The organism is Pseudomonas sp. NPDC089392, from assembly GCF_044749595.1.
GTDB lineage: Bacteria > Pseudomonadota > Gammaproteobacteria > Pseudomonadales > Pseudomonadaceae > Aquipseudomonas.
The window spans coordinates 56,636-169,874 of record NZ_JBIVIF010000007.1 but is presented as its reverse complement, the minus strand read 5'-3'; the positions used below and the strand labels follow the sequence as shown (position 1 = coordinate 169,874).

Annotated in this window: 106 protein-coding genes and 1 other RNA gene (2 of these 107 cut by a window edge); 36 read left to right on the top strand and 71 right to left on the bottom strand. The window is 62.8% G+C overall.

Annotated elements, in window-relative coordinates:
• Positions 1-61, top strand: partial view of a pyruvate kinase gene (gene pyk, locus ACIP1G_RS09655; RefSeq protein ID WP_110742660.1) — the 3' portion only. It extends 1,394 nt beyond the left edge of the window; only the last 61 of its 1,455 coding nucleotides appear in the window; the start codon falls outside the window, past its left edge; its stop codon occupies positions 59-61.
• Between the two features lie 199 nt (positions 62-260).
• Here pyk and ACIP1G_RS09650 read toward each other — a convergent pair whose 3' ends face one another.
• Complete coding sequence (locus ACIP1G_RS09650) at positions 261-1,181, bottom strand: iron-sulfur-binding ferredoxin reductase (protein WP_400735886.1); 921 nt, start codon at positions 1,179-1,181, stop codon at positions 261-263.
• 365 nt (positions 1,182-1,546) lie between these two features.
• Between ACIP1G_RS09650 and ACIP1G_RS09645 the strand changes: the two genes are divergently transcribed.
• The gene (locus tag ACIP1G_RS09645) at positions 1,547-3,070 is read left to right on the top strand and encodes a fumarate hydratase (RefSeq protein ID WP_346642524.1); all 1,524 of its coding nucleotides are present in this window, start codon (positions 1,547-1,549) and stop codon (positions 3,068-3,070) included.
• A gap of 136 nt (positions 3,071-3,206) precedes the next feature.
• Here ACIP1G_RS09645 and ACIP1G_RS09640 read toward each other — a convergent pair whose 3' ends face one another.
• Both ACIP1G_RS09640 and ACIP1G_RS09635 read right to left on the bottom strand, forming a co-directional pair.
• Positions 3,207-4,079, bottom strand: a complete 873-nt coding sequence (locus ACIP1G_RS09640) for a carbon-nitrogen hydrolase family protein (protein WP_400735883.1) — start codon at positions 4,077-4,079, stop codon at positions 3,207-3,209.
• Positions 4,076-4,666: a GNAT family N-acetyltransferase gene (locus tag ACIP1G_RS09635; RefSeq protein WP_400735880.1), complete on the bottom strand. Its 591-nt coding sequence runs from the start codon at positions 4,664-4,666 to the stop codon at positions 4,076-4,078. Before ACIP1G_RS09635 ends, ACIP1G_RS09640 begins: the two co-directional genes overlap by 4 nt.
• A 115-nt stretch (positions 4,667-4,781) precedes the next feature.
• Between ACIP1G_RS09635 and ACIP1G_RS09630 the strand changes: the two genes are divergently transcribed.
• Positions 4,782-5,180, top strand: a complete 399-nt coding sequence (locus ACIP1G_RS09630) for a nuclear transport factor 2 family protein (protein ID WP_008090272.1) — start codon at positions 4,782-4,784, stop codon at positions 5,178-5,180.
• Between the two features lie 124 nt (positions 5,181-5,304).
• Here the strand turns inward: ACIP1G_RS09630 and ACIP1G_RS09625 are convergent, their stop codons facing one another.
• The 6 genes from ACIP1G_RS09625 to ACIP1G_RS09600 form a co-directional block, all read right to left on the bottom strand.
• Positions 5,305-5,883 (bottom strand): DJ-1/PfpI family protein, encoded by a 579-nt coding sequence (locus ACIP1G_RS09625; RefSeq protein WP_400735877.1) that lies wholly within the window; start codon positions 5,881-5,883, stop codon positions 5,305-5,307.
• Between the two features lie 51 nt (positions 5,884-5,934).
• Positions 5,935-7,092 carry a phosphatidylserine/phosphatidylglycerophosphate/cardiolipin synthase family protein gene (locus tag ACIP1G_RS09620; protein ID WP_400735874.1) on the bottom strand — a complete coding sequence of 386 codons (1,158 nt, stop codon included), beginning with the start codon at positions 7,090-7,092 and terminating at the stop codon, positions 5,935-5,937.
• Position 7,093: 1 nt separating this feature from the next.
• Entirely contained in the window at positions 7,094-7,675 is a 582-nt protein-coding gene (locus ACIP1G_RS09615; RefSeq protein ID WP_400735872.1) for a YceI family protein, read from the bottom strand.
• Between the two features lie 44 nt (positions 7,676-7,719).
• Positions 7,720-8,016, bottom strand: coding sequence for an amidase (locus tag ACIP1G_RS09610; RefSeq protein WP_400735869.1), 297 nt, complete (start codon positions 8,014-8,016; stop codon positions 7,720-7,722).
• Positions 8,013-9,095: a serine hydrolase domain-containing protein gene (locus ACIP1G_RS09605; protein WP_400735866.1), complete on the bottom strand. Its 1,083-nt coding sequence runs from the start codon at positions 9,093-9,095 to the stop codon at positions 8,013-8,015. The genes ACIP1G_RS09610 and ACIP1G_RS09605 overlap by 4 nt, the downstream gene beginning before the upstream one ends.
• 180 nt (positions 9,096-9,275) lie before the next feature.
• The gene (locus ACIP1G_RS09600) at positions 9,276-10,163 is read right to left on the bottom strand and encodes an acyl-CoA dehydrogenase (protein ID WP_400735863.1); all 888 of its coding nucleotides are present in this window, start codon (positions 10,161-10,163) and stop codon (positions 9,276-9,278) included.
• A 149-nt stretch (positions 10,164-10,312) separates the two neighbouring features.
• Here ACIP1G_RS09600 and olsB point away from each other — a divergent pair, with 149 nt between their 5' ends.
• Both olsB and ACIP1G_RS09590 read left to right on the top strand, forming a co-directional pair.
• The gene (gene olsB / locus ACIP1G_RS09595) at positions 10,313-11,068 is read left to right on the top strand and encodes an L-ornithine N(alpha)-acyltransferase (protein ID WP_400735860.1); all 756 of its coding nucleotides are present in this window, start codon (positions 10,313-10,315) and stop codon (positions 11,066-11,068) included.
• A complete protein-coding gene (locus ACIP1G_RS09590) occupies positions 11,068-11,856 on the top strand; it encodes a lysophospholipid acyltransferase family protein (protein ID WP_400735857.1) in 789 nt (262 codons plus the stop codon). The genes olsB and ACIP1G_RS09590 overlap by 1 nt, the downstream gene beginning before the upstream one ends.
• Before the next feature lie 131 nt (positions 11,857-11,987).
• On the opposite strand, the gene ACIP1G_RS09585 is transcribed toward ACIP1G_RS09590, so the two are convergent.
• Positions 11,988-12,572 (bottom strand): ACP phosphodiesterase, encoded by a 585-nt coding sequence (locus ACIP1G_RS09585; RefSeq protein ID WP_400735854.1) that lies wholly within the window; start codon positions 12,570-12,572, stop codon positions 11,988-11,990.
• A 150-nt stretch (positions 12,573-12,722) separates the two neighbouring features.
• On the opposite strand from ACIP1G_RS09585, the gene ACIP1G_RS09580 reads away from it, so the two are divergent.
• Positions 12,723-13,025, top strand: a complete 303-nt coding sequence (locus tag ACIP1G_RS09580; protein ID WP_016498090.1) for a helix-turn-helix transcriptional regulator — start codon at positions 12,723-12,725, stop codon at positions 13,023-13,025.
• A 16-nt stretch (positions 13,026-13,041) separates the two neighbouring features.
• The gene (locus ACIP1G_RS09575) at positions 13,042-14,091 is read left to right on the top strand and encodes an alkene reductase (RefSeq protein ID WP_400735851.1); all 1,050 of its coding nucleotides are present in this window, start codon (positions 13,042-13,044) and stop codon (positions 14,089-14,091) included.
• A gap of 123 nt (positions 14,092-14,214) precedes the next feature.
• On the opposite strand, the gene ACIP1G_RS09570 is transcribed toward ACIP1G_RS09575, so the two are convergent.
• The 3 genes from ACIP1G_RS09570 to ACIP1G_RS09560 all read right to left on the bottom strand — a co-directional run bounded on the left by ACIP1G_RS09570 (position 14,215) and on the right by ACIP1G_RS09560 (position 17,062).
• Positions 14,215-15,039, bottom strand: coding sequence for an ATPase (locus ACIP1G_RS09570; protein ID WP_400735849.1), 825 nt, complete (start codon positions 15,037-15,039; stop codon positions 14,215-14,217).
• 87 nt (positions 15,040-15,126) lie between these two features.
• Entirely contained in the window at positions 15,127-16,122 is a 996-nt protein-coding gene (locus ACIP1G_RS09565; protein ID WP_400735846.1) for an NAD-dependent epimerase/dehydratase family protein, read from the bottom strand.
• A 49-nt stretch (positions 16,123-16,171) separates the two neighbouring features.
• Positions 16,172-17,062 (bottom strand): LysR family transcriptional regulator ArgP, encoded by an 891-nt coding sequence (locus ACIP1G_RS09560; protein ID WP_400735844.1) that lies wholly within the window; start codon positions 17,060-17,062, stop codon positions 16,172-16,174.
• 101 nt (positions 17,063-17,163) lie between these two features.
• On the opposite strand from ACIP1G_RS09560, the gene ACIP1G_RS09555 reads away from it, so the two are divergent.
• The 9 genes from ACIP1G_RS09555 to ACIP1G_RS09515 all read left to right on the top strand — a co-directional run bounded on the left by ACIP1G_RS09555 (position 17,164) and on the right by ACIP1G_RS09515 (position 31,130).
• Positions 17,164-17,763 carry a LysE/ArgO family amino acid transporter gene (locus ACIP1G_RS09555; protein ID WP_201202649.1) on the top strand — a complete coding sequence of 200 codons (600 nt, stop codon included), beginning with the start codon at positions 17,164-17,166 and terminating at the stop codon, positions 17,761-17,763.
• A gap of 612 nt (positions 17,764-18,375) precedes the next feature.
• Positions 18,376-18,972 (top strand): superoxide dismutase, encoded by a 597-nt coding sequence (locus tag ACIP1G_RS09550; protein WP_013974076.1) that lies wholly within the window; start codon positions 18,376-18,378, stop codon positions 18,970-18,972.
• A gap of 279 nt (positions 18,973-19,251) precedes the next feature.
• Positions 19,252-21,306 (top strand): putative bifunctional diguanylate cyclase/phosphodiesterase, encoded by a 2,055-nt coding sequence (locus tag ACIP1G_RS09545; protein ID WP_400735841.1) that lies wholly within the window; start codon positions 19,252-19,254, stop codon positions 21,304-21,306.
• A 157-nt stretch (positions 21,307-21,463) separates the two neighbouring features.
• Entirely contained in the window at positions 21,464-22,801 is a 1,338-nt protein-coding gene (locus ACIP1G_RS09540) for an imelysin family protein (RefSeq protein WP_400735838.1), read from the top strand.
• A 276-nt stretch (positions 22,802-23,077) separates the two neighbouring features.
• Entirely contained in the window at positions 23,078-24,505 is a 1,428-nt protein-coding gene (locus ACIP1G_RS09535) for a di-heme oxidoredictase family protein (RefSeq protein WP_400735835.1), read from the top strand.
• Positions 24,506-24,526: 21 nt separating this feature from the next.
• The gene (locus ACIP1G_RS09530) at positions 24,527-25,591 is read left to right on the top strand and encodes an imelysin family protein (protein WP_400735832.1); all 1,065 of its coding nucleotides are present in this window, start codon (positions 24,527-24,529) and stop codon (positions 25,589-25,591) included.
• A gap of 2 nt (positions 25,592-25,593) precedes the next feature.
• Complete coding sequence (locus ACIP1G_RS09525) at positions 25,594-26,691, top strand: DUF1513 domain-containing protein (RefSeq protein WP_400735829.1); 1,098 nt, start codon at positions 25,594-25,596, stop codon at positions 26,689-26,691.
• Positions 26,692-26,924: 233 nt separating this feature from the next.
• The gene (locus ACIP1G_RS09520) at positions 26,925-28,073 is read left to right on the top strand and encodes an efflux RND transporter periplasmic adaptor subunit (RefSeq protein WP_400735826.1); all 1,149 of its coding nucleotides are present in this window, start codon (positions 26,925-26,927) and stop codon (positions 28,071-28,073) included.
• Between the two features lie 12 nt (positions 28,074-28,085).
• Positions 28,086-31,130: a multidrug efflux RND transporter permease subunit gene (locus ACIP1G_RS09515; RefSeq protein WP_400735823.1), complete on the top strand. Its 3,045-nt coding sequence runs from the start codon at positions 28,086-28,088 to the stop codon at positions 31,128-31,130.
• 106 nt (positions 31,131-31,236) lie between these two features.
• Here ACIP1G_RS09515 and ACIP1G_RS09510 read toward each other — a convergent pair whose 3' ends face one another.
• The 5 genes from ACIP1G_RS09510 to colR all read right to left on the bottom strand — a co-directional run bounded on the left by ACIP1G_RS09510 (position 31,237) and on the right by colR (position 34,955).
• Complete coding sequence (locus tag ACIP1G_RS09510; RefSeq protein WP_400735820.1) at positions 31,237-31,470, bottom strand: hypothetical protein; 234 nt, start codon at positions 31,468-31,470, stop codon at positions 31,237-31,239.
• Entirely contained in the window at positions 31,467-32,168 is a 702-nt protein-coding gene (locus tag ACIP1G_RS09505) for a lipopolysaccharide kinase InaA family protein (protein WP_400735817.1), read from the bottom strand. Before ACIP1G_RS09505 ends, ACIP1G_RS09510 begins: the two co-directional genes overlap by 4 nt.
• Positions 32,169-32,174: 6 nt before the next feature.
• The gene (locus ACIP1G_RS09500) at positions 32,175-32,855 is read right to left on the bottom strand and encodes a class I SAM-dependent methyltransferase (protein WP_346642497.1); all 681 of its coding nucleotides are present in this window, start codon (positions 32,853-32,855) and stop codon (positions 32,175-32,177) included.
• Between the two features lie 107 nt (positions 32,856-32,962).
• Positions 32,963-34,282, bottom strand: coding sequence for a sensor histidine kinase (locus ACIP1G_RS09495; protein WP_400735813.1), 1,320 nt, complete (start codon positions 34,280-34,282; stop codon positions 32,963-32,965).
• A complete protein-coding gene (gene colR / locus ACIP1G_RS09490) occupies positions 34,272-34,955 on the bottom strand; it encodes a two-component system response regulator ColR (protein WP_346642495.1) in 684 nt (227 codons plus the stop codon). The genes ACIP1G_RS09495 and colR overlap by 11 nt, the downstream gene beginning before the upstream one ends.
• 183 nt (positions 34,956-35,138) lie before the next feature.
• Here colR and ACIP1G_RS09485 point away from each other — a divergent pair, with 183 nt between their 5' ends.
• The gene (locus tag ACIP1G_RS09485; protein ID WP_400735810.1) at positions 35,139-35,867 is read left to right on the top strand and encodes a phosphatase PAP2 family protein; all 729 of its coding nucleotides are present in this window, start codon (positions 35,139-35,141) and stop codon (positions 35,865-35,867) included.
• A 175-nt stretch (positions 35,868-36,042) separates the two neighbouring features.
• Here the strand turns inward: ACIP1G_RS09485 and groL are convergent, their stop codons facing one another.
• From groL to ACIP1G_RS09460, 5 genes are all read right to left on the bottom strand, one after another.
• A complete protein-coding gene (gene groL / locus ACIP1G_RS09480) occupies positions 36,043-37,686 on the bottom strand; it encodes a chaperonin GroEL (RefSeq protein WP_400735807.1) in 1,644 nt (547 codons plus the stop codon).
• Positions 37,687-37,734: 48 nt separating this feature from the next.
• Positions 37,735-38,028, bottom strand: a complete 294-nt coding sequence (locus ACIP1G_RS09475) for a co-chaperone GroES (protein WP_009684394.1) — start codon at positions 38,026-38,028, stop codon at positions 37,735-37,737.
• Positions 38,029-38,353: 325 nt separating this feature from the next.
• A complete protein-coding gene (locus ACIP1G_RS09470) occupies positions 38,354-38,815 on the bottom strand; it encodes an FxsA family protein (RefSeq protein WP_400735804.1) in 462 nt (153 codons plus the stop codon).
• Between the two features lie 67 nt (positions 38,816-38,882).
• Complete coding sequence (locus ACIP1G_RS09465; protein WP_400735801.1) at positions 38,883-39,614, bottom strand: HugZ family protein; 732 nt, start codon at positions 39,612-39,614, stop codon at positions 38,883-38,885.
• 176 nt (positions 39,615-39,790) lie between these two features.
• Complete coding sequence (locus ACIP1G_RS09460; protein WP_400735798.1) at positions 39,791-40,801, bottom strand: DUF481 domain-containing protein; 1,011 nt, start codon at positions 40,799-40,801, stop codon at positions 39,791-39,793.
• Positions 40,802-40,953: 152 nt separating this feature from the next.
• Here ACIP1G_RS09460 and ACIP1G_RS09455 point away from each other — a divergent pair, with 152 nt between their 5' ends.
• Positions 40,954-41,307 (top strand): MGMT family protein, encoded by a 354-nt coding sequence (locus tag ACIP1G_RS09455; RefSeq protein WP_085592113.1) that lies wholly within the window; start codon positions 40,954-40,956, stop codon positions 41,305-41,307.
• 43 nt (positions 41,308-41,350) lie between these two features.
• Positions 41,351-42,898, top strand: coding sequence for an AmpG family muropeptide MFS transporter (locus ACIP1G_RS09450; protein ID WP_400735794.1), 1,548 nt, complete (start codon positions 41,351-41,353; stop codon positions 42,896-42,898).
• Between the two features lie 145 nt (positions 42,899-43,043).
• Here ACIP1G_RS09450 and ACIP1G_RS09445 read toward each other — a convergent pair whose 3' ends face one another.
• The 3 genes from ACIP1G_RS09445 to ACIP1G_RS09435 all read right to left on the bottom strand — a co-directional run bounded on the left by ACIP1G_RS09445 (position 43,044) and on the right by ACIP1G_RS09435 (position 45,947).
• Positions 43,044-44,288, bottom strand: coding sequence for an MFS transporter (locus ACIP1G_RS09445; protein ID WP_400735791.1), 1,245 nt, complete (start codon positions 44,286-44,288; stop codon positions 43,044-43,046).
• 216 nt (positions 44,289-44,504) lie between these two features.
• A complete protein-coding gene (locus ACIP1G_RS09440; RefSeq protein ID WP_400735788.1) occupies positions 44,505-45,347 on the bottom strand; it encodes a mechanosensitive ion channel family protein in 843 nt (280 codons plus the stop codon).
• Between the two features lie 114 nt (positions 45,348-45,461).
• The gene (locus ACIP1G_RS09435) at positions 45,462-45,947 is read right to left on the bottom strand and encodes a YajQ family cyclic di-GMP-binding protein (protein WP_016488946.1); all 486 of its coding nucleotides are present in this window, start codon (positions 45,945-45,947) and stop codon (positions 45,462-45,464) included.
• A gap of 100 nt (positions 45,948-46,047) precedes the next feature.
• Between ACIP1G_RS09435 and ACIP1G_RS09430 the strand changes: the two genes are divergently transcribed.
• From ACIP1G_RS09430 to ACIP1G_RS09420, 3 genes are read left to right on the top strand one after another with little or no spacing between them, the layout of a single operon-like run.
• A complete protein-coding gene (locus tag ACIP1G_RS09430) occupies positions 46,048-46,965 on the top strand; it encodes a putative 2-dehydropantoate 2-reductase (protein WP_400735785.1) in 918 nt (305 codons plus the stop codon).
• A 38-nt stretch (positions 46,966-47,003) separates the two neighbouring features.
• Positions 47,004-49,034, top strand: coding sequence for an ATP-binding protein (locus ACIP1G_RS09425; protein ID WP_400735782.1), 2,031 nt, complete (start codon positions 47,004-47,006; stop codon positions 49,032-49,034).
• A gap of 1 nt (position 49,035) precedes the next feature.
• Positions 49,036-49,602: a cob(I)yrinic acid a,c-diamide adenosyltransferase gene (locus tag ACIP1G_RS09420; protein WP_400735779.1), complete on the top strand. Its 567-nt coding sequence runs from the start codon at positions 49,036-49,038 to the stop codon at positions 49,600-49,602.
• Between the two features lie 115 nt (positions 49,603-49,717).
• On the opposite strand, the gene ACIP1G_RS09415 is transcribed toward ACIP1G_RS09420, so the two are convergent.
• The 4 genes from ACIP1G_RS09415 to secA all read right to left on the bottom strand — a co-directional run bounded on the left by ACIP1G_RS09415 (position 49,718) and on the right by secA (position 55,535).
• Positions 49,718-50,662, bottom strand: coding sequence for a Nudix family hydrolase (locus tag ACIP1G_RS09415; RefSeq protein WP_400735776.1), 945 nt, complete (start codon positions 50,660-50,662; stop codon positions 49,718-49,720).
• On the bottom strand, positions 50,659-51,291 hold the full coding sequence (locus tag ACIP1G_RS09410) for a glutathione S-transferase family protein (protein WP_400735773.1): 633 nt from the start codon (positions 51,289-51,291) through the stop codon (positions 50,659-50,661). The genes ACIP1G_RS09415 and ACIP1G_RS09410 overlap by 4 nt, the downstream gene beginning before the upstream one ends.
• Before the next feature lie 94 nt (positions 51,292-51,385).
• Positions 51,386-52,603, bottom strand: a complete 1,218-nt coding sequence (argJ, locus tag ACIP1G_RS09405) for a bifunctional glutamate N-acetyltransferase/amino-acid acetyltransferase ArgJ (protein ID WP_027917987.1) — start codon at positions 52,601-52,603, stop codon at positions 51,386-51,388.
• Between the two features lie 196 nt (positions 52,604-52,799).
• A complete protein-coding gene (gene secA, locus ACIP1G_RS09400; protein ID WP_400735770.1) occupies positions 52,800-55,535 on the bottom strand; it encodes a preprotein translocase subunit SecA in 2,736 nt (911 codons plus the stop codon).
• A gap of 299 nt (positions 55,536-55,834) precedes the next feature.
• Here secA and ACIP1G_RS09395 point away from each other — a divergent pair, with 299 nt between their 5' ends.
• Complete coding sequence (locus ACIP1G_RS09395) at positions 55,835-56,296, top strand: DUF721 domain-containing protein (protein WP_400735767.1); 462 nt, start codon at positions 55,835-55,837, stop codon at positions 56,294-56,296.
• Between the two features lie 424 nt (positions 56,297-56,720).
• Here the strand turns inward: ACIP1G_RS09395 and lpxC are convergent, their stop codons facing one another.
• The 18 genes from lpxC to rsmI all read right to left on the bottom strand — a co-directional run bounded on the left by lpxC (position 56,721) and on the right by rsmI (position 76,167).
• Complete coding sequence (lpxC, locus tag ACIP1G_RS09390; RefSeq protein ID WP_003260771.1) at positions 56,721-57,632, bottom strand: UDP-3-O-acyl-N-acetylglucosamine deacetylase; 912 nt, start codon at positions 57,630-57,632, stop codon at positions 56,721-56,723.
• A 112-nt stretch (positions 57,633-57,744) separates the two neighbouring features.
• Positions 57,745-58,941 carry a cell division protein FtsZ gene (ftsZ, locus tag ACIP1G_RS09385; RefSeq protein ID WP_003260772.1) on the bottom strand — a complete coding sequence of 399 codons (1,197 nt, stop codon included), beginning with the start codon at positions 58,939-58,941 and terminating at the stop codon, positions 57,745-57,747.
• Between the two features lie 55 nt (positions 58,942-58,996).
• The gene (gene ftsA, locus ACIP1G_RS09380) at positions 58,997-60,259 is read right to left on the bottom strand and encodes a cell division protein FtsA (RefSeq protein WP_201202066.1); all 1,263 of its coding nucleotides are present in this window, start codon (positions 60,257-60,259) and stop codon (positions 58,997-58,999) included.
• A gap of 14 nt (positions 60,260-60,273) precedes the next feature.
• Positions 60,274-61,143, bottom strand: coding sequence for a cell division protein FtsQ/DivIB (locus ACIP1G_RS09375; protein ID WP_012274056.1), 870 nt, complete (start codon positions 61,141-61,143; stop codon positions 60,274-60,276).
• A 5-nt stretch (positions 61,144-61,148) separates the two neighbouring features.
• The gene (locus ACIP1G_RS09370; protein WP_400735763.1) at positions 61,149-62,105 is read right to left on the bottom strand and encodes a D-alanine--D-alanine ligase; all 957 of its coding nucleotides are present in this window, start codon (positions 62,103-62,105) and stop codon (positions 61,149-61,151) included.
• Complete coding sequence (gene murC, locus ACIP1G_RS09365; protein WP_400735760.1) at positions 62,102-63,550, bottom strand: UDP-N-acetylmuramate--L-alanine ligase; 1,449 nt, start codon at positions 63,548-63,550, stop codon at positions 62,102-62,104. The genes ACIP1G_RS09370 and murC overlap by 4 nt, the downstream gene beginning before the upstream one ends.
• Entirely contained in the window at positions 63,543-64,622 is a 1,080-nt protein-coding gene (murG, locus tag ACIP1G_RS09360) for an undecaprenyldiphospho-muramoylpentapeptide beta-N-acetylglucosaminyltransferase (protein WP_400735757.1), read from the bottom strand. Before murG ends, murC begins: the two co-directional genes overlap by 8 nt.
• Positions 64,612-65,826: a putative lipid II flippase FtsW gene (gene ftsW, locus ACIP1G_RS09355; RefSeq protein ID WP_400735754.1), complete on the bottom strand. Its 1,215-nt coding sequence runs from the start codon at positions 65,824-65,826 to the stop codon at positions 64,612-64,614. Before ftsW ends, murG begins: the two co-directional genes overlap by 11 nt.
• Complete coding sequence (murD, locus tag ACIP1G_RS09350) at positions 65,823-67,169, bottom strand: UDP-N-acetylmuramoyl-L-alanine--D-glutamate ligase (protein WP_400735751.1); 1,347 nt, start codon at positions 67,167-67,169, stop codon at positions 65,823-65,825. Before murD ends, ftsW begins: the two co-directional genes overlap by 4 nt.
• 6 nt (positions 67,170-67,175) lie before the next feature.
• Positions 67,176-68,258, bottom strand: a complete 1,083-nt coding sequence (mraY, locus tag ACIP1G_RS09345) for a phospho-N-acetylmuramoyl-pentapeptide-transferase (RefSeq protein WP_003251852.1) — start codon at positions 68,256-68,258, stop codon at positions 67,176-67,178.
• The gene (murF, locus tag ACIP1G_RS09340) at positions 68,258-69,625 is read right to left on the bottom strand and encodes a UDP-N-acetylmuramoyl-tripeptide--D-alanyl-D-alanine ligase (RefSeq protein ID WP_400735748.1); all 1,368 of its coding nucleotides are present in this window, start codon (positions 69,623-69,625) and stop codon (positions 68,258-68,260) included. The genes mraY and murF overlap by 1 nt, the downstream gene beginning before the upstream one ends.
• A complete protein-coding gene (locus ACIP1G_RS09335) occupies positions 69,618-71,105 on the bottom strand; it encodes a UDP-N-acetylmuramoyl-L-alanyl-D-glutamate--2,6-diaminopimelate ligase (RefSeq protein WP_400735745.1) in 1,488 nt (495 codons plus the stop codon). The genes murF and ACIP1G_RS09335 overlap by 8 nt, the downstream gene beginning before the upstream one ends.
• On the bottom strand, positions 71,105-72,853 hold the full coding sequence (locus ACIP1G_RS09330; RefSeq protein ID WP_400735962.1) for a peptidoglycan D,D-transpeptidase FtsI family protein: 1,749 nt from the start codon (positions 72,851-72,853) through the stop codon (positions 71,105-71,107). Before ACIP1G_RS09330 ends, ACIP1G_RS09335 begins: the two co-directional genes overlap by 1 nt.
• Positions 72,853-73,146, bottom strand: coding sequence for a cell division protein FtsL (gene ftsL, locus ACIP1G_RS09325; RefSeq protein ID WP_400735742.1), 294 nt, complete (start codon positions 73,144-73,146; stop codon positions 72,853-72,855). Before ftsL ends, ACIP1G_RS09330 begins: the two co-directional genes overlap by 1 nt.
• A complete protein-coding gene (gene rsmH, locus ACIP1G_RS09320; RefSeq protein ID WP_400735739.1) occupies positions 73,143-74,090 on the bottom strand; it encodes a 16S rRNA (cytosine(1402)-N(4))-methyltransferase RsmH in 948 nt (315 codons plus the stop codon). Before rsmH ends, ftsL begins: the two co-directional genes overlap by 4 nt.
• Positions 74,087-74,542 carry a division/cell wall cluster transcriptional repressor MraZ gene (mraZ, locus tag ACIP1G_RS09315; protein ID WP_004575120.1) on the bottom strand — a complete coding sequence of 152 codons (456 nt, stop codon included), beginning with the start codon at positions 74,540-74,542 and terminating at the stop codon, positions 74,087-74,089. The genes rsmH and mraZ overlap by 4 nt, the downstream gene beginning before the upstream one ends.
• Positions 74,543-74,851: 309 nt before the next feature.
• An RNA gene (gene rnpB, locus ACIP1G_RS09310) (RNase P RNA component class A) lies at positions 74,852-75,224 on the bottom strand.
• A gap of 67 nt (positions 75,225-75,291) precedes the next feature.
• On the bottom strand, positions 75,292-76,167 hold the full coding sequence (gene rsmI / locus ACIP1G_RS09305; protein WP_400735736.1) for a 16S rRNA (cytidine(1402)-2'-O)-methyltransferase: 876 nt from the start codon (positions 76,165-76,167) through the stop codon (positions 75,292-75,294).
• A 186-nt stretch (positions 76,168-76,353) separates the two neighbouring features.
• Between rsmI and ACIP1G_RS09300 the strand changes: the two genes are divergently transcribed.
• From ACIP1G_RS09300 to ACIP1G_RS09285, 4 genes are all read left to right on the top strand, one after another.
• Complete coding sequence (locus ACIP1G_RS09300; RefSeq protein ID WP_400735734.1) at positions 76,354-78,171, top strand: penicillin-binding protein activator; 1,818 nt, start codon at positions 76,354-76,356, stop codon at positions 78,169-78,171.
• On the top strand, positions 78,171-78,542 hold the full coding sequence (locus ACIP1G_RS09295; RefSeq protein WP_400735731.1) for a YraN family protein: 372 nt from the start codon (positions 78,171-78,173) through the stop codon (positions 78,540-78,542). Before ACIP1G_RS09300 ends, ACIP1G_RS09295 begins: the two co-directional genes overlap by 1 nt.
• Positions 78,543-78,628: 86 nt before the next feature.
• The gene (locus tag ACIP1G_RS09290) at positions 78,629-79,222 is read left to right on the top strand and encodes a phosphoheptose isomerase (RefSeq protein ID WP_029887793.1); all 594 of its coding nucleotides are present in this window, start codon (positions 78,629-78,631) and stop codon (positions 79,220-79,222) included.
• Complete coding sequence (locus ACIP1G_RS09285; protein ID WP_400735728.1) at positions 79,219-79,797, top strand: BON domain-containing protein; 579 nt, start codon at positions 79,219-79,221, stop codon at positions 79,795-79,797. The genes ACIP1G_RS09290 and ACIP1G_RS09285 overlap by 4 nt, the downstream gene beginning before the upstream one ends.
• 161 nt (positions 79,798-79,958) lie before the next feature.
• Here ACIP1G_RS09285 and ACIP1G_RS09280 read toward each other — a convergent pair whose 3' ends face one another.
• The 7 genes from ACIP1G_RS09280 to rplM form a co-directional block, all read right to left on the bottom strand.
• Positions 79,959-80,387 carry a ClpXP protease specificity-enhancing factor gene (locus ACIP1G_RS09280; protein ID WP_400735725.1) on the bottom strand — a complete coding sequence of 143 codons (429 nt, stop codon included), beginning with the start codon at positions 80,385-80,387 and terminating at the stop codon, positions 79,959-79,961.
• A 10-nt stretch (positions 80,388-80,397) separates the two neighbouring features.
• Positions 80,398-81,021 (bottom strand): glutathione S-transferase N-terminal domain-containing protein, encoded by a 624-nt coding sequence (locus tag ACIP1G_RS09275; protein ID WP_400735722.1) that lies wholly within the window; start codon positions 81,019-81,021, stop codon positions 80,398-80,400.
• Between the two features lie 117 nt (positions 81,022-81,138).
• Positions 81,139-81,918, bottom strand: coding sequence for a cytochrome c1 (locus ACIP1G_RS09270; protein WP_400735720.1), 780 nt, complete (start codon positions 81,916-81,918; stop codon positions 81,139-81,141).
• Positions 81,918-83,129, bottom strand: coding sequence for a cytochrome bc complex cytochrome b subunit (locus ACIP1G_RS09265; RefSeq protein ID WP_266031885.1), 1,212 nt, complete (start codon positions 83,127-83,129; stop codon positions 81,918-81,920). The genes ACIP1G_RS09270 and ACIP1G_RS09265 overlap by 1 nt, the downstream gene beginning before the upstream one ends.
• On the bottom strand, positions 83,129-83,722 hold the full coding sequence (petA, locus tag ACIP1G_RS09260) for a ubiquinol-cytochrome c reductase iron-sulfur subunit (RefSeq protein ID WP_400735717.1): 594 nt from the start codon (positions 83,720-83,722) through the stop codon (positions 83,129-83,131). The genes ACIP1G_RS09265 and petA overlap by 1 nt, the downstream gene beginning before the upstream one ends.
• A gap of 263 nt (positions 83,723-83,985) precedes the next feature.
• Entirely contained in the window at positions 83,986-84,378 is a 393-nt protein-coding gene (gene rpsI, locus ACIP1G_RS09255; protein ID WP_003260797.1) for a 30S ribosomal protein S9, read from the bottom strand.
• Positions 84,379-84,392: 14 nt separating this feature from the next.
• The gene (gene rplM / locus ACIP1G_RS09250) at positions 84,393-84,821 is read right to left on the bottom strand and encodes a 50S ribosomal protein L13 (protein WP_003251819.1); all 429 of its coding nucleotides are present in this window, start codon (positions 84,819-84,821) and stop codon (positions 84,393-84,395) included.
• Positions 84,822-85,079: 258 nt separating this feature from the next.
• Between rplM and ACIP1G_RS09245 the strand changes: the two genes are divergently transcribed.
• Both ACIP1G_RS09245 and ACIP1G_RS09240 read left to right on the top strand, forming a co-directional pair.
• On the top strand, positions 85,080-86,120 hold the full coding sequence (locus ACIP1G_RS09245; protein WP_400735714.1) for an NADP(H)-dependent aldo-keto reductase: 1,041 nt from the start codon (positions 85,080-85,082) through the stop codon (positions 86,118-86,120).
• A gap of 250 nt (positions 86,121-86,370) precedes the next feature.
• A complete protein-coding gene (locus tag ACIP1G_RS09240; RefSeq protein ID WP_400735959.1) occupies positions 86,371-87,291 on the top strand; it encodes a GlxA family transcriptional regulator in 921 nt (306 codons plus the stop codon).
• 123 nt (positions 87,292-87,414) lie between these two features.
• On the opposite strand, the gene zapE is transcribed toward ACIP1G_RS09240, so the two are convergent.
• The 3 genes from zapE to ACIP1G_RS09225 form a co-directional block, all read right to left on the bottom strand.
• Entirely contained in the window at positions 87,415-88,509 is a 1,095-nt protein-coding gene (gene zapE, locus ACIP1G_RS09235; RefSeq protein WP_400735711.1) for a cell division protein ZapE, read from the bottom strand.
• A gap of 205 nt (positions 88,510-88,714) precedes the next feature.
• Positions 88,715-90,064: a tryptophan--tRNA ligase gene (locus ACIP1G_RS09230; RefSeq protein ID WP_400735708.1), complete on the bottom strand. Its 1,350-nt coding sequence runs from the start codon at positions 90,062-90,064 to the stop codon at positions 88,715-88,717.
• A 25-nt stretch (positions 90,065-90,089) separates the two neighbouring features.
• On the bottom strand, positions 90,090-90,725 hold the full coding sequence (locus tag ACIP1G_RS09225) for an alpha/beta hydrolase (RefSeq protein ID WP_400735705.1): 636 nt from the start codon (positions 90,723-90,725) through the stop codon (positions 90,090-90,092).
• A 135-nt stretch (positions 90,726-90,860) separates the two neighbouring features.
• On the opposite strand from ACIP1G_RS09225, the gene ACIP1G_RS09220 reads away from it, so the two are divergent.
• A complete protein-coding gene (locus ACIP1G_RS09220) occupies positions 90,861-91,298 on the top strand; it encodes a YhcB family protein (protein ID WP_400735703.1) in 438 nt (145 codons plus the stop codon).
• Positions 91,299-91,460: 162 nt separating this feature from the next.
• Here the strand turns inward: ACIP1G_RS09220 and ACIP1G_RS09215 are convergent, their stop codons facing one another.
• A complete protein-coding gene (locus ACIP1G_RS09215) occupies positions 91,461-92,657 on the bottom strand; it encodes a methionine gamma-lyase (protein WP_400735700.1) in 1,197 nt (398 codons plus the stop codon).
• 127 nt (positions 92,658-92,784) lie between these two features.
• Here ACIP1G_RS09215 and ACIP1G_RS09210 point away from each other — a divergent pair, with 127 nt between their 5' ends.
• On the top strand, positions 92,785-93,264 hold the full coding sequence (locus ACIP1G_RS09210) for an Lrp/AsnC family transcriptional regulator (RefSeq protein WP_016498026.1): 480 nt from the start codon (positions 92,785-92,787) through the stop codon (positions 93,262-93,264).
• A gap of 236 nt (positions 93,265-93,500) precedes the next feature.
• Here the strand turns inward: ACIP1G_RS09210 and cysN are convergent, their stop codons facing one another.
• From cysN to ACIP1G_RS09195, 3 genes are all read right to left on the bottom strand, one after another.
• On the bottom strand, positions 93,501-95,402 hold the full coding sequence (cysN, locus tag ACIP1G_RS09205; RefSeq protein ID WP_400735696.1) for a sulfate adenylyltransferase subunit CysN: 1,902 nt from the start codon (positions 95,400-95,402) through the stop codon (positions 93,501-93,503).
• 15 nt (positions 95,403-95,417) lie between these two features.
• Positions 95,418-96,335: a sulfate adenylyltransferase subunit CysD gene (cysD, locus tag ACIP1G_RS09200; protein WP_013974136.1), complete on the bottom strand. Its 918-nt coding sequence runs from the start codon at positions 96,333-96,335 to the stop codon at positions 95,418-95,420.
• A 247-nt stretch (positions 96,336-96,582) separates the two neighbouring features.
• Positions 96,583-97,341 carry a Nif3-like dinuclear metal center hexameric protein gene (locus ACIP1G_RS09195; RefSeq protein WP_400735692.1) on the bottom strand — a complete coding sequence of 253 codons (759 nt, stop codon included), beginning with the start codon at positions 97,339-97,341 and terminating at the stop codon, positions 96,583-96,585.
• Positions 97,342-97,509: 168 nt separating this feature from the next.
• Between ACIP1G_RS09195 and algW the strand changes: the two genes are divergently transcribed.
• Entirely contained in the window at positions 97,510-98,670 is a 1,161-nt protein-coding gene (gene algW / locus ACIP1G_RS09190) for a Do family serine endopeptidase AlgW (RefSeq protein ID WP_400735690.1), read from the top strand.
• Between the two features lie 31 nt (positions 98,671-98,701).
• On the opposite strand, the gene ACIP1G_RS09185 is transcribed toward algW, so the two are convergent.
• The 4 genes from ACIP1G_RS09185 to ACIP1G_RS09170 form a co-directional block, all read right to left on the bottom strand.
• Positions 98,702-99,466 carry an amino acid ABC transporter ATP-binding protein gene (locus ACIP1G_RS09185; RefSeq protein ID WP_003251792.1) on the bottom strand — a complete coding sequence of 255 codons (765 nt, stop codon included), beginning with the start codon at positions 99,464-99,466 and terminating at the stop codon, positions 98,702-98,704.
• Positions 99,467-99,477: 11 nt separating this feature from the next.
• The gene (locus ACIP1G_RS09180) at positions 99,478-100,575 is read right to left on the bottom strand and encodes an amino acid ABC transporter permease (protein WP_400735687.1); all 1,098 of its coding nucleotides are present in this window, start codon (positions 100,573-100,575) and stop codon (positions 99,478-99,480) included.
• Between the two features lie 10 nt (positions 100,576-100,585).
• Positions 100,586-101,764 (bottom strand): amino acid ABC transporter permease, encoded by a 1,179-nt coding sequence (locus tag ACIP1G_RS09175; protein ID WP_400735685.1) that lies wholly within the window; start codon positions 101,762-101,764, stop codon positions 100,586-100,588.
• 67 nt (positions 101,765-101,831) lie between these two features.
• A complete protein-coding gene (locus ACIP1G_RS09170) occupies positions 101,832-102,860 on the bottom strand; it encodes an amino acid ABC transporter substrate-binding protein (RefSeq protein WP_400735682.1) in 1,029 nt (342 codons plus the stop codon).
• A gap of 331 nt (positions 102,861-103,191) precedes the next feature.
• On the opposite strand from ACIP1G_RS09170, the gene ACIP1G_RS09165 reads away from it, so the two are divergent.
• Positions 103,192-103,848 (top strand): alpha/beta hydrolase, encoded by a 657-nt coding sequence (locus tag ACIP1G_RS09165; RefSeq protein ID WP_400735679.1) that lies wholly within the window; start codon positions 103,192-103,194, stop codon positions 103,846-103,848.
• A 101-nt stretch (positions 103,849-103,949) separates the two neighbouring features.
• Complete coding sequence (rhlB, locus tag ACIP1G_RS09160; RefSeq protein ID WP_400735676.1) at positions 103,950-105,413, top strand: ATP-dependent RNA helicase RhlB; 1,464 nt, start codon at positions 103,950-103,952, stop codon at positions 105,411-105,413.
• Between the two features lie 164 nt (positions 105,414-105,577).
• Here the strand turns inward: rhlB and moaE are convergent, their stop codons facing one another.
• The 5 genes from moaE to ACIP1G_RS09135 all read right to left on the bottom strand — a co-directional run bounded on the left by moaE (position 105,578) and on the right by ACIP1G_RS09135 (position 109,744).
• Positions 105,578-106,024, bottom strand: a complete 447-nt coding sequence (moaE, locus tag ACIP1G_RS09155) for a molybdopterin synthase catalytic subunit MoaE (RefSeq protein WP_070384329.1) — start codon at positions 106,022-106,024, stop codon at positions 105,578-105,580.
• A 2-nt stretch (positions 106,025-106,026) separates the two neighbouring features.
• A complete protein-coding gene (gene moaD, locus ACIP1G_RS09150) occupies positions 106,027-106,272 on the bottom strand; it encodes a molybdopterin converting factor subunit 1 (protein WP_400735674.1) in 246 nt (81 codons plus the stop codon).
• On the bottom strand, positions 106,272-106,742 hold the full coding sequence (gene moaC / locus ACIP1G_RS09145; RefSeq protein ID WP_400614430.1) for a cyclic pyranopterin monophosphate synthase MoaC: 471 nt from the start codon (positions 106,740-106,742) through the stop codon (positions 106,272-106,274). The genes moaD and moaC overlap by 1 nt, the downstream gene beginning before the upstream one ends.
• A 198-nt stretch (positions 106,743-106,940) precedes the next feature.
• Positions 106,941-108,335 (bottom strand): PhoH family protein, encoded by a 1,395-nt coding sequence (locus ACIP1G_RS09140; protein WP_400735671.1) that lies wholly within the window; start codon positions 108,333-108,335, stop codon positions 106,941-106,943.
• A 281-nt stretch (positions 108,336-108,616) separates the two neighbouring features.
• Positions 108,617-109,744: a polysaccharide deacetylase family protein gene (locus ACIP1G_RS09135; protein ID WP_400735668.1), complete on the bottom strand. Its 1,128-nt coding sequence runs from the start codon at positions 109,742-109,744 to the stop codon at positions 108,617-108,619.
• 137 nt (positions 109,745-109,881) lie between these two features.
• Here ACIP1G_RS09135 and yaaA point away from each other — a divergent pair, with 137 nt between their 5' ends.
• Together yaaA and ACIP1G_RS09125 are read left to right on the top strand one after the other, a co-directional pair.
• Positions 109,882-110,661 carry a peroxide stress protein YaaA gene (yaaA, locus tag ACIP1G_RS09130; RefSeq protein ID WP_400735665.1) on the top strand — a complete coding sequence of 260 codons (780 nt, stop codon included), beginning with the start codon at positions 109,882-109,884 and terminating at the stop codon, positions 110,659-110,661.
• Positions 110,662-112,118: 1,457 nt separating this feature from the next.
• A protein-coding gene (locus ACIP1G_RS09125; RefSeq protein WP_400735662.1) for a nucleotide sugar dehydrogenase crosses the window boundary here: on the top strand, positions 112,119-113,239 show its 5' portion. The gene runs 196 nt beyond the window's last position; only the first 1,121 of its 1,317 coding nucleotides appear in the window; the start codon lies at positions 112,119-112,121; its stop codon lies beyond the right edge, outside the window.

Here is a 113,239-nt window from a genome sequence, read left to right as displayed (position 1 = left end):
CACCATCGGTGGTACCAATGGCATGAAGATCTTGCATGTCGGTGATCCGCTGGTTGGCTGATTGCTCCAGATGGGGCCGCTTTGCAGAACAGGGCTCTATGTAGGAGCAGCCTTGTGCTGCGAATGTCCGGTACAGGTCAAGCACTTGTATCAGCCATGCGGCCCTCTTCGCAGCACAAGGCTGCTCCTACAAGGGTTTGCATCCCCCTGTAGGAGCGGCCTTGTGTCGCGATTGGAGGGCAAAGCCCTCCCCAGCTCATTCAAACATGTTCAACGAACACATCAGCAAACACCTGCCCCCGCGGCACCCCGGCAATAAACAGCCGCCGCGCAAACCGCTCGACACTCCCCGCCGCCCCACACACTAGCGCCACCGTCTGTCGCGAAGACGGCCGTAACCCGGCCAGTGCTTCATCCAGCTGCTCTGCCAGCACCAGCTCGACATTCACCCCTGGCAACTGCAACAGCGGCTCCGCCAGATAGTGCCCGGCCTGATCCCGCGCCACATGCACCAGCCGAATCTCTCCCCGATGCCCCTGCCGCAAGGCCTCGCGCAAGATGCCCCACAAGGGTGCCAAGCCGGTACCCGCTGCCAGCAACCACAGCGGCCGCTCCTGCCAGTCCGGGTCGTAATGCAAAGCCCCGCCTCTCAGCTCACCCAGGCGCATTTCATCGCCAACTTGCAACCCCCGCGCCTTGTCACAAAACGCGCCAGGCCGTTGGCAATCGATATGAAACTCAAGGAAGTCATCTTCGCCCGGCAGGCTGGCCAGGGAATAAGGCCGTGCGACTTCGCCCAGCCACAGCACCACATGCTGACCGGCCTGATAACGAAGCGCGCGCTCAGGCCGCAACCGCACGCGCAACACATCGCTGAACCAGTCCAGCGCACTGACCTTGGCCGACACCCCATCGCGCTGCGGGTCGAACAGTGCCACGTGCAAGTCTTCGACCACCCGGCATTGGCAAGCCAGGCGCCAACCCTGGGCATGCTTGTCCAGGGCCAGGGCCTCGGGCATGGCATCCAGCGGTTGCCCTGCCTGGCAGTGCACCAGGCAGGCATGGCAGCTGCCGGCGCGGCAACTGTAGGGCACGTTCAGCCCGGCCTCATTAAGGGCATCGAGCAAGTTGCTGCCGGTCGGCACCGCCCAGCGGCGCTCGCCCACGCAAAGTTCGGGCATGTTCAGGTATCTCTTCCTGCTTCAGATTGTTGAGGGCGCTTTGCGCCCCGATCGCGACGCAAGGCCGCTCCTACAGGCAATCGCGATCCAATGTAGGAGCGGCCTTGTGCCGCGAATGGGCTGCACAGCAGCCCCCATCGATATTAAGGCCAACCACAAGCGTCAGCAGCAAAAAGGATGCCTGCTCCCCAACCGACCATGGTCCAGACCACTCGCAGGTGTTTCACGCGGTGAGGCACGCTATACTGCCGCGCCCTTTTGCGTCGGCCATGCTGCCGGCGCGCCTTTGCAAGGCGTTTCGACATGCTGGTCGGCACCGTCGAACGTCTCTATGAATGTTCCCGTCTTTAAGAGGAGCGCGCTGCATGACCGTGATCAAGCAAGACGACCTGATTCAGAGCGTCGCCGACGCCCTGCAATTCATCTCGTACTACCACCCCGTCGATTTCATCCAGGCCATGCACGAGGCCTATCTGCGTGAAGAGTCGCCTGCTGCACGCGATTCCATCGCCCAGATCCTGATCAACTCGCGCATGTGCGCCACCGGCCACCGCCCGATCTGCCAGGACACCGGTATCGTTACCGTGTTCGTACGCGTAGGCATGGACGTGCGCTGGGACGGCGCCACCCTGAGCGTCGACGACATGATCAACGAAGGTGTGCGTCGCGCCTACAACCTGCCTGAAAACGTCCTGCGTGCTTCGATCCTGGCCGACCCGGCCGGTGCCCGCAAGAACACCAAGGACAACACCCCGGCAGTGATCCACTACTCCATCGTCCCCGGCGACAAGGTCGAGGTCGATGTCGCAGCCAAGGGCGGCGGCTCGGAGAACAAGTCGAAGATGGCCATGCTCAACCCGTCCGACTCGATCGTCGACTGGGTACTGAAGACCGTGCCGACCATGGGCGCTGGCTGGTGCCCGCCTGGCATGCTCGGCATCGGCATCGGCGGTACCGCCGAGAAGGCCGCCGTGATGGCCAAGGAAGTGTTGATGGAATCCATCGACATCCATGAGCTGAAAGCCCGTGGCCCGCAGAACCGCCTGGAAGAAATCCGCCTGGAGCTGTTCGACAAGGTCAACCAGCTGGGCATCGGCGCCCAGGGCCTGGGTGGCCTGACCACCGTGCTCGACGTCAAGATCATGGACTACCCGACCCACGCCGCCTCGCTGCCGGTGTGCATGATCCCTAACTGCGCCGCCACCCGCCACGCCCACTTCGTACTCGATGGCTCCGGCCCGGCCGAGCTGGAAGCGCCGTCGCTGGACGCCTACCCGGAAATCGTCTGGGAAGCCGGCCCGAGCGCCCGTCGCGTCAACCTCGACGACATCACCCCGGAAGAAGTCGCCAGCTGGAAGCCGGGCGAAACCATCCTGCTCAACGGCAAGATGCTGACCGGCCGCGATGCTGCGCACAAGCGCATGGTCGAAATGCTCAACCGTGGCGAGGAGCTGCCGGTAGACCTGAAAGGCCGCTTCATCTACTACGTTGGCCCGGTCGACCCGGTTGGTGACGAAGTGGTAGGCCCAGCCGGCCCGACCACCGCTACCCGCATGGACAAGTTCACCCGCCAGATTCTTGAGCAGACCGGCCTGCTGGGCATGATCGGCAAGTCCGAGCGTGGCCCGACCGCCATCGAAGCGATCAAGGACAACAAGGCCGTGTACCTGATGGCCGTTGGCGGCGCTGCCTACCTGGTGGCCCAGGCCATCCGCAAGTCGAAGGTCCTGGCCTTCGCCGAGCTGGGCATGGAAGCGATCTACGAGTTCGAGGTCAAGGACATGCCGGTTACCGTCGCCGTCGACAGCAACGGTGAGTCGGTGCACATCACTGGCCCTGCCCTGTGGCAGAGCAAGATTGCCGAGAGCCTGGCAGTCGAAGTGAAGTAAGCCTGATGTAACTGCGGCGCCTGCTTCGCGGCGGTTCGACGCCTCGATGAACCCGCTCCCACAGGGACTCCACAGGACTTGAATCTGTGATGATCCTGTGGGAGCGGGTTCACCCGCGAAGAGGCCGCCCCTGTTCTCACAGAATCCGGTCAAACTGCTCCGGCCAGTCCCTACGGGTAAATACCTGCCCCTCCCGCCTCACCCGCCGCACTTCTTCCAGATCCACCTCACACACCAGCCATTGGCTACTCAGCGGGCTTAGCGCTTCACTCAACGCCAGCACCCCATCCCCCGGCATCCCATGATCCGGCGGCACGAACAACCCTGCCCGGCCGATATTCTCATCCAGCGCTGGCGACCAAGGCGCCAACCCCACCGTAGGGCTTTGCAACACGGCAATCTGGTTCTCCAGCGCCCGCGCCTGGGCACCAATCCGCACCCGGTGGTAACCCGCCTCGGTATCGGTACAGCTGGGTGCCAGGATCAGGTCGGCACCCGCCTCGGCCAGGCGCCGGGCCAGCATCGGGAATTCGTTGTCGTAACAGATCAGAATGCCCAGGCGCCCCAGTTCGGTGTCGAACACCTGTAGCCCCTGCCCTGCGGCAATGCCCCACTGCTCGCGCTCGAAGCGGGTCATCATCAGCTTGTCCTGGTAGCCCAGCACGCCCTTGGGGCCGAACAGCCAGGCCCGGTTGCGGTAGCGCCCATCGCCGTCCAGCACCGGCACGCTACCCGGTTGCAGGTAGATGCCCCAGCGCCGGGCAATGCTCTCGCACAGTGCCTTCCAGGGCTCGATCAGCGGCTGGATGCCAGCAATGGAAGCCTTCAGGTCACCCCGTTGCTCAACACTCAACTGGCCGCTGAGCACCAGCCCGGCATACTCCGGCAGCAACAACAGGCGGGCCCCCGCCTCCACTGCCTCGGCGCACAGGCTCTGCAGGTGGTCGGCGTAGGCGTCCCAGGTTTCATGCAGCTCGATGGCGTACTGGCAGGCCGCAAGGCGGATCAAATCGGCAGCTCCTTGGTCCAGAACGACATCAGCTTGTCGGAGCTTTGCGCCTCGTCCAGGTCGCGCCAGGCATAGCGGGTGCGCAGCGACGGGTCGTGCAGGAAGCCGCGGTTGCGCCAGAAGCCGTGCAACGGCTTGTAGTCCGCAGGCCGACGTGGGTGCACGCCTGGCCGCTCCACCGCGCAGAACGCGCAGTAATCGAACTCGGCCAGTTTGTGCGCGTAGGACTCGCGTTCAATGAAAAAGCGCACCCCCAGGCCCTGACCGCGGTATTCCGGCAGTACCAGCGACTCACCGAAGTAATACACGCTGGCCGGGTCACGGCCCTGGGCCAGGAACGGCTGCTGGAACTCAGGGGCAACATCCACCAGCGGCAGGCCGGTGGAGGCGCCAACGACCTTGCCGTCGTCCAGCGCCAGCACAACCAGGCTGCGCCCAGAGCGGGCATAAGTGGCCAGGTAGTTGGCCTCGTACTCCGGGGTGCCGTCGTAGAGATAGGGAAACTCGCGGAACACGGTAAGGCGCAGGCGAGCGAGGTCATCGATGTAAGGCGCGATAGCGGCGCCGTGCAACAGGCGTATTTCCATGCTTGGCGGTCGTTTTGTCGATGTGGATGACGCGCTCGGCTAAGCCGGGCTTGAGGGGAAACCCTATCATCCGAGGCAACGACCCGCCTTTTCCCTACACGACAGGTATTGTTCCATGACCGCTACCGAACTGGTAAATGCTTACTACGCCGCCTTCAACGCTGGCGACATGCCGAGCTTCCTGGCACTGCTGAGCGAGGACGTGATCCACGACATCAACCAGGGCGAGCGGCAGATGGGCAAGGCCAGGTTTGCGGCGTTCATGGACAAGATGAACCGCTGCTACCGCGAGCGCCTGGCCGACATCGTGGTGATGCAGAACGCCGACGGCAGCCGCGCGGCGGCGGAGTTCACCGTGCATGGGGAGTATCTGGCCGACGACGAGGGGTTGCCGGCGGCCAATGGGCAGACCTATGTGCTGCCGGCGGGGGCGTTCTTCTATATCCACTGCGGCAAGATTGCCCGGGTGACCAACTACTACAACCTCAATGACTGGGTTGAGCAGGTAGGTTAAGCCTGGCAGGGGTGTATAGCCTGTACTGGCCTCTTCGCGGGTGAACCCGCTCCTACAGGGATCGCTCAGGTTTTGAAATGTGTGGTGATCCTGTGGGAGCGGGTTCCCCCGCGAAGAGGCCCGGTCAGTCGATACGGGTGCCCAGCACCTTGAGGAAGGCCGCCAGCCATGCCGGGTGCGCTGGCCACGCTGGCGCAGTCACCAGGTTGCCATCCACATGCGCCTGGTCCACCGCAATATCGATGAACTTGCCACCCGCCAGGCGCACTTCCGGCGCACACGCCGGGTAGGCGCTGCACTCGCGCCCTTCCAGTACCCCCGCCGCCGCCAGCAACTGTGCACCATGGCACACCGCCGCAATCGGCTTGCCTGCCGCGTCGAACGCCCGCACCAGCTCCAACACCTTCTCATCCAGGCGCAGGTACTCCGGTGCACGGCCACCGGGGATCAGCAGCGCGTCGTAACTCTCGGGCCGTACCCGTACAAAGTCGTAGTTCAGGGCAAAGTTGTGCCCAGGCTTTTCGCTGTAGGTCTGTTCACCCTCGAAATCATGAATCGCGGTACGCACGGTCTGCCCCGCCAGCTTCTCCGGGCACACGGCATGTACCGTGTGGCCGACCATGCTCAGCGCCTGGAACGGCACCATTGCCTCGTAATCCTCGACGTAATCGCCGACCAGCATGAGAATTTTCTTCGCCGTCATCGCATCCACTCCTTCCATTGCCCGTGAACAGTCATTGCACGATAGCCGCTATCAGTCGCGGCGGTCGAGCAAGTTCACCACCAGGCGATCGAGCCACCCCCATAACCGCTGCTTGACCCGCCGCCACAGGGGCCGGGCATGCCAGTGGGCAAGGTCGACTTCTTCGCTCAGGGCAAAGTCGCGCTCGAAGCTGGCGACCACGGCCGCCGTCAGCGGCGGGTCCAGCGCCTCGATGTTGGCTTCAAGGTTGAAGCGCAGGTTCCAGTGGTCGAAGTTGCACGACCCGACGCTGACCCAGTCGTCCACCACGGCCATTTTCAGGTGCAGGAAGCACGGCTGGTACTCGAAAATGCGCACCCCGGCACGCAGCAGGCGCGGGTAGTAGCGGTGCCCGGCATAGCGCACCGAGGGGTGATCGGTGCGTGGGCCGGTCAGCAGCAGGCGTACATCCAGGCCCTTGCTGGCGGCACGGCGCAACGAGCGGCGCACGCTCCAGGTCGGCAAGAAGTAGGGCGTGGCCAGCCACACCCGTTGCTTGCCACTGTTCAGTGCCCGCACCAGCGCATGCAGGATGTCCTGGTGCTGGCGGGCGTCGGCATAGGCCACCCGGCCCATGCCCTGCCCCTGCGCAGGCACCTTGGGCAGGCGCTGCAGGCCAAAGCCCTCGGCGGGGCGCCAGGCCGTGCGGCGGTTGTTGGCGTGCCACTGGCGGTCGAACAGCAACTGCCAGTCGTTCACCACCGGGCCTTGCATCTGCACCATCACTTCGTGCCATTCACTGGTCGCCTGATCCGGCGTCCAGAACTCGTCGGTAACCCCCGTGCCGCCCACCGCAGCCCAGCGTTCGTCCACCAGTAGCAGCTTGCGGTGGTCGCGGTACAGGTTGCGCAGGCCACGCTTCCAGCGCAGGCGGTTATACCAGCGCAGGTACACACCGGCTTCCAGCAGGCGCTGGCGCAGGGCACTGTTGAAGGCCAGCGAGCCGTAGTCGTCGAACAGGCAGCGCACGCGCACGCCACGCCGGGCGGCCTGCTCCAGCGCTTCGACCACCGCCTCGGCGCAAGCGCCGGCTTCGACCAGGTACAGTTCCAGGTCGACCTGGAACTCGGCGCGCATGATCGCCGTGAGCATGCGCGGAAAGAATTCGGGGCCGTCGATCAGCAGTTCGAACTGGTTGCCATCCCGCCAGGGGAAGACCGGCCCCGGCATGTCAGCGGGCGGTGAAGATCAGCACCGCACTCACCGGCACCGACGGGTTGATGGACTTCAACTTGGCAAACTTGCGCAGGCTTTCCAGCCCCGGTAGCAAACCGAAATCCTCGGCGCGCAGCACCAGTGGCTCAAGGGTCACTACCTGGAAGCGCCGCGCATCCAGGCGGGTGGCCAACAACAGGGCGTTGTAGCTGTGCGAGCGGCCATGCAGGGTGACAGTCAGCGGCAAGCGCAGCTCGATCTGCGCGCCGTCGGCCAGGTCGTTGATCGGCCGCAGGTCGAGCTGCGCCTTCACTGTGGCCTCGGTGAAGCGCTCGACCTCGAACAGGTTGTCGCGCATTTGCTCGTCACGCAGCGGAATGCCGCTGCTCACCGAGTCCATCTCGATGCTCAACCCCGCCACGCCCTTGCGGTCGACCGAGCCATGCAGCACCAGGAAGCGGTGCACTTCGGCAGTATCACCGTTCTTGCCGGTAATGAACGACAGGCGCGACGATTCGCCATCGAGGTGCCAATTGGCGTGGGCGGGCAGGCATAAAGCCAGCAACAGGGCGGGGAGCAGACGGGGCAGCTTGAACATGACAGATCTCGTGAAACCAAGCCGCCAACCTTACCCGCCCGCCTTCATGGCAGCAAGCGGCAGCCCTCACGTGGGCCTTGCCAGGCAGCCTGGTTACGCCGGCCCAGGCCCGCGGCGGTAACCTGCCGCTGCGGGGTGTTTTCCTCCAGCAGGCTCAGCGGCAGCCATTGCTTTACGTAACCTTGGCAGTAGGCCTGCTCGAAGCCCATGACGAAGCGGCACGAGCAGTATTCCTTGGCCGAGTAGGCCGAGAGGATGCCGGGGAAGTCGGCCAGGCCCTGGCGCTCGTGCCAAGCCCAGTACAACAGCCCCAGCAGCACCAGCAACAAGACCCGCTTCATGCGCCCTCCCCGGCCAATGCCGCCAGTACCCGCTTGAGCAGTTCGTCGTGCTGGTAACTGCCGTCGCGGTCATCGGCATAGCGCACGATCACCAGCTTTTGCGCGGGCAGTATGTACAGCGCCTGGCCCCAATGCCCCAGGGCGGCGTAGGTGTCAGCCGGCGCACTCGGCCAGGGCCGTGCTGCGCCGGCCAGCGGCTGGTTGAGCCACCAATGGCCACCGGGGTTGGCCTCGCCAGGCACTGCTTGGGCCTGGGCAAACGGCGTGCGGTTGAAGGCCACCCAGGCTTCAGGCAGCAGTTGCCGGCCCTGCCAGCGCCCGTCGCGCTGCATCAGCAAGCCGATGCGCGCCAGGTCGCGGGCGCTCAGGTACAGATAGGAAGACCCCACGTAGGTGCCCGCCCGGTCGCGCTCCCACACCGCACTGTCGATCCCCAGCGGGGTGAACAGCGCGTGCCAGGGGTAATCGGCATACTGCCCGGCATCGAGCATGCCACGCAGTGCGGCGGCCAGCAGGTTGCTGTCGCCACTGGAATAGAGAAAACGCTGGCCGGGGCTGGCCGCCGTACCCCGCGCCGCCGTGTAGGCGGCCATGTCCTCGCGGCCACGGGTATACAGCATGGCCACCACCGAGGACTTGAGCGGGGCGTATTCGTAGTCTTCCTTCCAGTCCAGGCCACTGGCCCAGTGCAACAGGTCGGCCATGCGCACGTCAGGGTGGGTATCCATGAGTGGGTAGAAGCGGCTTGCCGCGTCTTGCAACTGGAAGCGGCCCTCGCCCTGGGCCACGCCCAGTAGCGTGGCGAGCACGCTCTTGCTTACCGACCAGGTCAGGTGCGCAGTGGAGGCAGTGGTGGGGGCGGCGTAGCGCTCGTGGAGGATGCGGCCATCGCGGATGATCAGCAGGGCGTCGGTGCGGACGCCATTGCGCTCGGAGGTGGTGTGGGTGGGGAAGGCATAGGCATCGACGGCTTGCCAGTTGAGGGTGGCGTTGTCGATTGGCCAGTCGGGATCCGGCCATTCCTCAGCCTTGGCGGATGCCATGGCCATGCAAAAAAGCAGCAGCAGACCTTTCAGCATCCTGTTTCAGGCTCGCGTTTTTTGGGGCTGCTCTGCAGCCCTTTCGCGACACAAGGCCGCTCCTACAGGTACAGCGCCAGGCCTGAAGCTGACGCGATCCCCTGTAGGAGCGGCCTTGTGTCGCGAAAGGGCCGCAAAGCGGCCCCAGGATTCATCGGTTCACGCAAACCTATCAGGCACTCATGACAATCCCGCAGCAGCCCAAGCCTTGTTCAGCCGCTTCTCCCGCGCCGCCATCGCCAACGCCATCACCCCCTGGTCGCGCTGCCAGATCTCGGCCCAATGCGCCGGCCCCGTCGCCAACGCCGCATCAATCTCCCCGCGCAGCGCCTGGAACTGCGCAAACAACCCACCCAGCAACAAATGGCAACCCACACTATCGGCACACTGTCGGCTGCCCTCGGCACACCCCGCCAGCAGCCCAAGCAATTGCAAGCGCACGCCCTGCGGCCAGGCGCATTCCTGCCCCACGCCATACAACCAGGCCGTCAACGCCGTGAGCACATACAAGTCTTCCAGCGAGCGGAACGGCTTCACATAGGCATCCCAACCATCGCCGGCCAGCAACTCGCACGCTGCCTGCTCCAGCAGCAACCGGCCATGGCCCACCTCCGGCATCAGCGGCAGGGTCGGCAATGGCTCCAGCGTCACCCCCGGTTCCCCGGGGTAGACCACCGCCAGGCTCAACTGCGGCGCCGCGCCCGGCACTTCACTGCGCGCCGCCACCAACAACCACTCCGCCTCCAGGCCCGCCGTGACGAAATCCTTGCTGCCTGTCAGCCGCAAGCCGTCCAGACGCGTGTGCATGTCCGCCGGCCGCACACTGCGCCGCTCAGTGGCACACAAGGCCCCGAGGCTGGGCGGCGCGCTGGGCCACAGCACGCGCAAGGCCGCCTGGTAGCCCACCAGGAAGGCCAAACCCGGGGTGGCCATCGCGCGCCCGCCAAGGGCCGCCAGTTCGAACGGGGCGACCGGGCCGAGGCGCTCGAGCAGCGCGGCATAGGTTTCGCCCAGGGTCCCCGCCAACGCTTGGCGAAGCGGGTCGTTGAGTCGTTGCAACCAGGCCATTGAACAGCTCCTTGCTGGGGCTTCTGGGAAGGGTGTCACGCAAGCATCACCAAAGATTCACTGAGGTGACACCCCGTCTACCTAGGCTGACTTTGCACAACAAAGCCGACCGGCCGCAACCCTTCATGGCTGGCTTATGGAGACTCGTAATGACTCGGATCGCTCACTCTGGCGACAACAGCACTGAACGCCGTCTGCAAGCCGAACGCCTGGTTGGCGCCGAGGCGCTGCAAGAGGCCCAGGCCCTGCGCTACAAAGTGTTCAGCGCAGAATTCAAAGCCAAGCTCAAAGGTGCCGAGCAGGGCCTGGACATGGACGACTACGACGTGCACTGCCGCCATATTGGCGTTCGTGACCTGAGCACCGGCGAGCTGGTGGCCACCACCCGCCTGCTCGACCATCAGGCTGCCAGCAGCCTGGGCCGCTTCTACAGCGAAGAAGAATTCAGCCTGCACGGCCTGTTGCAACTGCAAGGCCCGATCCTCGAACTGGGCCGCACCTGCGTAGCCCCCGACTACCGCAACGGCGGCACCATCGCCGTGCTCTGGGGCGAACTGGCCGAGGTCCTCAACGAAGGCCGCTACAGCTACTTGATGGGCTGCGCCAGCATCCCCATGCAGGACGGCGGCGTACAGGCCCATGCCGTGATGCAGCGCCTGCGCGAGCGCTACCTGTGCACCGAACACCTGCGAGCCGAACCGAAGAACCCGCTGCCGAACCTGCCACTGCCCAATAACGTCATTGCCGAAATGCCGCCGCTGCTCAAGGCCTACATGCGCCTGGGCGCGAAGATTTGCGGCGAGCCATGCTGGGACGAAGACTTCCAGGTCGCCGACGTGTTCATCCTGCTCAAGCGCGACGAGCTGTGCCCACGCTACGCCCGCCACTTCAAGGCGGCAGTCTGATGACGAAGCTGCGGGTACTGGCCCGCCTCGCCCGCCTGTTGCTGGTACTGGCGCTGGGCATGTTGATGGCCAGCGTGATCGCCCTCGGCGAACGCCTGGGCTTCAAGGCGCCCATCGAGCGCCGCCAGCGCTGGACCTGCCTGTTCATGAAGCGCCTGGTCGCCGCCCTGCCCTTCGACGTGCGGGTGGAGGGTGAGCTGCCGCAGCGGCCGATGCTGTGGGTCAGCAACCACGTTTCCTGGACCGATATCCCCCTGCTCGGCATGCTGCTGCCGCTGTCGTTCCTGTCCAAGGCCGAAGTGCGCCACTGGCCGGTGGCGGGCTGGCTGGCGGAAAAGGCCGGCACCCTGTTCATTCGCCGTGGCGGGGGTGACAGCCAGCGCCTGCGTGAGCAGATCGCCGGGCAACTGGGCCTGGCCCGCCCTCTGCTGATCTTCCCCGAAGGTACCACTACCAGCGGGCGCTCCCTGCGCACCTTCCACGGCCGCCTGCTGGCAGGCGCCATCGACCGAGGCGTGGCGGTACAGCCGGTGGCTATCCAGTACCTGCGTGATGGCCAGATCGACCCGATTGCGCCGTTCATTGGTGATGACGACCTGGTCTCGCACCTGATGCGCCTGTTTGCCCAGCCACGGGGTGAGGTGTGCATTCACCTGCTGCCGCCGATTGGCAGCGTGGGCAAGGAGCGTGCGGTGCTGGCGGTGCAGGCACAGCAGGCGATTCACCTGGCGCTGTTCGGGGTTGAAGACATTGAGATGGCGCCACGGCGGCAGGCGCGGGCTGCCTGAATTTTTGCACTGCCTGTGCCGGCCCTTTCGCGGGTAAACCCGCTCCTACGGGGACCGTGCAATCTTTGGGATCACACTATCCTTGTAGGAGCGGGTTCACCCGCGAAAGGGCCGGCACTGCCAACACAACACTAACTGTCAGACATCCGGCCAGCCGCCGCAAACACCTGCAGCTGCGGATAAAACTCGCGAAAATCCGCCATCAGCGGCTCATACAACCGCTCCAGCTCACCCATTACCCCAACCATCCCCTCCGGCCGCGACAACCTGCGGGCAATGCCGTTGAACACCTGTTCCAGCGTCGCGAAATCACCATACGCCCCCAACCAGTCATCCGCCGCCATGAACGGCGCAATCCGCGCCAGCCGCCCCGGTAGCTCGGGCTCCGCCAACAACACCCGATAAAAATCCTCGGTGAACTGCGCCAGCGGTTGCTCGGCATAATCGGCCCAGTGCCGCGCCAGGCAATGGTCGAAGAACACATCCAGCACAATCCCGGCAAAGCGCCGCCGCTCGCGCGGAAAGCGTGCCAGTGCTGCCAGCACCAGCGGGTGTTGGTCGGTATAGCTGTCGATATGCCGGTGCAGCCGGATGGCCGCCTCCAGCGCAGGCGGGAAGCGCCCGTCCAGCGAGCCTTTGACAAAGTCGCCATACAGGCTGCCAAGCAGTTGTTGCGGCGCCGGGCCGCCCAGGTGCAGGTGTGCGAGGTAGTTCATGAGCGCAGTCTAGCACCGCCTACCCATATATCGTTATAACGCGATATAGCGATTCGAGCTCAGCTCAGAACCTCTTCGTATTTGTATATCGTCAAATCACGATTTACATTTCGCCCTATCGCGATATACCGCTACAACGAGCCCCAACCCATGCCACTCGATCTCGACGAAATCATAAAAGCGCTGGCCCACCCGGTCAGGCGAGAAATCCTCAGCTGGCTGAAAGACCCGGCAACCCAATTCCCCGACCAGTACCACAGCACCGAAAACGGTGTATGTGCCGGGCAGATCGACCAACGCTGCGGCCTGTCGCAGTCGACCGTTTCCGCCCACCTGGCCACCTTGCAGCGCGCCGGGCTGATCAGCAGCCAGAAGATTGGCCAATGGCACTTCTTCAAACGCAACGAAGCCACCATCGAGGCGTTTCTCGAACAACTGCGCCAAGCGCTTTGACCAGCAGGTAACCGTTATGACCACGCTTTTCGATCCGATCACCCTGGGCGACCTGCAACTGCCCAACCGTATCATCATGGCCCCGCTCACCCGCTGCCGCGCCGATGAAGGCCGCGTGCCCAATGCGCTGATGGCCGAATACTACGTGCAGCGCGCCAGCGCCGGGCTGATCCTCAGCGAGGCGACCTCGGTCAGCGCCATGGGCGTCGGCTACCCGGATACCCCCGGTATCTGGAACGATGAGCAGGTGCGTGGCTGGAACAACGTGACCAAGGCCGTGCATGCCGCAGGCAGGCGCATGTTCCTGCAACTGTGGCACGTGGGCCGTATCTCTCACCCCAGCTACCTGAACGGCGAGTTGCCGGTAGCGCCCAGCGCGATCCAGCCCAAGGGCCATGTCAGCCTGGTGCGCCCGCTGAGTGACTACCCCACCCCGCGTGCGCTGGAAACCGAAGAAATCATCGACATCGTCGAGGCCTACCGCAGCGGTGCCGAGAATGCCAAGGCTGCCGGTTTCGATGGCGTGGAAATCCACGGCGCCAACGGCTACCTGCTCGACCAGTTCCTGCAAAGCAGCACCAACCAGCGCAGCGACCGTTATGGCGGCTCGCTGGAAAACCGCGCGCGCCTGCTGCTGGAAGTGACCGACGCAGCCATAGAAGTGTGGGGCGCGAACCGCGTAGGCGTACACCTGGCGCCGCGGGCAGATGCACATGACATGGGTGATGCTGATCGCGCCGAGACCTTTACCTATGTCGCCCGTGAACTGGGCAAGCGTGGGATCGCCTTCATCTGCTCGCGAGAGAAGGAAGCCGACGACAGCATCGGCCCGCTGATCAAGGAGGCGTTCGGTGGCCCGTACATCGTCAACGAGCGCTTCGACAAGGCGAGTGCCAATGCGGCCCTGGCCAGCGGCAAGGCGGATGCGGTGGCGTTTGGTGTGCCATTCATTGCCAACCCTGACCTGCCGGCACGGCTGGCGGCGGATGCGCCGTTGAACGAGGCACATCCCGAGACTTTCTATGGAAAGGGGCCGGTGGGGTACATCGATTATCCGCGGTTGTGACTGAAATCGCCGGGGCCGCTCTGCGGCCCTATCGCGACACAAGGCCGCTCCTACAAGGGAACGCGATCCCCTGTAGGAGCGGCCTTGTGTCGCGATCGGAGGGCAAAGCCCTCCCCTGCGATCTCAGGGCCGGGCGCTGATCTGCTGTTGCAGGTTCTGGATCTGGCTCTGCAGGGTGTTCAGGTTACGCGTGGTCTGCCCACGGAACGCATCGAACTCCTGCACCGATGCCCCACTGGACGCCGCCGCCGGGCGGTTTTCCATCTGCGTCTTGAGCACCAGCACATCCTGCTCCAGGCTTTCGATGGCGGCCTTCTGGCCACCCTGCTTCTTCAGTGCAGCCACCTCGTCGCTCAAGTTCTTGAGCTGCTCATCAAGCTTGCCGCCATCCACCTGGCCCGACTTCAAGGCCGCCAGCTCGGCATTCACTGCCTTCAATTGCGCCTGCAACTGGCCCTGCAGTTCGGTGACGGCCTTCTGCTGCTCACGCGTATCCTCCAGCACCCGCTCCAGGCGTTTGCCCAGGTCACCCGCCTGGCCAGCCACACCTTGCTGCTGCTTGCCCTGCTCGGCCAGGCTGGCCTGCAACTGGCGGATCTGCAGCTTGAGCGCTTCGCTGCCGGTGCTGACTGAAGACTCGCTGGCAGCAACCTTGCCGCTGATTGCCTGCAAGCGCCCAGCCGCGTCCTCGCTGATGCGGGCAAAGCTTTCCTGGGTCGCCACCAACTGCTGCTCCATCAGCGAAATCTGCTGGAAGCTCCACCAGCCCAGCCCCGCCAAGGCAATGAACGAAGCCCCCAGCAGCACCCACAACGCCCCGGTATTGGCAGGCCTGGCCGCCCTTTGGCGGCTGCGCGACACGTGCGCCGGCAACAGCTCGTCATCATCATGAGTACCGGCCCGCAAAGCAGGCACATCATCGAAATCGTCGTGAGCATCGTTGCGCATGGGTAGGTTCAACCGCGGTAGTAGCAAAGAGACAGGAGTATAAACCGCTCGCGCGGCGCACTGATGACCATCATCTGCGCGTCAGGTTCACTGCCCCATCGGCTGATGTTTCCACCAGGCACAGAACTCATCCAGCGCCGTCCACAGGCTGACCTTGGGCTGGTAGTCCAGGTACTGCCGGGCACGGCTGATATCCAGGGTGAAATCACGGTTCATCACCTGCATGCCCAAGCGCGAAAGGGTCGGTTGCGGGCGCCCTGGCCACAGCATGCAGGCCGCTTCGTTCAGCGCGGCCAGGCTGTAGGCCAGGCCGTAGGAACGGTAGCGGGTAACCTGCGGCAGCTGCATCTGGCGCATCACGTAGTTGACCACGTCCCACAGCGGCAGTGGCTGGCCGTTGCTGATGTTGTAGGCCTGGCCCAGCGCCCGGTCATCGGCGAACAGCGCACTGAGCATTGCCTCGTTGAGGTTGTGCACGCTGGTAAAGTCGACTTTGTTCAGGCCGTTGCCGATGATCGCCACCCGGCCTTTGCGCTGCATCTGCATCAGCCGCGGGAAAATGCTGGCATCGCCCGCACCGGTGACGAAGCGCGGGCGCAGCGCCAGCACCTCCAGGCCGAACTCCTGGGCACCGAAGACCTTCTGCTCGGCCAGGTGCTTGGTCTGCCCATAGTGGTCGTGGAAGCGGCGTGGCACCTGGTCTTCACGAATATCCAGGCGCGAGCGGCCATTGAAGTAGATAGAGGGTGACGACAGGTGTACCAGTCGCCGCACGTGCTCTTTCAGGCACCCTTCGACCACGTTCTCGGTAACCACCACATTGCCCTGGTAGAAGTCCTGGTAACGCCCCCAGTTGCCCACTGCGCCGGCGCAGTGCACCACGGCCTCGACGCCCTGGCACAAGCGGCGGGCCAACTCGGCATCACCCAAGTCGCCGGGAATGAACTGGGCGCCGCGCTTGACCAGGTGCTCGACCCCTTCAGCGCGGCGGCCGCTGACCCGCACGTCCAGGCCCTGCTCCAGGGCGAAGCGCGCAAAACGCCCGCCAATGAAGCCACTCGCGCCGGTCACCAGAATTCGCATGTAACACTCCGTCTTGCCAGATTTCAGATGCAACTGACGCCAGCCGTGGCTACAAGGGCACCAGCCATTGCCGTGCCGTGTGCCGCAGGTGGTCGGTCAGTTGCGCGAGCAGTTGCCCGCCATTGCGCCAATGATGCCAGTACAACGGTACATCGATGGGGGTATCACTGCAGATTTCCACCAGCTGCCCACTGGCCAGTTGCTCACGGGCTTGCAGTTCGGGCACCAGGCCCCAGCCCAGGCCGGCTTCGGTCATGCGCAAAAAGCCCTCGGACGACGGGCACAGGTGGTGCAGGAAACCGTCTTCGATACCCAGCGATGCCAGGTAGCGATGCTGCAGGAAGTCGTCCGGGCCGTATACGATCGCCGGGGTACGGGCCAGGCGCTCAGCGACAAAACCCTGGGGAAAATGCCGCGCCATGAACCCGGGGCTGGCCAGCGCCCGGTAGCGCATGGCGCCCAACGGCAGGCTGCGCGCCCCAGCCACCGGCCGCTCGCTGCCGCACAGGCAGGCTGCAACATCTCCCGCACGCATGCGTTTCAAGCCAACCTCCTGGTCTTCCACCACCAGGTCGGTCAGCACGTTCTGCTGCGCGCAGAAGTTGCCCACCGCAGCGGCCCACCAGGTGGCCAGGCTATCGGCGTTCAGGGCGATGCGCAGGCGCTCCGGCATGCCCTCTTCGTCCAGTGCCGGCACCTGGCGCTGCAAGTCGCGCTCTAGCAGGCGCACCTGCTGCACATGGTTAAGCAGTTGGCGGCCGACTTCGGTCGGGCTCGGCGGCGTGGCGCGCACCAGCACCGGCTGGCCCACCCGAGCCTCAAGCAGCTTGATGCGCTGGGAAATGGCCGACTGCGACAAACCCAGCACCTGCGCCGCACGCTCGAAACCGCCTTGTTCGATCACCGCCGCAAGGGCGGCCAGCAGCTTGTAGTCGAACATCAATTTTCCTAATGACGGATCAGCTTTATTTGTTTTTCTTATACAGCGCCGAACAGCACAATAGCCAGCATCTTTTATGACCTTTTTTGGAGAGCCCTGCCATGTGGCAAAGCTATCTCAACGGCATGCTGGTGGCCTTCGGCCTGATCATGGCCATCGGCGCCCAGAACGCCTTCGTCCTCGCCCAGAGCCTGCGCCGCGAGCATCACTTGCCGGTGGCCGCGCTGTGCATCGTCTGTGACGCCATCCTGGTGGCCGCCGGGGTGTTCGGCCTGGCCACCGTGCTGGCGCACAACCCGACCTTGCTGGCAATCGCCCGCTGGGGCGGCGCGGTGTTCCTGATCTGGTACGGTGCCAAGGCCTTGCGCAGCGCTTGCTCCAAGCAGAGCCTGCAGCACCAGCAAGGCCAAGGCACACGTTCACGCCGCGCAGTGCTGCTCAGTGCCCTGGCAGTGACGCTGCTGAACCCGCATGTGTACCTCGACACGGTGTTGCTGATTGGCTCGCTAGGTGCCCAGCAGACCGAGCCTGGGGCTTACGTGGCCGGGGCGGCCAGTGCCTCGCTGCTGTGGTTCTCGACCCTGGCGATCGGTGCGGCCTGGCTGGCACCCTGGCTGGCCCGGCCGGCAACCTGGCGCATGCTTGATTTGATGGTGGCGGTGATGATGTTTGCGGTGGCGGCGCAGTTGGTTTTTAACTGATGTGGGTTCGGCATGGCATTTTTTTCGCCCGGGAGATCGAGCGCCGAAGCGTTCGCCTCGACACATTCAGCGCCTGCGAGATCGAGCGCCGCCCGCGCGGCGCTTCGCGGCTAAAGCCGCTCCTACGTTTGTTTCCGGCCAGTATCGCCTGTGCCAGACGCGCGCGACCGCCTTGTTGGTACGACGCGATATCGTGCCATGCGCCAAGGCGTTCGCGCGCAAATGCCACAGGAATAACTGGCCCGAAACAAACGTAGGAGCGGCTTTAGCCGCGAAGCGCCGCGCGGGCGGCGCTCGATCTCGCAGGCGCTGAAAATGTTGCGATGAACATCTGCGGCGCTCGATCTCACACGCGCTAAAACTCTCGAACCGAACATCTGAACGGCGCTCGACTTCACAAACCACACACGCACCACGGCAAACACCACCGGTCGGCACGGCCCAACCGCTCTGGAACCTCTATTCCCTATGTTTGTTGCGTGGTTATGCGCCGGACCCGGTGCTATGATCCAGCCCTTGCGTCGCAAAGAGTACAAACTCGCCGACGCTCATCGGGCCGCCCGTGATCGGCCTTGCGCAAACCGCAAACAGACCTGAATCAGGAGATCCACCATGGCTTTTGAATTGCCGCCGCTGCCGTACGCCCACGATGCCCTGCAGCCGCACATCTCCAAGGAAACCCTGGAGTATCACCACGACAAGCACCACAACACCTATGTCGTGAACCTGAACAACCTGGTCCCAGGCACCGAATTCGAAGGCAAGACCCTGGAAGAGATCGTCAAGAGCTCTTCGGGCGGCATCTTCAACAACGCCGCTCAAGTCTGGAACCACACCTTCTACTGGAACTGCCTGGCGCCAAACGCCGGTGGCCAACCGACCGGTGCCCTGGCTGACGCCATCAACGCCGCTTTCGGTTCCTTCGACAAGTTCAAGGAAGAGTTCACCAAGACTTCGGTTGGCACCTTCGGTTCCGGCTGGGGCTGGCTGGTGAAGAAAGCTGACGGTTCCCTGGCCCTGGCCAGCACCATCGGCGCCGGCTGCCCGCTGACCAGCGGCGACACCCCGCTGCTGACCTGCGACGTCTGGGAACACGCCTACTACATCGACTACCGCAACCTGCGTCCGAAGTACGTCGAGGCGTTCTGGAACCTGGTCAACTGGGCCTTCGTTGCCGAACAGTTCGAAGGCAAGACCTTCAAGGCCTGAGTCATTCAGCCCTGAACAGAAAACCCGGCCCAGTGCCGGGTTTTTTATGCCTGTGCCGGCCACTTCGCATACCTGTGGGAGCGGGTTCACCCGCGAATGGCCAACACGGTTTTGCTTGCTCAGCCCGCATACCACGCTAACATCAAACCACTGGAAGATTGACACAGCGCACTCAAGTTGCAGGGTCAGGCAACCGATACACTGCTCATGGTCGGCCGATAGTGTATCTTCATCGTTGATGGCAAAATGATGCCATGCGCATGGATTAAGGAAACCCCATTGAAGCTGGAATTGCGGAACAGCTTGTCGGTCAAGTTGCTCAGGGTCGTGCTGCTGTCGGCGCTGGCGGTCGGCGTCGTGCTCAGCTGTGCGCAAATCGTCTACGACACCTACAAGACCCGCCAGGCCGTGAACAACGACGCCCAGCGCATTCTCGACATGTTCCGCGACCCCTCGACCCAAGCGGTTTACAGCCTTGACCGTGAAATGGGCATGCAGGTGATGGAAGGCCTGTTCCAGGACGAATCAGTGCGCATGGCCTCCATCGGCCACCCCAACGAAACCATGCTGGCAGAAAAGTCCCGCCCGCTGCAGGACATGTCCATGCGCTGGCTGACCGACCTGATCCTCGGCCAGGAACGCACCTACACCACACAACTGGTCGGCCGCGGCCCCTACAGCGAATACTACGGCGACCTCAGCATCACCCTCGACACCTCGTCCTACGGCGAAGACTTCCTGATCAACGCGGTGATCATCTTCATATCCGGCGTGCTGCGGGCCCTGGCCATGGGCCTGGTGCTGTACCTGGTCTACCACTGGCTGCTGACCAAGCCGCTGTCGAAAATCATCGAGCACCTCACCCAGATAAACCCCGACCGCCCTAGCCAGCACCAGATACCGCTGCTCAAGGGCCACGAAAAGAACGAGCTGGGCCTGTGGGTCAACACCGCCAATCAGCTGCTGGCCTCGATCGAGCGCAACACCCACCTGCGCCACGAGGCGGAAAACAGCCTGCAACGCATGGCCCAGTACGACTTCCTCACCGGCCTGCCCAACCGCCAGCAACTGCAGCAGCAACTGGACAAGATCCTGGTCGACGGCGGCCGCCTGCAACACCGTGTGGCGGTACTGTGCGTGGGCCTGGACGACTTCAAGGGCATCAACGAACAGTTCAGCTATCAGGTCGGTGACCAGCTGCTGCTGGCCCTGGCCGACCGCCTGCGTGCCCACAGCGGCCGCCTGGGCGCCCTGGCACGGTTGGGCGGTGACCAGTTCGCCCTGGTGCAGGCCAATATCGAGCAGCCCTACGAAGCGGCCGAACTGGCGCAGAGCATCCTCGACGACCTGGAAGTGCCGTTCGACCTCGACCACCACCAGCAGATCCGCCTGCGCGCGACCATCGGCATCACCCTGTTCCCCGAAGACGGCGACAGCACCGAGAAGCTGCTGCAGAAAGCCGAACAGACCATGACCCTGGCCAAGGCCCGTTCGCGCAACCGCTACCAGTTCTACATCGCCAGCGTCGACAGCGAGATGCGCCGCCGCCGCGAGCTGGAAAAGGACCTGCGCGAGGCCCTGCCACGCAACCAGCTGTACCTGGTGTACCAGCCACAGATCAGCTACCGCGACCACCGGGTGGTGGGGGTAGAAGCGCTGCTGCGCTGGCATCACCCAGAGCTGGGCATGGTGCCCCCGGACCAGTTCATCCCGCTGGCCGAACAGAACGGCAGCATCATCAGCATCGGCGAATGGGTGCTCGACCAGGCCTGCCGGCAACTGCGCGAATGGCACGACCTGGGCTTCAGCGAGCTGCGCATGGCGGTCAACCTGTCTACCGTGCAGCTGCACCACAGCGAGCTGCCGCGGGTGGTCAACAACTTGCTGCAGGCCTACCGCCTGCCGCCGCGCAGCCTGGAGCTGGAGGTCACCGAGACCGGCCTGATGGAAGACATCAGCACCGCTGCCCAGCACCTGCTGAGCTTGCGCCGCTCCGGGGCACTGATTGCCATCGACGACTTCGGCACCGGCTACTCGTCGCTCAGCTACCTGAAATCGCTGCCGCTGGACAAGATCAAGATCGACAAGAGCTTTGTCCAGGACCTGCTCGACGACGATGACGACGCCACCATCGTTCGCGCCATCATCCAGCTGGGCAAGAGCCTGGGGATGCAGGTGATCGCCGAAGGCGTGGAAACCGCCGAACAGGAAACCTACATCGTCGCCCAGGGTTGCCACGAGGGCCAGGGCTACCACTACAGCAAGCCGCTGCCGGCCCGCGAACTGACCCATTTCCTCAAGCAAGCGCAACGTAACCAAGTTTCGATGCTCTGACCCCGCCCGCCGGTTACAGGCTGTGACCGGCTTTTACACGAATTGCGCGCACGCCCCTTTACAGCAAATGCAAATCTTTCGCATGATGTTGCGGTTTCGCGTGCCACGGCGCACGGTCCACCCCTTGGTCCAACCACACGACGCAGGAAAACCAATAATGATTCGAATGCCTCTGGCCTCCGCCAGTCTGCTGGCCATTGCCATCGCCCTCGCCGGTTGCGGTGAAGGCAAGGACGAAAAAGCCGCCGCGCCGCAAGCCCAGGCACCTGCTGCCGCCAGCACCACCGATGCTGCGCCAGGGGCTGTCGACGAAGCCGCCGGCAAAGCCGTGGTCAAGCATTACGCCGACATGGTCTACACCGTGTACAGCGACTCGCTGAGCACCGCCAAGACCCTGCAGACCGCCATCGACGCGTTCCTCGCCAAGCCCAACGACGAAACCCTGAAAGCCGCCAAAGAGGCCTGGGCTGCCGCACGCGTTCCGTACCTGCAGAGCGAGGCATTCCGCTTCGGCAACACCATCATCGACGACTGGGAAGGCCAAGTGAACGCCTGGCCCCTGGACGAAGGCCTGATCGACTACGTCGACAAGAGCTACGAGCATGCCCTGGGCAACCCGGCGGCCAGCGCCAACATCATCGCCAACACCGAGATCCAGGTGGGCGAAGAGAAGGTCGACGTCAAGGACATCACCGCTGAGAAGCTGGCCAGCCTGAACGAACTGGCAGGTTCCGAAGCCAACGTCGCCACCGGCTACCACGCCATCGAATTCCTGCTGTGGGGCCAGGACCTCAACGGCACCGGCCCAGGCGCCGGCGCCCGTCCGGCTTCCGACTATCTGGAAGGCAAAGGCGCCACCGGCGGCCACAACGACCGTCGCCGTGCCTACCTGAAAGCGGTCACCGAGCTGCTGGTCAAGGACCTCGAAGAGATGGTCGGCAACTGGGCACCGAACGTCGCCGATAACTACCGCGCCAAGCTTGAAGCCGAGCCAGTGGCCGATGGCCTGCGCAAGATGCTGTTCGGCATGGGCAGCCTGTCGCTCGGCGAGCTGGCGGGTGAGCGCATGAAGGTCTCGCTGGAAGCCAACTCGCCGGAAGACGAGCAGGATTGCTTCAGCGACAACACCCACTACTCGCACTTCTACGACGGCAAGGGCATCCGCAACGTCTACCTGGGCGAATACACCCGTGTCGACGGCACCAAGATGACCGGCCCGAGCCTGTCCTCGCTGGTAGCCAAGGCCGACCCGGCAGCCGACGCCACCCTCAAGGCCGACCTGGAAGCCACCGAGGCGAAGCTCCAGGCAATCGTCGACCACGCGCTCAAGGGCGAGCACTATGACCAGCTGATCGCTGCCGACAACGCTGCGGGCAACCAGATCGTGCGCGATGCCATTGCATCGCTGGTCAAGCAGACCGGTGCGATCGAGCAGGCTGCAGGCAAGCTGGGCATTGCCAACCTGAACCCGGACACTGCGGATCACGAATTCTGATCCTGGTGTAGCGGTGTTTTGAAAGAGGCGGCCTTAGGGTCGCCTTTTTTGCTTCTGGCCTCTTCGCGGGTGAACCCGCTCCTACAGGATCTCCACAGGTTCCGACCTTGTGCGGTCCCTGTAGGAGCGGGTTTACCCGCGAAGAGGCCGGTACTGCACATGAAAATGCTGGCATTTCACATCCTTTTCACCCAGGTAATTGCAAATTGCTCTTATTCAAAAAACGCTGGCCTGCTAAGCTTGCACGCCGGTTTTCGCCCACGCCCAGGATTCTCGATGTCCTCGTCGCTGTCCCGACTTTCCCCTTTGCTGCTAACCCTAGCCCTTGCCGCCTGTGATGACGCCCCGCGTTTCACCCAGGCCGAGCCCGGCGAAGCGTTGTCTGGCGGCCAGGCAACGGTACAGCGCAGCGACCGCAAGGCCTTTTCCCTGCCTTCGGCCAATCTCTCGGCCGAGCGCCGCCTGGATTTCGCCGTGGGCAACAGCTTCTTCCGCAGCCCTTGGGTGATCGCCCCGTCCACCACCACCGCGCGTGACGGCCTGGGCCCGTTGTTCAATACCAATGCCTGCCAGAACTGCCACGTGCGTGATGGCCGCGGGCACCCGCCAGAGCCCGGCGACAGCAATGCAGTAGGCATGCTGGTGCGCCTGTCGATCCCCGATCAGCCTTACCTGGCCAAGGAGATCGAGCGCCTGGGCGTGGTCCCCGAGCCCGTCTACGGCACCCAGCTGCAGGACATGGCCAACCCCGGCGTGGCGCCGGAAGGCAAGGTGCGGGTGAGCTACGACACCCACGCCGTCAGCTTCAAGGACGGTCACCAGGTCGAACTGCGTCGCCCGACCCTGCAGATTACCCAGCTCGGCTATGGGCCGATGCACCCGGACACACGTTTCTCCGCCCGTGTGGCCCCGCCAATGATCGGCCTTGGCCTGCTCGAAGCCATCCCCGAGGCCGCTATCCTGGCCAACGAAGACCCGGACGATCGCAACCGCGATGGTATCCGCGGCCGCGCCAACCGTGTCTGGGATGACGCCCAGGGCACGACCGTAATCGGTCGCTTTGGCTGGAAGGCCGGGCAGCCCAACGTCAACCAGCAGAACGTGCACGCCTTCAACGGTGACATGGGGCTGACCAGCACCTTGCAACCGAAGGACGACTGTACCCCGGCGCAGGTCGACTGCCTGGCGGCGCCCAATGGCGACGGCAAAGACGGCGAAAAGGAAGTCAGCGACAACATCCTGCGCCTGGTTACCTTCTACACCCGTAACCTCGGCGTGCCCGCCCGCCGCGACGTGGATGCGCCACAGGTGCTGGCCGGCAAGAACCTGTTCTTCCAGGCCGGCTGCCAGGGCTGCCACACGCCGCAGTTCACCACCGCTGCCGACACTGCCGAGCCCGAGCTGGCGAACCAGACAATCCGCCCCTACAGCGACCTTTTACTGCACGACATGGGCCCGGGGCTGGCCGACGAGCGCACCGAGTTCGCCGCCAACGGCCAGGACTGGCGCACCCCGCCGCTGTGGGGCATCGGCTTGACCGAGGCTGTCAGTGGCCACACCCAGTACCTGCATGACGGCCGCGCTCGCAACCTGCTTGAAGCCGTGCTCTGGCATGGTGGCGAAGCCGAGGCGGCACGCAATTTCGTCCTCACTTTCAATGCCGAGCAACGCGCCGCGTTGCTGGCGTTCCTGAACTCACTTTAAAAAAGCGCAAAGGAGCCGGGCATGTTCCGACCCAAACTGTTGTTCACCAGCCTCGCCGCACTCGCCCTGGGTGCCTGCTCGCCGCAGGACCCACAGGCAGTGACCTCCGCCGCCATCGCCAAGCAGGTGATCCTGCCGACCTACAGCCGCTGGGTCGAAGCCGACCGCACGCTGGCCGCCAGTGCCCTGGCCTACTGCGAAGGCAAGGAAGACCTGGAAAAGGCCCGCGCCGACTTCCTCAACGCGCAAAAAGCCTGGGCCGAGCTGCAGCCGCTGCTGGTCGGCCCGCTGGCCGAAGGCAACCGCGCCTGGCAGGTGCAATTCTGGCCTGACAAGAAGAACCTGGTTGGCCGCCAGGTCGAGCAGCTGGTCAACGGCGACAAGCCACTCGATGCCGCCGCCCTGGACAAGGCCAGCGTCGTGGTACGCGGCCTGTCGGCTTACGAGTACATCCTCTTCGACAGCAAGCCAGACATCGCCACTGCCGAACAGAAGGCCCGCTACTGCCCACTGCTGGTGGCCATCGGCGAACACCAGAAGGTCCTGGCCGAGGACATCCTCAAGAGCTGGAACAGCACCGACGGCATGCTTTCGCAGATGACCAAGTTCCCCAACCAGCGCTACGCCGATTCCCACGAAGCCATCGCCGACCTGCTGCGCTCCCAGGTCACTGCCCTTGATACCCTGAAGAAAAAGCTGGGTGCGCCGATGGGCCGCCAGAGCAAGGGCATTCCACAGCCGCTGCAGGCCGAAGCCTGGCGCAGCCACTCCTCGCTGAAGAGCCTGGAAGCCACCCTCAAGGCCGCCCAGGCAGTGTGGGTCGGGGTCGACAACCAAGGCCTGCGCGCCCTGCTGCCCAGCGATCAGAAAGCGCTGGCGGCCAAGATCGACGACGCCTACGCTACCTCGCTCAAACTGCTGGCCGACAACCAGAAGACCCTCGGCGAGCTGCTGGCCGACGACGCTGGCCAGCAAACCCTCAACCAGATCTACGACAGCCTCAACGCTGTTCACCGCCTGCACGAAGGCGAGCTGGCCAAGGCGTTGAACATCCAGCTGGGCTTCAATGCCAACGACGGTGACTGATCATGCTGCGACGCCAGGCCCTCAAACTCGGTAGCGTATTGCTCAGCGCCCTGACCTTGGGCGGCTGGAGCCTGTTCCGCAACAAAGGCAGCGAACCCCTGCTGCTGTCGGCGCGTGACGATGGCGACGGCAAGCACTATGCGGTCGGGTTCCGCCTGGACGGTACCCAGGTGTTCAGCACCCAGGTCGCCCAGCGTTGCCATGCCATCATCCACCACCCCGAGCAGCCAATCGCCCTGTTCGTCGCCCGCCGCCCCGGTACCGAAAGCTACCTGGTCGACTTGCGCGACGGGCGCCTGCTGCAGACTGTCACCTCGCAGCCGAACCGGCACTTCTACGGCCATGCGGTGGTGCACAAGGGTGGCGAATGGCTGTACGCCACCGAGAACGACACCACCGACCCGGGGCGTGGCGTGCTCGGTGTTTACCGCTTCGAGGGTGAGCGCCTGGTGCATACCGGCGAGATCCCGACCCATGGCATCGGCCCGCACGAAGTGGCCTGGCTGCCCGACGGCGAGACGCTGATCGTGGCCAACGGCGGTATCCGTACCGAGGCCGAAAGCCGGGTCGAGATGAACCTGAATGCCATGGAGCCAAGCCTGGTACTGATGCAGCGCGACGGCACCCTGCTGAGCAAGGAAACCCTGGCCCAGCAGATGAACAGCGTGCGCCATCTGGCGGTGGGCAGCGATGGCACCATCGCCGCCTGCCAGCAGTTCATGGGCGATGCCGATGAAACCGCCGAGTTGCTGGCGATCAAACGCCCAGGCGAGCCGTTCAAGGCCTTCCCGGTGCCGCAGCGGCAGCTGCAGGCCATGGCCCAGTACACCGCCAGTGTCGCCATCCACAGCGAGCTGCGGCTGGTGGCGTTGACCGCGCCACGCGCCAACCGCCTGTTTGTCTGGGACCTGGACAGCGGCGCGGTGCGCCTGGATGCACCGATGCCCGATTGTGCCGGGGTGGGGGCGGTGAAGGACGGTTTTGTCGTCACCTCTGGGCAGGGCCGTTGCCGGTTCTATGATTGCACCAAGGCCGAACTGGTCGGGCAACCGATGAACCTGCCGTCCGGTTTCTGGGACAATCACCTGCATCTGGTCTGATTTTTCTGCTGGCTGTACCGGCCCTTTCGCGGCTAAAGCCGCTCCTACAACGACCGCGCAACCCCATGACTGCGCGGTCCCTGTAGGAGCGGCTTTAGCCGCGAAAGGGCCCTCACAGGCATTTCACTCCCCTTCCCCCCAAAAACAGTCAATAATTCCCCCAACTACACGTGGGCAGGATCGCCCGTTGTCGTGTCTAAGCGAATAACAACCGAATCCAAGGAACCGGACCTATGCTGCGCCGCCGCATGCTCATCATGTTGGCCGTGGTTCTGCTGATCGTGTTGGCCCTGGGGGGCTACAAGGCCTTCTCGATCTATCAGCAGATCCAGATGTTCACTGCCCCCAAGCCGCCCATCACCGTGGCGGCGGCCTTGGCCGAACAGCGCCAGTGGCAGGAGCGCCTGCCCGCCGTCGGCAGCCTCAAGGCGCTGCAGGGCGTGGAGCTGAGCCTGGAGGTGGAGGGCATCGTCAAGACCCTGCACTTCGACTCGGGCCAGCCGGTCAAGGCCGGGCAACTGCTGCTGCAACTCAACGACGACCAGGAAACCGCCCTGCTCGGCACCGCCCAGGCCGACCTGGGCCTGGCCAAGGTCGATTTCGGCCGTGGCAGCCAGCTGGTTGGCGATTCGGCCATCTCCCGTGGCGAGTACGACCGCCTCACCGCCCAGTACCGGCGCAACCAGGCCATCGTCGAGCAACTCAAGGCATCGAAGACCAAAAAGAGCATCAGCGCCCCATTCAGCGGCACCATCGGCATCCGCCAGGTGGACGTCGGTGATTACCTGGCTGCCGGCACGGTGATCGCCACCCTGCAGGACACCTCCAGCCTGTACGTCGACTTCAATGTGCCGGAACAGGCCCTGCCGCACCTGAGCTTGGGCCAGCAGGTGCTGGTGCAGGTGGCCGCCTACCCAGGCCAGACCTTCGCCGCCAGCCTCAGCGCCATCAACCCCAAAGTCGAGGAAACCACGCGTAACCTGCTGGTGCGCGCGACCATGGCCAACCCGGACGGCAAACTGCTGCCCGGCATGTTCGCCAGCCTGCTGATCCTGCTGCCCAACCCGCAGCCGCAGGTGGTCGTGCCGGAAAGTGCCATAACCTACACCCTGTATGGCAACTCGGTGTACGTCGCCACGCCGAAAAAAGACAAGGACGGCAAGCCGGAAAACGACGACAAGGGCCAGCAACAGCTGGTGGCCGAACAACGCACCGTACAGACCGGCGAGCGCCGCGACGGCGTGGTGGTGGTCAGCAAAGGCTTGCAGGCCGGGGAACAGGTGGTCACTGCCGGGCAATTGAAGCTCACCCCCGGCGCCGCGATCCGCATCGGCGAGGACAAAGCCCTCAAGCCCGAACAGGGCGCAGTGGGCAAGGACTGACAGGAGGCTGGCATGGCGTTCACCGACCCGTTCATCCGCCGCCCAGTGCTGGCCAGTGTGGTCAGCCTGCTGATCCTGCTGCTGGGCTTCCAGGCCTGGAACAAGCTGCAGATCCGCCAGTACCCGCAAATGGAAAACGCCCTGATCACGGTGACCACCGCCTACCCCGGGGCCAACGCCGAAACCATCCAGGGCTACATTACCCAGCCACTGCAGCAAAGCCTGGCCAGCGCCGAAGGCATCGACTACATGACCTCGGTCAGCCGGCAGAACTTCTCGATCATTTCCATCTACGCGCGCATCGGAGCCGACAGCGACCGGCTGTTCACCGAGCTGCTGGCCAAGGCCAACGAAGTGCGCAACAAGCTGCCCCAGGATTCCGAAGACCCGGTGCTGAGCAAAGAAGCCGCCGATGCCTCGGCGCTGATGTACCTCAGCTTCTACAGCAAGGAAATGAGCAACCCGCAGATCACCGACTACCTGTCGCGGGTGATCCAGCCCAAGCTGGCCACCTTGCCGGGCATGGCCGAGGCGGAAATCCTCGGCAACCAGGTGTTCGCCATGCGTATCTGGATCGACCCGGTGAAACTGGCCGGCTTCGGCCTGTCGGCTACCGACGTGACCAATGCCGTGCGCCGCTACAACTTCCTCTCCGCCGCCGGCGAGGTGAAGGGCGAGTACGTGGTCACCAGCATCAACGCCAGCACCGAGCTGAAGTCGGCCGAGGCATTCGCCGCCCTGCCGGTCAAGACCAGCGGCGACAGCCGTGTACTGCTGGGCGATGTAGCGCGGGTCGAGATGGGCGCGGAAAACTACGACACCGTCAGTTCGTTCGACGGCACCCCGTCGGTGTACATCGGCATCAAGGCCACCCCCGCCGCCAACCCGCTGGAAGTCATCAAGGAAGTACGGCGGATCATGCCCGAGCTGGAGAGCCAGCTGCCTTCGGCACTGAAAGTGTCGATTGCCTACGATGCCACGCTGTTCATCCAGGCCTCCATCGACGAGGTGATCAAGACCCTCGGCGAAGCGGTGCTGATCGTTATCGTGGTGGTGTTCCTGTTCCTCGGCGCGCTGCGTTCGGTGCTGATCCCGGTGGTGACCATCCCGCTGTCGATGATCGGCGTGCTGTTCTTCATGCAGATGATGGGCTACTCGCTCAACCTGCTGACCTTGCTGGCCATGGTGCTGGCCATCGGCCTGGTGGTGGACGATGCGATTGTCGTGGTGGAGAACATCCACCGGCACATGGAAGAAGGCAAATCGCCGTTTGACGCGGCCCTTGAGGGCGCCCGCGAGATCGCCATGCCAGTGGTGTCGATGACCATCACCCTGGCCGCGGTGTATGCGCCAATCGGCTTCCTTACCGGGCTCACTGGCGCGTTGTTCAAGGAGTTCGCCCTGACCCTGGCCGGTGCGGTGATCATCTCCGGCATCGTTGCCCTTACCCTGTCACCGATGATGTGCGCACTGCTGCTGCGCCAGGAACAAAACTCCAGCGGCCTGGCCCACCGCCTCGACTTGCTGTTCGAACGCCTGAAAGTGCGCTACCAGCACCTGCTGCATGCCACCCTCGACAGCCGCCCGGTGGTGCTGGTGTTTGCCGTGATCATCCTGTGCCTGATCCCGGTGCTGCTGAAGTTCACCCAGAACGAACTGGCACCCAACGAGGACCAGGGCGTGATCTTCATGATGAGCAGCTCGCCGCAAACGGCCAACCTTGATTACCTGAACGCCTACACCGACGAGTTCACCCCGTTGTTCAAGGCCTTCCCCGAGTATTACTCGTCGTTCCAGATCAACGGCTTCAACGGCGTGCAGACCGGTATTGGCGGCTTCCTGCTCAAACCCTGGAACGAGCGCGAACGCACGCAGATGGAGTTGCTGCCGCTGGTGCAGGCCAAGCTTGAGGAGATTGGCGGCCTGCAGATCTTCGGCTTCAACCTGCCGTCGCTGCCAGGCACCGGCGAGGGCCTGCCGTTCCAGTTCGTGATCAACACCGCTGGCGACTACCCGGCGCTGCTGGATGTGGCCCAACGCATCAAGACCCGGGCCCAGGAGACCGGCAAGTTCGCCTTCCTCGATATCGACCTGGCATTCGACAAACCCGAAGTGGTGGTGGATATCGACCGGGCCAAGGCGGCGCAGATGGGCGTGTCGATGGACACCCTGGGCGGCACCCTGGCGACCCTGCTGGGTGAGGCGGAAATCAACCGTTTCACCCTGGAAGGCCGCAGCTACAAGGTGATTGCCCAGGTCGAGCGGCCATACCGCGACAACCCCGGCTGGCTCAACAACTACTACGTGAAGAACGACCAGGGCCAGCTGTTGCCGCTGTCGACCCTGATCACCCTCACCGACCGCGCGCGGCCGCGCCAGCTCAACCAGTTCCAGCAGCTGAACTCGGCGATCATCCAGGGTGTGCCCATGGTCAGCCTGGGCGAGGCGCTGAAGACCGTACAGGACATCGCCCGTGAAGAGGCCCCGGAAGGCTTCGCCTTCGACTATGCCGGAGTGGCCCGCCAATATGTGCAGGAAGGCAGCGCACTGTGGGTCACCTTCGGCCTGGCGTTGGCGATCATCTTCCTGGTGCTGGCGGCGCAGTTCGAAAGCTTCCGCGACCCGTTGGTGATTCTGGTGACGGTGCCGTTGTCGATCTGCGGCGCGCTGGTGCCGCTGTTCCTCGGCATATCGAGCATGAACATCTACACCCAGGTCGGGCTGGTGACCTTGATCGGGCTGATCAGCAAGCACGGTATCCTGATTGTCGAGTTCGCCAACCAGTTGCGTGAGGAACGCGGCTTGAGCGTGCGCGAGGCGATCGAGGAAGCGGCGGCGATTCGCCTGCGGCCGGTGCTCATGACCACGGCGGCAATGGTATTTGGCATGGTGCCGTTGATTCTGGCGACCGGGGCCGGGGCGGTCAGCCGCTTCGACATCGGTACGGTGATTGCCACCGGGATGTCGATTGGCACGCTGTTTACCTTGTTTGTGCTGCCGTGTATCTACACCTTGCTGGCACACAAGACAGTGGCCAGGGAAACTGCTATCGCCTGACCCGGCCTCTTCGCGGGCAAGCCCGCGAAGAGGCCCGCAAGGCACATGCAAAATGCCAGAGGCCCCGCATTAGCGGGGCCTCTGGCATTTCTAGCTCACACCGTGTTCAGCCAAACGGCCGCAACCCCTGGCGCATGCCGAACAGGAACAGCAACAGGTCCTGATCCGGCGCGACCTTGGCATGCAGCTGCGGTTTCTCATCCCGCGGCAAGGCGCACTGGTCGGCCATCTCGGCCTTGCTGAACACTGTCGGCCTCGGCTCTTCCCAAGCAGCCACCGCCACGGTGGTCACCGCCAGGCCAGCTATCAGGAATAAAGCTCGAGCTATTTCTAGTTTCATTGCCCTAACCCTTTGACAACGCTGCCAAACGCCATCTGGTAAAAATAGAGCAGCGACTGCCACTCTGCATCGTTCAACGACGAATGGCGACGCAGCTGACTGAGGTCATTGCCCGCCGCACGCTGGCAACTGATGCGCCGCCGGCATTTCTCCAGGTCCAGCAATGCCACCTCGACCCGGGCCTGCTCGCCTTCGCCAATTACCTTGATGAATACGTGCTTGCCATACAGACAGCCGTGCTGCCAGTGCCCCAGGTGCATGCGCGCCAGGTTGTCCGCCAGGTCCTTGAGCATGCGCTCATGCACCACCTGCGGGTAACGCTCACGTGCACCTTCGGCGTGCCAGGTGTCGAGCTCGACGAAACCATCCAGCGCTTCGCTTACCAGCAACGCCCGCCATTGGTGGTCGGCATCGCGCTCGGCACCACAGAAGACGATGCGTGGTACACGCACACCCAGCTGCTCGAAGCTGTTCAGCGCATCGAGCTCACGCAATACAGTCGGCCGGCCGAAAGGGTGCAACAGGCTGCGGTAGATATGCCCGACCTGACGCTTGGCATACAGTAGCTTGCCGCTGGCATCGTTCAGGCGTTGCACGCCACTCTCGCCACCACGCCGCTGGTTAGGCTCCTCGACCCACTCGCCCTGCTGGCGCCAGTAAAAATCGAACCGCGACTCCCCTTTCTGGGCTTCAGCCATCAAACACTACCCCTTGCGCAATACATAGACCCGCCACATGGCATAGAACGGCAGGAAGTCGAGGCGTTCCTGGATTCTGAAGCCGGCGGCCCTGAATTCTTCTTCGACCGTATCGGCCGGTAGCACGAAACGGTTCTGGTAATTGTCCTGTTCAGCCTTGGCGCTGCGGCGCTGCTCCAGCTTTTTCCGGCGCCAGGCTTTGAAGTTGCCATCTACCCACAACGACAGAATCACGCTATCACGGCTGACGCGCTGGAATTCCGACAGAATGGTCTTTCGGTGCGCAGCTTCGCCGATGTGGTGGAACAGGCGCATGCAGAAAATGCTGTCCACCGAATTGTCTGGCAGGTCGATGGCAAACGCCGATGTCTGCAATGGACGTACCCGAGCCACCACCTCTGGTGGTTGCGCAGTACAAGCGGTCTCGATCATCGCCTCGGAGTTGTCGGCACCAATGATCACCCGGTTTGGTTTTTCTGCGAGCAGTGGCCAGAAGCGGCCGGCACCGCATGGCAGGTCAAGGACCAGACCAGGTTCGCCTGCCAATGCCAGGGCGCGACGCGCCAGTTGTTCATCGCGTTTGTGGGAAAGGCGCCGCGCCAGCCCATCCTGATGCTTGAGGAAGTACTCCTTGGCATGCTGTTTGTCGTACTTCTCGGAAAACTCAAGCTTGATGGGGTTACGCATTGGGCATCTCCTGGCTCCATTCCTCCCACATTAGGTAGGCAGACGTTGGAAACAGGTCATGCCAATGTGAAAAAAATGTTAAGAACCGAGTAATGTATTACTACAAATTACTCGGCCCTACTGGCCAAAGCCCCTGGGCCGCCTTTGGCCGCCGTGTTGCTCAGGTCTACCTGGAAACGGCAACCATGCGGCAAGGTGGATGTCAGGGTGACATGCCAGCCCTGGTCGTCACAGATCCGCTGCACCAGCGACAGGCCCAGGCCCAGGCCTTCACCACGCCGCTCATCACCCCGTACGAACGGCCGGAACATCGCCTCGCGCTGCTCTTCAGGGATACCCACGCCGCTGTCCTCAACACTGAAGCCATTGGCCTCCAGGCTCAGGCGGATATAGCCGCCGTCGGTGTAGTGGGCGGCATTGCGCAGCAGGTTGCCCATCACCGACTGCAGGAACGTGGCGTTGTACAGCACCGGACTGGCGCTGACGCGGCCGTCGAAATACAGCTTGAGGCCCTTTTGCTCGATGGTGTCACGCCATACACCGACCAGCTCTTCGGCCACTTCACGCAGGGTCGCCCGCGATGCCACCGCACCTTCGTCGCGCTGCGCCCGGGCCAGCATCAGGAAGGTCTTGACCAATTCACGCATTTCCTCGGTGGCGCGCGCCACGCGCTCCACCTGGCTGCGTGAACGGGCATCCAGCGTCGGGTTCTCCATCAGCAGTTCACATGAGGTGGCCAGCACCATCAAGGGCGTGCGCAGTTCGTGGCTGACGTCGCTGGTGAACAGCCGTTCACGGGTCAGCGCGTCGCGCAGACGGCCCAGGGTATCGTCGAAAGCCACCGCCAGCTGGCCGACTTCATCCGCGGCATAATCCGGCGCCAACGGCGGGGCAAGGCCAAGCAACTGGTCACGGTGCCGCACCTGGCGCGCCAGGCGAACCACCGGGGCCATTACCCGGCGTGCCACCAGCCAGCCAAGGATGACCGCCAACACCAGACTGAGGACAAAGCCCACCACCACCACGGCGAACAGCACGCGCTCACGTTCTTCGAAGTCGCTCTGGTCCTGCAGCAGCACATAGCGGCGGCCATCGACGATCTCGACCATGGCGTGGTACGACAGCTGGTCGCGGAACACCTCGTGAAAGCCCCGATCGAGGTGGCGCAAATCCTTGGGCAACTCGAAGTCGTCACGCCCACCGCTGAAGTAGAACAGTTGATCGGGGCGCGGCCGATGGCTCCAGTCGCCGACGCTGTCCATGCGCAGCAGGCGCTGCAGGTCACCACCCAATACCGAGGAAATCAGCCGCTCTTCAACCAGGTGCACGGTGGCGACAATGCCGAAGGCGAAGGCCCCGGCCACCAGCGCACTCATCAGGGCAAAGGCAATGATGATGCGCTGCGCGAGGCTTTGCTTAAACTCCATCGCGGCCCTCGGCGAGGCGATAGCCGACGCCATGGACGGTATGCAGCAGCGGTTTTTCAAACGGTTTGTCGATCACCTGGCGCAGCTGGTGCACATGGCTGCGCAGGCTGTCGCTGTCGGGGCAATCATCGCCCCACAGGGCTTCTTCAAGCACTTCACGGCGCAAAACGTGCGGGCTTTTCTGCATCAGCACTGCCAGCAGCTTGAGGCCGACCGGGTTGAGCTTGAGCAAGCGGCCCTGGCGGTTGACCTCCAGGGTGTCGAGGTCATAGCTGAGGTCGGCCACTTGCAGGGTACGGCGCCCGCCCCCTTGGGCACGGCGCAGCACCGCTTCGATGCGTGCCGCCAGCTCCGACAGGGCGAAGGGCTTGAGCAAGTAATCGTCGGCACCGGAGCGGAAGCCTTGCAGGCGGTCGTCCAACTGGTCGCGGGCGGTGAGCATGATCACCGGCGTGTCGCGGCGGGCGTCCTCGCGCAAGCGCTTGCACAGGGTATAGCCGTCGATGCCGGGCAACATGATGTCCAGCACGATCAGGTCGTAATGCTCGGTGGCCGCCAGGTGCAGGCCGGACAGGCCATCCTGGGCGCAGTCGACGGTGTAGCCCTTCATGCCCAGGTAATCGGCCAGGTTGGCCAGGATATCGCGGTTGTCTTCAACCAAAAGAATGCGCATCGGTTTCTCCTGTGCGGTGCTTCTCGCAGTGGTGCGCGGCAGGCGCAGCTTAAGGCCTATGCCTGCACGGTGCCAGCCCCAGGGAAATTTCACCGCACTTGACGGTTTTTTCACTGATCCTTCACGGACACAGGATAGCGGGCGGCCGACAATGCCCGATCTTTTTCGTGCCCTGGAGCCGTCATGCAGCAACCAACCCGCCCACGCCCGATCAATTTCTGGCTGTACCTGGGTATACCCCTGGCGACCGCGCTGGCCTTGATCCTGTTGGAGCTGACTTCAGTCGACATGGATATCGCCAACCTGTTCTTCGACCCCGCTGCCGGCGAGTTTATTGGCCGCCACAGCTATTGGCTGGAAAACATTCTGCATGACCGGGTCAAGCAAGTGGTGATCCTGCTGGGGGTGATTTCGCTGCTGACCTTTGCCGCAAGCTTCTCCGTGAAACGCCTGTTCGGCTGGCGCCGCGAACTGGGCTGCCTGGTGCTGGCCCTGGGTCTGTCCACGGCGTTTGTCACACCGCTGAAGAAGGTGACCCAGGTGCAGTGCCCGTGGAGCCTGACCCAGTTTGGCGGCACCGAGACCTACAGCAAGCTGCTGGAGCCGCGGCCGGCTACCAACAAGCCTGGGCTGTGCTGGCCAGGCGGGCATGCTGCTACCGGGTTCTGCCTGTTTGGTTTGTTCTTCATGTTGCGTGATCGCAAGCCACGGCTGGCACGTGTGGCGTTTGTCGTGGCCTTGGTAGCCGGCTCGGTACTTGGCGTAGGGCGGATGATGCAGGGGGCACACTTCTTGTCGCACAACGTGTGGACGGGGGTGTTCTGCTGGTTGATCGGGTTGGGGTCGTATTACCTTATCCTGTATCGGCGGGGAATGGTGAAAGCGCCAGTCGCCGAACGTAGCGTCGCCTGATTCGCGGGTAAACCCGCTCCCACAGGTTCGGCGCTGCCCTTGAGATCGGTGCGATACCTGTGGGAGCGGGTTCATCGGGGCGCCGAACCGCCGCGAACAGGCCGGTACAGGCAAAACAAAAAGCCCCGGTTCTCGCGAACCGGGGCTTTTTGATGGTGCAGGGGGTAAGGCTGGCTTACATCATGCCGCCCATGCCACCCATGCCGCCCATGTCTGGCATGCCGCCGCCAGCTGGGGCTTCGCTCGGAGCGTCAGCAATCATGGCTTCGGTGGTGATCATCAGACCGCCGATCGAAGCAGCAGCTTGCAGGGCCGAACGGGTGACCTTGGCTGGGTCCAGGATGCCCATCTCGATCATGTCGCCGTATTCGCCGGTAGCAGCGTTGTAACCGAAGTTACCCGAACCTTGCTTGACCTTGTCAGCCACAACGCTTGGCTCGTCGCCGGCGTTGGCAGTGATCTGGCGCAGCGGGGCTTCGACAGCGCGACGCAGCAGGGCGATACCGACGTTCTGGTCTTCGTTGTCGCCTTTCAGGTCAACGATGGCCGACAGGGCGCGAACCAGGGCAACACCACCGCCAGGTACCACGCCTTCTTCAACGGCTGCACGGGTAGCATGCAGGGCGTCTTCAACGCGGGCTTTCTTCTCTTTCATTTCAACTTCGGTGCCGGCACCGACCTTGATCACGGCAACACCGCCAGCCAGCTTGGCCAGACGCTCTTGCAGCTTCTCACGGTCGTAGTCCGAGGAAGTTTCTTCGATCTGGGCACGGATCTGTTTAACGCGTGCTTCGATCTCGGTGTCAGCGCCAGCACCATCGATGATGGTGGTGTTTTCCTTGGACAGGATGACGCGCTTGGCGTTACCCAGGTGTTCCAGGGTGGCGGTTTCCAGGGACAGGCCGATTTCTTCGGAGATGACCTGGCCGCCGGTCAGGACGGCGATGTCCTGCAGCATGGCCTTGCGGCGGTCGCCGAAGCCTGGTGCCTTGACCGCAGCAACCTTGACGATGCCGCGCATGTTGTTGACTACCAGGGTAGCCAGCGCTTCGCCTTCAACGTCTTCGGCAACGATCAGCAGTGGGCGGCCGGCCTTGGCAACGGCTTCCAGCACTGGCAGCAGCTCACGGATGTTGGAGATTTTCTTGTCGACCAGCAGCAGCAGCGGGCCTTCCAGCTCGGCAACCATGGTGTCTGGCTTGTTGACGAAGTATGGCGACAGATAGCCACGGTCGAACTGCATGCCTTCTACGACAGACAGTTCGTTTTCCAGGCCCGAGCCTTCTTCAACGGTGATCACGCCTTCTTTACCGACTTTTTCCATGGCTTCGGCGATGATTTCACCGATGGAGTTGTCGGAGTTGGCAGAGATGGTACCTACCTGGGCGATGGCCTTGGAGTCGGCGCATGGCTTGGACAGGTTCTTCAGCTCGGCAACAACGGCAGCAGTGGCCTTGTCGATACCGCGCTTCAGGTCCATCGGGTTCATGCCGGCAGCGACGGCTTTCAGGCCTTCGTTGACGATGGCCTGAGCCAGAACGGTAGCGGTGGTGGTGCCGTCACCGGCAGCGTCGTTGGCCTTGGAAGCAACTTCCTTGACCAGCTGGGCGCCCATGTTTTCGAAGGCGTCTTTCAGCTCGATTTCTTTGGCGACGGAAACGCCGTCCTTGGTGATGGTCGGCGCGCCGAAGCTCTTGGCCAGCACCACGTTACGGCCTTTCGGGCCGAGGGTCGCTTTTACCGCGTCAGCCAGAACGTTGACACCAACCAGCATTTTCTTACGAGCGGAGTCGCCGAATTTTACGTCTTTAGCAGCCATGATCGTTTAATCCTTGGAATTCTTTGGAGTAACGGGAAGTCGGGGAAATCAGCCTTCGATAACGGCCAGGATTTCGTTCTCGGCCATGACCAGCAGGTCTTCGCCATCGACTTTCACGGTGTTGCTGCCCGAGTAAGGGCCGAAAACCACTTTGTCACCGACTTTAACGGCCAGTGCACGTACTTCGCCGTTTTCCAGGACGCGACCAGTGCCAACAGCAACGACTTCGCCGCGGTTTGGTTTTTCAGCGGCCGAACCCGGCAGGACGATACCGCCAGCGGTTTTCGATTCTTCTTCGCTGCGACGGATGACTACGCGGTCATGCAGAGGACGAAGCTTCATTGTCGATCTCTCCCAAATTGTGGTTTTCATCGGCCGGTATCGAAACCGGCGGGTTGATGCTGTCCGGCGTTGCCGGGGAGTGGCCCGCAAAGGGCGAACCACCTGTGTCATGCCTGGCGTTGCCACCAGAAACCTTGCGGTGACGACATACATGAGGCCGCCATATTCAATTACAAGGCTTGTATCAGAAAATTTTTCATTAGCCGGTGGATCACGCAAAAAGCTGGGGCCGCTTCGCGCCCCATTCGCGGCACAAGGCCGCTCCCACAGGAGGTTGTGGAAGCGGCCTTGTGCCGCGAATGGGGCGCGAAGCGGCCCCCGGGTATTACTTGTCGCGACGCTCGTACTCGCCTTCGATCACATTCGGCCGCTGGCCGCCATCACGAGGCTGCGCCTGGAACGGGTCGTCCTGGAACGCACGCTGGCGCATAGTCTGTGCCTCGGCACGCTCACGCATCTTGCGCGCAGCCAGGCGGCGGGTGAATGGCAGCAGGCACAGCACGCCGAGCACGTCGCTGATGAACCCGGGCAACAGCAGCAAACCGCCACCTACGGCCATCATCAAACCCTGGAACATGTCCTCGGCGGGCAGTTCGCCGCGCTGCAGGCTTTCACGGGCACGCAACGCAGTGGCCAGGCCGGCCACGCGCATTACCAGCACACCCAAGGCGGAGCCGGCGATGATCAGCAGCAGCGCCGGGAAGAACCCGATGGCCGCGCTGACCTTGACGAATACGAACAGCTCCAGCACAGGAAACAGCAGAAGCAACAGTAGAAAAGCACGCATCAAAGCATTCCTCGTCGGAAGAGAACCTTCCTGTAAGACCTACAGGTGGATGCGAGTGCCCGTTTTTTCAACCCTCGACTTGCGTCGCAACCGGCCACTGGTCAGCGCGCGCCAGCAAAACCAAGGCTTCGCGCACTTGTGTCGGGGTGTTGCAAGTACTTGGGAAAGGCAACCAGTAGACGCCCTGGCCGATGCGCAGGTGCATGCCCTCGCTGTCTACCCCGGCCAACTGCGCTGGCGCATGACGTGGCAAGTCGGTCAGCGCCACATAATGGGCGATGGCGTTGGCGTGGTCGCTGTTCATGTGTTCGACCATGCTCGCCTCGGCCTTGCCGGCGAACGGGTTGGCCAAGGTCACCTGGTCCAGCCAGTGGATCGCGCCGAAACCGCCGATATAGCGGTGGCGCACTGGCTGCAGCACCCAGAAGTCGAAGTCGTGGGCCTTGTGGTAGTTGGCAGCGTCCGGGAAGTAGCGGTAGTAGCGTTCGGCGGCGGCCTCGACGGCGGCCTCGTCGACCAGCTTGTGCGCTTCGGCCATTACCGTCAGGCGGCCAACAGCCTGCACATCCTCGGCCTCGCGCTCCCCTACCAGCAGCGAGCACTTGGGGTCTTTCTGCAGGTTGTGGGTGTGCTGGGCAATGCGGCTGATGAGGATCAGCGGGTTGCCCTGAGCATCAAGGCAGTACGGCACGACCGAGCCGAAGGGGTAGCCGGGCATCGACTTGGAATGGGTCGAGAGCACGCCGCGGTATTCCTTGAGCAGCAGTTCCCGGGCGGGGCGGATGGCGTTGGTACTCACGTGGGGGCGGCTCCTGGTGGATGGCTGGATAGGAGACAAGATAAGCATTATCAGTTCCAGTGCCAATGGGGCCGCTTTGCGGCCCATCGCGACACAAGGCCGCTCCTACAGGGGATCGCGTAATCCTGTAGGAGCGGCCTTGTGTCGCGAAAGGGGCGCAAGGCGCCCCCGGCGATTTACCAGGTAACGCCGAACCCGGCGGTATAGCGCGTTTTCTCCAGGTCACTGTCACGCGTTCCGCTGATGATGTCGCGCTCGGCCTTGAGGTTGAGCGAGGCCCACTCGGTGACCTTGTAGCGCAGGCCCACCTCGGCATCCAGCGAATAGTCGGCCACGCCACCCAGTGGCTTGGCGAATTCGCCGTTGGTGAACAACTGCACGTTCTTGCCGATCAGGTAGCGGGTGTAATCCCACTTCACCGCAGCGGAGTAGAAATTGTCCTTGCTGCCATCCTGGTATTCGAAGTCGGTGCGGTTGATCAGCGAACCCAGCGAGAACGCGCCCAGTTCGTCGTCCCAGAACTGGTAACCCGGGCCGGTACCCACGGTGCGCTGACGAGCCAGGTCTTCGATGCGGTCGCGCTTGTATTCCGCACGGCCCTGCCAAAACCACTTCTCGGTAAGGAAGCGGTCAAGCGCGTACTCGGCGCTCCAGTTGTCGGTGGTGGTGACGTCGTCCTTGGTTTCGCGGTTGTATTCGCCTTCGGCGTTGTGCCGCCAGCGGCCATGACGGGCCGTGGTCTTGAAGCCGATGTCATAGTCGTCGGTGTCGTTCTCGGCGCGCTTGTAGTCCAGCGCCACGTCGACGTTGCCTTTCCAGACGAAGTCCTCGACCAGCGGCTTGGGCTTCATGATCTGCTCGATGCTGGCCAGCTCCACGGTCTTGGGCGCCTCGCCATTGGCCAGGGTCACCTTGCCAGGCTCGGCGGCCTTCAGCGACTTGGCCTTCTCACCGGTATAGGCGTCCTGCTTGACCAGCATTTCCTGGTCGCTCTCCAGGGTCTGGACCTGCTTCCAGTCAAGGGCGATGGACCCGCCGTACGGGGTTTCCAGCAGCAGCTTGCCGCCATCGAACACTTTGATCTTGCCGCTAAGCCGGTCGCCGTTCTTCATCCACACGGTATCGGCGAACACCGGGGAGGCACACAGGGAAAGAGCTAGCAGGCACAACAACGATCTAGAATACATAAGCAGGGTACGGGTTCGATTTGACGAAAAAAGCCGGGCATTATCCAGATACCGACGACCAGAGCAAGGACAGACCCGAAGCATGCCGTTGAGTTCAACTCTCATTTACCCGACCACCGGTCCGGTTTCATCTGCAGCCCAAGGGGGGCGTGATGTCAGATGGATATGAGCACGCCCTCGACTCCGCCGAGGGCCGACGAACGGCGCTCTATTCGGTACTCGGCCAAGTGCCGGCGGGCAAGGTGGTGAGCTATGGCCAACTGGCCGAGCTGGCGGGGCTTGGGCGAGCGGCGCGCTGGGTCGGGCGTACCCTTGGGCAGTTGCCCGCAGACACCCGCCTGCCCTGGCACCGGGTGCTTGGCGCGGGCGGCCGGTTGAGCCTGGCACTGGGCACCCCATCGGGGGATGAACAACGGGCGCGATTACGTGCGGAGGGTGTAAATGTAACCAACAATCGTGTGGATATGACGCGCCATGGCTGGCGCCCAATGGAGCACAGCGGTTAGAGTGCGCGCTTTGTTTTAGCAAACTTGAGGCAGATGTTGGCCCATGCCCCGTAAAACCTGGCGCGCTGCGCTTGCTGCCTATGCCAGCCCGTCAACCCTGGTACTTTTGCTGCTCGGTTTCGCCGCCGGCCTGCCCTACATGCTGGTGTTCTCGACCCTGTCGGTGTGGCTGCGCGAAGCTGGCGTGGCCCGCGAGACCATTGGTTACGCCAGCCTGATCGGCCTGGCCTACGCCTTCAAGTGGGTGTGGTCGCCACTGCTCGACCAATGGCGCCTGCCGCTGCTAGGCGGCCTGGGGCGCCGGCGTTCGTGGTTGCTGCTGTCGCAGTCGCTGGTAGTGATCGGGTTGGTCGGCATGAGCCTGTGCGACCCGCAACAGCACCTTTCATGGCTGATAGCCATGGCGGTGTTGGTAGCGTTCGCCTCGGCCACCCAGGACATCGCCGTCGACGCCTACCGCCTGGAAATCGCCGACGACCAGCGCCAGGCCGCGCTGGCCGCCAGTTACATGGCCGGCTACCGGGTGGCCGCCCTGCTTGCCACGGCCGGCGCACTGTTCTTCGCCGAATGGTTCGGCTCCACTGGCTTCAGCTACCTGCACAAGGCCTGGGCCGGCACCTACGTCATGTTCGGCGTGATGATGCTGCCCGCCGTGTTCACCACCTTGATCATGCGCGAGCCGCCAGTGCCCATGCGTACCCAGCTGTCCGCTGCGCGCTACGGGCTGGTGCATCAGCTGGCTTCGGTGTTCGTGCTGATCATTCTGCTGGTGTCGGTACCGGCCAGCTTCACCCAGATGTTCAACACCGGCTGGTCCAGCGTCGTCTCTGGTAATGCCACGCCGCTGGACCTGCTGCTGGAAGACCGCGCCTTCCTGCGCCTGATCCTCTACGTGCTGCTGTCGTGGGCGTGCCTGTCGAGCCTGGGCCGTCGTGGCCTGGCCCCGGTGCTGACGCCGGTCAACGACTTCATCGCCCGCTACCGCTGGCAGGCCCTGCTGCTGCTCGGCCTGATCGCCACCTATCGCATGTCTGACACGGTGATGGGCGTGATGGCCAACGTGTTCTACATCGACATGGGCTTTACCAAGGACCAGATCGCCAGCGTCAGCAAGATCTTCGGCCTGATCATGACCCTGGTCGGCGCCGGGGTCGGCGGCCTGCTGATCGTGCGCTTCGGCATCATGCCGATCCTGTTCATCGGCGGCGTGGCCTCGGCCGGCACCAACATCCTGTTCCTGATGCTGGCCGACATGGGCCCGAACCTGGAAATGCTGGTGGTGACCATCTCGCTGGACAACTTCAGCTCCGGCATGGCCACTTCGGCCTTTGTCGCCTACCTGTCGAGCCTGACCAACCTGAAGTTCTCGGCGACCCAGTACGCGCTGCTCAGTTCGATCATGCTGCTGTTGCCGAGGTTGATTGGCGGGTATTCGGGGGTGATGGTGGAGAAGTTCGGTTATCACGACTTCTTCCTGATTACTGCATTGCTGGGTGTGCCTACCTTGATCCTGATTGCCCTGCAGTGGCGTCAGGAGGCTGGGCGGGGGACGCCGGTGGCAGAGGAAAATTCAGCGGCCGAGCGGCCCTGATAGATTTGTACCGCCTGTACCGGCCTCTTCGCGGCGGTTCGACGCCTCGATGAACCCGCTCCTACACAGATATCGCACGCCGTTGTAGGAGCGGGTTCATCGAGGCGTCGAACCGCCGCGAAGAGGCCAGTACAGGCAATACAGATTATTCAGCCACAGCCCCTTCCCCAGGCCGCCCACCCACCACAAACCACAGCGGCCACAGCGCCAAGGCCCCCGCCACCCCCGCAGCCAGGGCAAAGTGCAGCAGGCTGGCACCGGCCCCGATCATCGCCAGCAGCGCCCCGCCCAGCCCCAGCAAGGCAATGGTGATCATCCCCAGCATGGCCGAAACCAGGCCCTTGCTCTGATCGCTGGCGAACAGCGTCATGCGGTACAACACCGCATTGGCCACGCCCAGCCCCAGCGCGTACAGCGACATGCCCGCCACCACGCTGGTCACGCTCGGCCAGTACCAGGTCGCCAGCACCATCAGGCACAGGCCGGCCAGGTACGGCCACAACGCGCCACGCACCAAGGCCGGCAGCGGATAGCGGTCGGCGATGCGGTTGATGATCAGGTTGCCGAGGATCAGCCCACCGAACACCGGCAGCTGCCACAAGGCATATTCCATGGTGCTCAGCCCCTCATCGTGAATCAGCAGCACCGGCGACAGGCCAATCCAGCCAATCAAGGGCAAACCGACGAGGCCCAAGGCAGCGCTGCCAGCGACGAAGCGCCGGTTGGCCAGCAACTGGGCATACCCGGCCAGCAGCGGCAGCAAGTGGATGGGTGTGAACGCCAGGCGCGAGCCGTCACGGCGCTCCACGCCCAGGGTTTCCGGCATCAGGCGGTACAACAGCACCCAGGCCAGCACCGCGCCGATGGCAAAGGCCACGAACAGCCAGCGCCAGTCCAGCCACTGCAACAGCAAGGTGCCCACCAGCGGCCCGAGCAGCGGCGACAGCAAGGCGATGTTGGCCAGCAAGGCCATCATGCGCACGGCGTCCGCCTCGCTGAAGGCTTCGTTCAGGGCCGGGTAGCTGACCGTCACCACAAAGCCCAAACCGATGCCCTGCAGCAGGCGCAGCAGGTTGAACAGGCCGATGTCGTGAACCCAGAACGTGGCCAGGCAGGCCAGGCCGAAGAACGTGCAGCCAACCAGCAGCAGCGGGCGCCGGCCATAACGGTCGGCCAGCGGACCAATCAGCCATTGCAGCACCACGCCACCCAGCAGGTACAAGTTGAGGGCATGAGGGATGTATTCGGGGCTGGCGTTCAGGTCGCCGACCACTACCGGCATGGCCGGCATGACTGCGTCGCTGGCCAGGTAGGTGAGCAGCTCGAACAGGGCCAGGGTCAGGCCGAACAACAAGGCGCGCAGCGGAGTGATGTACAGCAGTGGTTTCATGATGGCGTATCGGGTGTGGCAGGTGGGGTCAGGGTATATGCCAGAAATGGCGGGGTTTTGCTGTGAACAAGTGTAAAAAAGCGGGGCCGCTGCGCGCCCCTTCGCGGGTGAACCCGCTCCTACAAGGGACAGCGCCACATTCAAGAGCGGCGCGGTCTTTGTAGGAGCGGGTTCACCCGCGAAGGGCCGCGAAGCGGCCCCGGCTTCCAGTCGTTGTTACTGCGCCGCAGTCTCCTGCACCACACGAATCACCCGCTGCGGAAACGGAATGTCGATCCCTTCGGCCTTCAACCGGTCACGCGCATGCTCGTTGAGCATGAACATCACATCCCAGTAATCGGACGTCTTGGTCCACAAGCGCAGCGATACGGTAATCGAGCTGTCGCCCAGCGTGGCCACCACCGCCTGCGGTGCCGGGTCTGGCAGTACCCGCGGGTCTTTCGCCAGTTCCAGCAGCACATTACGGGCTTTCTGCAGGTCGGCCTCGTAATCCACACCCACGTCGAACACCACCTTGCGCGTCGGCTGGCGGTTGGTGTTGGTGATGATGCCGTTGGACAGGCTGCCGTTGGGCATGATCACTGTCTTGTTATCACCGGTGCGCAGCACGGTGTGGAAGATCTGGATGCTGTCGACGGTGCCAGCCACGCCCTGCGCTTCGATCCAGTCACCGATGCGGAACGGGCGGAACATCAGGATCAGCACACCACCGGCGAAGTTCGCCAGGCTGCCTTGCAATGCCAGGCCGATGGCCAGGCCCGCGGCACCGATGGCGGCGACGAACGAAGTGGTCTCGATACCGATCATCGAGGCAACGCTGACAAACAGCAGAATCTTCAGGACGATATTGGCCAGGGTACTGATGAAGCCTTGCAACGCCACATCGGCATTGCGCATGCCCACCAGCTTGCCCAGCCGGGCGCTGATCTTGTTGATGATCCACCAGCCGACCGCCAGGGTCAGCAGTGCCAGCAGCACACGGCTGCCGTATTCCATGATCAAGGGGATCCAGGTCTGCGATTGGCGGACCAGCTGATCGACTTCAGCGTTCAAATCCATATTCATCTCCTGATGCCGAGCGGCAAGTACACGGTAGAACAGGCCGCGCGTGTTTGCGCAGCCCCGGCCCCCATGGACATCATTTGGCCATCGGGGTTCCGGGCGGCACCTGCATCAGTCGCGGAAGTTGTTGAACTGCAGCGGCATGTCGAACTCTTTGGTGCGCAGCAGGGCAATGGCTTCCTGCAGGTCGTCACGCTTCTTGCCGGTTACCCGCACTTGCTCGCCCTGGATGGCGGCTTGCACCTTCAGCTTGCCATCCTTGATGGTGGCAACGATCTTCTTCGCCAGGTCCTTGTCGATGCCTTCGCGGAACTTGGCTTCCTGTTTCTTTTCCTTGCCCGAAGGATACGGGTCTTTGGTTTCCAGGCACTTCACGTCGATCTTGCGCTTGACCAGCGCCAGGCGCAGGATTTCCAGCATCGCTTCGAGCTGGAACTCTTCCTCGGCGGTGAGCATCACGGTCTGATCCTTGTCCTTGAACTCGAAGGTGCCCTTGCCCTTGAGGTCGTAGCGGCGGTCCAGCTCCTTGATGGCGTTGTCGACCGCGTTCTGCACTTCGTGCTTGTCCAGTTCCGATACCACGTCGAACGAAGGCATGGTTGTTCTCCCAAAATAAAAGCGCGCTCAGGCTGACGATGGAGCGCGCTGGGTTTGACGGTTAAAATGCGGGCTCATTATAACGGGTTGCGAAACGCATATGAGCAGCACCTGGCATATTCTCGGCGCCGGTAGCCTAGGCAGCCTGTGGGCCTGCCGCCTGGCGCGGGCAGGCAAGGCAGTGCGCCTGATCCTGCGTGACGGGCAACGCCTGCAGGCCTACCAGAAGGCCGGCGGCCTGACCTTGGTCGAACAGGACCAGCCCCACCACTACGCCATCCCCGCCGAAACCGCACAAGCGCATGGCCCGATCCACCGCCTGCTGGTGGCCTGCAAAGCCTACGACGCCGCAGCGGCCATTGCTGGCGTGGCGCCACGGCTGGCCGAAGGTGCCGAAGTGCTGTTGTTGCAGAACGGCCTGGGTAGCCAGGATGAAGTCGCCGACCTGGTACCGCATGTGCGCTGCATCTTCGCCTCCAGCACCGAAGGCGCATTCCGCGAGGGTGACTGGCAGGTGCGCTTTGCCGGCCACGGTTTCAACTGGCTGGGCGACCCACGCAACCCGACGATCCCGGCCTGGTTCGATGACCTGCACCAGGCCGGCATCCCCGCCGAGTGGACGGTGGATATCCTCACCCGCCTGTGGCGCAAACTGGCGCTCAATTGCGCTATCAACCCGCTGACCGTGCTGCACGACTGCCAGAATGGTGGGCTGCTGGGGCAACTGGGTGAAGTGGAAGCTCTGTGCGCCGAACTGGCCCAGTTGCTGCGCCGCTGCGGCCAGCCGCAAGCGGCGGACGGGCTGGACGAAGAAGTGCAGCGGGTGATCCTCGCCACTGCGGCCAACTACTCTTCCATGTACCAGGATGTACGCGCGGGCCGGCGCACCGAGGTGCATTACCTGCTCGGCCATGCCTGCCGCGCCGCGGACCGTCATGGCTTGCAGTTGCCGCAGCTGGAACACCTGCTGCAGCGCCTGGTCGAAAACCTGCGCATGCGTGGCTTGCCCTGCGACTGACGCGGCCCTTACAACCGGATACGGACATTGCCTCGTTTATGACCTTGCGCCAACGCCTGGAAAACCTCCCGGTCGGGCAGAAGCTGCTGGCGGCCCTGCTGGTATTGCTGGTGACCATCCTGCTGGTCGCCAACCTCACCTTCATCAGCGCGGCCTACTGGATCACCCAGGAAAGCATGGCGCCCCAGGCGCTGCAGACCATCGGCCGGCTGGTGGCCAACCCGCAGCTGTCAGCCCGCGCCGGCGACACCCCGGAAACCGCCAGCGCGTTGCTCAAGGAGCTGGACAGCTACACACCGCTGCGCGCTGCCGCCGTCTACGGTGGCGACGGCCGCATGCTGGCGCAGTTGCAGCACGGCGAGCCGCTGGCCCTGCCCAAGCGTTTTCGCAACATCGACGGCTGGCGCCTGATGGAGTTTCGCAGCACCCAGCTGATCCGCATGCCGCGCGATGCCAACCCGCCGGCGCACCTGCTGCTGGTGGCCAGCAGCGAACTGCCCACCGCTTTCTACACCGGTACCCTCAGCGCCAGCCTGGGCATCCTGGTGTTCAGCATTCTGCTGTGGATCGTCGTCGCCCGGCAGATCAAGCGCCTGATCACCCAGCCTATCAACCAGCTTGAAGAGCTCAGCCGCCAGGTTACCCGCGAAGAAAGCTATGCCCTGCGCGCCCAGCGCGGCAACGACGACGAAATCGGCAGCCTGGCCGAGGCCTTCAACACCATGCTTTCGCGCATCGAAGCCCGCGAGCACCAGCTCAAGCGCACCCGCGACGAGTTCCAGGATGCCTACGACCAGGCCCAGGGCCTGGCCGAAGAAACCCGCCACACCAACCGCAAGCTAGAGCTGGAAGTCCAGGTACGCAGCAAGATCGAGAAAAAGCTCACTGGCTTCCAGAACTACCTGAACAGCATCATCGACTCCATGCCCTCGGCGCTGATCGCCCTCGACGAACAGCTCTACGTGACCCAATGGAACCACGAAGCCACGGTGCTTTCAGGCACCCCCCTGGACGAAGCGCTGAACCAGCCGATCTTCATTGCCTTCGAGCCGCTCAAGCCGTTTTTGCCGCAACTGAAGGAAACCGTGGAAAAACACCGGGTGGCGAAGATCGAACGGGTTACCTGGCCTAAGGGCGATGACCTGCGCCACTACGCCCTGACCTTCTACCCACTGACCGGTGGCGGTGGCCGCGGCGTGGTCATCCGCATCGACGACATCACCCAGCGCCTGTCGCTGGAAGAGATGATGGTGCAGTCGGAAAAGATGCTCTCGGTCGGTGGCCTGGCCGCCGGCATGGCCCACGAGATCAACAACCCGCTGGGCGCCATCCTGCACAACGTGCAAAACATCCGCCGGCGCCTGTCGCCAGACCTGCCGCGCAACCTGGAGCAGGCCGAAGAACTGGACATCGACCTGCCCACGGTCAACCGCTACCTGGAAAGCCGCGAAGTGCCGCAACTGCTCGATGGCATCCAGCAAGCCGGTGCCCGCGCCGCGAAGATTGTCACCCACATGCTCAGTTTCAGCCGCCGCAGCAACCGCCAACTGGCGCCCTGCGAACTGCCAGCGCTGATCGACCAGGCGGTGGAGATTGCCAGCAACGACTTCGACCTGGCTATCGGCTTCGACTTCAAGGGCCAGGCCATCGTGCGCCAGTTCGACCCCAATCTTGGGCAAGTGCCCTGCACCGCCAACGAGCTGGAGCAGGTGTTACTCAACCTGCTGAAGAACGCGGCCCAAGCCATCCACCAGCGGCCACAGCCCAGCGAGCCCGGGCGCATCACCCTGCGCACCCGGCTGAACCCGCCATGGGCGGAAATCCAGGTCGAAGACAACGGCGTCGGCATGCCCGAGGCGGTGCGCAAACGCACCTTCGAACCGTTCTTCACCACCAAGGAAATCGGCCAGGGCACCGGGCTGGGCCTGTCAGTCTCGTACTTCATCATCACCAATAACCACAAGGGGCAGATGGAAGTGCAGTCCACGCCCGGCCAGGGCACCTGCTTTACCCTGCGCCTGCCCCTCGGCCAGCCGGCAGCGGCGCCGCCAACCAACACGGAGAAATGACATGGGCTACCGCCTGTCAAAAATCTACACCCGCACCGGCGACAAGGGCGAAACCGGCCTGGGCGACGGGCGCCGGGTGCCCAAGGACCACCCACGGGTCGAGGCAATGGGCGAGGTAGACAGCCTGAACAGCCAGTTGGGCGTGCTACTGGCAGGGCTGACCGAACAAGGGCTGGATGAGGTGAGCACGGTGTTGGCGCCCTGCCAGCACCGCCTGTTCGACCTGGGCGGGGAGCTGGCGATGCCCAGTTACCAGGCGTTGAACCTGGCGGAGGTGGAGCGCCTGGAGGCAGCCATCGATGTGTGGAATGAGGAGCTGGGGCCGTTGAAGAACTTCATCTTGCCCAGTGGTTCTATGTTGGTGGCGCAGGCGCACGTGTGTCGTAGCCTGGCGCGCAGTGCCGAGCGGCGCTGTCAGCAGTTGAATGCCGTGGAACCGTTGGAGGGGGTTGGGTTGGCGTATATCAACCGGCTTTCGGATTTGCTGTTTGTGGTGGCGCGGATCATTGGGCGGCGGCAGGGGATTGCAGAGGTTTTGTGGCAGCCTGCAGAGCAACGCAAAGGCTGATATCTAAGCGATTCCCTGTGGGAGCGGGTTTACCCGCGAAGAATCCAACGCGGTGTATGGCACCGGCTGCGCCGGTGTTCGCGGGTAAACCCGCTCCCACAGGGGCCCCAATTACTCAGGCTTCAGGCCAGAACGCCCGGATCCCGGCCACACCCTGCGCCCCGGCATCCCAAGCCTGCTCGCGCTCACCCGGCCCGACCCCACCCAGCAGGTACACCGGCTTGCTGAACCCGGCAATCAAACGCTGCGCCTCTTCCCAGCCCAGCGGCACCGCCTCGGGGTGAGTCTGGGTCGCCTGCACCGGCGACAAGGTGACAAAGTCCACACCCATCTGCTCGGCCAGCGCCAGTTCTTCGGCGCTGTGGCAGGACGCCGCCAGCCAGCGTTCCTTGGGGAACGGCCGGCCCTTGGCCGCGTACTTGCGCAGTTGCGCAGCCGTCAGGTGCCAACCCGCCGAAGGGAAGTCCCCCAGCCACTCCAGCGGCCCCTTGAGCATCAGCTGCGCCTTGCCCCCACACAGCCCGACCGCATCCACCGCCACATCGCGGTACTTGGGGTCGTACATGTCCGGGGCACGCAGCTGGATCAGGCGAATGCCGTTGGCCACCGCCTTCTGGATGCCCTTGAGCATCTGCGGCACTTCCAGGCCATCCGGGGTAATCAGGTACTGGTCCGGCAGGCGCGCGGCAGCGACGATCGGCTTGTTGGCCTCGGGAAATTCGTATTGCGGCAAATCACGCGGGGCAACCCACTCCAGCGGCTGGCCCTCGGCGCCATGCGGTTCGCCAGTGAACGCCTCGACTTCGCGCACATCCAGCAGCACCTGCTTGTCTGGGTAGTCATGGCTGACCTTGATCAGCGCACGCGAACGGGTTACCTCGATGCCCAGCTCCTCGCGCAGCTCGCGGGCCAGCGCCGCTTCGACGCTTTCGCCCTCTTCCACCTTGCCACCGGGGAACTCCCACAGGCCGCCCTGGTGCTGGGTATCGGCACGGCGGGCAATCAGAATGCGGCCATCAGTACCGCGAATGACGGCGGCTACTACATGAATCCGTTTCACACTTCACGCTCCGCCAGGCCAGCCTGCTGCCAGGCCTGGAAGGCTGGCCACTGGTAAATGGTCTCGATGTAGGCCGCAGCCTGCGCAGGCACTTCCACACGGTAGGTGCGCAAGCGCACGGCCACCGGGGCGAAGAACGCATCGGCCAGGCTCGGCTTGCCGAACAGGAACGGGCCGTTGTCCTTGGCTACCAGGCGGCATTCGGACCACAGCGCGACGATCCGGTCGATGTCGATCTGTACGTCCAACGGCATGTTGTCCAGCGCCTGGTCACGCGACAGGTCGAACGGCATGGCACCGCGCAGGGCGAAGAAGCCACTGTGCATCTGCGCGCAGGCCGAGCGGGCCTGGGCCCGGGCCGCCACGTCAGCAGGCCACAGCTGGGCCTCGGGATGCTGTTCGTTGAGGTATTCGGCAATCGCCAGCGAGTCGGCAATAACACCGTGCTCGCTCTTGAGCAGCGGTACCTTGCCGGTAGCGGAATAGGCGAGAAGGCGCTGACGGGTGTCAGGCTGGTTGAGTTTGATCAGGGTTTCTTCGTAGGGTACGCCGGCCAGTTCGAGGGCCAGGGCGCCACGCAGCGACCAGGAGGAGTACAGCTTGTCGCCGATGATCAGGTGATAGCTCATGGTTCGGCTCCATGTATCTGGGATTTTTGGGGCTGCTTTGCAGCCCTTCGCGGCGGTTCGGCGCGAAGGGCCGCGAAGCGGCCCCAGCATTAAATCAGGTACGGTACTCGGCGTTGATCTTCACGTACTCGTGGGACAGGTCGGTAGTCCAGATGGTTTCGCTGCACTGGCCACGGCCCAGCTCGATACGGATGGTGATTTCTTCCTGGGCCATCACTGCCGAACCCTGCGCTTCGGTGTAGCTCGGGCTGCGGCCGCCCTGGCTGGCGATGCATACGCTGTCCAGGTACACGTCGATCAGGCTCACATCCAGTTCCGGCACGCCAGCACGGCCAACGGCAGCGAGGATACGGCCCCAGTTCGGGTCGGAGGCGAACAGTGCGGTCTTGATCAGCGGCGAGTGGGCCACGGCATAGCCGACATCCAGGCATTCCTGGTGGTTACCACCACCGTTGACCTGCACGGTAACGAACTTGGTCGCGCCTTCGCCATCACGGACGATGGCCTGGGCCACTTCCATGCACACTTCGAACACGGCCTTTTTCAGCGCTTCGAACAGCGCGCCGCTGGCTTCGGTGACTTCCGGCAGGTTGGCCTTGCCGGTGGCAATCAGCATGCAGCAGTCGTTGGTCGAGGTGTCGCCATCGATGGTGATGCGGTTGAACGATTTGTTGGCGCCGTCCAGCATCAGGTCCTTGAGCACCGCCGGGGCAACTTTGGCGTCGGTAGCGATGTAACCGAGCATGGTCGCCATGTTCGGGCGGATCATGCCTGCACCCTTGCTGATGCCGGTGACGGTAACGGTCACACCATCGTGCTGGAACTGGCGGCTGGCGCCTTTAGGCAGGGTGTCGGTGGTCATGATGCCGGTGGCGGCTTCAGCCCAGTGGTTTTCCGACAGGTTGTCGAGGGCAGCCTGCAGTGCGCCTTCGATCTTCTCGACCGGCAGCGGCTCACCGATTACGCCGGTGGAGAACGGCAGTACCGACTCGGCCGGCACGCCGGTGAGTTCGGCCAGCTTGGCGCAGGTACGCTCGGCGGCGGCCAGGCCTGGCGCGCCGGTACCGGCGTTGGCGTTACCGGTGTTGGTCAGCAGGTAGCGCACGGTGCCCTGTACACGCTGCTTGGACAGGATCACTGGCGCTGCGCAGAAGGCGTTGAGGGTGAACACACCAGCCACGCTGGAGCCTTCGGCACAGCGCATGACCACCACATCCTTGCGCCCCGGGCGCTTGATGCCGGCAGAAGCGATGCCGAGTTCAAAACCCGGAACCGGGTGCAGGGTGGGCAAAGGACCAAGACCAACAGCCATTAGAGCGCTCCTAGAAAATACGGTGAACAGGTGATTGAAGAGCGGGGCCGCTTCGCGCCCCATTCGCGGCACAAGGCCGCTCCTACAGGGACATCGCAACCATTGGGTCGGGCGCGGTCCCTGTAGGAGCGGCCTTGTGCCGCGAATGGGCCGCAAAGCGGCCCCCGGTTTGTCACGTTACAGCGAATGAATCAGATCACTCGATCTGACCATGGCAATGCTTGAACTTCTTGCCCGAACCACACCAGCACGGCTCGTTGCGGCCCAGCTTCTGGTCGTTGCGCACCGGCGCCGAGGCTACTGCCACTTCGGCACCCTCCTCGCTCAGCTGCTCGCTTTCAAGGCCCGGGGCTGCGGCATGCTGGAACTGCATGCGGCTAGCCAGCTCTTCGGCCTCGCGGCGCAGGCGAGCTTCTTCTTCGGCCGGGTCTTCGCGGCGCACCTGAACGTGCGACAGCACGCGGATGGTGTCGCGCTTGATCGACTCCAGCAGCTCCTGGAACAGGTTGAAGGACTCGCGTTTGTACTCCTGCTTCGGGTTCTTCTGCGCATAACCACGCAGGTGAATACCATGACGCAGGTGGTCCATGGTCGACAGGTGGTCTTTCCACAGGTCGTCCAGTACGCGCAGCAGGATCTGCTTCTCGAAGGTACGCAGGGCTTCGATACCAGCCTGGTCTTCCTTCTCGGTGTAGGCGGTGGTGATCTCGCTCAGCAGCTTCTCGCGCAGGGTCTCTTCGTAGAGGTGGTCGTCCTCGTCAAGCCACTGCTGGATCGGCAGCTTCATGGCGAAATCGCTGGCCAGCGACGCTTCCAGGCCGGCCACGTCCCACTGCTCTGGCAGCGATTGCGGCGGAATGTGCTGGCTGATGGTAGCGTCCAGCACTTCCTGGCGGAATTCGACGATGGTGTCGCCGATGTTCTCGGCGGCCAGCAGGCTGTTGCGCATGTGGTAGATCACCTTGCGCTGCTCGTTGGCCACGTCGTCGTATTCGAGCAATTGCTTACGAATGTCGAAGTTGCGGCCCTCGACCTTGCGCTGGGCCTTTTCGATGGCGTTGGTGACCATGCGGTGTTCGATGGCCTCGCCCGACTGCATGCCCAGTGCCTTCATGAAGTTCTTCACCCGGTCAGAGGCGAAGATGCGCATCAGGCTGTCTTCCAGCGACAGGTAGAAGCGGCTGGAGCCCGGGTCACCCTGACGACCGGAACGACCACGCAACTGGTTGTCGATACGGCGCGATTCGTGGCGCTCGGAGGCGATCACATGCAGGCCACCGGCTTCGATCACCTGCTGGTGACGCTTCTGCCAGTCGGCCTTGATCTGGGCGATCTGCTCGGCGGTCGGGCTTTCCAGGGCGGCTACTTCGGCTTCCCAGTTACCACCCAACAGGATGTCGGTACCACGGCCGGCCATGTTGGTGGCGATGGTCAGCGCACCCGGAGCACCGGCCTGCGCGATAATCTCGGCTTCCTTCTCGTGGTACTTGGCGTTCAGTACCTTGTGGTCGATGCCTTCCTTTTTCAGCAGGTTCGACATGTGCTCGGAGGTTTCGATGGTCGCAGTACCCACCAGAATCGGTCGGCCCTGGGTCATGCTCTCCTTGATGTCGGCAATGATCGCGGCGTATTTCTCGTCGGCGGTCAGGTACACCAGGTCGTTGAAGTCTTTACGCGCCAGCGGCTTGTTCGGCGGAATGACCATCACGTTGAGCGCGTAGATCGACTGGAACTCGAACGCTTCGGTGTCGGCGGTACCGGTCATGCCGGACAGCTTGGTGTACAGGCGGAAGTAGTTCTGGAAGGTGGTCGACGCCAGGGTCTGGCTTTCGGCCTGGATGTTCAGGTTCTCTTTCGCCTCGATGGCCTGGTGCAGGCCTTCGGACAGGCGGCGGCCTGGCATGGTACGGCCGGTGTGCTCGTCGATCAGCAGGACCTGGCCGTCCTGGACGATGTACTCGATGTTGCGGTGGAACAGCTTGTGCGCGCGCAGGCCAGCGTAGACATGTGTCAGCAAGCCCAGGTTGTGCGCGGAGTACAGGCTCTCGCCTTCAGCCAGCAGCCCGGATTGGGTCAGCATTTCTTCGATGAACTGGTGACCGGCTTCGTTCAGCTCGACCTGGCGGCTCTTCTCGTCAATGGTGAAGTGGCCTTCCTGGGTAACCTGGCCTTCGACCTCTTCGATGTGCTGGGTCAAGCGCGGGATCAGGCGGTTGATCTCGATGTACAGCTTGGAGCTGTCCTCGGCCTGGCCGGAGATGATCAGCGGGGTACGCGCTTCGTCGATGAGGATGGAGTCGACTTCGTCGATCACGGCGAAGTTCAGTTCACGCTGGAACTTCTCTTCCTGGCTGAACGCCATGTTGTCGCGCAGGTAGTCGAAACCGAATTCGTTGTTGGTGCCGTAGGTGATGTCGGACGCATAGGCGGCACGCTTTTCCTCTGGCGGCTGGAAGGCCGACACGATGCCCACGGACAGGCCGAGGAACTCGTACAGCGGGCGCATCCAGTTGGCGTCACGGCGGGCCAGGTAGTCGTTGACGGTGACCACGTGCACGCCCTTGCCGGACAGCGCGTTGAGGTACACGGCCAGGGTACCGACCAAGGTCTTGCCTTCACCGGTGCGCATTTCTGCGATCATACCCTCGTGCAGGGTCATGCCGCCGATCAGCTGCACGTCGAAGTGGCGCATGCCCATGACGCGCTTGCCGGCCTCACGGGCCACGGCGAAAGCTTCGGGCAGCAATTGGTCCAGTGTCTCGCCTTTGGCCAAGCGCTCCTTGAACTCTGCGGTCTTGCCCCGCAGTTGCTCGTCGGAGAGGGCAACCATCTTCTCTTCGAAGGCATTGACGATACTCACCGTCTTGAGCATGCGTTTGACTTCACGCTCGTTCTTGCTTCCAAAAAGTTTTTTTAACAAAGGCGCAAACATATTGGCAGGATCTTCCACACGTAGGGATGGAGGGCGGCCCCATGAGTCGCCCGTGCAGCCCTAAGGCCGCATGCGAACGAGCATTCTACCCGGAAACGATGGTGAAGAAAGTGGTGGATTTCCACGATGCTTTTACAGCGTTTTGGCGGGGGCCTGTCTTAGATAGGGGCATTTTCCCTGAGTTCAAGGTTTGCCAACATGAAAGGTGTACCCCTGTAGGAGCGGGTTCACCCGCGAAGAGGCCGGCACAGGCAACAGAGATGTTAAACTGCAGCCCATGTAACCTATTGCGTAACCCCATGGCCTACAAACCCTCCCCCGCCCAGCCCCCCTCGGCATTGCTGCGCCAGGTGCGCCCGCTGCGCTTGCTGCTGAACCAGGCTGAACGCCTGGAACACCTGCAGCGCCTGCTGGAAAGCCAGCTGCAACCGGCCGCCCGCGAGCACTGCCATGTGGCGTCATGGCGCGATGGCACCTTGTTGCTGGTGGTGACCGACGGCCACTGGGCAACCCGCCTGCGCTACCAGCAGAAGCGCTTGCTGGCGGCACTACAGGCCATGGAAGCCTTCGGCAACCTCAGGCGCATCCTGTACAAGGTGCAACCGCCGCTGGTGCCGGCCAAGCGTGGCGGGCATGCTGCCGAGCTGTCGAATGCCGCGGCCGAAAGCCTGCTTGATACTGCCGAGGGGATTGCTGATCCGAGGTTGCGGGCGGCGCTGGAGAGGTTGGCGGGTCATGCTCAGGGGAAGGAGAAGGGCTGAGAGCGATCGCCTTGAGTTTTGCAGCGGCGCGGAAATCGAGCGCCGCCCGCGCGGCGCTTCGCGGCACAAGGCCGCTCCCACATCTGTTTCGGGCCAATCTATCCTGCACCTTTCGCGCGCGCACCCTTGGCGCATGGCTTGAGATTGCTTGAGCAGCGGCGCATTCGATATCGAAGGGAACAAACAAGGCGGACAGCGGTGGCCTCACAGAATTGATTGGCCCGAAACAGATGTGGGAGCGGGCTTGCCCCGCGAAGCGCCGCGCGGGCGGCGCTCGATTTCCGCGCCACTGCAAAACTCAAACTGAACACCTGTGCAGCCCCACCCTAACTCCCAAACCGAACACCCGCCCCCCCCCAAAAAAATCCCGCCCATAAAAAAGGCCACCCGAAGGTGGCCTTAATGAACTAGAGAGTGTTCGAACTTACACGGCCGCAACAGGGCGCATGTACGAGATCGGTGCCGTGCTGGCATCTTCGAAAGTGACCACTTCCCAGGCATCGGTTTCAGCAATCAGCTTGCGCAGCAGCTGGTTGTTCAGCGCGTGGCCGGACTTGTAGCCCTTGAACTCGCCGATCAGGCTGTTGCCCAGCAGGTAAAGGTCGCCAATGGCGTCGAGGATCTTGTGCTTGACGAATTCGTCATCGGAACGAAGGCCGTCTTCGTTGAGCACACCAGTCTCGTCGACCACGATGGCGTTCTCGACACTGCCACCCAACGCAAGGTTGTGCTTGCGCAGGTACTCGATGTCACGCATGAAGCCGAAGGTACGGGCGCGGCTGACTTCCTTCACGAACGAGGTGCTGGAGAAGTCGACGACCGCACTCTGGGTCTGGCCCTTGAGGACCGGGTGATCGAAGTCGATCTCGAAGCTCACCTTGAAACCGTCGAAAGGCAGGAAAGTGGCGCGCTTGTCGCCCTCTTCCACGGTTACCTCACGCAGGATGCGGATGAACTTCTTGGCTGCGTCCTGTTCTTCCAGGCCGGCAGACTGAATCAGGAATACAAAAGGTCCGGCGCTGCCATCCATGATCGGCACTTCCGAGGCGGAGAGCTCGACGTAGGCGTTATCGATGCCCAGGCCCGCCATGGCGGAGAGCAGGTGCTCGACCGTATCGACCTTGACGTCACCGTTGACCAGCGTCGTCGACATGGTTGTCTCGCCGACGTTGGCCGCACGCGCAGGGATTTCGACCACAGGGTCGAGGTCGGCGCGGCGGAAGACGATGCCGGTGTCAACAGGTGCAGGCTTGAGGGTCAGGTAGACCTTCTCACCGGAGTGCAAACCGACACCTGTGGCACGGATGGTATTCTTCAGGGTGCGTTGTTTAATCATGGCATTGGCCGCTTCAGCGCAAATTGCGAACAGGTATCAACAAAGGCTGGGGATGATAACAGACCCAACCTTTGATGAATACCAATCACCTTTATACCCCTGATAAATTCCATTAATCAGCCTGACGACGCAGGAATGCCGGGATATCGAGGTAGTCCAGGTCATCCTGAGGGTTCAGTTTAGCGGCTGCAGCAGCACCTGCATGGGCCTGGTTGCGCATGACGGTCGGGCGCTCCAGGTCACGGTAGTTGACCGCAGGCTGCTCCTGGCGAACCGGCGCAGGGTTGGAGGCTTCGTACACCTGCTGAGCGGTCTGCAGGGTGTTGTCGACCACCTTCACAGGCTTCTCGATGCGCGCGCCCAGACCAGTGGCCACCACGGTAACGTGCAGTTCGTCGCGCATGTCCGGGTCGATCACGGTACCGACCTTGACCATGGCGTGGTCGGAGGCGAAGGCCTCGATGATGCTACCCACGTCGGAGTATTCACCCAGCGACAGGTCCGGGCCTGCGGTGATGTTCACCAGGATGCCGCGGGCGCCCTGCAGGTTGACGTCTTCCAGCAACGGGTTGCGGATAGCCGCTTCGGTGGCTTCACGCGCACGGTTCGGGCCGCTGGCGCAGCCAGTACCCATCATCGCCATGCCCATTTCGCCCATCACGGTGCGCACGTCGGCAAAGTCGACGTTGATCATGCCAGGGCGCTTGATGATGTCGGAAATACCGCGCACGGCACCGGCCAGCACGTCGTCGGCCTTGGCGAAGGCGGACAGCAGGCTCGCATCCTTGCCCAGGATGGTCAGCAGTTTCTCGTTGGGGATGGTGATCAACGAGTCGACGCTTTCAGCCAGCATGCGGATGCCTTCATCGGCGATCTGCATGCGCTTGCGGCCTTCGAACGGGAACGGACGCGTCACCACTGCAACGGTGAGAATGCCCATTTCCTTGGCCACTTCGGCGATGATCGGCGCCGCGCCGGTACCGGTCCCGCCACCCATGCCGGTGGTGATGAACACCATGTTGGTGCCCTGCAGCACTTCGGCGATGCGCTCACGGTCTTCCAGTGCGGCCTGACGGCCCACTTCCGGATTGGCACCGGCACCCAGGCCCTTGGTCACGCCGGTACCCAGTTGCAGGATGGTGCGTGCGCCGATGTTTTTCAGTGCCTGGGCATCGGTGTTGGCGCAGATGAACTCGACGCCTTCGATGCTGCTTTTCACCATATGGTTGACGGCGTTGCCGCCGCCACCGCCAACGCCGATCACCTTGATGACCGGGCTTTGCGGGACATTGTCTACGAGCTCGAACATTTTCCCTCTCCTTACAGTTCTCTAGTTGTTGCGCCTACCACTACTGCTCTGAAACTTAGAAGTTGCCCTGGACCCACTTCTTGAAGCGCTCAAGCACTGGGGCCTTCGGTTCATCGCCATAGCTGTTGTTGCTGCTGTTGGTGTTACCGGTCAGGACCATGTCCTCGGACTGCTTCAGCAGGCCGTAGGTAAGCAAGCCCACGCCGGTGGAATAGATCGGGTTGCGCACCACGTCGCTCAGCCCCCGAACGCTGTGCGGTACGCCCAGGCGTACCGGCATGTGGAAGATTTCCTCGGCCAGTTCCACGGCGCCTTCCATCTTCGCGGTGCCGCCGGTGAGGACGATGCCGGCTGGCACCAGGTCCTCGTAGCCGCTGCGGCGCAGCTCGGCCTGGATCAGGGTGAAGAGCTCGTCGTAACGCGGCTCCACGACCTCGGCCAGGGCCTGGCGCGACAGCTCGCGCGGTGGGCGGTCGCCCACGCTTGGCACCTTGATGGTCTCGCCGGCGCCGGCCAGTTTGGCCAGGGCGCAGGCGTAGCGGATCTTGATTTCTTCGGCGTACTGGGTCGGGGTACGCAGGGCCATGGCGATGTCGTTGGTCACCTGGTCGCCAGCAATCGGGATGACCGCGGTGTGACGGATCGCGCCTTCGGTGAAGATGGCGATGTCGGTGGTGCCACCACCAATGTCCACCAGGCAAACGCCCAGCTCTTTTTCATCGTCGGTCAGCACCGAGTAGGCCGAGGCCAGTTGCTCGAGGATGATGTCGTCGATTTCCAGGCCGCAACGGCGTACGCACTTCTCGATGTTCTGCGCCGCGTTGACCGCGCAGGTGACCACGTGAACCTTGGCTTCCAGGCGCACGCCCGACATGCCCAGCGGCTCGCGCACGCCTTCCTGGTTGTCGATCACGTAGTCCTGCGGCAGGGTGTGCAGCACGCGCTGGTCGGCCGGAATGGCCACGGCCTGGGCCGCGTCGAGCACGCGCTCCAGGTCAGCCACACTGACCTCGCGGTCGCGGATGGCGACGATGCCGTGGGAGTTCAGGCTGCGGATGTGGTTGCCGGCCACGCCGACGAACGCCGAGTGGATGCGGCAGCCGGCCATCAGCTGCGCTTCTTCCACAGCGCGCTGGATCGACTGCACGGTGGACTCGATGTTCACCACCACACCTTTTTTCAGGCCGCGGGACGGATGGGTACCGATCCCGACGATTTCCAGGGTGCCGTCTTCGCCCACTTCGCCCACCAGCGCCACCACCTTGGAGGTGCCAATGTCCAGCCCGACGATCATTTTGCCGCTATGCGCGTTTGCCATGGTCCTGCCTCTCTCTAATTCTTCGCAACGGCGGGTTGGGCCGTCGTCGGTGCAATCGGTTCCCGCCAACCAACGGCAAGTCCGTTGGAATAACGCAGATCAATGCGGGCGATAGTGGTGATCTGGTCTTTGAGTGTCTTGTCGTAAATGGCAATGAAACGGCGCATCTTCTCCACCAGATGGTCGCGCCCCAGCAGTAGCTCGATGCCTGGCCCGGCGCTGCTCGCGCCCGTGGTCAGGAACCAGCTGCCTCGCTCGCGCAGCTCCAGGCGAGCGATGGAAAAGCCCAAGGGGCGCAGCATCTGGCTCAATACCTGATACTGCTGCATGACTTGTTGCTGAGCACGCTGCGGCCCGGCCAGCTGCGGCAGGTGCTCGTAGTTGGCCAGTTCGCGCGGGGTGAAGGCCTGGCCCTGGTTGTTGAGCAAGGCTTCGTCACCCCAGCGTGCCACCGGCAGCTGTTCTTCCAGCCGGATCACCACCTCGTCGGGCCACACCCGGCGCACTTCGGCGTGGGCGATCCAGGGCATCTGCTCAAGCTCCGCACGCATCGCCGGCAGGTCGACGCTGAAGAAGCTCGCCGCCACGTAGGGCGCGATACGCTGCTGTACCGACTGCTGGCTGATGTAGCTGAGGTCACCCTGCACGTCGATCTTGGTGATCGGCCGGTCGGCATAGGGCATCAGGCGAATGGCGCCCTCGTAGGCACCAAAGCCGGCCGCCACCAGCAGCACCGGCCACAGCAGGCGCTTGAGGCCGCCCAGGCTTGGCCGCGGCAGGCGCGCCGATACGGGCTCGTCGGCCACCAGCCGGCTGGCACCACGCGGCACCGGCTTGCTGCGGCCGGTAACGGGTTGCTGCTGACGTATCATTGCGCCTTGCATGGTTATTAACCTCGCGTCGCCACGCTTTCAGCCAGGATTGCCAGCACCAGTTGCTGGAAGTCCAGGCCGGCCGCGCGGGCCGCCATGGGCACCAGGCTATGGTCGGTCATGCCGGGTGCGGTGTTGACTTCGAGCAGCCAGAACCGGCCCTGCTCGTCCTGCATCACGTCCAGCCGCCCCCAGCCTTCGATGCCAATGGCATCGCAGGCGCGTGCGGTCAGGTCGATCAGTTCCTGTTCCTTGACGCTATCCAGGCCGCACGGAATGCGGTACTGGGTATCGTTGGCGATGTACTTGGCGTCGTAGTCGTAGAACACGTGCGGCGTACCCAAGGCGATCGGCGGCAGCACCTGGCCGCGCAGTACCGCGATGGTGAACTCCGGGCCGTGGATCCACTGCTCCACCAGTACCTGGGAATCGTATTGGGCAGCGTCCTGCCAGGCGGCGACCAGTTCCTGGGCGCTGTTCACCTTGGCCATGCCGATGCTAGAGCCTTCATGGGCGGGTTTGACGATCAGCGGGAAGCCCAGTTCCGTGCTGGCCTGCAAACAATCGCTTTCGCTCGCCAACACCGCGTGGCGCGGGGTCGGAATACCCAGGCTCTGCCACACCTGCTTGGTGCGCAGTTTGTCCATGGCCAGCGCCGAGGCAAGGATGCCACTGCCGGTGTAGGGGATGCCCAGGCACTCGAGCAGGCCTTGCATGCTGCCGTCTTCACCGCCACGGCCGTGGAGGATGATGAAGGCGCGGTCGATCTTCTCGCTTTGCAGGCGGTCGAGCAGGTCGTCGCCCACGTCGATGGCAACCACGTCGACACCGGCGGTGGTCAGCGCATCGATCACCGCAGCGCCAGACTTCAGCGACACTTCACGCTCGGCACTCTTGCCACCGTACAGCACGGCGACACGGCCGAACGCCTTGACGTCCAGGGTCGAGTGCAGTTTTTCGTAGGCGCTGGTCATTTCGACTTCTCCTGCTTGGCGCCAGCGAACAGCGGGCTTTTCATCAGTTGCGGGGCCAGGCCGCCAACATCACCGGCACCTTGGCAGATCAGGATGTCGCCAGCGCGCAGCAGCGGCTTGACCAGCGGCGCCAGTTCGACGCCACGTTCGATGTAGATCGGGTCAAGCTTGCCGCGTTGGCGGATGCTGTGGCACAGCTGGCGGCTGTCGGCACCGGGGATCGGCTCTTCGCCGGCCGGGTACACCTCCATCAGCAGCAGCACGTTGGCATCACCCAGCACCTGGACGAAATCGTCGTACAGGTCGCGGGTACGGCTGTAGCGGTGCGGCTGGTAAACGATCACCAGGCGGCGGCTTGGCCAGCCACCGCGCACAGCCTTGATTACCGCAGCCACTTCGGTCGGGTGGTGGCCGTAGTCGTCGACCAGCATCACGCTGCCGCCGTCGACCGGCAGTTCGCCGTACACCTGGAAGCGTCGGCCTACGCCCTGGAAGCCGGACAGGCCCTGGATGATGGCCTCGTCGGTGATGCCTTCGTCAGTGGCGATGGCAATAGTGGCCAGGGCGTTGAGCACGTTGTGGTTGCCGGGCATGTTCACCGACACCTCCAGCGGCTCGCAGTCACGGCGCAGCACGGTGAAGTGGGTCTGCATGCCTTGCTGGCGCACGTTGATGGCGCGGATGTCGGCCTCTTCGCTGAAGCCATAAGTCACGGTCGGGCGCTTCACCTGCGGCAGGATCTCGCGCACTACCGGGTCGTCCAGGCACATCACGGCCAGGCCGTAGAACGGCAGGTTGTGCAGGAACTCGACGAAGGTTTTCTTCAGCTTGTTGAAGTCACCTTCGTAGGTCGCCATGTGGTCGGCGTCGATGTTGGTGACCACGGCCACCATCGGCTGCAGGTGCAGGAAGCTGGCGTCGCTCTCGTCCGCTTCGGCGATCAGGTAGCGGCTGGTGCCCAGCTGGGCATTGGTGCCGGCCGCGGTCAGGCGGCCACCGATGACGAAGGTCGGGTCCAGGCCGCCGGCGGCGAATACCGAAGCCAGCAAGCTGGTGGTGGTGGTCTTGCCGTGGGTGCCGGCAACGGCCACGCCATGGCGGTAGCGCATCAGCTCGGCGAGCATCTCGGCACGCGGCACCACCGGAATGCGCCGCTCAAGGGCGGTGGCCACTTCCGGGTTGGCCGGGTTGATGGCGCTGGACACCACCAGCACATCGGCGGTGGCGGCGTTCTCGGCGCGGTGGCCGACGAAAATCTCGGCGCCAAACGACTCCAGGCGCTCGGTGACCGGCGAGGCTTTCAGGTCGGAACCGGACACTTCATAGCCCAGGTTCAGCAGCACTTCGGCAATGCCGCACATGCCCACGCCGCCGATACCGACAAAGTGGATACGGCGGATACGGCCCATCTTCGGCTGGGGCATGGCTTTCTGGCTCTCAACCATGGGCCACCTCCAGGCAGATATCGACCACGGTGCTGGTTGCGGCAGGTTTGGCCAGGCGCCGCGCGGTGCCTGCCATGACATTGAGTTTTTCGGGTTGCATCAGCACCTCGTTCAGGCGTTCAGCAAGCTGTGCTGCGCCAGTTGTCGCTTGTGGCATGAGGAAGGCAGCGCCTTCCCGGGCCAGATATTGGGCGTTGTGGGTCTGGTGGTCGTCGATTGCGTGGGGCAACGGCACCAGCATCGAAGGCAGGCCTGCTGCCGCCAGTTCGCTGACAGTCAGGGCACCGGCCCGGCACACCACCATGTCGGCCCAGCCATAGGCTTGGGCCATGTCCTTGATGAAGGGCTCTACCTGAGCCGCGACGCCCACCTCGTGATAACGCTCGGCGGTGATCGGCGCGTGTTGCTTGCCGGCCTGGTGGAACACCTCTGGCCGCAGCGCGGCGGGCACTTCAGACAGGGCCTTAGGCAACAATTTGTTCAATGGTTCCGCACCCAGGCTGCCGCCGAGTACCAACAGGCGCGCACGGCGTTCGGCCAGGGGCGCGCGTTGCGCGTCCATGAACAGCTCCGGGCGCACCGGGTTGCCGGTGGTGCGACGTTTGTCGCTGGCCTCGAAGGTGTTCGGGAAAGCTTCGCAGACCCGCGCCGAGAGTGGCACCAGCAACCGATTGGCGGTGCCGGCACGGGCGTTCTGCTCGTGAATCACCAGCGGCACGCCGCACAGCCGCGCAGCCACACCGCCGGGGCCGGTCACATAGCCGCCAAAGCCCAGTACGCATACCGGCTTGAGCTGGCGAATGATGCGCCGCGCCTGCAGCACGGCCTTGACCAGGGTGAAAGGCGCCTTGAGCAACGACAGCTTGCTTTTGCCGCGCAGGCCGCTGACCTGGATCAGGTGCAGCGGCAAGCCAGCCTGCGGCACCAGTTCGTTCTCGATACCACGCGGGGTGCCCAGCCAGTGCACGCTGTAACCGCGCGCCTGGAACTCACGGGCGCAGGCCAGGGCCGGGAACACGTGGCCCCCGGTGCCGCCCGCCATGATCAGTACGTTCTTGCCGTCAGCGGCCATGAGTGGTCTCCTCGGCAAAATCGCTTTCGCTGAATTCGTGTTCCTCACTGCCCAGGTGTGTGCGGCTTTCCCATTCGATGCGCAGCAACAGCCCCACACAGGCGCAACAGATCACCAGCGAGCTGCCCCCGTAGCTGAGGAACGGCAAGGTCAGGCCCTTGGTCGGCAGCAGGCCGACGTTCACGCCGATGTTGATCAGGAACTGGCCGATCCACAGGAAGGCCAGGCCGAAAGCCATGTAGGCGGCGAAGAATTGCTTGGCCTTTTCGGCCCACAGGCCGATATACAGGGCGCGCACGGTAACGAACACGAACAGTGCGATGGTCACCAGCGAGCCGACCACGCCGAGCTCTTCGGCCAGTACCGAGAACACGAAGTCGGTATGCGCTTCAGGCAGGTAGAACTGCTTCTGCACGCTATTGCCCAGGCCAACACCCAGCCACTCGCCACGGCCGAAGGCAATCAGCGCCTGGGTCAGCTGGTAGCCCGAACCGAACTGGTCGGACCACGGGTCGGTAAAGGTAATCAGGCGCGCCATCCGGTACGGCTGCGCCTGCACCAGCACGAACACCGCCACCACCGCCAGCACCACCATCAGGCTGAAGCGGAACAGCCCCACCCCGCCGAGGAACAGCATGGCCGCAGCCGCGCCCATCATCACCACGGTGGCGCCGAAGTCCGGCTCCATCAGCAGCAGGGCGGCCATGGGCAGCAGCACGATGAACGGTTTGAAGAAACCCATCCAGGTTTCACGCACCTCGGTCTGCCGGCGTACCAGGTAGCCGGCCAGGTAGACGACCACGAACACCTTGGCGATTTCCGAAGGCTGGACGTTGAAGAAGCTGAAGCCAATCCAGCGCATCGAGCCGTTCACTTCACGGCCAATACCCGGCACCAGCACCAGCACCAGCAGGCCGAAGGCGCCCAGCAGCATCATGAAGCCCATGCGTTGCCAGGTGGCGATCGGCACCAACATGGTGGCGCCACAGGCGACCAGGCCGATGGCCACGTACACCAGATGGCGGAACATGTGGTAAAGCGGGTTGCCCGACTGCACCGCAGCCACTTCCGACGACGCCGAGGTGATCATCACCAGGCCCAGGCCCAGCAGTGCCAGGCAGCCGGCGAGCATCGCGAAGTCCAGGTCGATGCCACGGCCGCTGATCAGCGGCGACGGGTAGGGCTTGAGGATGCCGAAGATCATGCAAGGCCTCCCGCTGCCTGGGCGAACAGGCGGCCGCGTTCTTCGAAGTTCTTGAACATGTCGAGGCTGGCGCACGCGGGCGACAGCAGCACCGCATCGCCGGCCTGGGCCAGTTCGGCGCATTGCTGCACGGCTTCGTCAAGGGTCTTGACCCGCACCAGTTGCACGCCATCGCCCAGGGCTTCGGCCAGGCGCTCGGCATCACGGCCGAGCAGTACCACGGCACGGCAGAAGCGCTTGACCGGTTCGCGCAGTGCGGCAAAGTCGGCGCCCTTGCCATCGCCACCGGCGATCAGCACCAGCTTGCCTTCAATGTCGGCACCCAGGCCTTCGATCGCGGCCAGGGCAGCACCGACGTTGGTGGCCTTGGAATCGTCGTACCAGTTCACCCCGTTACGCTCGCGCACCCATTGGCAACGGTGGGCCAGGCCACCGAACTCGCGCAGGGCTTCGAGCATGGGCTCGAATGGCAAGCCTGCGGCATGGCCCAGGGCCAATGCTGCCAGGGCGTTGCTCTGGTTGTGGGCGCCACGCACCTTCAGCTCGCGTGCTGGCATCAGCGCCTGGAACTCGAACGCCAGGTATTTTTCGCCATCCGCTTCACGCAGGCCAAAGGCCTTGAAGTCTGGCTGGTTGAGGCCAAAGGACCAGCATGGGCGGCCTTCCACCGGCAGTGGCCGGCTCAGGGCATCCTGGCGGTTCACCACCACTTGCTTGGCACCACGGAAGATCCGGTGCTTGGCCAGGTGGTAGGCCGGCAGGCCGCTGTAGCGGTCCATGTGGTCTTCGCTGATGTTCAGCACGGTGGCCACTTCGGCGTTGAGCTGGTCGGTGGTTTCCAGCTGGAAGCTGGACAGCTCCAGCACGTACAGCTCGACATCATCGGCCAGCAGGTCCAGCGCCGGGGTACCGAGGTTGCCACCCACGGCCACACGCTTGCCGGCCTTGGCGGCCATTTCGCCGACCAGGGTGGTGACGGTGCTCTTGGCGTTGGAGCCACTGATGGCAATGATCGGCGCCTTGGCGTAACGGGCGAACAGCTCGATGTCGCCGGACAACTGCACGCCACGCGCAGCGGCCTGCTGCAGGGCCGGGGTGGCCAGAGCCAGGCCCGGGCTCACGTACAGCTCGTTGGCGCGGCACAGGAAGTCCACGTCCAGCTCACCACAGCGCACTTCCACCTGCGGGTAATCACGGCGCAGGGTGTCCAGTTCCGGCGGTTGCTCGCGGGTGTCGGCGACCGCAAAGGCAATGCCCCGGCTCGCCAGGAAGCGAACCAGGGACATGCCGCTCTTGCCGAGGCCGACAACGATGCGGAATTGGTCGGAAGCGATCAAAGACACGCTCATCTACCTCAGTTTCAGGGTTGCAAGGCCGATCAGCACCAGGATCACGGTGATGATCCAGAAGCGGACGATCACCCGTGGCTCTGGCCAGCCCTTGAGTTCAAAGTGGTGGTGGATCGGCGCCATGCGGAACACGCGCTTGCCGGTCAATTTGAAGGAGGCGACCTGGATCACCACCGACAGGGTTTCCACGACGAAGATGCCGCCCATGATGAACAGGACGATTTCCTGGCGCACGATCACCGCGATGGTGCCCAGTGCGGCACCCAGCGCCAGCGCGCCGACGTCACCCATGAATACTTGCGCCGGGTAGGTGTTGAACCACAAGAAGCCCAGGCCGGCACCGATCAGCGCGCCGCAGAACACGATCAACTCGCCTGAGCCCGGCACGTAAGGAATCAGCAGGTATTCGGCGAACTTCACGTTACCCGACAGGTAGCAGAAGATGCCCAGCGCGCCGCCGACCATTACCGTCGGCATAATCGCCAGGCCGTCGAGGCCATCGGTGAGGTTGACCGCGTTGCTGGAGCCGACGATGACGAAGTAGGTCAGCACGACGAAACCGACGCCCAGCGGAATGGTGACGTCCTTGATGAACGGCAGGATCAGCGTGGTCTCGACGCTGGTCGGCGCAGTCTTGTAAAGGAACACCGCCGCAGCCAGGCCAAATACCGACTGCCAGAAGTACTTCCAGCGGCTTGGCAGGCCACGGGAGTTCTTTTCGATCACCTTGCGGTAGTCGTCGACCCAGCCGATGGCACCGAACGCCAGGGTAACGATCAACACCACCCAGACATAGCGGTTGCTCAGGTCGGCCCACAGCAGGGTGCTGACGGCGATGGCCGACAGGATCAGCGCGCCACCCATGGTCGGCGTGCCGGACTTGGACAGGTGCGATTGCGGGCCGTCGTTACGCACGGCCTGGCCGATCTGGCGAATTTGCAGGGTACGGATCATCCACGGCCCCAGCCACAGCGCCAGGGACAACGCGGTCAGTACACCAAGAATCCCGCGCAGGGACAGGTACTGGAAGACCGCGAAGCCTTTGTGGAACTGTTGCAGATACTCGGCCAACAGCAGCAGCATTAATGTTTCTCCCCGCTGGCACCGCACAATGCCGCCACGACGTTTTCCATCGCAGCGCTGCGCGAGCCCTTGATCAAGATAGTGGTGTCGCTGGCATTCTCGGCGCTAACCGCGTCGATCAGCTCAGCTTGAGTTGCGAAATGGCGGCCATTGGCGCCGAACGCCTTGACCGCATGTGTCATGTTGGAACCCACTGCGTACAGGGCGTCGACCTTGCCACGCGCGTAGTCACCCACCTGACGGTGGCCTTCTTCCGCCCATTGCCCCAGTTCGCCGATATCCCCAAGCACCAGGACGGTGCGCCCGGAAAAGCCGGCGAGTATATCAATGGCCGCGCACATGGAGGTGGGATTTGCGTTGTAACTATCGTCGATCACCCGCACACCGTTCGGCGCGATTTGCGCCACGGTACGGCCCTTGACCGGTTGCACGGCAGCCAGGCCGGCGGCAATGCCGCTCAGGCTCAGACCAACGGCATGCGCAGCGGCGGCGGCGGCCAGGGCGTTGCTGACGTTGTGCTCACCCAGCACATTGAGCTGCACGTCTACCGCTTCACCGGCGCCATGCAGCTTGAACGATGGGCAACCACGGGCATCGCGACCGATGTCTGTGGCGTAGAAATCGGCCTTGTTGTTGCTGCGCGCGAAACTGATGACCTGGTGCGCACCGGCACGGGCCTTCCAGATGGCGAAGGCTTTGTCGTCAAGGTTGAGGATGGCGATACCGCCCTCGCCCAGGCCTTCAAGAATCTCGCCCTTGGCCTCGACGATCTTCTCCGGGCCACCGAACTCACCCACATGCGCGGTACCGGCGTTGTTGATGATGACCACCTGCGGCAGGGTCAGGCCGACGGTGTAGCGGATTTCGCCAATGCGCGAAGCGCCCAGCTCGATCACTGCGGCGCTGTGCTCCGGGGCGATCTCCAGCAGGGTCAGCGGTGCGCCGAGGTCGTTGTTCAGGTTGCCGCGGGTGGCGTGCACCAGGCCACGGGTGCGCAGGATGCTGGCGAGCATTTCCTTGACCGTGGTCTTGCCGCTGGAACCGGTAATGGCCACCACCGGCTTGTCGTAGGCGGCGCGGTTCAGTGCACCGAGCTGGCCCAGGGCCAGGCGGCAATCGGCAACCAGCAGCTGCGGCAGGTCGACATCGGCGACTTCACGCTCGACCAGGGCCGCGACAGCGCCCTTGGCTTTTACATCAGCCAGGTAGTCGTGGCCATCGAAACGCGGGCCGGCCAGGGCGACGAACAGTTGCCCGGCGCTGACGCTGCGGCTGTCGATGCTGACACCGGTGAAGGTGGCATCGGCGCCGATTTGTTGACCACTCAGTGCTGTGGTCAGCTGGCTGAGTGACAGCGGTTTAAGCATGTGGCGCCTCCCAGGCTGCAAGTGCCTTTTCGGCTTCGATCAGATCGGAGAAGTCATGGCGCTCGCCATTGATCTCCTGGTAATCCTCGTGCCCCTTGCCGGCCAGCACGATCACATCGTTGGCAGCGGCGGTGGCGATCAGGTGTGCGATGGCCTCACCACGACCGGCGACGAACTCGACCTCGCCAGGCTTGGCGAAACCCGGACGGATGTCGTCGAAGATGCGTAGCGGGTCTTCGGTCCGTGGGTTGTCGTCGGTGACCAGCACGCGGTCGGCCAGGCGCTCGGCCACTTCGGCCATCAGCGGGCGCTTGCCGCGGTCACGGTCGCCGCCGCAGCCAAACAGGCACAGCAGCTTGCCGTGGGCGTGCGGGCGCAGGGCTTCGAGCACTTTGTCCAGGGCGTCCGGGGTGTGCGCGTAATCGACTACCACCAGTGGCTTGTCGCCACCACCCAAACGCTGCATGCGGCCTACCGGACCTTGCAGTTTTGCAGTGACCTTGAGGATCTCGTCCAACGCATAATCCAGTGCCAGCAGGGTCGCGACGGCGGCAAGCATGTTGCTCAGGTTGAAGCGGCCAAGCAGCTGGCTGCGCAGGATGTGTTCACCCTGGGCGGTGACCAGCGTGGCGCGCACGCCATCGTCGCTGAATACCGCTTCGCGACAGAACAACGAGGCTTCCGGGTTCTCCAGGCTATAGCTGAGCAGCCGGGTCTCGATAAGATCGACACTCGGGCGGCGGGCAAAGTCGACTGCCAGGCGACGACCGAAGTCATCATCCAGGTTGACCACCTGGCAACGCAGGTTCGGCCAGGCAAACAGCTTGGCCTTGGCGGCCTCGTAGGCCTGCATGCTGCCGTGGTAGTCCAGGTGATCGCGGGACAGGTTGGTCATGACCGCGATGTCGAACGCCAGCGCGGCAACACGGCCTTGTTCCAGGGCGTGGGAGGACACCTCCATCGCCACGGCCTTGGCGCCCTGTTTTTTCAGGTCGTAAAGGGTCGATTGCACGGCAATCGGGTCTGGCGTAGTCAGGCGACCGCTCTGCAGCTCGCCATAGAAACCGGTACCCAAGGTGCCGATCAGGCCACAACGCTGGCCGAGGATATCCAGCGCCTGGGCCACCAGCTGGGTGACGCTGGTCTTGCCGTTGGTGCCGGTCACACCGACCAGGTTCAACTGGCGGCTAGGCTCGCCATAGAAGCGCCCAGCGATATCCGACAGCTGGGCAATCAGGCCCTTGACCGGAATCAGCGGCACATCAGTCAGCGGCAGCACGTTGGCGCCCTGCTTTTCATAAGCCACGGCGGCAGCGCCACGGGCCAGGGCATCGGCGATATGCTCGCGGCCATCGACCTTGGCCCCCGGCACGGCCAGGAACAGGTCGCCCGGGCGCACATTGCGGCTGTCCAAAGTCAGCTCACGGATCAGCGGGTCACGGCTGGCGTGGGCAAAAAGTTTGCCCAATGGCATTGTCATTATCCGCGCCCTCCTTTGGCGGCTGCTGCATTGACTTGCGATTGCCCGGCGGGTGCCGGTGCTGCTGGTGGCGGCAGATTGTCTGGCGGCACGTTCATCAGGCGCAGGGTGCCCGACATGACCTTGCTGAACACCGGCGCCGAAACCAGGCCACCGAAGTAGCCGCCCTTGCCCGGCTCGTCGATGACCACGACGATCGCGTAGCGCGGGTCGCTCATCGGCCCAAAGCCGGCGAACAGCGAGCGGTAGGCGTTTTCGGTGTAACCCTTGGAACCTACGGTGGCCTTACGCGCGGTACCGGACTTGCCGGCCACGTGGTAGAACGGCACCTGCGCACGGAACACGCCGCGCGGTGCTTCGATCACCTGCTGCAGCATGCCCTGGACGGTTTCGGCGGTTTCCTTCGGAATGGCCTGCACGGCTTCCGGGGCCTTGTCGACCTTGATGATCGACAGTGGCACCATCTTGCCGTCGTTGGCCAGTGCCGCGTAGGCATGCACCAGCTGCAGGGCGGTAACCGACACGCCATAGCCATAGGACAGCGTCGCGGTCTCGGCCTTGCGCCACTCGCGGTGGTTAGGCAGGTTGCCGACGCGCTCGCCCGGGAAGCCAAGGCCGGTGTACTGGCCCAGGCCGACCTGGGACATGACCCGGTAAATGGCCTCGCCGCCGATGTCGAAGGCGATTTTGCTCATGCCAACGTTACTGGAGTTGATCAGGATGCCGGTCAGGTCGAGGATCGGGCCCTCGCTGCGCGACACGTCCTTGATGGTGTAGCGGCCGATCTGCAGGCTGCCCGGGTACACCTCGACCTTGTCGCTCGGCTTCCAGCGGCCACTCTGCAGCGCTGCGCTCATGGAAATCGGTTTGACCGTGGAGCCCGGTTCGAACACGTCGATGATCGCCCGGTTGCGCATCGCTGCCGGGAACATGCTGCGACGGTTGTTGGGGTTGTAGGTCGGCTGGTTGACCATGGCCAGAACCTCACCGGTCTTGACGTCCATGATCACCAGGCTGCCGGCCTTGGCGTCCTGTTCGGCAATGGCGTTGCGCAGCTCGCGGGTAGCCAGGTACTGCAGGCGCAGGTCTATCGATAACGCCAAGGTCTTGCCGGCCTTGGCGTTCTTGGTTACCTGGATGTCCTTGATCAGCCGGCCGCGCCGGTCCTTGATCACCTGACGCTTGCCGGGCACACCGGCCAGCCACTCGTCATAGGCCAGTTCCACCCCTTCACGACCGTGGTCATCAAGGTCGGTGAAGCCAACCATGTGCGCGGTGACATCACCGGCCGGGTAGAAGCGACGGAACTCTTCCAGGCCGTACACACCCGGCACTTTCAGGTCGAGTACGTGCTGGCCCTGCTCCGGGGTCAGGCCACGGACCAGGTAGATGAACTCTTTGCTGGCCTGCTGGTTCAGGCGCTCGATCAGTTGCTGCGGGTTTTGCCCCAACGCCGCTGCCAGTTGCGGCCAGCGCTCCTTGGAAGCCTGCATTTCCTTGGGGTTGGCCCACAGGGTGGTGACCGGGGTGCTGACCGCCAGTGGTTCACCGTTACGGTCGGTGATCAACCCGCGGTGCGCCGGAATAGGAATGTGACGCAGGCTGCGCGCATCGCCCTGGCCCTTGAGGAAGGCACGGTCGACCACCTGCAGGTCGATGATGCGCCAGCAGATGGCACCGACCATGATCGCCAGCAAGCCGATCACCACGCGGAAACGCCACGGGTAGAGTGCGCCTTCGAGTTTCATCATGGCGCCACCATCCGCACTTCGTCAGCCGAAGGCACGCGCATCTTCAACTGCTCGGCAGCCAGGCTTTCGATGCGGCTGGCGGCAGTCCAGGTGCTCTGTTCGAGAATCAGCCGGCCCCACTCGGCCTGGGCCTTGTCACGCTCGCTCAACTCGCCGTACAGGGTGTTGAGCAGCTGACGGTTCCAGTGCGCGCTGTAGGACACGGCGATGGCCGAAATCAGCACGGCGACAAACAGCAGAAGCATCAGGAAGCTTCCGCCTGGCAAGGGTTTGGCAAACAGCCTGCTCACCGCAGCTTCTCCGCCACACGCATCACGGCGCTACGCGACCGCGGGTTGGCCTTGAGCTCGGCTTCGGAGGCGAACTGGGCCTTGCCGATGAGCTTGATTTTCGGTTCGAAGGCTTTGTGCTGTACCGGCAGGTTGCGCGGCAGGTTGTCGGCCTCGCCCTTGACCAGCTTGCGCATGAACAGCTTGACGATACGGTCTTCCAGCGAGTGGAAGCTGATCACCGCCAGGCGACCACCGACTTCGAGCGCATCCAGGGCAGCCTCAAGGCCAAGCTCAAGGTCGCCCAGCTCGTTGTTGACATGGATGCGCAGGCCCTGGAAGGCACGGGTAGCCGGGTTCTTGCCCTTTTCCCAGGCAGGGTTGGCCACCTTGAGCACTTCCGCCAGGTCGGCGGTACGGGTGAACGGCTGTTTCTCGCGGCGTTCGACCACGGCACGCGCCATGCGGCCGGCAAAGCGCTCCTCGCCGTACTCTTTGAAGACGCGGGCAATTTCTTCCACCGGCGCAGTGGCGATGAACTCGGCGGCACTGATGCCCTTGTCCGGGTTCATGCGCATGTCCAGCGGGCCATCATTGAGGAAGCTGAAGCCGCGCTCGGGGTCATCCAGCTGCGGCGAGGACACGCCCAGGTCCAGCAGCACGCCGCTGACCTTGCCGTGCAGGCCGCGCTCGGCCACTTCAGCACCCAGCTCGGCAAAGCTGCGCTGCACAATGACAAAGCGGCCGTCTTCGGCCGCCAGCGCTTGCCCCGTGGCAATCGCCTGTGGATCTTTGTCGAAGCCCAGCAGCCGCCCTTGCGGCCCGAGCTTGCTGAGAATCAGCCGGCTGTGCCCGCCACGGCCGAAGGTGCCGTCCAGATAGCAACCGTCGGCGCGCAGGGCCAATGCCTCGACAGCTTCATCGAGCAGGACGGTAATGTGGTTGAAGCCGCTATCTATGGTCACAGGATCAGGTCACGCAATTCGTCGGGCATGGCGCCCGGTTGTTGAATAGCTGCAAGGTCGGCTGCCGAAACCGCGTTCCAGGCATCCTCATCCCACAGCTGGAATTTGTTCAGTTGCCCCACCAGCATCGCCTTCTTGTCGAGTTTGGCGTACTCACGCAGACGGGGCGGTACCAGGAAACGCCCACTGCCATCGAGCTCCAGGTCAACCGCATTACCGATCAGCAAACGCTGCAGGCGGCGGTTTTCCTCACGCAACGATGGCAAGGCACGCAACTTGGCTTCTATCTGTTCCCACTCATCGAGGGGATAAACACACAAGCAAGGGTCAACGGCATCAATGGTCACGATCAGCTGACCATTGCAACGCGAATCGAGCTCGTCGCGGTACCGGCTCGGCATGGCGAGACGGCCCTTGGCATCGAGGCTGACGGCGTTGGCTCCGCGGAACACGGCTGCGATTCCCCACAATGTTAGCTTTTTTGTGCCAGAAAACCCACTTCATCCCACTTTCTGCCACTTGCGCACACTATAGGAATCCGCCCGCAGCACCGTCAAGGCACGTTCGGAAGGAAAAGCCTTACAGGACCGAGATTTAGCGCGATAACGGAATGCGGAATGACTTCCGACGGGAAAAAAACACGAGAAAAATCAAACCCACGCAAGCGAATGGAGTTCGAAGTTAAAGTGATTTATCAAGATTAAGATTTTTTCGGTATTACCGGCGCGCATCTGCTATCGAATCAAGCAGAGGAGGGAAAGGTGGAGAGTCGATCTGTAAGCCGGGTTTTGTCGAGGACAGTCATTCCTCTACGACGGCCATCACTGGACGCCTCTAGCAACCTACCCGGTTCCGACGCGGGCCACGCCTGATGGAACCCTATTTGGTCTTGCTCCGAGTGGGGTTTACCTAGCCACGAACTGTTGCCAGCCGTGCGGTGCGCTCTTACCGCACCTTTTCACCCTTACCGGCACCGAAGTGCTTAGGCGGTTATTTTCTGTGGCACTTTCCGTAGGCTCGCGCCTCCCAGGCGTTACCTGGCACTCTGCCCTATGGAGCCCGGACTTTCCTCCCCCCGTTTTTGTTCCACAAGGTGCGGAACAAAATACAGGCAGCGACTGTCCGATCGACTCTCCGCCGACAAGGTTACCGGCACACGCGCTCAAGAACAAGTGATAGCTCAATGTATATCAATTAGCCATTACTCGCTCTTCTGTTTTTCGAGTGCCGCTTGATATAAAAGATTCTTGCGCACGCCGGTAATTTCCGCCGCCAATGCGGCCGCACGCTTGAGCGGCAACTCCGCCAGCAACAAGTCGAGCACACGCATTGCCTCGGTGCTGATCGCCTGCTCCCCCTCGGGCGCACTCCAGCCACCGACCAGCACCACGCATTCACCGCGCTGCTGGTTGCTGTCACCCGCCACGAACGCACGCAGTTCAGCCAGGGGCAGGCCCTTGAGGGTCTCGAAGGTTTTGGTCAGCTCGCGCGCCAGCAGCGCCGGGCGCTCGCCACCGAATACCGCCTCCATGTCTTCCAGGCATTCGAGAATACGGTGCGGGGCCTCGTAGAAGATCAATGTGCGCGGCTCTTCTTTCACCTGTTCCAGTCGCGCCCGGCGCCCAGCCTGCTTGGCCGGCAGGAAGCCTTCGAAAATGAAACGGTCCGACGGCAGGCCCGCTGCCGACAGCGCCGCGATCAAGGCACAGGCGCCCGGCACCGGCACCACATTCACGCCCGCGGCCCGCGCCTGGCGCACCAGGTGGTAACCCGGGTCGGAAATCAGCGGCGTGCCGGCATCGGAGACCAGCGCCACATTCTCGCCGGCCAGCAGCTTGGTGAGGAAACGCCCGCCCTCATCGCGTTCGTTGTGCTCATGGCAAGCCGCCAGCGGCGTATCAATGCCAAAGTGCTGCAGCAGGCGGATGGAATGGCGGGTATCTTCGGCGGCGATCAGGGCCACGTCAGCCAGTACCTTCAGCGCCCGGGCGCTCATGTCGTCGAGGTTGCCGATGGGGGTTGCCACCACATACAGCGTCCCCACGGTGGATTTCGAAGCCCCTGCCACATCAGTCACTGCGCACACCTGTCATTCGGATCAAAGGCGCCATTGTAGCCCGAGCGCCTGCAACAGGGCGCAAAGAACTTCACCGGCGATCAACGGCAGGCCGCCTATAGTGAAGGATCGACACGGCAACATCGCGCCCCGGCCAGTGCTTGGGTACAATTGCCGGCCAACTTGATCGAGTAACAGGACCTTTACATGATCGCTTGCCTGCGGCTGTTCACAGCCCTCTGCCTCGCTGCCCTGCTGGCAGCCTGCGCCAGCTCGCCCTCATCCAGCCTGGGCGAGCTGCCGCGCACCCCGGACGCCAGCATCGAGCAACTGCTCGAAAAGGCCGCTTCCAGCAAGTCTGCCGAAGACGCCGCCCTGCTGCGCCTGAGCGCGGCCGACCTGGCCTACAAGCAGAAGGACTTCCCACGCGCCGCACGCATTCTCGAGCAGGTCCCGATGGACACGCTCAAGCCGGCCCAGCAAGTGTTCGCCAGCACCCTCAGCGCCGAGCTGGCCATGAGCCGCAACCAGCCCAAGGCGGCCCTGACTGCCCTGGCCCACCCAAGCCTGCAGCGCGTCGCCGAGCTGCCGCCAGAACAGCAAGCGCGCACCTACAACGTGCACGCCGCCGCCCTCGAAGCCGACGGCCAGGCCATGGCTGCCGCGCAACAGCGCGTGCTGCTGGCCCCGCTGCTCAGCGGCCAGGCGGCCAGCGCCAACAATGATGCCATCTGGGCCCTGGTTGCCTCGCTGCCGGCAGAGCAACTGCAGCAGCCTGGCAACGACCAGACCCTGGCCGGCTGGACCAGCCTGGCCCTCGCGGTGAAAACTGCCGGCACCCTGGAGCAGCAGCAAGCGGCCATCGAAACCTGGGTCAAACAGCACCCGGACCACCCTGCTGCCCAGCAACTGCCGTTGGCACTGACCAAACTCAAGGAACTGGCCAGCCAGCCGCTGACCAAGATCGCCCTGCTGCTGCCTCAGGAAGGCCCGCTGGCCGGTGTTGCCCGCGCCCTGCGCGACGGCTTCATGGCCGCCCACTTCCAGGCCCAGCAAGCCGGCCAGCCAGCGCCTGCGGTGCAGGTGTTCGACAGCTCGCGCATCGGCTCGCTCGACGATTTCTATCGCCAGGCCCAGGCCGCTGGCGTGCAGCTGGTCATCGGCCCGCTGGAAAAACCACTGGTGAAGCAGCTGGCCGCCAAACCACAACTGCCGATCACCACCCTGGCCCTGAACTACGCCGACGCCGGCCAAAAGGCCCCGCCGCAACTGTTCCAGTTCGGCCTGGCAGCCGAAGACGAAGCCCGCGAAGTGGCCCGCCGCGCCCGCGCCGACGGCATGGTCCGTGCCGTGGCCCTGGTACCGAGTGGCGAATGGGGTGACCGTGTGCTGGCCGCCTTCCGTCAGGATTGGGAAGGCAACGGTGGTACCGTGATCGCCGCCCAGCGCATCGCCCAGCCGGTCGCCCTGGCCCAGCAGATTGCCGACCTGTTCCAGCTGCGCCAGAGCGAAGGCCGCGCCAAGAGCCTGCAAAGCACGGTAGGCGGCAGCATCGCCGCACAACCGTCGCGCCGCCAGGACATCGACTTCATCTTCCTTGCCTCGACCCCACAACAGGCGCAGCAGATCAAGCCGACCCTGAACTTCCAGTACGCCGGCGACGTTCCGGTCTACGCCACCTCGAACCTGTACAGCGCAAGCGGTGACGTCAACCAGTACAACGACATGAATGGCATCCGCTTCTGCGAAACGCCGTGGCTGCTGGACACCAGCAACAACCTGCGCCAGCAGGTGGTGCAACAGTGGCCACAAGCCGCCGGTAGCCTGGGCCGCCTGTACGCCATGGGCGTCGATGCCTACAGCCTGGCGCCGCGCCTGGGCCAGCTGAAAGCGTTGCCGGGCAACCGCGTGCAGGGCCTTTCGGGCAGCCTGAGCATGAACGCCAACCAGCGTGTCGAGCGCCAGCTGCCATGGGCCGAGTTCACCGGCGGCCAGGTCAAGCGCCTGCCTGACACCCCACGTTGATGGCACCCGCGTCGCCCACCAGCGCCGGGCAGGCAGCAGAAACCCAGGCCCTTGAATACCTTCAAGGGCAGGGCCTGCAACTGCTGGCGCGCAACTGGCGATGCAAAGGCGGTGAGCTTGATCTGGTCATGCTCGACGCCGATACAGTAGTATTCATCGAAGTCCGCTACCGGTTGCATGCGGCCTTCGGTGGCGCCCTCGGCAGTATCGACGGGCGCAAGCAGAAACGGTTGGTGCTCGCCGCCAGCCTGTTCCTGCAAAAGGAGCCCCACTGGGGCAACCACCCCTGCCGCTTCGACGTAGTCGCCCTGCAGGGCAGCCACCATGCAGGCAGACCGCTTCAATGGCTGAAAAACGCCTTCGAATGCTGAACCCTCTTCGTTTTTTTTGCTCTATGTATCGCGGGCTGGTCGTTGTTGCGCGCCGCAAAGGCCACCGCCCCACTTAAGGTCACCAGATGGACATGCAATCCCGAATTCGCCGGCTGTTCCAGGCCAGCATCGAAACCAAGCAACAGGCAATGGACATCCTGGCACCGCACATCGAGCAGGCCAGCCTGGTCATGGTCAATGCGCTGCTCAATGAGGGCAAGATGCTCGCCTGTGGCAATGGCGGCTCGGCCGGCGATGCCCAGCACTTTTCCTCGGAGCTGCTCAACCGCTTCGAGCGCGAACGCCCGAGCCTGCCGGCCATTGCGCTGACCACCGACAGCTCGACCCTGACCTCGATCGCCAACGACTACAGCTACAACGAAGTCTTTTCCAAGCAGATTCGCGCCCTGGGCCAGCCCGGCGACGTTCTGCTGGCGATCTCCACCAGCGGCAACTCGGCCAACGTGATCCAGGCGATCCAGGCCGCACATGACCGCGAAATGATTGTCGTAGCAATGACGGGTCGCGACGGCGGCGGCATGGCTTCGCTGCTGCTGCCCGAAGACGTGGAAATCCGCGTACCTTCGACGGTTACCGCGCGCATCCAGGAAGTCCACCTGCTGGCGATCCACTGCCTGTGCGACCTGATCGACAGCCAACTGTTCGGGAGTGAAGAATGACCCCTATGCGCCTCGGCCTGATGGCCCTGACCCTGTGCCTGAGCGTCACCGGTTGCAGCTCGGTACTCACCTCTACCCGCAATTCGCCCATTGAGGACGATCGCGGTACCCGCACCATCGGCAGCAAGATCGACGACTCGCTGATCGAAACCAAGGCCGCCGTGAACATTTCCAAGGCCAACCCGGACCTGGACAAGGGCTCGCACATCGTTGTCAGCAGTTACAACGGCATCGTCCTGCTGGCCGGCCAGACCCCACGCGCCGACCTCAAGAGCCTCGCCGAGCAAACCGCCAGCCAGGTTCAGCGGGTCAAGAAAGTGCACAACGAGCTGCAGGTGATGCAGCCCTCCTCCATCCTGGCGCGTAACAACGACGCCTGGCTGACCACCAAGATCAAGACCCAAATGCTGACGGACAATTCCGTGCCCAGCTCGCGCATCAAGGTGATTACCGAGAACGGTATCGTCTACCTGCTCGGCCTGGTGACCAAGCAAGAGGCCAACTCGGCAACTGCTGTGGTACAGGGCGTGTCTGGTGTACAGAAGATCGTCAAGCTGTTCGAATACATCGACTGATTGTTCGCCTGGAAATTTTCAGCGTCTGTGAGACCGAGCGCCGCGCGGGCGGCGCTCGGTCTCACAGGCAAAGAGAATGCCGTGGCGAGCACCTTCAAGCCGAAATACTTTTTTAGAGCCCACCCAAAGAAAAAGGCGATCCATCTGGATCGCCTTTTTTGTTACTTGACCACTTTCAGGCTTGGCCGGCCAGTCGGGCGTGGCGGCTGGCCACCACCCTCTGGTGGGCCATCGTCATCCGGCTGCACATCATCGTCTTCCAGGTCTTCGCCATCCTCCGACGGCTCCAGCTCAAAGACCATGCCCTGACCATTTTCGCGGGCATAGATGCCCAGGATGGCGCCAACCGGTACGAACAGCGAGTGAGGCACACCACCGAAGCGGCCCTCGAAGCTGACCGCTTCGTTGTCCATGTGCAGGCTGCGCACGGCATTTGGCGAGATATTCAAGACGATCTGGCCATCACTGGCGAAACCATCCGGCACCTGTACCTTGGGGAATTCGGCATTGACCAGCATGTGGGGCGTGCAATCGTTGTCGACGATCCACTCGTACAGTGCTCGAACCAGATAGGGGCGACTGGAGTTCATCAACGGCTCCTTAAAGCTTGCGCATTTCACGTTCTACGGAGGACAAGCTCGCCTGGAAAGGCTCGCGGGCGAACTGGCGCTCCATGTAATCCAGCAGCGGCTTGGCTTGCCGCGGCAATTCGATACCCAATACCGGCAAACGCCAGAGTATTGGAAGTAGACAACAATCGACCAGGCTTTGCTCCTCGCTCATGAAGCAAGCGAATTCATTGAACAGTGGCGAAACGCCGGTCAGGCTTTCGCGCAAGGCCTTGCGCGCCTCAGCGCGAGCAGCCTCGCTGCTGCGCGAATCAAGCACGGTATCGGCCAAGGCGCACCAGTCACGCTGGATGCGGTGCATCAGCAAGCGGCTGTTGCCGCGCGCAACCGGGTACACCGGCATCAGCGGCGGGTGCGGGTAACGCTCCTCGAGGTATTCCATCACCACGGTCGATTCATACAACGCCAGGTCACGGTCGACCAGGGTCGGCACGTTGCCGTAAGGGTTCACCTCGACCAACTTGGGCGGCAGGCGGCCGGGGTCGACATCAATGACCTGCACGCTGACGCCCTTCTCGGCCAGCACCAGGCGAACCCGATGGGAATAGTGATCAGCGGGGTCGGAATAGCAGGCTAACCTGTTGGTTGCGCCCATGTAGCGGCTCCTCGCACGGGATGCTTGTGCAACTTTAAATGAAAACGCGCCCGGGGCACCCAAGCATTTCTGCCAGGGCGCCCCGGGCGCGTTCAACAACCAGAAACTACTGCGTGATCAGTGCACGTCCTTCCAGTATTCACGCTTGAGCAAGTAGGCGAATACGAAGAAGAAAGCCAGGTACAGCAACACGTAGGTACCGATGCGCTGGCTTTCCAGTTTGACCGGGTTGGCCGAATAGGCCAGGAAGGTCACCAGGTTCTTGACCTTCTCGTCGAACTGCTCGGTCGTCAGGGTACCGGATTTCGGCGTAATGGTCAGCTGGTCGCAGGCTTCATGGGTAATCGGGCTGCCGGTCAACGGGTCGAATTGCTTCTTGCCATCGGTCACGGTCTGCACCTGCTTGCAGCCAATCACCTGGTTACCCTGCAGGCCAACCAGCACGTTAGGCATGCCGACGTTCGGGAACACCTTGTTATTCACCCCGTAAGGCCGCGACGGGTCCTCGTAGAAGCTGCGCAGGTAGGTGTACAGCCAGTCGGTGCCGCGCACCCGGGCCACCAGGGTCAGGTCGGGCGGCGCAGCACCGAACCAGGTCTTGGCGTCACTGGGCTTCATGCCGATCTGCATGTGGTCGCCGATCTTGGCACCGGTAAACACCAGCTTCTCGAGCATCAGCTCATGCGGGATACCCAGGTCATCGGCAACCCGCTCGTAACGCTGGAACTTGGCACTGTGGCAACCCATGCAATAGTTGGCAAAGGTACGCGCACCGTCCTGCATGGCGGCCTTGTCGGTCAGGTCGATATCAGCCTTGTCCAGTTCCAGGCCGTGTTCGGCGGCGAAGGATAAGGCAGGCATCACTGCCAGCAAAAATACTGCAATCAACTTTTTCATCAGCCAGTCACCCTTTCCGGAACCGGTTTGGTCTTCTCGAGCCTTGTGTAGAACGGCATCAGCAGGAAGTAGGCGAAGTACAACACCGTGCACACCTGCGACAGCAAGGTACGCCCAGGTGTCGGCGCCAGTACGCCAAGCACGCCGAGGATGACGAAGGCCACGCAGAACACCAGCAGGAAGACCTTGCTAATCCAGCCCTTGTAACGCATGGAACGCACCGGGCTGCGGTCGAGCCAGGGCAGTACGAACAGCACGGCAATCGCCGCACCCATGGCAATCACACCCATCAGCTTGTCAGGCACCGCACGCAAGATCGCGTAGAACGGCGTGAAGTACCACACAGGTGCGATGTGCTCGGGTGTCTTGAAGGCGTTGGCCTGCTCGAAGTTCGGTTTCTCCAGGAAGTAACCGCCCATTTCCGGGAAGAAGAACACCACGGCGCAGAACACGAACAGGAACACCACCACGCCGACAATGTCTTTCACGGTGTAGTACGGATGGAACGGAATGCCGTCCAGCGGGATGCCGTTTTCGTCCTTTTTCTTCTTGATATCGACGCCATCGGGGTTGTTCGAACCCACTTCGTGCAGGGCGAGGATGTGCAGCACCACCAGGCCGAGAATCACGATGGGCAGGGCAACCACATGCAGAGCGAAGAAGCGGTTCAGGGTGATGCCCGAGATCAGGTAGTCACCGCGAATCCACTGGGTCAGGTCACCGCCGATCACCGGGATGGCACCGAACAGCGAGATGATCACCTGGGCACCCCAGTACGACATCTGGCCCCACGGCAGCAGGTAGCCCATGAAAGCTTCGGCCATCAACGCCAGGTAGATCAGCATGCCGAACAGCCAGACCAGCTCGCGTGGCTTCTGGTAGGAGCCATAAAGCAGGCCGCGGAACATGTGCAGGTAAACCACGATGAAGAACGCCGACGCACCGGTGGAGTGCAGGTAGCGCAGGATCCAGCCGTATTCCACGTCACGCATGATGTACTCGACCGAGGCGAACGCCTCTTCCGCCGAGGGCGTGAAACTCATGGTCAGCCACACACCGGTGACGATCTGATTGACCAGCACCAACAGTGCCAGGGAGCCGAAGAAGTACAGGAAGTTGAAGTTCTTGGGCGCGTAATACTTGCTCAGGTGGTCTTCCCACATCTTGGTGGCGGGGAAGCGAGCATCAATCCAGTCCATGAACTTGCTCATCATGCTTTCTCCTGGTCGACGCCGATGACGACAATCTCGTCCGACTCGTAAGAGTGCGGTGGCACGGGCAGATTGAGAGGCGCCGGCTGCGACTTGTAGACACGGCCAGCCAGGTCGTAGTGGGAGCCGTGGCACGGGCAGAAATAGCCACCTACCCATTTCGGGCCAAGGTCAGCAGGTGCAACTTCCGGGCGGAAGGTGGGCGAGCAGCCCAGGTGCGTGCACAGGCCGACGAGGATGAGAATTTCCGGCTTGATCGAACGAACCTGTGGATCGACGTAGGTCGGTTGCACCGAGGCCTTGGACTCGGGGTCGGCCAGATCACCGACGACTTTTTTCAGGTTGCCAAGGATCTCGTCCGTTCGTCGTACGATGAACACAGGCTGGCCACGCCATTCGGCAACCATCTGCTGCCCGGCCTCGACTTTGGCAATATTGACCTTCACCGGTGCACCCGCGGCTTTCGCCTTGGCACTGGGAAACCATGACCCTACGAACGGTACCGCAGCCCCCACTGCCCCCGCTGCCCCGACCACGGATGTCGCGGCTACGAGGAAGCGGCGCCGGCCTGCGTTGACGCCGTCATTGCTCATTCAGTCCTCTCCCATCAGCTTGCTTGGCCTGTTGAACCAGGCTTGTACTTAGGTTGTGTCAGTGGCACTAAAAATTGGCCGCCATGGTAAGAAACAAATCCACACACTGACAAGGTGATTACCCCGGCCAGGGGCGACAACCCGCGCTTTGCTTGATCTGCGTCTATGCGACTAGAGGCCACCGACATGCTGACAGGTTAGTTCAAGCCAAAAAAAAAGCCCGGTTCCAAGGAACCGGGCTTTTTTCGACTGCCGAAGCGGTATTAACGCTTGGAGTACTGAGGACGCTTACGCGCTTTACGCAGACCCACTTTCTTACGCTCAACTTCACGAGCGTCGCGGGTGACGTAGCCAGCACGACGCAGAGCGCCACGCAGGGTTTCGTCGTATTCCATCAGAGCGCGGGTGATACCGTGACGGATCGCACCGGCCTGACCGCTGACACCACCACCGGAAACGGTGACGTAGATGTCGAACTTCTCAACGGTTTCGGTCAGCTCGAGCGGCTGGCGAACAACCATGCGAGCGGTTTCGCGACCGAAGAACACGTCCAGAGAACGGTTGTTGATGGAAATGTTACCAGTACCCGGACGCAGGAATACGCGAGCGGTTGCGGTCTTGCGACGGCCAGTGCCGTAGTTTTGAGTCGCCGACATAATGAACTATCCCGTTAGATCTTCAGTTCTTGAGGCTGCTGAGCAGTGTGTGGGTGAGCAGCACCCGCGTACACTTTCAGCTTACGGTACATGTCGCGACCCAGCGGGTTCTTAGGCAGCATGCCTTTGACCGCGGTTTCGATAACACGCTCAGGGGCCTTGGCGATCAACTTCTCGAAGTTGATTTCCTTGATACCGCCCGGGAAGCCGGAGTGGGAGTAGTACATTTTGTCGGAAGACTTGGCACCAGTCACACGAACCTGCTCGGCGTTGATAACGACGATGTAGTCGCCGGTGTCAACGTGAGGGGTGTATTCTGGTTTGTGTTTGCCACGCAGACGGGTAGCGATTTCGGTAGCCAGACGACCCAGGGTCTGGCCAGCGGCGTCAACTACGAACCACTCGCGCTTTACTGTTTCCGGTTTAGCAGTAAAAGTTTTCATTCTCTAAAGCCTCAGAGGCCGCCCAGCGAAAAATAGACGGCGAATCTTACTGGATAGTGCACAGCTTGCCAAGGGCAAGCGCGCAGCCGAACACAGACGCTTTTGGGGGCTCGGGTCGGGCACGCCAATGTTCGACGGGGTTCTTCCTGCGTGATGGTGCATCACTTCCGCCACGCGGAGAGGGGCTGAATTATCCAGATTGCACGAAAAATTTCAACCTGCTTTGATGGGCTTCTATAGCCAAGGAGTGTTTAACCGATGGAATACCGCCAGCTCGGCCGTACCGACCTCAATGTCAGCGCCCTGTGCCTGGGCACCATGACCTGGGGCGAACAGAACGTTCAGGCCGAGGCCTTCGAACAGATTGCCCGGGCCAAGGCCGCCGGGGTCAACTTCATCGACACCGCCGAGATGTACCCGGTGCCGCCCCGCCCGGAAACCTACGCTGCCACCGAGCGCATCATCGGCAACTGGTTCCGTGACCATGGTGACCGTGACGAGTGGCTCCTGGCCAGCAAGGTTGCCGGCCCCGGCAACGGCATCAGCCATATCCGTGACGGCCAGCTCAAGCACAACCGCCAGCACATCGTCGCGGCGCTGGACGAGAGCCTCAAGCGCCTGCAGACCGACCGCATTGACCTGTACCAGCTGCACTGGCCAGAGCGCAGTACCAACTTCTTCGGCAAGCTGGGCTACCAGCACCTGCCACAAGACCACTTCACCCCGCTGGAAGAAACCCTCGAAGTGCTCGACGAGCAGGTACGCGCGGGCAAGATCCGCCACGTCGGCCTGTCCAACGAAACGCCGTGGGGCACCATGAAGTTCCTGCAACTGGCCGAGAGCCGTGGCTGGCCGCGGGCGGTGTCGATCCAGAACCCGTACAACCTGCTCAACCGCAGCTTTGAGGTGGGCCTGGCGGAAGTGGCCATCCGTGAACAGTGCGGTTTGCTGGCCTATTCGCCGCTGGCGTTCGGCATGCTGTCGGGCAAGTACGAGAACGGTGCACGGCCGGACAACGCGCGCCTGACCCTGTTCAGCCGCTTTGCACGTTACTCCAACCCGCAGACAGTGGCGGCCTGCAGCCGTTATGTGCAGCTGGCCCGGGAGCACGGCCTGGACCCGGCGCAGATGGCCCTGGCGTTCGTTACCCGGCAGCCGTTCGTGACCAGCAACATCATTGGCGCGACCAGCCTGGAGCAGCTGGACAGCAACCTGGCGAGCCTTGAAGTGAACCTGAGCGACGAGCTGCTGGCGGCGATTGAGGCGATTCATCAAGAACAACCCAACCCGGCGCCTTGATCAAAGCTACAAGCTACAAGCTACAAGCTACAAGCTACAAGCTACAAGCTACAAGACAGAGCAGCGTGCATGCTGACGTGCTTTATCTTGAAGCTTGAAGCTTGCAGCCCGACCAAAAACATAAGACGATCCAGCCGGTGATTGACCACTCTACCCTATAAGAACAATGACAATGATGTTTACCCAACCCTCCGCGTCGCTGCGGCGCGTCAGCATCCTGGCCATTGACAAGGTGTTCGCTTCGACCTTGATGCAAGCCAAGGACTTCTTCCACCTCGCCAGCCTGCGTTACAGCAAGCAGCTGGGCCTGGGCCTGCAGCCCATGTTCGAGATCCGCCTGGTAAGCCCGGACGGCCAGCCTGTGGACAGCTTCAGCAATGTGCAGCTGCCGGTCGACGGCGGCCTGGACGACGCCGACGTGATCATCCTCCCGGCCTACTGGGAAGACTTCGACAACCTGCTGCAACGTTATCCACAGGTGCTACCGTGGCTGCGTGAACAGCATGCACGTGGCGCAGTACTGTGCGCCGAGGCCAGTGGCGTGTTCTGGCTGGCCGAGTCAGGCCTGCTCGATGGCAAGGAGGCGACCACCTACTGGCGCTTCTTCACCAGCTTTGCCGAACGCTTCCCGAAGATCCGCCTGAACCAGGACAAGCACCTGACCGACGCCGACAATATCTATTGCGCTGGCGGCGCCACCTCGGCCTGCGATCTGTACATTTACCTGATCGAGCGTTTCTGCGGCGCCAACGTGGCCCGTGCGGTGTCGCGCGACATCCTCTACGAAGTGCAACGCAACTACACACCGGGGCGCATGGGCTTTGGCGGGCAGAAGCTGCACCAGGACCTGATCATCCTGCAGATCCAGCACTGGCTGGAGGAGCACTTCGCCGACAAGTTCCGCTTCGAGGACGTGGCCCGTAACCATGGCATGAGCATTCGCAACTTCATGCGCCGCTTCCAGGGTGCTACGGGTGACAAGCCGCTGCATTACCTGCAACGGTTGCGCATCGAGACGGCCAAGGGGTTGTTGTCGAGCACGCGCAAGAGCATCAAGACCATCAGTTATGAGGTCGGTTACGACGATGCCAGTTTCTTTGCGCGGTTGTTCCGCCAGCATACCGAGTTGTCGCCGAACCAGTATCGGCAGCAGTTCATGCAGGAGGCTTGAGGGCTATTGGGGCTGCGTTGCAGCCCATTCGCGGCACAAGGCCGCTCCTACAAAGGCCTGCATACACAGGTCAATGTGGGAGCGGCCTTGTGCCGCGATGGGCCGCAGAGCGGCCCCAAGATCTTAAGGCTTGTGCGCTCGCGACAGGAACTCGTGCGACTGCATCTCCAGCAAGCGGCTCAGGGTGCGCTGGAACTCGAAGGCCAGGCGCCCACCGGTATACAGGTCCTTGAGCTCCACCTCGGCCGAGATGATCAGCTTGACGTTGCGGTCGTAGAACTCGTCCACCATGTTGATGAAGCGGCGGGCGATATCGTCGGTGGTGACGCTCATCTGCTCGACGTTGCTCAGCAGCACGGCGTGGAAGATCTTGCCCAGCTCGATGTAGTCGTTCTGGCTGCGCGGCCCGTCGCACAGGGCACGGAAGTCGAACCAGGCGACGTCGTCGCAGGTACGCAGGGCATTGATCGGGCGGTTCTCGATCATCAGCACGTCGTTCTCGACCGCCTGGGTGCACTCAGGGGTCAGCGCCTTGAAGCTGGCGCGCATGCTCTGGTGCGCCGCATCATTGAGCGGGAAGTGGAACAGTTCTGCCTGTTCCAGGTGACGCAAGCGGTAGTCGACCCCGCTGTCGACGTTCACCACGTCGGTGAACTGCTTGATCATGGCGATGGCCGGCAGGAAGCGCGCGCGCTGCAGGCCGTCCTTGTACAGGCCGTCTGGCACGATGTTGGACGTAGCCACCAGCGATACGCCGTTCTTGAACAGCTCTTCCATCAGGGTGCCAAGAATCATGGCATCGGTAATGTCCGACACGAAGAATTCGTCGAAGCAGATCACCTTGGCTTCTTCGCTGAAGCGCTTGGCGATGATGGTCAGCGGGTTCTTCTCGCCCTTGAGGGTGCGCATTTCCTCGTGTACACGCTTCATGAAGCGGTGGAAGTGCGTGCGCATCTTCTGCTTGAACGGCAGCGCCTCGTAAAAGGTATCGACCAGGTAAGTCTTGCCTCGCCCTACCCCGCCCCAGAAATACAGGCCCTTGACCGGGGTCTGCTCCTTCTTGCCGAACAGCTTGCCGAACACGCCCGGCTTGTTGTTCTGCGCGTGCACCAGGTCGTCGTACAGGCGCTGCAGGTGACGCACCGCAGTTTCCTGCGCCGCGTCATGGAAGAAGTCGGGACGTTTCAGATCTGCTTGATATCGTTCTAGGGGCGTCATGATTTCGTTAGCGAGGCAACAAAAAACGGGCCGTCACTGTAGCGACAGGCCCGCTTAATGGCAATGCGACTTGCGTCAATATGCCTCATTTACGCTGTATGGCACCGGCTTTGCCGGTGTTCGCGGGTGAACCCGCTCCCACAAGAGAAATACCTGTAGGAGCGGGTTCACCCGCGAATAGGCCAGTACAGGCAGGTACGATATTTCAGTCCTGCTGTGGTGCCAGGGCTTCACGCAGGCTTTGAATGGCTGCATCACGCGCTTCAGCGCTGTCGAACTGCGGCCCGTCGGCAACCTGCTCGCCGTTCAGCCACAGGCCGAAGCCCAGGCCGTCAACGCGCACATCCGCTTCGCCACCCTGCTGCAGCTGCTTGCTGACGGCGCCAGCGCTCTTGCCGTCGGCGAAACTGCGCGACAGCAGCAATTGCTCGCCGTCGGCAGCCAGCAGGCGGAAGCGGAAGCTGCCATCTTCATCACGGAAGCTGACAAAACGCGCGCTCTTGGCGGCTTTTTTCTTCACTTCGGTGTTGGCCTGCACGCTTGTGCGGAACGAACGCAGGCCAACGGACTCGCGCAGTTGCTCAAGGAACGGCGTGGCGATCTTGCGGGCCTTGTCAGCGCCGGCCAGCAGAATGTCTTCCAGGTCCGCCGGGCGGGCGATCAGCTGGTGGTAGTACTCGCGCTTCTCGGCCAGCTGGCCGTCCAGCAGCTGGAACAGGCGCTGCTTGGCATCGCCCCAGCCCAGGCCCTGCAACAGCTCTTCGCGGAATTCGGCGCATTGCGCTGGCGTCGAGAAAGCCTGGTACAGGGTGAACAGGTGCGAATTGTCCGGGTCTTTCGCTTCGCCAGGCGCGCGCGAGTCGGTGACGATGCGCGAAATGGCGTCTTTCATGTCCTTGGCGCTGGTGAACAGCGGGATAGTGTTGTCGTAGCTCTTGGACATCTTGCGCCCGTCCAGGCCCGGCAGGGTCGCCACGCTCTCTTCGATTACCGCCTCTGGCAGGGCGAAGAAGTCCTTGCCCTGGCCAAACAGGTGGTTGAAGCGCTGGCCGATGTCGCGGGCCATTTCCACGTGCTGGATCTGGTCACGGCCGACCGGCACCTTGTTGGCGTTGAACATCAGGATGTCCGCAGCCATCAGCACCGGGTAGCTGAACAGGCCCATGGTCACGCCGGCATCCGGGTCTTCACCGGTTTCCAGGTTCTTGTCCACCGAGGCCTTGTAGGCGTGCGCACGGTTGAGCAGGCCCTTGGCCGCGACGCAGGTCAGCAGCCAGGTCAGCTCGGGGATTTCCGGGATGTCCGACTGACGGTAGAAGGTCACCTTGTCCGGGTCCAGGCCGCCGGCCAGCCAGGTGGCGGCGATTTCCAGGCGCGAACGCTGGATGCGCAGCGGGTCGTCGCACTTGATCAGCGCGTGGTAGTCGGCCAGGAAGTAGAACGAATCGACACCGGGCTGCTGGCTGGCACGGATCGCCGGGCGGATGGCGCCGGCGTAGTTGCCCAGGTGCGGAGTGCCGGTGGTGGTGATACCGGTAAGAATGCGCGTGGTCATGGGTGTTCGCTTATTCAGGCTTGGCTCAGTTCGAAAGGCGCGGCAGCAGCAGATCCTTCAGATCGGTCAGCTTGCCATGGAAGAAGTGTCCGCATTCTGCCACTTTCAGCAGCTCATGGGGGCGCGACAGGCTGTCGGACCAATCGTAAACCAACTGCGGCGCGACCACTTCGTCGGCATCCGGCTGCACCACGCTGATCGGGCACTGCTGCGGCAGCGGGAATTCGGCGGTCAGGCGCATGACTGCCGGGGCAATCATGAACAGGTGCTGCAGCGTTACCCCAGCGGCCTCCAGGCGGCCAGCCAGGCTTGTGGCGACGAAGCCGCCGAACGAGAAGCCCATCAGTACCAGTGGCAGCTCGGGGTGCTTGGCACGCAGCCAGGCAGCGGCGGCCTCGGCATCGGCCACTTCGCCGGCGCCCATGTCATGGCTGCCGGCGCTCTGGCCGACGCCACGGTAGTTGAAACGCAAGGTCACGTAGCCAGCATCGCGGGCGGCGCGTTGCAGGGTTGAGACCACCTTGTTGAGCATGGTGCCGCCCTGGACCGGGTTGGGGTGGCAGATCAGCACCGCGCCGCGGGCATCGGCCACGTCCAGGTACAAGGCTTCCAGCTGGCCGCTGGGGCCATCGATGAACAAGGGGGTTTCGCGGACAAGCAAGGCACTACTCCGTGACCTCGGGGAGGGTCGATTCGTCTAGGTGAGGAATTCTGTTCTGATTTGCGATCGCTCGCGGTATACAGCGCAGGTCTGAGCCGTTAACGTAAAGCAAAGCCGTTTATAGAGGAAGGACTCGTGGAACTCTCGCTCCTTGTTTGGTTGTTGCCGACCCTGGCCCTGGTCATTGGTGTGGTGGTTGGTTTCGTCGTGGCCCGCCTGCTGCCCAATGCCGCGCCGAGCAGCACGCAGCGTCAGCTGGATGACATCCAGAAGCGCTTCGACAGCTACCAGAACGAAGTGGTCACCCACTTCAACAGCACCGCTGTGCTGGTCAAGAAACTGACCCAGAGCTACCAGGATGTGCAGGACCACCTGGCCGACGGCGCCAATACCCTGGCCCTCGACGACGTGACCCGCCAACGCCTGCTGGCTGCCCTGCATTCCGAAGGTGTGCAAGGCCCGCGTGACCGCCTGACGCCGCCGAAGGACACCGCAGAAGTGCCACGCGACTACGCGCCAAAAGCGCCGAACTCGCCGGGTATGCTTGACGAGAGCTACGGGCTCAAGCGTTGATCTGCTGAACATGAAAAAGGCCTCGCGAGAGGCCTTTTTTGTGTGCTGGGTTCCCGGGCCTCTTCGCGGGTAAACCCGCTCCCACAGGGTCCGCACATGTTTCAAATACGGCGCCGTACCTGTAGGAGCGGGTTTACCCGCGAAGAGGCCAGCCCAGGCAACCTAGCTGCAAGCCTGCAATGCCTGCTCGACATCCGCCAACAAATCTTCCACATCCTCCAACCCCACCGACAATCGCACCAACCCCTCCGAAATCCCGTGATGCGCCCGCTCCTCTGGCGTATAGCTGGAATGGGTCATGCTTGCCGGATGCTGCGCCAGCGACTCGGCATCCCCCAGGCTCACCGCCCGGGCAAACAGCTGCAGGGCATTCATGAACCTGCGCCCGGCCTCGATACCGCCCTTGAGCTCAAAGGCAATCATCCCGCCCGGTAATCGCATCTGCCGCTGCGCCAGTTCGTACTGGGCGAACGACGGCAACCCCGGGTAGTGAATCAGCTCAACCTGCGGCTGCCGGGCCAGAAACTCAGCCACCTGCTGGGCGTTGGCGCAATGCCGGTCCATGCGCAGGGCCAGGGTCTTGATCCCGCGCATCAACAGCGAAGCGTCGTGCGGCGACAGTACCGCCCCGGTCATGTCCTTCAAGCCTTCCAGGCGAATACGGTCGACCAGTGCCTTGCGCCCTACCACCAGGCCGGCGGTGATATCACCATGCCCGCTAAGGTACTTGGTTGCCGAATGCACCACCAGGTCCGCCCCCAGCTCCAGCGGGCGCTGCAGGTACGGCGTGCAATAGGTGTTGTCGACCACCACATGCACATCTAGCCCGCGCACCGCTTCGGAAACCGCCGCGATGTCCACCAGTTGCATATTGGGGTTGGCCGGTGTTTCGAAGTAGATCATCCGTGTTTTGCTGTTGATCGCCGCTTTAAGCGCCTTGGCATCGTTGAGGTCGACATGGTGAACCTTGACCCCGAACTCGCCGATGCCGTGGTGCAGGAACGCAAAAGTGCAGCCATACAAGGTGCGCCCGACAATCAGCTCGTCGCCGGGCCGCAGCAAGGTCCAGATGGTCGAGGTAATCGCACCCATCCCCGACGCCAGCGCCAACCCCGCCTCACCGCCCTCCAGCGAAGCCATGCGCTGCTCCAGCAATGCCAGGGTGGGATTGGAGATACGGCTATAGAAATGCCCCGGCTCTTCCCCGGCGAAGCACGCCGCGCCGTATTCGACGGTGGGAAAGGCATAGGTAGCGGTCTGGTACACCGGCGGCACCAGGGCGCCACCGTGGGAAAGCGGATCGTAGCCATGGTGAATGGCCCGTGTCGAAAAACCGGTGTTGTTATGGGAGTCGCGCATGGCAACAGCCTCTTGTGGTTTGCTATAAGCTTATGCCACCGAGCTGCCCGATTTTTTCCAAAATAGCCCACGCCCCCTTGTGCTTATTGGAACAAAAACAACAATTAGATGATCAGGAGCGCAAAACATGCCTTCAAGCCTCGACCGCACCGACCGCGCCCTGCTCGCCGCCCTGCAGGACAACGCCCGCCTCACCGTCGCTGAACTCGCCGACCAAGTGGCACTGACCACCTCGCCCTGTTGGCGACGGGTCAAGTTACTGGAAGACAACGGCTACATCACCGGCTACCAGGCCATCCTCTCGCCCAAATCGCTGGGCTTTGGCGTGACCGCGTTTGTCAGCATCATGATGGACTCGCACACCAAGGACATGGCACTGGCGTTCGAGCAGCGGCTGATGGAAATCCCCGAAATCGTTGCATGCCACAATATTTCCGGGCGCTATGACTTCTTGCTGGAGATCCTGGCGCGGGACCTGGAATCGTTTGGCGAATTTACCCGGGAAGTGCTGCAACGGTTGCCGGGGGTGAAGGAGATCTATTCGAGTTTTTCTTACAAGGCGGTGAAGGAACGGCGCGTAATTCCAGTGTCGGAGAAGCACATCTGAACGGCATGCGCGGTCCATGCGGGAGCAACTGCCTTGTTCAAAATCCAAAAGCTCTCGCAGTCCCTGTGCGGCTTTAGCCGCGAACACCGGCACAGCCGGTGCGATCCACCGCGCCGCCTGCTTCGCGGGTGAACCCGCTCCCACAGGTACAGCGTGAGTCCGAAGCCAGTGCCGTACCTGTGGGAACGACAAACAAAAAACCCCGCCGAAGCGGGGTTTTCCTTGCAGCCCAGCGCTTAGATCGCGCCACGCTGACGCAGCACGTCCAGCACCAGCTTCACGCCTTCGTCGACGCTGATCGACTGGGTATCGATCACCAGGTCAGCGTCCAGCGGTACATCGAACGGGAAGCTTTCGCCCGGGATGTTGTCGCCACCGGCGGCGTACAGGCCTTGCGGGTCGCGCTCGCGGCAGGCCAGCGGCGAGGCCTGGACGTAAACGGTCACCAGGCGCTCTTTGCCGATCAGCGCCTTGGCCTGTTCACGGCCTTCGGCATCCGGGGCGACGAACGCGGCCAGGGTCAGCATGCCAGCTTCGTTGAACTGACGCGCTACATGGGCGGCGCGGCGCCAGTTCTCGGTGCGGCCGGCGCGGTCCTGTGGCAGGCCCTTGTTCAGGTCGTGGCGCAGGTTCTGGCCATCGAGCACGTACACCGCACGGCCCATGTCGAACAGCTTGCGCTCCACGGCATAGGCCAGGGTGCTCTTGCCCGCGCCAGACAGGCCGCTGAACAGCACGGTGGCAGGCTGCTGGCCGAAGCGCAGGGCGCGCTCTTCGGTGGACACGTGGGCCTGCTTGCCATGCTGGCCGGTGCTGCCATGCGGCAGTACTGGCGGGGCGATGATCATGCCGGCGCCGACGGTGCCGTTTGTCAGGCGGTCGATGACGATGAACGCACCGGTGGTGCGGTTGCTGTCGTAACCGTCCAGGGCGATCGAGGTGTCCAGGGCCACCTTGACCCGGCCAATCTCGTTCAGCTGCAGTGCGCTGGCAGCGCCCTGCTCCAGTGTGTTCACATCGACCTTGTGGGTGATGCTGGCAATCGAGCCTGGCACGTAGCTGGTGGCGCGCTTGATGTCGTATTTCTTGCCTGGGAGCATCGGCTCCTCGGCCATCCACACCAGCATGGCGTCGAACTGGTCGGTTACCGGCGGAACGTTATCAGCATGCACCAGCAGGTCGCCACGGGAGATGTCGATCTCGTCTTCCATGGTCAGGGTCACGGCCTGGCCTGGGCCTGCGTTTTCCAGTTCACCTTCGTAGGTGACGATGGACTTGACCCGGCTGCTCTTGCCCGACGGCAGTACGACGACTTCGTCGCCCTTGTGCACCACGCCGCTGGCGATGGTGCCAGCGAAGCCGCGGAAGTTCAGGTTCGGGCGGTTGACGTACTGCACCGGGAAACGCAGGTCGGTGAAATTGCGGTCAGCCGCCACTTCGACGGTTTCGAGGATTTCCATCAGCGTCGGGCCGGCGTACCACGGCGACTGCTCGCTGTGGTTGACCACGTTGTCACCCTTGAGCGCCGACATCGGCACGAAGTGCAGGCTGCTCGGCTTCAGGTTGATGGCTTCGGCAAACTTCAGGTAGTCGGCCTTGATCGACTCGAAGACGCCTTCATCGAAGCCCTTCAGGTCCATCTTGTTGACCGCAACCACGATGTGCTTGATGCCCAGCAGCGAGGCAATGTAGCTGTGGCGACGGGTTTGGGTCTGCACGCCGTAGCGGGCATCGACCAGGATGATCGCCAGGTCGCAGGTGGACGCGCCGGTCGCCATGTTGCGGGTGTACTGCTCGTGGCCCGGGGTGTCGGCAATGATGAACTTGCGCTTGGCGGTGGAGAAGTAGCGGTAGGCGACATCGATGGTGATGCCCTGCTCGCGCTCGGCCTGCAGGCCGTCTACCAGCAGCGCCAGGTCGACTTCTTCGCCGGTGGTGCCGACTTTCTTCGAATCACGGGTGATGGCCTCGAGGTGGTCCTCGTAGATCATCTTCGAGTCGTGCAGCAGGCGCCCGATCAGGGTGCTCTTGCCGTCGTCAACGTTGCCGCAGGTCAGGAAGCGCAGCAGTTCCTTGCGCTCGTGCTGGGCCAGGTAGGCGAGGATGTCCTCGCTGATCAGATCAGATTGGTGCGACATGGAGTAACCCTGAAATTAGAAGTAGCCTTGGCGTTTCTTGTCTTCCATGGAGCCGGCGCCATCGTGGTCGATGACACGGCCCTGGCGTTCGGACGTACGGGTCAGGAGCATTTCCTGAATGATGTCCGTCAGGGTCTCGGCTTCCGACTCGACAGCGCCCGTCAGCGGGTAGCAGCCGAGGGTACGGAAACGCACCTTCTTCTTGACGATGCGGGCTTTCTCTTCATCGGTGAGATGCTCGAGGATGCGCTCGTCGTCGATCATGATCAGGGTGCCGTTCTTCTCGATGACTTCACGCTCGGCGGCGAAGTACAGCGGCACGATCGGGATGCCTTCAAGGTAGATGTACTGCCAGATGTCCAGCTCGGTCCAGTTCGACAGCGGGAAGACGCGGATCGACTCGCCCTTGTTGACCTTGCCGTTGTACACGTTCCACAGCTCGGGGCGCTGGTTCTTCGGGTCCCAGCGGTGCTTGCTGTCACGGAACGAGTACACACGCTCCTTGGCCCGCGATTTCTCTTCGTCACGGCGCGCGCCACCGAAGGCGGCGTCGAAACCATGCTTGTCCAGCGCCTGCTTCAGGCCCTGGGTCTTCATGATGTCGGTGTGCTTGGAGCTGCCATGGGTGAACGGGTTGATGCCCTGCGCCACACCCTCGGGGTTGACGTGGGTGATCAGCTCCAGGCCCATTTCCTCGACCATCTTGTCGCGGAAGCTGTACATCTCCTGGAATTTCCACTGGGTGTCGACGTGCATCACCGGGAACGGCAGTTTGCCTGGGAAGAAGGCCTTGCGCGCCAGGTGCAGCATCACGGCGGAATCCTTGCCGATCGAGTACAGCATCACCGGGTTATCGAACTCGGCGGCCACCTCGCGGATGATGTGGATGCTTTCCGCCTCCAGCTGTTTCAAGTGCGTCAGTTTGTCGACCATGGCTACTCACGAAAAACGATCTTATGGACGGCCTGCGGGCCGTGTTCGAGCGAGCCACTTTATCACAGCGGTAGCTTCTATTTAGGAGGCGGGCTAGATCGAAAAAGTCTAACGATATGACTGGGGGTTTGGGCTGGCAGGCCCGGCCTCTTCGCGGGTGAACCCGCTCCCACAGGTACTGCACTGGCTCAGGCTTGGTGCGGTCCCTGTGGGAGCGGGTTTACCCGCGAAGAAGGCGACGCCGATCTCAGATAGGATTCGGGCAATCGATGAACAGGTGCTCCACGGCAAACCGCCGCGCCAGGTAATCGCCCAACGCCTGTACGCCATAGCGCTCGGTGGCATGGTGCCCGGCAGCGATGAAGCTGACCCCGTTCTCGCGGGCGCTATGGTAGGTCTGCTCCGACGCCTCGCCCGTAAGGTAAAGGTCCACCCCCGCCGCAATCGCGGTGTCGATGTAGCCCTGCCCGCCCCCGGTGCACCAGCCAACCCGGCGGATCATCTCATCACCTTCAACCAGCAACGGCTCGCGCCCCAGCACTTCCTGCACACGCCGGGCAAAGTCGCGCGCGGTCATCGGCTCGGCCAGCGAGCCGACCAGCCCGACTACCTTGGGGTTCTCCGGGTCCAGCGGCCCTTCGACAGTGATCTCCAGTTGCCGCGCCAGCTGCACGTTGTTGCCCACATCCGGGTGCACGTCCAGCGGCAGGTGGAACGCCAGCAGGCTTATGTCGTTGTTAAGCAAAGTCTTCAGCCGACGCTGACGGATACCGGTGATGCACGGGTTCTCACCCTTCCAGAAGTAACCATGGTGCACCAGCACCAGGTCGGCCTCGGCCTCCACCGCCGCATCCAGCAACGCCTGGCTGGCGGTAACGCCGCTGACGATGCGGCTGACCTGCGGCCGGCCTTCGACCTGCAGGCCGTTGGGGCAATAATCCTGGATCTTCGCGCTGCCCAGGTAGCGTTCGGCTTCCTCGACCAGGGTGTTGAGAGCGACGGCCATGAAAATCTCCTCGAAAACTGCGCTTTTCTCGGGCACAACGCCAATGGAACGCCCGTATAATGCCGGCCATTATGGGCCGTCGCCGGCACTGGGGGAACCGGTGTATGATCGCGCGCGCTCATGCCCCACTGCGCGGCCGCTGGCCCCCGCTCTTTCCAGGATTCGTTCATGTTCAAGGCTTTGCGTTACTTTGGCTGGCCCCTGCTTACCGGCGTACTGATCGCCATGCTGATCATCCAGCGCTTCCCGCAATGGGTCGGTTTGCCCAGCCAGGACGTCAACTTGCAACAAGCGCCGCAGACCACGCGGATCATGCAAGGCCCGGTGTCGTACGCCGATGCCGTGACCCTGGCCGCCCCTGCGGTGGTCAACCTGTACACCACCAAGGTGGTGAACAAAAGCGCCCACCCGCTGTTCGAAGACCCGCAATTCCGCCGTTTCTTCGGCGACAACCTGCCCAAGCAACGCCGCTGGGAATCGAGCCTGGGCTCGGCAGTGATAATGAGCCCCGAGGGCTACCTGCTGACCAACAACCACGTCACCAGCGGCGCCGACCAGATTGTCGTGGCCCTGAAGGATGGCCGCGAGACCCTGGCCCGGGTCATCGGCAGCGACCCGGAAACCGACCTGGCGGTGCTGAAGATCGACCTCAAGAGCCTGCCTGCGATCACCATCGGCCGCTCCGACAACATTCACATCGGCGACGTGTCCCTGGCCATCGGCAACCCGTTCGGCGTCGGCCAGACCGTGACCATGGGCATCATCAGTGCCACCGGCCGCAACCAGCTGGGCCTGAACAACTACGAAGACTTCATCCAGACCGACGCGGCGATCAACCCGGGCAACTCCGGCGGTGCGCTGGTCGATGCCAATGGCAACCTGGTCGGCATCAACACGGCGATCTTCTCCAAGTCTGGCGGCTCGCAGGGCATAGGCTTTGCCATCCCGGTAAAACTGGCACTGGAAGTGATGAAGTCGATCGTCGAGCACGGCCAGGTGATTCGTGGCTGGCTGGGCATCGAAGTGCAGCCGCTGAGCCAGGAGCTGGCCGAATCGTTCGGCATGAAGGACCGCCCGGGCATCGTGGTGGCGGGCATCTTCCGCGAAGGGCCGGCGGCCAAGGCCGGGCTGCAGCTGGGTGACGTGATCTTGAGCATCAACGGCGAACCGGCCGGTGACGGACGCAAGTCGATGAACCAGGTGGCGCGGATCAAGCCCAACGAGAAGATCACCATCGAGGTGATGCGCAATGGGCAGCAGTTGAAGCTGATTGCCGAGGTGGGGCTGCGGCCGCCACCGGCGCCGGCAGTGGCCACAGAAGAGAAGTAAAAAACGGGGCCGCTTTGCGGCCCCGGCTACATTAATGCAGGATCTGGCTGAGGAACAACTTGGTGCGGTCGCTGCGCGGCCGGTCGAAGAAGTCATCCGGTGCCGCCTGCTCCACGATCTCGCCCTTGTCCATGAAGATCACCCGGTTCGCCACGGTACGGGCAAAGCCCATTTCGTGGGTTACGCAGAGCATGGTCATGCCATCCTCGGCCAGGCCTACCATGGTATCGAGCACTTCCTTGACCATTTCCGGGTCCAGCGCCGAGGTCGGTTCGTCGAACAACATGATCTTCGGCTTCATGCACAACGCACGGGCAATCGCCACACGCTGCTGCTGGCCACCGGACAACTGCCCCGGGTACTTGTGCGCCTGCTCCGGAATACGCACCCGCTCCAGGTAATGCATGGCAATTTCCTCGGCCTTGCGCCGCGGCATCTTGCGCACCCACATCGGTGCCAGGGTGCAGTTTTCCAGGATGCTCAGGTGCGGAAACAGGTTGAAGTGCTGGAACACCATGCCCACCTCGCGGCGGATCGCCTCAATCTGCTTGAGGTCGTTGGTCAGCTCCACGCCATCGACCACGATGCGACCCTGCTGGTGCTCTTCCAGGCGGTTGAGGCAGCGGATGGTGGTGGACTTGCCCGAACCGGACGGCCCGCACAGCACAATGCGCTCGCCCTGGCGCACGTTCAGGTTGATGTCCTTGAGCACATGGAACTGGCCGTACCACTTGTTCACACCCTGCATCTGGATGATGCCTTCGGGGCCGGCAGGCTGCTTGATCGCTTCACTCATTATTCAAACTCCTAACGCTTGTGGCCAGTGTCCAGCTTGCGCTCCAGGTGCATGGAGTAGCGGGACATACCGAAACAGAAAATCCAGAACACCAGGGCGGCGAACACGTAGCCCTCGGTAGCCATGCCCAGCCAGGCCGGGTCGGCGGCAGCTTGCTTGACGCTGTTCAGCAGGTCGAACAGGCCGATGATGATCACCAGGCTGGTGTCCTTGAACAGGGCGATGAAGGTGTTGACGATGCCGGGGATCACCAGCTTCAGCGCCTGCGGCAAGATCACCAGGCCCATCGCCCGCCAGTAGCCCAGGCCCATGGCCGCAGCGGCTTCGTACTGGCCCTTGGGAATGGCTTGCAAGCCGCCGCGCACCACTTCGGCGATGTACGCCGACTGGAACAGGATCACGCCGATCATCGCCCGCAGCAGCTTGTCGAAGCTCATGCCTTCAGGCAGGAACAGCGGCAGCATCACCGAGGACATGAACAGCACGGTGATCAGCGGCACGCCGCGCCAGAACTCGATGAAGGTCACGCACACCACCTTCACCGCCGGCATCTTCGAACGCCGCCCCAAAGCCAGCAGGATGCCCAGTGGCAAGGCGCCGACGATACCCACGGTGGCGATCACCAGGGTCAGCATCAGCCCGCCCCACTGGCTGGTCGGTACGCTTTCCAGGCCCAGGTAACCACCATGGAGCAAGGTGTAGGCCAGTACCGGGTACAGCACCAGGAAGCCCAGGCCGTAAAAGGCCTTGCGTGGGAAACGCTTGATGAACAGCGGCGCGGCGCCAAGCACGGCAAGCCACACGGTCAGGTCCACCCGCCAGCGCATCTCTGCCGGGTAGTAGCCGTACATGAACTGGCCGAAGCGCTGCTGCACGAACACCCAGCAAGCGCCCTCTTTGGTGCAGTCGGCGCGTGTGGTGCCGACCCAGTTGGCATCGATCAACGCCCACTGCAGCAACGGCGGCACGATCAGCCACACCAGGTAGATGGCGAACAGGGTCAGCAGCGTATTGAGCCAGCTGGAGAACAGATTGGCACGCATCCATGCGAGCACGCCGACGGTTTTCACCGGTGGCGGCATGTCGGGTTTGAAAACATGGGCATTCACGGGCGTATCCTCACCGCTCGATCAGCGCAATGCGCTTGTTGTACCAGTTCATCAGCAGCGAAATGCTGATGCTGATGGCGAGATAGACACTCATGGTGATGGCGATCACCTCGATGGCCTGGCCGGTCTGGTTGAGCACGGTACCGGCGAACAGCGAGACCATCTCCGGGTAGCCGATACCGGCCGCCAGCGACGAGTTCTTCGCCAGGTTCAGGTACTGGCTGGTCAGCGGCGGAATGATCACCCGCAGTGCCTGGGGGATGATCACCTTGCGCAGGGTCGGCCCCTCGCGCAGGCCCAGCGAGCGCGCGGCTTCGGTCTGGCCATGGCTGACCGAACGAATACCGGAGCGCACGATTTCGGCGATGAAGGCGGCCGTATAGATAGTCAGCGCCAGGGTCAGCGCCAGCAGCTCGGGGATCAACACCCAACCACCCACGAAGTTGAAGCCCTTGAGCTGCGGCACTTCCCAAGTCACCGGGCTGCCGAACAACAGCACGCTCAGGCCTGGAATGGCGACCAGCAGCGCCAGCCCTACCCAGAACTTGTGGAAGGGCACACCGGTCTCCTCGAAACGCTTGTTGGCGTAACGCACCATCACGGCAATGGCGGCAATGGCCACCGCCAAGGCCACGACGAACGGCCAGAAGCCGTCGGCCATCGACGCACCAGGCATGTTCAGGCCCCGGTTGCTGATGAAGAAGGTGTCTTCGATATTGATGCTGCCCCGCGGTCCCGGCAGGGTCAGGAACACGGCGAAGTACCAGAACAGGATCTGCAACAACGGCGGGATGTTGCGGAAGGTTTCCACGTACACGGTCGCCAGCTTGTTGATCATCCAGTTCGGCGACAACCGCGCCACGCCGATGATGAAGCCGAGGATGGTCGCCAGCACCACGCCAATGAACGTCACCAACAGGGTATTGAGCAGGCCGATGACGAACACCCGCGCATAGCTGTCGGATTCAACGTAGGGGATCAGGTGCTGGGCAATGCCAAAGCCGGCACTGCGGTCGAGGAAGTCGAAGCCCGAGGTGATGCCCCGGTGCTGCAGGTTGGTTTGCGTGTTGTTGAACAGATACCAGCCCAGACCGACCACGAAAATGATCGTGAGAATCTGGAACAGCCACGCGCGCACACGTGGATCGCTCAGGGATAACCCCTTTTGTGCGCCGATTCGATTTTGCATGAAGTGCCCCGGAAAGTAGGGTTCCGAACAACCTGCGGCGGCGGGATGCCGCCGCAGGGTGCAACCATCAGCGCACGGGTGGCGCGTACTGGATGCCGCCGTTGTTCCACAGGGCGTTCATGCCACGGTCGATCTTCAGGTCGGTGCTCTGGCCCAGGTTCTTCTCGAACACTTCGCCGTAGTTGCCGACTTGCTTGACGATCTGCACTACCCAGTCTTTGGGCAGCTTGAGGTCCTTGCCGTACTCACCGTCGCCACCCAGCAAGCGGGCGACGTCCGGGTTCTTGGTGGATTTGGCTTCAGCCTCGACGTTCTTCGAGGTAATGCCCGCCTCTTCGGCGTTGAGCATGGCGAAAAGGGTCCACTTGACGATGCTGAACCACTCCTCGTCGCCCTTGCGCACCACCGGGCCCAGAGGCTCCTTGGAGATCGTTTCCGGCAGTACCACGTAGTCGGTCGGCGCGGCCAGCTTGGAGCGCTGGGCGAACAGCTGCGACTTGTCCGAGGTCAGCACATCGCAACGGCCCGACTCCAGCGACTTGGCGCTCTCGTCGGAGGTATCGAAGGTGATCGGCGTGTATTTAAGGCCATTGGCGCGGAAGAAGTCCGACACGTTCAGCTCGGTGGTGGTACCGGCCTGGATGCAGATGGTCGCGCCATCGAGCTCCTTGGCGCTGGAAACCCCCAGCTTCTTGTTGACCAGGAAGCCGACGCCGTCATAGTAGGTAACACCGGCAAACACCAGGCCCATGCCGGCATCGCGCGAGCTGGTCCAGGTGGTGTTGCGCGATAGCACGTCGACTTCGCCCGATTGCAGGGCGGTGAAGCGTTCCTTGGCGTTGAGCTGGCTGAACTTGACCTTGGTCGCGTCGCCGAATACGGCGGCGGCCACGGCGCGGCAGACATCGGCGTCGATACCGACGATCTTGCCCTGCGCATCAGGTACCGAGAAGCCTGGAAGACCGTCGCTCACGCCACACTGGACGAAGCCCTTTTTCTTTACCGCATCGAGGGTGGCGCCGGCCTGGGCGGTACTCACGGCGCCCAGTGCGGCGGCAGCGGTCAGGACTGCCAGGGTGGTTTTCAACATCTTCATTCACAACCTCCAAATCGCTCTTGTTGTATCGAGCCGGAATTGCACCGCACCCTTTTGAGGCATATCCGACCCGTATTGGCTTGTTATTGGGTCAATGGCGCAATGGACTGTTCTGTGACAGCCTTCGCGTGCAAAGGGTGTTACCGTCACGGCCTGCCCTTTGCATCGCAGGTTGAATTGCAAAGCGCGTACCAAATCTTTTGGCTGTAGCGTTTAAGCGCTCGTCAAGTAGGGAAAGTTGTATCGTTGCGACATTCTTTTTCCGACAATCATTTGCAGCGCCTTCTTTTTACGCACGCCATAACAAGACCCGCACACTTTCGGAGCAGTCATGACCAATCCGCTGATTCTCGAACCACAGAAAACCGCTGACGCCTGTGTGATCTGGTTGCACGGCCTGGGTGCCGATCGTTACGACTTCCTACCAGTGGCCGAATTCATGCAGGAACGCCTGCTCAGCACCCGCTTCATCATGCCCCAGGCGCCGACCCGCCCAGTTACCATCAATGGCGGCTACGCCATGCCCAGCTGGTATGACATAAAGGCCATGACCCCGGCCCGCGCCATTGACGAAGCGCAGCTGGAAGAGTCGGCCGAACAGGTCGTTGCGCTGATCAAGGCCGAGCAGGCCAAAGGCATCAGCCTGTCGCGGATCATCCTGGCCGGTTTCTCCCAGGGTGGCGCAGTGGTGCTGCACACTGCCTATATAAAGTGGCAAGAGGCACTGGGCGGGGTCATCGCCCTGTCCACTTATGCCCCCACGTTCAACGACCAGCATCAGTTGAGCGCCTGCCAGCAACGTACCCCGGCCCTGTGCCTGCACGGCGTGCACGATCCGGTGGTGATCCCGTCCATGGGCCGCACCGCCTTCGAGTACCTGAACACCTGGGGCGTTGCCGCCCGCTGGCACGAATACCCGATGGAGCACGAAGTGGTGGTCGCAGAGTTGAGCGACATCCACGACTGGCTGAGCAAGCAACTGCAATAAGCCAGGGCCGCCTGTAGTTGTAAGGCTATTCCACTACGCCGCGCCCGAATCTTGCTTTACACTGCCCGGCGTACATTCCTTAACCAGTTGATGAGACGATCGTGCTCAAGGCACTCAAGAAAATATTCGGCAAGGGAGACGCCGCGCCACAGGCCGTCGCTCCTGCTGCCAGCGTGACGCCGCCTGCGCCAGCGCCCGCCACCGAGGCGCGGCCTGTGCCACAACCGGCCGCTCCGCAAACCACCCCTGCCCCCCAGGCCGAACAACCTGACGCCGCCACGCCACCTGCCGACAAACCGGCCAGTGGCAAACCGCGTCGCGAGCGCAAGCCCAAGCCGCAGGCCAGCCTGTGGAAACCGGAAGACTTCGTGGTCGAGCCGCAGGAAGGCAAAACCCGCTTCCACGACTTCAAGCTGTCCAACGAGCTGATGCACGCCATCCACGACCTGGGCTTCCCGTACTGCACGCCGATCCAGGCGCAGGTGCTGGGTCATACCCTGCGTGGCCAGGACGCCATCGGCCGGGCCCAGACCGGCACCGGCAAGACTGCGGCGTTCCTGATCTCGATCATTTCCCAGCTGCAGCAGACGCCACCGCCCAAGGAACGCTACATGGGCGAGCCGCGCGCGCTGATCATCGCGCCAACCCGCGAGTTGGTGGTGCAGATTGCCAAGGATGCCGTTGCCCTGACCAAGTACACCGGCCTGAACGTGATGAGCTTCGTCGGCGGCATGGACTTCGACAAGCAGCTCAAGGCCCTGGAAGCCCGCCACTGCGACATCCTGGTGGCCACCCCAGGCCGCTTGCTGGACTTCAACCAGCGCGGCGAGGTGCACCTGGACATGGTCGAGGTGATGGTGCTGGACGAAGCCGACCGCATGCTCGACATGGGTTTCATCCCGCAAGTGCGCCAGATCATTCGCCAGACGCCGCCGAAAAGCGAGCGCCAGACCCTGCTGTTCTCCGCCACCTTCACCGACGACGTGATGAACCTGGCCAAGCAGTGGACCACCAACCCGGCCATCGTCGAGATCGAGCCGGAGAACGTCGCCAGCGAAACCGTCGAGCAGCATGTGTATGCGGTGGCCGGCAGCGACAAGTACAAGCTGCTGTATAACCTGGTGACCCAGAACAAGTGGGAACGGGTAATGGTGTTCGCCAACCGCAAGGACGAAGTGCGGCGCATCGAGGAAAAACTGGTGCGCGACGGTATCAATGCCGCCCAGCTGTCGGGCGACGTGCCGCAGCACAAGCGCATTCGTACCCTGGAGAACTTCCGCGAAGGCCGGGTCACCGTGCTGGTGGCCACTGACGTGGCGGGGCGTGGCATTCATATCGATGGCATCAGCCACGTGATCAACTTCACCCTGCCGGAAGACCCGGACGACTACGTGCACCGTATCGGCCGCACCGGGCGTGCAGGGGCTGAAGGCGTGTCGATCAGTTTTGCCGGTGAGGATGACTCCTATCAGCTGCCGGGGATCGAAGCGCTTTTGGGGCGCAAGATCAAGTGTGAAATGCCGCCGGATGAGCTTCTGAAGCCGGTGCCGCGCAAGCATCACTGACCTGTGCCGGCCTCTTCGCGGGTAAACCCGCTCCCACAGGTTTCTCTAAAGGGCCTGAGGGTAAGGGTTTACCTGTGAAACCAAATTCTTGAAGGCTGTGAAATCCCCTGTGGGAGCGGGTTTACCCGCGAACCGGGGCATAGCCCCGGCCATCAACTATCTAATTACCAACGCCCCGCCGCATCCTGGTCACTCTGCTTCCCTTCCACCCACCTAGGCCCTTCCTGGGTATTTTCCTTCTTCCAGAACGGCGCCCGCGTCTTCAGGTAGTCCATGATGAAATTGCAGGCATCGAACGCCGCCTGCCGATGGGCACTGGCCACACCCACGAACACGATAGGCTCGCCCGGCTCCAGCGCACCGATGCGGTGCAGCACCTCCACCTTGAGCAACGGCCAGCGCTGCTCGGCCTCGACCACGATCTTGGCCAGGGCCTTTTCAGTCATGCCCGGATAATGTTCGAGGAACATTCCCGCCACTTCCCGGCCATCGTTGAAGTCGCGCACATAGCCAACAAAACCGACTACCGCGCCCACGCCAACATTGGCCGCATGCATGGCATTGGTCTCGGCCCCAGGGTCGAACGCGCCTTCCTGCACTCGCACTGCCATGTTCAGCCTCCGGTCACCGGCGGGAAGAACGCCACTTCATCGCCCTCTTCCAGTGGCTCATCGAGCTTGCACAACTCTTCGTTGCGCGCGCACATCAGGTTCTGCTCGGCCAGCAGTTCATATTGCCCGCCCTTGCCCAGCAACGCCTGGCGCACATCGTCGATAACCCTGAACTCACCCTCCACACGCTCGGCATCCACGCCCAGCTGCTCGCGGTAACGAGCGAAGTACATCACCTTGATCTTCATCACGCCTGCACCTTGTAGTGGCCACTCTTGCCGCCGACTTTCTCCAGCAGGCGCACCTGCTCGATGACCATGCCCTTATCCACAGCCTTGCACATGTCATAGATCGTCAGCGCAGCCACGCTGGCAGCGGTCAGCGCTTCCATCTCCACACCGGTCTGCCCGGCCAGCTTGCAGCGGGCAACAATGCGCACGGCGTCGGCGCCATCGGCGCTGAGCTCGACCTTGACGCTGGTCAGCATCAGCGGGTGGCACAGCGGGATCAGGTCGCTGGTTTTCTTCGCTGCCTGGATCCCGGCAATGCGCGCCACGGCGAACACGTCGCCCTTGGGGTGTTCGCCGTCGACGATCATCTGCAAGGTCTGCGGCAACATGCGCACCCGCGCCTCGGCGGTGGCCTCGCGCTCGGTCACGGCCTTTTCAGTGACGTCGACCATGTTGGCCCGCCCCTGGGAATCAAGATGTGTCAGCACTGCTCTGCTCCTGTGAAGGGAAGCTGCAGTGTAAACCTGTGGGTCAGGTTTGAGCAGAGGTATGTGTCGGCAGGTCTGGCCTCTTCGCGGGTAAACCCGCTCCCACAGGATCTCCACTTGATTCGAGGCAGTGGAGACCCTGTGGGAGCGGGTTTACCCGCGAAAAGGCCGGGCAGTAATCTGCCCGGCCTAACAGCTTTACAGATGCGACTCGGCGTACTCGGCCAGCACCGAGCGTGGCACGCCCTGCAGGGTGATGTGCACGCCATGGGGGAAGTCCTTGAAGCGCTCGGTCAGGTAGGTCAGGCCCGAGCTGGTCGCGGACAGGTAGGGTGTGTCGATCTGCGCCAGGTTACCCAGGCAGACCACCTTGGAGCCGGAGCCAGCCCGGGTGATGATGGTCTTTATCTGGTGCGGCGTCAGGTTCTGGCACTCGTCGATCAGGATCAGGCTCTGCTGGAAGCTGCGGCCGCGGATGTAGTTCAGCGACTTGAACTGCAGCGGCACGCGCTCGAGGATGTATTCGACGCTGCCATGGGTGCTTTCGTCATCCATGTGCAAGGCTTCGAGGTTGTCGGTAATGGCGCCCAGCCACGGCTCCATCTTCTCGGCCTCGGTGCCCGGCAGGAAGCCGATCTCCTGGTCCAGCCCCTGCACGCTGCGGGTGGCGATGATGCGCCGGTAGCGCTTGCTGACCATGGTCTGCTCGATGGCTGCGGCCAGGGCCAGGATGGTCTTGCCGGAACCGGCAGCACCGGTCAGGTTGACTAGGTGGATGTCCGGGTCGAGCAAGGCGAACAGCGCCAGGCTCTGATGAATGTCGCGCGGTTTCAGGCCCCAGGCTTCCTGGTGCAGCAGCGGTTCCTGGTGCAGGTCGAGCAACAGCAGTTCGTCGTTGCGGATGCCCTTGATCCAGCCGACGAAACCTTGCTCGTCGATGATGAACTCGTTGATGTGCACCGCCGGCAGGTTGTCGATCATCTGCACGCGATGCCAGGTACGGCCACGCTCCTGGCGGGTATCCACCTTGCTGACCCGGTCCCAGAACGAGCCGGTGACCGAATGGTAGCCCTTGGACAGCAAGGATACGTCGTCTACCAACTGGTCGGTGCTGTAGTCCTCGGCCGCAATGCCACAGGCGCGCGCCTTCAGGCGCATGTTGATGTCTTTGGTGACCAGCACCACGTCCAGGTCGGTGCGCCGACTGCGCACTTCGAGCAGGGTATTGATGATGATGTTGTCGTTGAGGTTTTCCGGCAGCAGTTTGCTGGGTTCGTTGCGCGGGCTCATCAAAATCGACAGGAAGCCCTTGGGCCCGCTCTTGTTGCGCTGGATCGGCACGCCCTGCTCGACATCGCTGGGCGAAGCGTCACCGAGGGTCTGGTCGATCAGGCGGATGGCCTGGCGGCATTCGGCGGCGATGGTCTGTTTACCGGTCTTGAGCTTGTCGAGTTCCTCCAGCACCGTCATTGGAATGGCGACGTGGTGCTCCTCGAAGTTGAGTAATGCGTTAGGGTCGTGAATCAGGACGTTGGTATCGAGCACATAGAGGATTGGCTTGCTGGAGGAAGGGTTGCGTCCTTGGTCATCCATACTCGGTCACCTTATGTCGAAGCCACACGACGCGGTCTGCTGCGCCGCAAAGTGACTGCCGTGCTTCCCGTATCCGCGTTGCTACGGGCGGGAAGTGAACCTGGCAAGGTGGGCCTGAATGACGCCACCTGTGCTGCAGGAATCGGCTGTCTGGTTTCTTCATACCGCAAAAACCATGACCGAAAAAAGCATTTTTACGAGATTTTGAAGTTTATTTTTCCGAATGACGAAGGGCCCTTGGCGGCAAAGCCAGACGGGACTACGCTCAAAAGTCATACCCTCTATTCGCGATAAGCATATTCCCGGCAATCCGCCCAGCCGATGCCGCTCTGAGCGGTATTGCGCAGCAACCACTCCAGCGCCGGCTGGGCCTTGGGCAGGCTGTCATGCAACTGGATCACGCCCTTGCGCCACAGCAGCATCAGGGTCACCACGCGCTGCGCCGAGGCCTCTGCGCTGAGTGCACCGTCATCCTCGGCATCAATGTCCCACAACGACACCCGCAACTGCTGGCTGGCCATGAACGCCTCGCCATCGGCACGACGCTGGCCATAAGGCGGCCGGAACAGCGGCACGTATTGCTCCGGCAGGTCGGCCTGCACCCGCGCCTGGCTACGCCGCAGCGAGTCCTGCCAGCCGGTCCACTGCGCATGGGAGCGGTACTCCCAGCCCTGGATGCCCACGCACTGCCCGCGATAGAGATCGCGCAAGGCGTTTGCCGCTCCCGCATCGCGGCGTTGCTGCAGGCGGTTGCCCAGCACGAAGAAGGTGCCTTCGAGCTTTTGCCGGCGCAGATAGTCGGTCAGCAAATCGGTACTGCCGGCCTCTGGCCCGGGCCCGCCGACGAAGGTCAGCAGGAACATGCGGTCGTTCAGTTCATCACCATTTCGCTCGCGCGCGGACAACCGCTCCACCTCGCTGCTGGTCTGCGGCAGCAAGGCCGCCTTGCGCAGTTGTTCATCCAGGTAACGCGCATGGAACTGGTGGCTGGGTTCGATCCAGCCGGTATAGAACGTGCCGACATCAGATGCGAACGTCGCCGCTTGAGTGCGTAAATCCGCCATCGAAGTAACCGGATAGCAGAACGACGCATCCTGTTCACAACTGCGCTGCGCCTGCTGATACCCCTCCCACAAACGCTGCCACATGCGAGCACGCACCTGGCGTACCTTCTGCAGGTTGATCTGCCGCAACCCCAGCCGCGAGGCCAACGCAGCATCGTCCAGCAGCTCGCTTTCATGCAGCACCTGGGCGAATGAAAGGATTTCCGCCCGCGAAGCCACATCGAACAATGCCGGGCTGTCCAGTTGCTCGGGCCACAGGCTGCGGTCCAGGCTGGCTTGGGGTGTCGGGGCGGCCTGCACGGCCAGGCTCAGCAGAGCGGCCAGCAAGGCAGAGGCAATGCGCACGGTGGAAGGCTCCGCAACGGCAAAACGCGAACTATAGCGCCTGCACCGGCCATGGTCTGTGACTATCGTCGCCATAGTTTGGACTTGCACCGCCCAGCCCGTAGAATCCCCGGCCAACGATGCCAGGAGCCGACCCGATGCTGACGGTGATTTCCCCCGCCAAGACCCTCGACTACGACACCCCGCCGGTGACCGAGCGTTTCACCCTGCCCCAGTACCTGGACGACTCCCAGGAACTGATCCAGCAGCTGCGCGACCTGTCGCCAGCGCAGATCAGCGAACTGATGCACCTGTCCGACAAGCTCGCCGGCCTGAATGCCGCGCGCTTCGGCAGCTGGACCCCGGACTTCACCCCGGCCAATGCCAAGCAGGCGCTGCTGGCGTTCAAGGGTGACGTGTACACCGGCCTCGACGCCGAGAGCCTGGGCGAGGACGACTTCAGCTACGCGCAAGACCACCTGCGCATGCTCTCGGGCCTGTACGGCCTGCTGCGCCCGCTCGACCTGATGCAGCCCTACCGCCTGGAAATGGGCACCAAGCTAGCCAACGCCCGCGGCAAGGACCTGTATGCCTTCTGGGGTACACGGATCAGCGAATGGCTGAACCAGGCCCTTGCCGAACAGGGTGATGACGTGCTGCTGAACCTGGCCAGCAACGAGTACTTCAGCGCGGTGAAACGCAGCGCCCTGAAGGCCCGGGTGATCAACGTCGACTTCAAGGACCTGAAGAACGGCCAGTACAAGATCATCAGCTTCTACGCCAAGAAAGCCCGCGGCATGATGAGCCGCTTCGTCATCCAGCAGCGCATCAGCGACCCGGAACAGCTCAAGCAGTTCGATGTGCAGGGCTACTACTACAGTGCCGAGCAGTCCAAGGCGGATCACCTGGTGTTTTTGCGCGATCACCCGGGCGAGTGAGCCATTCGTGAACGAGGGACTGCCTGGTAAGGCAAAAGGCGTCCCCTCACATTGCCATACATAGGAGCGGGTTTACCCGCGAAGGGTCCAGCGCGGTGGATGGCACCGGCTTCGCCGGTGTTCGCGGCTAAAGCCGCTCCTACGCAGGTACAGCGCGAGCCCGAAACCTGCGCAGGCCCCATGTAGGAGCGGGTTTACCCGCGAAGGATCCAGCGCGGTGGATGGCACCGGCTTCGCCGGTGTTCGCGGCTAAAGCCGCTCCTACGCAGGTACAGCGCGAGCCCGAAACCTGCGCAGTCCCCATGTAGGAGCGGGTTTACCCGCGAAGAGGCCAGCGCGGTGGATGGCACCGGCTTCGCCGGTGTTCGCGGCTAAAGCCGCTCCTACACAGGTACAGCGCGAGCCTGAAACCTGCGCAGTCCCCATGTAGGAGGGGGTTTACCCGCGAAGGATCCAACGCGGTGGATGGCACCGGCTTCGCCGGTGTTCGCGGCTAAAGCCGCTCCTACACAGGTACAGCGCGAGCCCGAAACCTGCGCAGTCCCCATGTAGGAGCGGGTTTACCCGCGAAGGATCCAGCGCGGTGGATGGCACCGGCTTCGCCGGTGTTCGCGGCTAAAGCCGCTCCTACACAGGTACGGCGCGAGCCCTGAACCTGCGCAGTCCATATGTAGGAGCGGGTTTACCCGCGAAGAGGCCAATAGCCACGATGCATTCCGCCCTGCAACAGGGCAAGCTGCAACCCGCCATCACGCCATAAATCCGGCGCCAATAATCCATCACTCCCACCCTTATCGCCAAACGCCATAAGACCGTTCATAGCTTTTTTGACGAATTTTGGAAAATATTTTTCGATACTGGCATAAAAATATCTCGCAACAGTTTCGCCCTTTATATATCGGGGCAAAACACCCGCGTGCTATCAGATTGAAATTGTCGACAACTGAATAAATATTTAGAAATCTTTCATCCGGGCGAAACCCGCTCAGGAACTTCTCATACGGCCAACCGCTCATAGTGCCGTAACGATTTTCCTGCCTGCGGGCTGTGAGAGATGACTTACAGATGACAATGGCAGGTATCTACTACCCGCCTCTATAACTTCGACAGGCATCACGGGCTCCCCCGGCATCCCTGTCCTCGCAGGAGAGAAGCGTCCCTTACAATTCGTCCTAGTGGTTGATTTCAAAGGATTTTTCCACTTGAAAAAACAAGCACAGCAACGCGCCAAGTAGCGCTTTGCAATAAAGACGGCTGCATTCCAGGGCACGTTTTTTAATTAATGGCTTTTTACTGCCACATTTGAGTGCATAACTTTTTGCGCTCCGGATTTATTTTGCCTGCGCTCGGCGAAGTGTGCTTTCGCCATGAACCCGTGCGCCCGAAAACTGTTGTTAATCAACCCAGCCCGGCGCTTCTCGAAGGTGCCGGCGTGATAAACACATGAGGTGATAGCGATGCGTATCAGCATCTTTGGTTTGGGTTATGTGGGTGCAGTCTGTGCAGGCTGCCTGACGGCGCGTGGCCATGAAGTGATCGGTGTGGACGTGTCCAGCACCAAGATCGACCTGATCAACCAGGGCAAGTCGCCCATCGTCGAACCTGGCCTGGAAGCACTGCTGCAACAGGGCATCGCCAATGGCCGCCTGCGCGGCACTACCGACTTCGCCGAAGCCATCCGTGCCAGCGACGTGTCGATGATCTGCGTGGGTACCCCCAGCAAGAAGAACGGCGACCTGGGCCTGGAATACATCGAGTCGGTGTGCCGCGAAATCGGTTACGTGCTGCGTGACACCACCCGTCGTCACACCATCGTGGTGCGCAGCACCGTGCTGCCAGGCACCGTCAAGAACGTGGTCATCCCGATCCTCGAAGACTGCTCGGGCAAAAAAGCCGGCGTCGACTTCGGTGTTGCGGTCAACCCGGAGTTCCTCCGTGAAAGCACCGCGATCAAGGACTACGACCAGCCACCGATGACTGTCATCGGCGAACTGGACAGCGCCAGCGGCGACGTCCTGCAAGCCCTGTACGAAGAGCTCGACGCGCCGATCATCCGCAAGCCGATCGAAGTGGCCGAGATGATCAAGTACACCTGCAACGTGTGGCACGCCACCAAAGTCACCTTCGCCAACGAAATCGGCAACATCGCCAAGGCCGTGGGCGTCGATGGCCGCGACGTGATGGACGTGGTCTGCCAGGACAAGGTGCTGAACCTGTCGCAGTACTACATGCGCCCTGGCTTTGCCTTCGGCGGCTCGTGCCTGCCAAAGGACGTGCGCGCCCTCACCTACCGTGCCGCCAGCCTCGATGTGCGCGCACCGCTGCTCGACTCGCTGATGCGCAGTAACGAATCGCAGGTGCAAAACGCCTTCGAACTGATCGAAGCCCACGACAAGCGCAGGGTCGCCCTGCTCGGCCTGAGCTTCAAGGCCGGCACCGACGACCTGCGCGAAAGCCCGCTGGTGGAACTGGCCGAGCGCCTGATCGGCAAGGGCTACCAGCTGGACATCTACGACGAGAACGTTGAGTACGCTCGCGTCCACGGGGCGAACAAGGACTACATCGAGTCGAAGATCCC

Coding starts and splice junctions, on each gene's coding strand:
- ACIP1G_RS09650 (WP_400735886.1), bottom strand. CDS start 1,181: ATGCCCGAACTTTGCGTGGGCGAGCGCCGCTGGGCGGTGCCGACCGGC.
- ACIP1G_RS09645 (WP_346642524.1), top strand. CDS start 1,547: ATGACCGTGATCAAGCAAGACGACCTGATTCAGAGCGTCGCCGACGCC.
- ACIP1G_RS09635 (WP_400735880.1), bottom strand. CDS start 4,666: ATGGAAATACGCCTGTTGCACGGCGCCGCTATCGCGCCTTACATCGAT.
- ACIP1G_RS09630 (WP_008090272.1), top strand. CDS start 4,782: ATGACCGCTACCGAACTGGTAAATGCTTACTACGCCGCCTTCAACGCT.
- ACIP1G_RS09625 (WP_400735877.1), bottom strand. CDS start 5,883: ATGACGGCGAAGAAAATTCTCATGCTGGTCGGCGATTACGTCGAGGAT.
- ACIP1G_RS09620 (WP_400735874.1), bottom strand. CDS start 7,092: ATGCCGGGGCCGGTCTTCCCCTGGCGGGATGGCAACCAGTTCGAACTG.
- ACIP1G_RS09615 (WP_400735872.1), bottom strand. CDS start 7,675: ATGTTCAAGCTGCCCCGTCTGCTCCCCGCCCTGTTGCTGGCTTTATGC.
- ACIP1G_RS09610 (WP_400735869.1), bottom strand. CDS start 8,016: ATGAAGCGGGTCTTGTTGCTGGTGCTGCTGGGGCTGTTGTACTGGGCT.
- ACIP1G_RS09605 (WP_400735866.1), bottom strand. CDS start 9,095: ATGCTGAAAGGTCTGCTGCTGCTTTTTTGCATGGCCATGGCATCCGCC.
- ACIP1G_RS09600 (WP_400735863.1), bottom strand. CDS start 10,163: ATGGCCTGGTTGCAACGACTCAACGACCCGCTTCGCCAAGCGTTGGCG.
- olsB (WP_400735860.1), top strand. CDS start 10,313: ATGACTCGGATCGCTCACTCTGGCGACAACAGCACTGAACGCCGTCTG.
- ACIP1G_RS09590 (WP_400735857.1), top strand. CDS start 11,068: ATGACGAAGCTGCGGGTACTGGCCCGCCTCGCCCGCCTGTTGCTGGTA.
- ACIP1G_RS09585 (WP_400735854.1), bottom strand. CDS start 12,572: ATGAACTACCTCGCACACCTGCACCTGGGCGGCCCGGCGCCGCAACAA.
- ACIP1G_RS09580 (WP_016498090.1), top strand. CDS start 12,723: ATGCCACTCGATCTCGACGAAATCATAAAAGCGCTGGCCCACCCGGTC.
- ACIP1G_RS09575 (WP_400735851.1), top strand. CDS start 13,042: ATGACCACGCTTTTCGATCCGATCACCCTGGGCGACCTGCAACTGCCC.
- ACIP1G_RS09570 (WP_400735849.1), bottom strand. CDS start 15,039: ATGCGCAACGATGCTCACGACGATTTCGATGATGTGCCTGCTTTGCGG.
- ACIP1G_RS09565 (WP_400735846.1), bottom strand. CDS start 16,122: ATGCGAATTCTGGTGACCGGCGCGAGTGGCTTCATTGGCGGGCGTTTT.
- ACIP1G_RS09560 (WP_400735844.1), bottom strand. CDS start 17,062: ATGTTCGACTACAAGCTGCTGGCCGCCCTTGCGGCGGTGATCGAACAA.
- ACIP1G_RS09555 (WP_201202649.1), top strand. CDS start 17,164: ATGTGGCAAAGCTATCTCAACGGCATGCTGGTGGCCTTCGGCCTGATC.
- ACIP1G_RS09550 (WP_013974076.1), top strand. CDS start 18,376: ATGGCTTTTGAATTGCCGCCGCTGCCGTACGCCCACGATGCCCTGCAG.
- ACIP1G_RS09540 (WP_400735838.1), top strand. CDS start 21,464: ATGATTCGAATGCCTCTGGCCTCCGCCAGTCTGCTGGCCATTGCCATC.
- ACIP1G_RS09535 (WP_400735835.1), top strand. CDS start 23,078: ATGTCCTCGTCGCTGTCCCGACTTTCCCCTTTGCTGCTAACCCTAGCC.
- ACIP1G_RS09530 (WP_400735832.1), top strand. CDS start 24,527: ATGTTCCGACCCAAACTGTTGTTCACCAGCCTCGCCGCACTCGCCCTG.
- ACIP1G_RS09525 (WP_400735829.1), top strand. CDS start 25,594: ATGCTGCGACGCCAGGCCCTCAAACTCGGTAGCGTATTGCTCAGCGCC.
- ACIP1G_RS09520 (WP_400735826.1), top strand. CDS start 26,925: ATGCTGCGCCGCCGCATGCTCATCATGTTGGCCGTGGTTCTGCTGATC.
- ACIP1G_RS09515 (WP_400735823.1), top strand. CDS start 28,086: ATGGCGTTCACCGACCCGTTCATCCGCCGCCCAGTGCTGGCCAGTGTG.
- ACIP1G_RS09510 (WP_400735820.1), bottom strand. CDS start 31,470: ATGAAACTAGAAATAGCTCGAGCTTTATTCCTGATAGCTGGCCTGGCG.
- ACIP1G_RS09505 (WP_400735817.1), bottom strand. CDS start 32,168: ATGGCTGAAGCCCAGAAAGGGGAGTCGCGGTTCGATTTTTACTGGCGC.
- ACIP1G_RS09500 (WP_346642497.1), bottom strand. CDS start 32,855: ATGCGTAACCCCATCAAGCTTGAGTTTTCCGAGAAGTACGACAAACAG.
- ACIP1G_RS09495 (WP_400735813.1), bottom strand. CDS start 34,282: ATGGAGTTTAAGCAAAGCCTCGCGCAGCGCATCATCATTGCCTTTGCC.
- colR (WP_346642495.1), bottom strand. CDS start 34,955: ATGCGCATTCTTTTGGTTGAAGACAACCGCGATATCCTGGCCAACCTG.
- ACIP1G_RS09485 (WP_400735810.1), top strand. CDS start 35,139: ATGCAGCAACCAACCCGCCCACGCCCGATCAATTTCTGGCTGTACCTG.
- groL (WP_400735807.1), bottom strand. CDS start 37,686: ATGGCTGCTAAAGACGTAAAATTCGGCGACTCCGCTCGTAAGAAAATG.
- ACIP1G_RS09475 (WP_009684394.1), bottom strand. CDS start 38,028: ATGAAGCTTCGTCCTCTGCATGACCGCGTAGTCATCCGTCGCAGCGAA.
- ACIP1G_RS09470 (WP_400735804.1), bottom strand. CDS start 38,815: ATGCGTGCTTTTCTACTGTTGCTTCTGCTGTTTCCTGTGCTGGAGCTG.
- ACIP1G_RS09460 (WP_400735798.1), bottom strand. CDS start 40,801: ATGTATTCTAGATCGTTGTTGTGCCTGCTAGCTCTTTCCCTGTGTGCC.
- ACIP1G_RS09455 (WP_085592113.1), top strand. CDS start 40,954: ATGTCAGATGGATATGAGCACGCCCTCGACTCCGCCGAGGGCCGACGA.
- ACIP1G_RS09450 (WP_400735794.1), top strand. CDS start 41,351: ATGCCCCGTAAAACCTGGCGCGCTGCGCTTGCTGCCTATGCCAGCCCG.
- ACIP1G_RS09445 (WP_400735791.1), bottom strand. CDS start 44,288: ATGAAACCACTGCTGTACATCACTCCGCTGCGCGCCTTGTTGTTCGGC.
- ACIP1G_RS09440 (WP_400735788.1), bottom strand. CDS start 45,347: ATGGATTTGAACGCTGAAGTCGATCAGCTGGTCCGCCAATCGCAGACC.
- ACIP1G_RS09435 (WP_016488946.1), bottom strand. CDS start 45,947: ATGCCTTCGTTCGACGTGGTATCGGAACTGGACAAGCACGAAGTGCAG.
- ACIP1G_RS09430 (WP_400735785.1), top strand. CDS start 46,048: ATGAGCAGCACCTGGCATATTCTCGGCGCCGGTAGCCTAGGCAGCCTG.
- ACIP1G_RS09425 (WP_400735782.1), top strand. CDS start 47,004: ATGACCTTGCGCCAACGCCTGGAAAACCTCCCGGTCGGGCAGAAGCTG.
- ACIP1G_RS09420 (WP_400735779.1), top strand. CDS start 49,036: ATGGGCTACCGCCTGTCAAAAATCTACACCCGCACCGGCGACAAGGGC.
- ACIP1G_RS09410 (WP_400735773.1), bottom strand. CDS start 51,291: ATGAGCTATCACCTGATCATCGGCGACAAGCTGTACTCCTCCTGGTCG.
- argJ (WP_027917987.1), bottom strand. CDS start 52,603: ATGGCTGTTGGTCTTGGTCCTTTGCCCACCCTGCACCCGGTTCCGGGT.
- secA (WP_400735770.1), bottom strand. CDS start 55,535: ATGTTTGCGCCTTTGTTAAAAAAACTTTTTGGAAGCAAGAACGAGCGT.
- ACIP1G_RS09395 (WP_400735767.1), top strand. CDS start 55,835: ATGGCCTACAAACCCTCCCCCGCCCAGCCCCCCTCGGCATTGCTGCGC.
- lpxC (WP_003260771.1), bottom strand. CDS start 57,632: ATGATTAAACAACGCACCCTGAAGAATACCATCCGTGCCACAGGTGTC.
- ftsZ (WP_003260772.1), bottom strand. CDS start 58,941: ATGTTCGAGCTCGTAGACAATGTCCCGCAAAGCCCGGTCATCAAGGTG.
- ftsA (WP_201202066.1), bottom strand. CDS start 60,259: ATGGCAAACGCGCATAGCGGCAAAATGATCGTCGGGCTGGACATTGGC.
- ACIP1G_RS09375 (WP_012274056.1), bottom strand. CDS start 61,143: ATGCAAGGCGCAATGATACGTCAGCAGCAACCCGTTACCGGCCGCAGC.
- ACIP1G_RS09370 (WP_400735763.1), bottom strand. CDS start 62,105: ATGACCAGCGCCTACGAAAAACTGCACTCGACCCTGGACGTCAAGGCG.
- murC (WP_400735760.1), bottom strand. CDS start 63,550: ATGGTTGAGAGCCAGAAAGCCATGCCCCAGCCGAAGATGGGCCGTATC.
- murG (WP_400735757.1), bottom strand. CDS start 64,622: ATGGCCGCTGACGGCAAGAACGTACTGATCATGGCGGGCGGCACCGGG.
- ftsW (WP_400735754.1), bottom strand. CDS start 65,826: ATGATCTTCGGCATCCTCAAGCCCTACCCGTCGCCGCTGATCAGCGGC.
- mraY (WP_003251852.1), bottom strand. CDS start 68,258: ATGCTGCTGCTGTTGGCCGAGTATCTGCAACAGTTCCACAAAGGCTTC.
- murF (WP_400735748.1), bottom strand. CDS start 69,625: ATGCTTAAACCGCTGTCACTCAGCCAGCTGACCACAGCACTGAGTGGT.
- ACIP1G_RS09335 (WP_400735745.1), bottom strand. CDS start 71,105: ATGACAATGCCATTGGGCAAACTTTTTGCCCACGCCAGCCGTGACCCG.
- ACIP1G_RS09330 (WP_400735962.1), bottom strand. CDS start 72,853: ATGAAACTCGAAGGCGCACTCTACCCGTGGCGTTTCCGCGTGGTGATC.
- ACIP1G_RS09300 (WP_400735734.1), top strand. CDS start 76,354: ATGATCGCTTGCCTGCGGCTGTTCACAGCCCTCTGCCTCGCTGCCCTG.
- ACIP1G_RS09295 (WP_400735731.1), top strand. CDS start 78,171: ATGGCACCCGCGTCGCCCACCAGCGCCGGGCAGGCAGCAGAAACCCAG.
- ACIP1G_RS09290 (WP_029887793.1), top strand. CDS start 78,629: ATGGACATGCAATCCCGAATTCGCCGGCTGTTCCAGGCCAGCATCGAA.
- ACIP1G_RS09285 (WP_400735728.1), top strand. CDS start 79,219: ATGACCCCTATGCGCCTCGGCCTGATGGCCCTGACCCTGTGCCTGAGC.
- ACIP1G_RS09280 (WP_400735725.1), bottom strand. CDS start 80,387: ATGAACTCCAGTCGCCCCTATCTGGTTCGAGCACTGTACGAGTGGATC.
- ACIP1G_RS09275 (WP_400735722.1), bottom strand. CDS start 81,021: ATGGGCGCAACCAACAGGTTAGCCTGCTATTCCGACCCCGCTGATCAC.
- ACIP1G_RS09270 (WP_400735720.1), bottom strand. CDS start 81,918: ATGAAAAAGTTGATTGCAGTATTTTTGCTGGCAGTGATGCCTGCCTTA.
- ACIP1G_RS09265 (WP_266031885.1), bottom strand. CDS start 83,129: ATGAGCAAGTTCATGGACTGGATTGATGCTCGCTTCCCCGCCACCAAG.
- petA (WP_400735717.1), bottom strand. CDS start 83,722: ATGAGCAATGACGGCGTCAACGCAGGCCGGCGCCGCTTCCTCGTAGCC.
- rpsI (WP_003260797.1), bottom strand. CDS start 84,378: ATGTCGGCGACTCAAAACTACGGCACTGGCCGTCGCAAGACCGCAACC.
- rplM (WP_003251819.1), bottom strand. CDS start 84,821: ATGAAAACTTTTACTGCTAAACCGGAAACAGTAAAGCGCGAGTGGTTC.
- ACIP1G_RS09245 (WP_400735714.1), top strand. CDS start 85,080: ATGGAATACCGCCAGCTCGGCCGTACCGACCTCAATGTCAGCGCCCTG.
- ACIP1G_RS09240 (WP_400735959.1), top strand. CDS start 86,371: ATGCAAGCCAAGGACTTCTTCCACCTCGCCAGCCTGCGTTACAGCAAG.
- zapE (WP_400735711.1), bottom strand. CDS start 88,509: ATGACGCCCCTAGAACGATATCAAGCAGATCTGAAACGTCCCGACTTC.
- ACIP1G_RS09230 (WP_400735708.1), bottom strand. CDS start 90,064: ATGACCACGCGCATTCTTACCGGTATCACCACCACCGGCACTCCGCAC.
- ACIP1G_RS09215 (WP_400735700.1), bottom strand. CDS start 92,657: ATGCGCGACTCCCATAACAACACCGGTTTTTCGACACGGGCCATTCAC.
- ACIP1G_RS09210 (WP_016498026.1), top strand. CDS start 92,785: ATGCCTTCAAGCCTCGACCGCACCGACCGCGCCCTGCTCGCCGCCCTG.
- cysN (WP_400735696.1), bottom strand. CDS start 95,402: ATGTCGCACCAATCTGATCTGATCAGCGAGGACATCCTCGCCTACCTG.
- cysD (WP_013974136.1), bottom strand. CDS start 96,335: ATGGTCGACAAACTGACGCACTTGAAACAGCTGGAGGCGGAAAGCATC.
- ACIP1G_RS09195 (WP_400735692.1), bottom strand. CDS start 97,341: ATGGCCGTCGCTCTCAACACCCTGGTCGAGGAAGCCGAACGCTACCTG.
- algW (WP_400735690.1), top strand. CDS start 97,510: ATGTTCAAGGCTTTGCGTTACTTTGGCTGGCCCCTGCTTACCGGCGTA.
- ACIP1G_RS09185 (WP_003251792.1), bottom strand. CDS start 99,466: ATGAGTGAAGCGATCAAGCAGCCTGCCGGCCCCGAAGGCATCATCCAG.
- ACIP1G_RS09175 (WP_400735685.1), bottom strand. CDS start 101,764: ATGCAAAATCGAATCGGCGCACAAAAGGGGTTATCCCTGAGCGATCCA.
- ACIP1G_RS09170 (WP_400735682.1), bottom strand. CDS start 102,860: ATGAAGATGTTGAAAACCACCCTGGCAGTCCTGACCGCTGCCGCCGCA.
- ACIP1G_RS09165 (WP_400735679.1), top strand. CDS start 103,192: ATGACCAATCCGCTGATTCTCGAACCACAGAAAACCGCTGACGCCTGT.
- moaE (WP_070384329.1), bottom strand. CDS start 106,024: ATGGCAGTGCGAGTGCAGGAAGGCGCGTTCGACCCTGGGGCCGAGACC.
- moaD (WP_400735674.1), bottom strand. CDS start 106,272: ATGAAGATCAAGGTGATGTACTTCGCTCGTTACCGCGAGCAGCTGGGC.
- ACIP1G_RS09140 (WP_400735671.1), bottom strand. CDS start 108,335: ATGGATGACCAAGGACGCAACCCTTCCTCCAGCAAGCCAATCCTCTAT.
- yaaA (WP_400735665.1), top strand. CDS start 109,882: ATGCTGACGGTGATTTCCCCCGCCAAGACCCTCGACTACGACACCCCG.